This window comes from Streptomyces sp. DT2A-34, from assembly GCF_030499515.1.
In the GTDB taxonomy this organism is placed as follows: domain Bacteria; phylum Actinomycetota; class Actinomycetes; order Streptomycetales; family Streptomycetaceae; genus Streptomyces.
Genome location: NZ_JASTWJ010000001.1, coordinates 1709237 through 1824579, shown reverse-complemented (window position 1 = coordinate 1824579; position 115343 = coordinate 1709237). Strand labels below are relative to the sequence as shown.

Annotated in this window: 95 protein-coding genes and 5 pseudogenes (2 of these 100 running past the window's edge); 38 read left to right on the top strand and 62 right to left on the bottom strand. The window is 70.8% G+C overall.

The window, feature by feature from the left end; genetic code table 11:
* On the top strand, nucleotides 1–552 hold the final stretch of the coding sequence (locus QQM39_RS07905) for a M14 family zinc carboxypeptidase (RefSeq protein ID WP_301995929.1). The gene continues 819 nt to the left of window position 1, outside the view; the window shows 552 of its 1371 coding nt (coding positions 820–1371); its start codon lies beyond the left edge, outside the window; it ends in the stop codon at nucleotides 550–552.
* Entirely contained in the window at nucleotides 549–962 is a 414-nt protein-coding gene (locus QQM39_RS07900) for an SSI family serine proteinase inhibitor (protein WP_301995927.1), read from the top strand. The genes QQM39_RS07905 and QQM39_RS07900 overlap by 4 nt, the downstream gene beginning before the upstream one ends.
* A gap of 45 nt (nucleotides 963–1007) precedes the next feature.
* Here the strand turns inward: QQM39_RS07900 and QQM39_RS07895 are convergent, their stop codons facing one another.
* The 3 genes from QQM39_RS07895 to glgX all read right to left on the bottom strand — a co-directional run bounded on the left by QQM39_RS07895 (nucleotide 1008) and on the right by glgX (nucleotide 7361).
* Complete coding sequence (locus QQM39_RS07895) at nucleotides 1008–2258, bottom strand: M14 family zinc carboxypeptidase (protein ID WP_302003511.1); 1251 nt, start codon at nucleotides 2256–2258, stop codon at nucleotides 1008–1010.
* 425 nt (nucleotides 2259–2683) lie between these two features.
* Entirely contained in the window at nucleotides 2684–5047 is a 2364-nt protein-coding gene (treY, locus tag QQM39_RS07890; protein WP_301995925.1) for a malto-oligosyltrehalose synthase, read from the bottom strand.
* Nucleotides 5048–5201: 154 nt separating this feature from the next.
* Nucleotides 5202–7361, bottom strand: a complete 2160-nt coding sequence (glgX, locus tag QQM39_RS07885) for a glycogen debranching protein GlgX (RefSeq protein WP_301995923.1) — start codon at nucleotides 7359–7361, stop codon at nucleotides 5202–5204.
* A 181-nt stretch (nucleotides 7362–7542) separates the two neighbouring features.
* On the opposite strand from glgX, the gene QQM39_RS07880 reads away from it, so the two are divergent.
* The 4 genes from QQM39_RS07880 (at nucleotide 7543) to QQM39_RS07865 (ending at nucleotide 11936) form a co-directional block, all read left to right on the top strand.
* On the top strand, nucleotides 7543–8358 hold the full coding sequence (locus tag QQM39_RS07880) for a Tat pathway signal sequence domain protein (RefSeq protein ID WP_301995922.1): 816 nt from the start codon (nucleotides 7543–7545) through the stop codon (nucleotides 8356–8358).
* 69 nt (nucleotides 8359–8427) lie between these two features.
* Nucleotides 8428–9729: a copper amine oxidase gene (locus QQM39_RS07875; RefSeq protein ID WP_301995921.1), complete on the top strand. Its 1302-nt coding sequence runs from the start codon at nucleotides 8428–8430 to the stop codon at nucleotides 9727–9729.
* 72 nt (nucleotides 9730–9801) lie between these two features.
* Nucleotides 9802–11073, top strand: coding sequence for an SAV2148 family HEPN domain-containing protein (locus QQM39_RS07870; RefSeq protein WP_302003510.1), 1272 nt, complete (start codon nucleotides 9802–9804; stop codon nucleotides 11071–11073).
* 140 nt (nucleotides 11074–11213) lie between these two features.
* Nucleotides 11214–11936, top strand: coding sequence for a 3'-5' exonuclease (locus QQM39_RS07865; RefSeq protein ID WP_301995919.1), 723 nt, complete (start codon nucleotides 11214–11216; stop codon nucleotides 11934–11936).
* A 47-nt stretch (nucleotides 11937–11983) separates the two neighbouring features.
* Here the strand turns inward: QQM39_RS07865 and QQM39_RS07860 are convergent, their stop codons facing one another.
* Together QQM39_RS07860 and QQM39_RS07855 are read right to left on the bottom strand one after the other, a co-directional pair.
* Nucleotides 11984–12556 (bottom strand): YbaK/EbsC family protein, encoded by a 573-nt coding sequence (locus QQM39_RS07860; protein WP_301995917.1) that lies wholly within the window; start codon nucleotides 12554–12556, stop codon nucleotides 11984–11986.
* Nucleotides 12472–13518, bottom strand: a complete 1047-nt coding sequence (locus QQM39_RS07855; RefSeq protein WP_301995915.1) for a DMT family transporter — start codon at nucleotides 13516–13518, stop codon at nucleotides 12472–12474. The genes QQM39_RS07860 and QQM39_RS07855 overlap by 85 nt, the downstream gene beginning before the upstream one ends.
* Nucleotides 13519–13610: 92 nt before the next feature.
* On the opposite strand from QQM39_RS07855, the gene QQM39_RS07850 reads away from it, so the two are divergent.
* Nucleotides 13611–14534, top strand: coding sequence for a LysR family transcriptional regulator (locus tag QQM39_RS07850; RefSeq protein WP_301995913.1), 924 nt, complete (start codon nucleotides 13611–13613; stop codon nucleotides 14532–14534).
* 202 nt (nucleotides 14535–14736) lie between these two features.
* Nucleotides 14737–15780, top strand: a complete 1044-nt coding sequence (locus QQM39_RS07845) for a vWA domain-containing protein (RefSeq protein ID WP_301995911.1) — start codon at nucleotides 14737–14739, stop codon at nucleotides 15778–15780.
* 91 nt (nucleotides 15781–15871) lie between these two features.
* Here the strand turns inward: QQM39_RS07845 and QQM39_RS07840 are convergent, their stop codons facing one another.
* Nucleotides 15872–16735 carry a phosphotransferase enzyme family protein gene (locus QQM39_RS07840; RefSeq protein WP_301995910.1) on the bottom strand — a complete coding sequence of 288 codons (864 nt, stop codon included), beginning with the start codon at nucleotides 16733–16735 and terminating at the stop codon, nucleotides 15872–15874.
* A 171-nt stretch (nucleotides 16736–16906) separates the two neighbouring features.
* Here QQM39_RS07840 and QQM39_RS07835 point away from each other — a divergent pair, with 171 nt between their 5' ends.
* From QQM39_RS07835 to QQM39_RS07825, 3 genes are read left to right on the top strand one after another with little or no spacing between them, the layout of a single operon-like run.
* Nucleotides 16907–17842, top strand: a complete 936-nt coding sequence (locus QQM39_RS07835) for a carbohydrate ABC transporter permease (RefSeq protein ID WP_301995909.1) — start codon at nucleotides 16907–16909, stop codon at nucleotides 17840–17842.
* The gene (locus tag QQM39_RS07830) at nucleotides 17839–18672 is read left to right on the top strand and encodes a carbohydrate ABC transporter permease (RefSeq protein ID WP_301995908.1); all 834 of its coding nucleotides are present in this window, start codon (nucleotides 17839–17841) and stop codon (nucleotides 18670–18672) included. The genes QQM39_RS07835 and QQM39_RS07830 overlap by 4 nt, the downstream gene beginning before the upstream one ends.
* Nucleotides 18672–19955, top strand: coding sequence for an ABC transporter substrate-binding protein (locus tag QQM39_RS07825; RefSeq protein WP_301995907.1), 1284 nt, complete (start codon nucleotides 18672–18674; stop codon nucleotides 19953–19955). The genes QQM39_RS07830 and QQM39_RS07825 overlap by 1 nt, the downstream gene beginning before the upstream one ends.
* Nucleotides 19956–20034: 79 nt before the next feature.
* Here QQM39_RS07825 and QQM39_RS07820 read toward each other — a convergent pair.
* Nucleotides 20035–20289, bottom strand: a pseudogene (locus QQM39_RS07820) (DUF3152 domain-containing protein); the annotation flags it as partial.
* 47 nt (nucleotides 20290–20336) lie between these two features.
* Here QQM39_RS07820 and QQM39_RS07815 point away from each other — a divergent pair.
* A pseudogene (locus QQM39_RS07815) lies at nucleotides 20337–21597 on the top strand (glycosyltransferase).
* 103 nt (nucleotides 21598–21700) lie between these two features.
* Here QQM39_RS07815 and QQM39_RS07810 read toward each other — a convergent pair.
* The gene (locus tag QQM39_RS07810) at nucleotides 21701–23968 is read right to left on the bottom strand and encodes an MMPL family transporter (RefSeq protein WP_301995905.1); all 2268 of its coding nucleotides are present in this window, start codon (nucleotides 23966–23968) and stop codon (nucleotides 21701–21703) included.
* 226 nt (nucleotides 23969–24194) lie between these two features.
* On the opposite strand from QQM39_RS07810, the gene QQM39_RS07805 reads away from it, so the two are divergent.
* Nucleotides 24195–24743 (top strand): DUF1697 domain-containing protein, encoded by a 549-nt coding sequence (locus QQM39_RS07805; RefSeq protein ID WP_301995904.1) that lies wholly within the window; start codon nucleotides 24195–24197, stop codon nucleotides 24741–24743.
* Nucleotides 24736–25107 (top strand): nuclear transport factor 2 family protein, encoded by a 372-nt coding sequence (locus QQM39_RS07800; RefSeq protein WP_301995903.1) that lies wholly within the window; start codon nucleotides 24736–24738, stop codon nucleotides 25105–25107. Before QQM39_RS07805 ends, QQM39_RS07800 begins: the two co-directional genes overlap by 8 nt.
* Here the strand turns inward: QQM39_RS07800 and QQM39_RS07795 are convergent.
* Complete coding sequence (locus QQM39_RS07795; RefSeq protein ID WP_301995901.1) at nucleotides 25094–25303, bottom strand: hypothetical protein; 210 nt, start codon at nucleotides 25301–25303, stop codon at nucleotides 25094–25096. The genes QQM39_RS07800 and QQM39_RS07795 overlap by 14 nt on opposite strands.
* Before the next feature lie 55 nt (nucleotides 25304–25358).
* On the opposite strand from QQM39_RS07795, the gene QQM39_RS07790 reads away from it, so the two are divergent.
* Nucleotides 25359–25475 (top strand): DUF6281 family protein, encoded by a 117-nt coding sequence (locus tag QQM39_RS07790; RefSeq protein WP_301995899.1) that lies wholly within the window; start codon nucleotides 25359–25361, stop codon nucleotides 25473–25475.
* 271 nt (nucleotides 25476–25746) lie between these two features.
* Here QQM39_RS07790 and QQM39_RS07785 read toward each other — a convergent pair whose 3' ends face one another.
* The 15 genes from QQM39_RS07785 to QQM39_RS07720 all read right to left on the bottom strand — a co-directional run bounded on the left by QQM39_RS07785 (nucleotide 25747) and on the right by QQM39_RS07720 (nucleotide 40792).
* Nucleotides 25747–26499, bottom strand: a complete 753-nt coding sequence (locus tag QQM39_RS07785) for a sirohydrochlorin chelatase (protein WP_301995897.1) — start codon at nucleotides 26497–26499, stop codon at nucleotides 25747–25749.
* Between the two features lie 6 nt (nucleotides 26500–26505).
* A complete protein-coding gene (locus QQM39_RS07780; protein WP_301995896.1) occupies nucleotides 26506–27468 on the bottom strand; it encodes an ABC transporter permease in 963 nt (320 codons plus the stop codon).
* Nucleotides 27455–28243: an ABC transporter ATP-binding protein gene (locus QQM39_RS07775; RefSeq protein ID WP_301995895.1), complete on the bottom strand. Its 789-nt coding sequence runs from the start codon at nucleotides 28241–28243 to the stop codon at nucleotides 27455–27457. Before QQM39_RS07775 ends, QQM39_RS07780 begins: the two co-directional genes overlap by 14 nt.
* A 64-nt stretch (nucleotides 28244–28307) precedes the next feature.
* The gene (locus QQM39_RS07770; protein WP_301995894.1) at nucleotides 28308–29411 is read right to left on the bottom strand and encodes an aliphatic sulfonate ABC transporter substrate-binding protein; all 1104 of its coding nucleotides are present in this window, start codon (nucleotides 29409–29411) and stop codon (nucleotides 28308–28310) included.
* 208 nt (nucleotides 29412–29619) lie between these two features.
* Entirely contained in the window at nucleotides 29620–30954 is a 1335-nt protein-coding gene (locus QQM39_RS07765; RefSeq protein WP_301995893.1) for a sulfate adenylyltransferase subunit 1, read from the bottom strand.
* Between the two features lie 2 nt (nucleotides 30955–30956).
* Nucleotides 30957–31895: a sulfate adenylyltransferase subunit CysD gene (cysD, locus tag QQM39_RS07760; RefSeq protein ID WP_301995891.1), complete on the bottom strand. Its 939-nt coding sequence runs from the start codon at nucleotides 31893–31895 to the stop codon at nucleotides 30957–30959.
* Nucleotides 31892–32428, bottom strand: coding sequence for an adenylyl-sulfate kinase (gene cysC / locus QQM39_RS07755; RefSeq protein WP_301995890.1), 537 nt, complete (start codon nucleotides 32426–32428; stop codon nucleotides 31892–31894). Before cysC ends, cysD begins: the two co-directional genes overlap by 4 nt.
* Nucleotides 32429–32472: 44 nt before the next feature.
* Nucleotides 32473–33183, bottom strand: coding sequence for a phosphoadenylyl-sulfate reductase (locus tag QQM39_RS07750; protein WP_301995889.1), 711 nt, complete (start codon nucleotides 33181–33183; stop codon nucleotides 32473–32475).
* Entirely contained in the window at nucleotides 33180–33368 is a 189-nt protein-coding gene (locus QQM39_RS07745) for a hypothetical protein (RefSeq protein WP_301995888.1), read from the bottom strand. Before QQM39_RS07745 ends, QQM39_RS07750 begins: the two co-directional genes overlap by 4 nt.
* Nucleotides 33365–35062 carry a nitrite/sulfite reductase gene (locus tag QQM39_RS07740; protein ID WP_301995887.1) on the bottom strand — a complete coding sequence of 566 codons (1698 nt, stop codon included), beginning with the start codon at nucleotides 35060–35062 and terminating at the stop codon, nucleotides 33365–33367. Before QQM39_RS07740 ends, QQM39_RS07745 begins: the two co-directional genes overlap by 4 nt.
* 129 nt (nucleotides 35063–35191) lie before the next feature.
* The gene (locus QQM39_RS46110) at nucleotides 35192–35275 is read right to left on the bottom strand and encodes a putative leader peptide (RefSeq protein ID WP_310591794.1); all 84 of its coding nucleotides are present in this window, start codon (nucleotides 35273–35275) and stop codon (nucleotides 35192–35194) included.
* A 126-nt stretch (nucleotides 35276–35401) separates the two neighbouring features.
* Entirely contained in the window at nucleotides 35402–35974 is a 573-nt protein-coding gene (locus QQM39_RS07735; RefSeq protein WP_301995886.1) for a GNAT family N-acetyltransferase, read from the bottom strand.
* Between the two features lie 91 nt (nucleotides 35975–36065).
* A complete protein-coding gene (locus tag QQM39_RS07730; RefSeq protein WP_301995885.1) occupies nucleotides 36066–37355 on the bottom strand; it encodes a hypothetical protein in 1290 nt (429 codons plus the stop codon).
* A gap of 157 nt (nucleotides 37356–37512) precedes the next feature.
* Nucleotides 37513–38802 carry a GAF domain-containing protein gene (locus tag QQM39_RS07725; protein ID WP_301995884.1) on the bottom strand — a complete coding sequence of 430 codons (1290 nt, stop codon included), beginning with the start codon at nucleotides 38800–38802 and terminating at the stop codon, nucleotides 37513–37515.
* Nucleotides 38803–39157: 355 nt separating this feature from the next.
* On the bottom strand, nucleotides 39158–40792 hold the full coding sequence (locus tag QQM39_RS07720; RefSeq protein WP_301995882.1) for an acyl-CoA dehydrogenase family protein: 1635 nt from the start codon (nucleotides 40790–40792) through the stop codon (nucleotides 39158–39160).
* Between the two features lie 137 nt (nucleotides 40793–40929).
* Here QQM39_RS07720 and QQM39_RS07715 point away from each other — a divergent pair, with 137 nt between their 5' ends.
* Together QQM39_RS07715 and QQM39_RS07710 are read left to right on the top strand one after the other, a co-directional pair.
* Nucleotides 40930–42090 (top strand): YihY/virulence factor BrkB family protein, encoded by a 1161-nt coding sequence (locus QQM39_RS07715; RefSeq protein WP_301995881.1) that lies wholly within the window; start codon nucleotides 40930–40932, stop codon nucleotides 42088–42090.
* An 89-nt stretch (nucleotides 42091–42179) separates the two neighbouring features.
* Nucleotides 42180–42884: a helix-turn-helix domain-containing protein gene (locus tag QQM39_RS07710; protein WP_301995880.1), complete on the top strand. Its 705-nt coding sequence runs from the start codon at nucleotides 42180–42182 to the stop codon at nucleotides 42882–42884.
* 31 nt (nucleotides 42885–42915) lie between these two features.
* On the opposite strand, the gene QQM39_RS07705 is transcribed toward QQM39_RS07710, so the two are convergent.
* From QQM39_RS07705 to QQM39_RS07695, 3 genes are all read right to left on the bottom strand, one after another.
* Nucleotides 42916–43314 carry a VOC family protein gene (locus tag QQM39_RS07705; protein ID WP_301995878.1) on the bottom strand — a complete coding sequence of 133 codons (399 nt, stop codon included), beginning with the start codon at nucleotides 43312–43314 and terminating at the stop codon, nucleotides 42916–42918.
* A 95-nt stretch (nucleotides 43315–43409) separates the two neighbouring features.
* Nucleotides 43410–44042 (bottom strand): VOC family protein, encoded by a 633-nt coding sequence (locus tag QQM39_RS07700; RefSeq protein WP_301995877.1) that lies wholly within the window; start codon nucleotides 44040–44042, stop codon nucleotides 43410–43412.
* A 67-nt stretch (nucleotides 44043–44109) separates the two neighbouring features.
* Nucleotides 44110–45135: a DUF5954 family protein gene (locus tag QQM39_RS07695; protein WP_301995876.1), complete on the bottom strand. Its 1026-nt coding sequence runs from the start codon at nucleotides 45133–45135 to the stop codon at nucleotides 44110–44112.
* Between the two features lie 143 nt (nucleotides 45136–45278).
* On the opposite strand from QQM39_RS07695, the gene QQM39_RS07690 reads away from it, so the two are divergent.
* Nucleotides 45279–45926, top strand: a complete 648-nt coding sequence (locus QQM39_RS07690) for a ThuA domain-containing protein (RefSeq protein WP_301995875.1) — start codon at nucleotides 45279–45281, stop codon at nucleotides 45924–45926.
* 83 nt (nucleotides 45927–46009) lie between these two features.
* Here QQM39_RS07690 and QQM39_RS07685 read toward each other — a convergent pair whose 3' ends face one another.
* The gene (locus tag QQM39_RS07685) at nucleotides 46010–46387 is read right to left on the bottom strand and encodes a hypothetical protein (protein WP_301995874.1); all 378 of its coding nucleotides are present in this window, start codon (nucleotides 46385–46387) and stop codon (nucleotides 46010–46012) included.
* A 173-nt stretch (nucleotides 46388–46560) separates the two neighbouring features.
* On the opposite strand from QQM39_RS07685, the gene QQM39_RS07680 reads away from it, so the two are divergent.
* Complete coding sequence (locus tag QQM39_RS07680) at nucleotides 46561–49398, top strand: BTAD domain-containing putative transcriptional regulator (protein ID WP_301995873.1); 2838 nt, start codon at nucleotides 46561–46563, stop codon at nucleotides 49396–49398.
* 69 nt (nucleotides 49399–49467) lie between these two features.
* Here the strand turns inward: QQM39_RS07680 and QQM39_RS07675 are convergent, their stop codons facing one another.
* The 10 genes from QQM39_RS07675 to QQM39_RS07630 all read right to left on the bottom strand — a co-directional run bounded on the left by QQM39_RS07675 (nucleotide 49468) and on the right by QQM39_RS07630 (nucleotide 62593).
* Nucleotides 49468–50619, bottom strand: coding sequence for a ferritin-like protein (locus QQM39_RS07675; protein ID WP_301995872.1), 1152 nt, complete (start codon nucleotides 50617–50619; stop codon nucleotides 49468–49470).
* Between the two features lie 476 nt (nucleotides 50620–51095).
* Nucleotides 51096–51227, bottom strand: coding sequence for a hypothetical protein (locus tag QQM39_RS07670; protein WP_301995871.1), 132 nt, complete (start codon nucleotides 51225–51227; stop codon nucleotides 51096–51098).
* 27 nt (nucleotides 51228–51254) lie between these two features.
* Entirely contained in the window at nucleotides 51255–52310 is a 1056-nt protein-coding gene (locus QQM39_RS07665) for a LacI family DNA-binding transcriptional regulator (RefSeq protein WP_301995870.1), read from the bottom strand.
* A 173-nt stretch (nucleotides 52311–52483) separates the two neighbouring features.
* A complete protein-coding gene (locus QQM39_RS07660) occupies nucleotides 52484–54073 on the bottom strand; it encodes a family 43 glycosylhydrolase (protein ID WP_301995869.1) in 1590 nt (529 codons plus the stop codon).
* A 95-nt stretch (nucleotides 54074–54168) separates the two neighbouring features.
* Nucleotides 54169–55107 (bottom strand): carbohydrate ABC transporter permease, encoded by a 939-nt coding sequence (locus QQM39_RS07655; RefSeq protein WP_301995867.1) that lies wholly within the window; start codon nucleotides 55105–55107, stop codon nucleotides 54169–54171.
* Nucleotides 55107–55991: a carbohydrate ABC transporter permease gene (locus QQM39_RS07650; protein WP_301995866.1), complete on the bottom strand. Its 885-nt coding sequence runs from the start codon at nucleotides 55989–55991 to the stop codon at nucleotides 55107–55109. The genes QQM39_RS07655 and QQM39_RS07650 overlap by 1 nt, the downstream gene beginning before the upstream one ends.
* A gap of 10 nt (nucleotides 55992–56001) precedes the next feature.
* Nucleotides 56002–57345: an ABC transporter substrate-binding protein gene (locus tag QQM39_RS07645; RefSeq protein WP_301995865.1), complete on the bottom strand. Its 1344-nt coding sequence runs from the start codon at nucleotides 57343–57345 to the stop codon at nucleotides 56002–56004.
* Between the two features lie 372 nt (nucleotides 57346–57717).
* Nucleotides 57718–58815 (bottom strand): LacI family DNA-binding transcriptional regulator, encoded by a 1098-nt coding sequence (locus QQM39_RS07640; RefSeq protein ID WP_301995864.1) that lies wholly within the window; start codon nucleotides 58813–58815, stop codon nucleotides 57718–57720.
* A gap of 174 nt (nucleotides 58816–58989) precedes the next feature.
* Nucleotides 58990–60003 (bottom strand): hydroxyacid dehydrogenase, encoded by a 1014-nt coding sequence (locus tag QQM39_RS07635; protein ID WP_301995863.1) that lies wholly within the window; start codon nucleotides 60001–60003, stop codon nucleotides 58990–58992.
* A gap of 310 nt (nucleotides 60004–60313) precedes the next feature.
* The gene (locus QQM39_RS07630; protein ID WP_301995862.1) at nucleotides 60314–62593 is read right to left on the bottom strand and encodes an alpha-L-arabinofuranosidase C-terminal domain-containing protein; all 2280 of its coding nucleotides are present in this window, start codon (nucleotides 62591–62593) and stop codon (nucleotides 60314–60316) included.
* A 475-nt stretch (nucleotides 62594–63068) separates the two neighbouring features.
* Between QQM39_RS07630 and QQM39_RS07625 the strand changes: the two genes are divergently transcribed.
* From QQM39_RS07625 to QQM39_RS07600, 6 genes and pseudogenes are all read left to right on the top strand, one after another.
* On the top strand, nucleotides 63069–64421 hold the full coding sequence (locus tag QQM39_RS07625) for a sugar ABC transporter substrate-binding protein (protein ID WP_301995861.1): 1353 nt from the start codon (nucleotides 63069–63071) through the stop codon (nucleotides 64419–64421).
* Nucleotides 64418–65416 (top strand): carbohydrate ABC transporter permease, encoded by a 999-nt coding sequence (locus tag QQM39_RS07620; RefSeq protein WP_301995860.1) that lies wholly within the window; start codon nucleotides 64418–64420, stop codon nucleotides 65414–65416. The genes QQM39_RS07625 and QQM39_RS07620 overlap by 4 nt, the downstream gene beginning before the upstream one ends.
* Nucleotides 65413–66276 (top strand): carbohydrate ABC transporter permease, encoded by an 864-nt coding sequence (locus QQM39_RS07615; protein ID WP_301995859.1) that lies wholly within the window; start codon nucleotides 65413–65415, stop codon nucleotides 66274–66276. The genes QQM39_RS07620 and QQM39_RS07615 overlap by 4 nt, the downstream gene beginning before the upstream one ends.
* 110 nt (nucleotides 66277–66386) lie before the next feature.
* Nucleotides 66387–69725: an alginate lyase family protein gene (locus QQM39_RS07610; RefSeq protein WP_301995858.1), complete on the top strand. Its 3339-nt coding sequence runs from the start codon at nucleotides 66387–66389 to the stop codon at nucleotides 69723–69725.
* Between the two features lie 27 nt (nucleotides 69726–69752).
* Nucleotides 69753–71000 carry an alginate lyase family protein gene (locus QQM39_RS07605; RefSeq protein WP_301995857.1) on the top strand — a complete coding sequence of 416 codons (1248 nt, stop codon included), beginning with the start codon at nucleotides 69753–69755 and terminating at the stop codon, nucleotides 70998–71000.
* Between the two features lie 125 nt (nucleotides 71001–71125).
* A pseudogene (locus QQM39_RS07600) lies at nucleotides 71126–72424 on the top strand (carboxylesterase/lipase family protein); the annotation flags it as partial.
* A gap of 163 nt (nucleotides 72425–72587) precedes the next feature.
* Here QQM39_RS07600 and QQM39_RS46105 read toward each other — a convergent pair.
* The 5 genes and pseudogenes from QQM39_RS46105 to QQM39_RS07580 all read right to left on the bottom strand — a co-directional run bounded on the left by QQM39_RS46105 (nucleotide 72588) and on the right by QQM39_RS07580 (nucleotide 78750).
* Entirely contained in the window at nucleotides 72588–72716 is a 129-nt protein-coding gene (locus tag QQM39_RS46105; protein WP_367668912.1) for a hypothetical protein, read from the bottom strand.
* Nucleotides 72717–72788: 72 nt separating this feature from the next.
* Nucleotides 72789–73992 (bottom strand): annotated as a pseudogene (locus tag QQM39_RS07595) (IS110 family transposase).
* Nucleotides 73993–74235: 243 nt separating this feature from the next.
* Nucleotides 74236–75294 carry a LacI family DNA-binding transcriptional regulator gene (locus QQM39_RS07590; RefSeq protein WP_301995855.1) on the bottom strand — a complete coding sequence of 353 codons (1059 nt, stop codon included), beginning with the start codon at nucleotides 75292–75294 and terminating at the stop codon, nucleotides 74236–74238.
* Between the two features lie 224 nt (nucleotides 75295–75518).
* Entirely contained in the window at nucleotides 75519–76442 is a 924-nt protein-coding gene (gene mmuM / locus QQM39_RS07585) for a homocysteine S-methyltransferase (RefSeq protein ID WP_301995854.1), read from the bottom strand.
* A 181-nt stretch (nucleotides 76443–76623) separates the two neighbouring features.
* Nucleotides 76624–78750: an autotransporter-associated beta strand repeat-containing protein gene (locus QQM39_RS07580; RefSeq protein WP_301995853.1), complete on the bottom strand. Its 2127-nt coding sequence runs from the start codon at nucleotides 78748–78750 to the stop codon at nucleotides 76624–76626.
* 191 nt (nucleotides 78751–78941) lie between these two features.
* Here QQM39_RS07580 and QQM39_RS07575 point away from each other — a divergent pair, with 191 nt between their 5' ends.
* A complete protein-coding gene (locus QQM39_RS07575; RefSeq protein ID WP_301995852.1) occupies nucleotides 78942–80096 on the top strand; it encodes a glycoside hydrolase family 43 protein in 1155 nt (384 codons plus the stop codon).
* A gap of 1 nt (nucleotide 80097) precedes the next feature.
* Entirely contained in the window at nucleotides 80098–81510 is a 1413-nt protein-coding gene (locus tag QQM39_RS07570; protein WP_301995851.1) for an RICIN domain-containing protein, read from the top strand.
* A gap of 7 nt (nucleotides 81511–81517) precedes the next feature.
* Here QQM39_RS07570 and QQM39_RS07565 read toward each other — a convergent pair whose 3' ends face one another.
* The gene (locus QQM39_RS07565; RefSeq protein ID WP_301995850.1) at nucleotides 81518–83182 is read right to left on the bottom strand and encodes a rhamnogalacturonan lyase B N-terminal domain-containing protein; all 1665 of its coding nucleotides are present in this window, start codon (nucleotides 83180–83182) and stop codon (nucleotides 81518–81520) included.
* A 202-nt stretch (nucleotides 83183–83384) separates the two neighbouring features.
* Between QQM39_RS07565 and QQM39_RS07560 the strand changes: the two genes are divergently transcribed.
* The 3 genes from QQM39_RS07560 (at nucleotide 83385) to QQM39_RS07550 (ending at nucleotide 86952) form a co-directional block, all read left to right on the top strand.
* Nucleotides 83385–84437 carry a rhamnogalacturonan acetylesterase gene (locus QQM39_RS07560; protein WP_301995849.1) on the top strand — a complete coding sequence of 351 codons (1053 nt, stop codon included), beginning with the start codon at nucleotides 83385–83387 and terminating at the stop codon, nucleotides 84435–84437.
* 68 nt (nucleotides 84438–84505) lie between these two features.
* Complete coding sequence (locus QQM39_RS07555) at nucleotides 84506–86254, top strand: DUF2264 domain-containing protein (RefSeq protein ID WP_301995848.1); 1749 nt, start codon at nucleotides 84506–84508, stop codon at nucleotides 86252–86254.
* A 44-nt stretch (nucleotides 86255–86298) separates the two neighbouring features.
* Nucleotides 86299–86952: a hypothetical protein gene (locus QQM39_RS07550; protein WP_301995847.1), complete on the top strand. Its 654-nt coding sequence runs from the start codon at nucleotides 86299–86301 to the stop codon at nucleotides 86950–86952.
* Nucleotides 86953–86963: 11 nt separating this feature from the next.
* On the opposite strand, the gene QQM39_RS07545 is transcribed toward QQM39_RS07550, so the two are convergent.
* Nucleotides 86964–88382 (bottom strand): hypothetical protein, encoded by a 1419-nt coding sequence (locus QQM39_RS07545; protein WP_301995846.1) that lies wholly within the window; start codon nucleotides 88380–88382, stop codon nucleotides 86964–86966.
* Between the two features lie 104 nt (nucleotides 88383–88486).
* Between QQM39_RS07545 and QQM39_RS07540 the strand changes: the two genes are divergently transcribed.
* The 4 genes from QQM39_RS07540 to QQM39_RS07525 all read left to right on the top strand — a co-directional run bounded on the left by QQM39_RS07540 (nucleotide 88487) and on the right by QQM39_RS07525 (nucleotide 91319).
* Nucleotides 88487–88945, top strand: coding sequence for a hypothetical protein (locus tag QQM39_RS07540; protein ID WP_301995845.1), 459 nt, complete (start codon nucleotides 88487–88489; stop codon nucleotides 88943–88945).
* Nucleotides 88942–89736, top strand: a complete 795-nt coding sequence (locus tag QQM39_RS07535; RefSeq protein WP_301995844.1) for an isocitrate lyase/phosphoenolpyruvate mutase family protein — start codon at nucleotides 88942–88944, stop codon at nucleotides 89734–89736. Before QQM39_RS07540 ends, QQM39_RS07535 begins: the two co-directional genes overlap by 4 nt.
* Before the next feature lie 79 nt (nucleotides 89737–89815).
* The gene (locus QQM39_RS07530) at nucleotides 89816–90235 is read left to right on the top strand and encodes an NUDIX hydrolase (RefSeq protein ID WP_302003509.1); all 420 of its coding nucleotides are present in this window, start codon (nucleotides 89816–89818) and stop codon (nucleotides 90233–90235) included.
* Nucleotides 90236–90446: 211 nt separating this feature from the next.
* Complete coding sequence (locus QQM39_RS07525) at nucleotides 90447–91319, top strand: trypsin-like serine protease (RefSeq protein ID WP_301995843.1); 873 nt, start codon at nucleotides 90447–90449, stop codon at nucleotides 91317–91319.
* Between the two features lie 79 nt (nucleotides 91320–91398).
* Here QQM39_RS07525 and QQM39_RS07520 read toward each other — a convergent pair whose 3' ends face one another.
* From QQM39_RS07520 to QQM39_RS07505, 4 genes are all read right to left on the bottom strand, one after another.
* Nucleotides 91399–92151 carry a hypothetical protein gene (locus QQM39_RS07520; protein WP_301995842.1) on the bottom strand — a complete coding sequence of 251 codons (753 nt, stop codon included), beginning with the start codon at nucleotides 92149–92151 and terminating at the stop codon, nucleotides 91399–91401.
* 38 nt (nucleotides 92152–92189) lie between these two features.
* Nucleotides 92190–92825, bottom strand: a complete 636-nt coding sequence (locus QQM39_RS07515) for a hypothetical protein (protein ID WP_301995841.1) — start codon at nucleotides 92823–92825, stop codon at nucleotides 92190–92192.
* On the bottom strand, nucleotides 92822–93601 hold the full coding sequence (locus QQM39_RS07510) for a hypothetical protein (RefSeq protein WP_301995840.1): 780 nt from the start codon (nucleotides 93599–93601) through the stop codon (nucleotides 92822–92824). Before QQM39_RS07510 ends, QQM39_RS07515 begins: the two co-directional genes overlap by 4 nt.
* A gap of 61 nt (nucleotides 93602–93662) precedes the next feature.
* Complete coding sequence (locus QQM39_RS07505) at nucleotides 93663–94265, bottom strand: TetR-like C-terminal domain-containing protein (protein WP_301995839.1); 603 nt, start codon at nucleotides 94263–94265, stop codon at nucleotides 93663–93665.
* A 120-nt stretch (nucleotides 94266–94385) separates the two neighbouring features.
* On the opposite strand from QQM39_RS07505, the pseudogene QQM39_RS07500 reads away from it, so the two are divergent.
* Nucleotides 94386–94586: pseudogene (locus QQM39_RS07500) on the top strand (aminoglycoside phosphotransferase); the annotation flags it as partial.
* Nucleotides 94587–94654: 68 nt separating this feature from the next.
* On the opposite strand, the gene QQM39_RS07495 reads toward QQM39_RS07500, so the two are convergent.
* From QQM39_RS07495 to QQM39_RS07440, 12 genes are all read right to left on the bottom strand, one after another.
* Nucleotides 94655–94834 carry a hypothetical protein gene (locus tag QQM39_RS07495; RefSeq protein WP_301995838.1) on the bottom strand — a complete coding sequence of 60 codons (180 nt, stop codon included), beginning with the start codon at nucleotides 94832–94834 and terminating at the stop codon, nucleotides 94655–94657.
* Nucleotides 94835–94919: 85 nt separating this feature from the next.
* Nucleotides 94920–96239: a jacalin-like lectin gene (locus QQM39_RS07490; RefSeq protein WP_301995837.1), complete on the bottom strand. Its 1320-nt coding sequence runs from the start codon at nucleotides 96237–96239 to the stop codon at nucleotides 94920–94922.
* A 176-nt stretch (nucleotides 96240–96415) separates the two neighbouring features.
* Complete coding sequence (locus QQM39_RS07485) at nucleotides 96416–97489, bottom strand: endo-1,4-beta-xylanase (RefSeq protein ID WP_301995836.1); 1074 nt, start codon at nucleotides 97487–97489, stop codon at nucleotides 96416–96418.
* Between the two features lie 124 nt (nucleotides 97490–97613).
* The gene (locus QQM39_RS07480; RefSeq protein ID WP_302003508.1) at nucleotides 97614–98414 is read right to left on the bottom strand and encodes an ABC transporter permease; all 801 of its coding nucleotides are present in this window, start codon (nucleotides 98412–98414) and stop codon (nucleotides 97614–97616) included.
* Nucleotides 98415–98430: 16 nt separating this feature from the next.
* Nucleotides 98431–99237, bottom strand: a complete 807-nt coding sequence (locus QQM39_RS07475; RefSeq protein ID WP_301995835.1) for an ABC-2 family transporter protein — start codon at nucleotides 99235–99237, stop codon at nucleotides 98431–98433.
* Between the two features lies 1 nt (nucleotide 99238).
* On the bottom strand, nucleotides 99239–100246 hold the full coding sequence (locus QQM39_RS07470) for an ATP-binding cassette domain-containing protein (RefSeq protein WP_301995834.1): 1008 nt from the start codon (nucleotides 100244–100246) through the stop codon (nucleotides 99239–99241).
* A 138-nt stretch (nucleotides 100247–100384) separates the two neighbouring features.
* Nucleotides 100385–103258 carry a glycoside hydrolase family 2 TIM barrel-domain containing protein gene (locus QQM39_RS07465; RefSeq protein WP_301995833.1) on the bottom strand — a complete coding sequence of 958 codons (2874 nt, stop codon included), beginning with the start codon at nucleotides 103256–103258 and terminating at the stop codon, nucleotides 100385–100387.
* Between the two features lie 27 nt (nucleotides 103259–103285).
* Complete coding sequence (locus QQM39_RS07460) at nucleotides 103286–104182, bottom strand: carbohydrate ABC transporter permease (RefSeq protein ID WP_301995832.1); 897 nt, start codon at nucleotides 104180–104182, stop codon at nucleotides 103286–103288.
* Nucleotides 104179–105141 carry a carbohydrate ABC transporter permease gene (locus QQM39_RS07455; RefSeq protein ID WP_301995831.1) on the bottom strand — a complete coding sequence of 321 codons (963 nt, stop codon included), beginning with the start codon at nucleotides 105139–105141 and terminating at the stop codon, nucleotides 104179–104181. The genes QQM39_RS07460 and QQM39_RS07455 overlap by 4 nt, the downstream gene beginning before the upstream one ends.
* A 20-nt stretch (nucleotides 105142–105161) precedes the next feature.
* Entirely contained in the window at nucleotides 105162–106418 is a 1257-nt protein-coding gene (locus QQM39_RS07450; RefSeq protein ID WP_301995830.1) for an ABC transporter substrate-binding protein, read from the bottom strand.
* Nucleotides 106419–106689: 271 nt separating this feature from the next.
* Nucleotides 106690–107946, bottom strand: coding sequence for an ROK family transcriptional regulator (locus QQM39_RS07445; RefSeq protein ID WP_301995829.1), 1257 nt, complete (start codon nucleotides 107944–107946; stop codon nucleotides 106690–106692).
* A 126-nt stretch (nucleotides 107947–108072) separates the two neighbouring features.
* Nucleotides 108073–109326, bottom strand: a complete 1254-nt coding sequence (locus QQM39_RS07440; RefSeq protein ID WP_301995828.1) for an FAD-binding protein — start codon at nucleotides 109324–109326, stop codon at nucleotides 108073–108075.
* A 109-nt stretch (nucleotides 109327–109435) separates the two neighbouring features.
* On the opposite strand from QQM39_RS07440, the gene QQM39_RS07435 reads away from it, so the two are divergent.
* From QQM39_RS07435 to QQM39_RS07425, 3 genes are all read left to right on the top strand, one after another.
* Nucleotides 109436–110452, top strand: coding sequence for a hydroxyacid dehydrogenase (locus QQM39_RS07435; protein ID WP_301995827.1), 1017 nt, complete (start codon nucleotides 109436–109438; stop codon nucleotides 110450–110452).
* A gap of 125 nt (nucleotides 110453–110577) precedes the next feature.
* Nucleotides 110578–111915 carry a radical SAM protein gene (locus tag QQM39_RS07430; RefSeq protein ID WP_301995826.1) on the top strand — a complete coding sequence of 446 codons (1338 nt, stop codon included), beginning with the start codon at nucleotides 110578–110580 and terminating at the stop codon, nucleotides 111913–111915.
* Between the two features lie 189 nt (nucleotides 111916–112104).
* Nucleotides 112105–113598: a cellulose-binding domain-containing protein gene (locus QQM39_RS07425; protein WP_301995825.1), complete on the top strand. Its 1494-nt coding sequence runs from the start codon at nucleotides 112105–112107 to the stop codon at nucleotides 113596–113598.
* Nucleotides 113599–113614: 16 nt separating this feature from the next.
* Here QQM39_RS07425 and QQM39_RS07420 read toward each other — a convergent pair whose 3' ends face one another.
* Nucleotides 113615–115343 carry the 3' end of a CHAT domain-containing protein gene (locus QQM39_RS07420; protein WP_301995824.1) on the bottom strand. Its footprint extends 1850 nt past the window's final position, so only the last 1729 of its 3579 coding nucleotides appear in the window; the start codon falls outside the window, past its right edge; its stop codon occupies nucleotides 113615–113617.

The following is a 115343-nucleotide window of genomic DNA, read 5'->3' as shown; positions in this document are numbered from 1 at the left end:
CCCGCAGATGAGGAAACGGTCCTGCGCAGGGTGAGTCACACACTGCGCCACGACGCTCGCCTCCTGCAGCGGCTGCTGGAGCGCCTGCGGCCCCACCTTCCCGCCGGCCCGGAGACGGCCCGGCTGCTCGCTCCGGTCGACGACTATTTACTGGTCTGCCCCGGGCTCGCCGACACCTGGGACCCCGACGTCGAGGACCCAGGCGGCGCACGACCCCTTCCGCCGCTCAGCACCGCCCACCTGGCCGCCCTGCGCATCGCCGGACGGCGCCTCGCCCTGCGGACGGCCGGACTGCTGCACCAGCTCGTGACCGGCGCCGGGCGCGACCCGGCCCGGGTGCTGCCGGAACTGGACCGGCTTCTCGACGAGTGGTGCGACGACTACCGCGACGGCTGCGGAGCGCGCTGGATACCGGTCGCGCGCCAGGTGGAGTACCAGTCGCGGGTGGTGCTCGCCGCGTTCGAACTCGCCACGCGGCACGCGTCCGCGTGCTCTCGTTCGGGTGAGTCGGGGTGGAATGCCGGGGCCGCCGTGCCGATGCATCGGGAATGACGCGATGCATCACAGCCGTACGAGGCACTCTGCTCACGGCAGCCGCCGCCCTCGCCCTGGGCGCCGCCGCGCCCGAGGCGACGGCCCAGGCCTCCGACCCCGTCAACTGGCTCTTCGTCACGGTCACCCGTGGCGACGCCCCCCACGGTGAGGCGCCCGGCAGGCTGCTGCTGTGCGATCCGCCGCAGGGCCACGGCAAGGCGGCCGAGGCCTGCGAGCAGCTCGACAGGGTGGGCGGCGACATCGGCCGACTCCAGCGCAAGGACGCCTTCTGCCCGATGATCTACGCGCCGGTGACCGCCCACGCGCGCGGAGAGTGGAACGGACGCCCGGTCGAGTACCGGGAGACGTTCTCGAACGGATGCGGGATGTCCGCCCGGACGGGCGCGGTGTTCGCCCTGGACCACTGACGCCCTACGGCACGGCGCTGCACGCGCGTGTGCCGTCGGCGTGGCTCACGCCGCCCGGTCACGTGCGTGCAGCGCGGCCGCGACGACCGTCCGGGACTGGTGCTCGACCTGGTGCTCCAGCGGCACCCAGCGGGCGCGGAAGCGTTCGGCGAAGGCGTCGCTCCAGGTCGCCACGAGGCGTTCGAGCGGCTGCGCCGCGCGGTCGCCGGTCGCCTCCAGGACACGCAGCAGCATGGCCGCCGCCCGCAGTGGCAGCCGCCGCCCGAAGGCGTCCACGCTCCCGACGTAGGCCATGGTGTCGTCGGCGGGCGGCGTGTGCATCCAGTCGGCGGCCAGCCCCGGCACCAGCTCCAGCGACCACTTCGCGGCCCGCAACAGGGGACCGTCGACGCCGTCCAGGCGGGGGAGCGTTTCGGCGAGCACCCGCTCCACCTCCAGCGCGTCCCGCCGCAGCCGAACCGCCAGCCGCCGCATCGCCCTGGCCGGGTCCGGATGCGGCGCCGGGTCGTCCACCAGGTCGCTCGCCCACATCGGCACCTCGACGACCGCGGTCAGGCCGCCGTACCGGTGCACGTGATACCAGGTGCTGCTGCGCGCGTCGTCCGGCATGCTCGGGTAGGCCGCGCCCGCGCCCGGCGCCGGCATCACGTGCACCCCGGGCCCGGCCGCGGGCCAGCCCGCCGCGTCCGAGGCGCCGGTCTCCACCGGGATGTGCAGCTGAGCCGCGGACTTCGCGAACGGCTCGGCGAGACCGGGGACGTCCTTCGTCAACTGCACCCAGCTGCCGCCCAGGTCGGTGCCGTGCAGGGTCACCTGAAGGTAGGGGCGCAGCTCGTCGATGACCCGGGTCAGCGCGCGCGTCTCGGGCGGCAGCCGGTCGGGCGGCAGCGCGGCCGGCGCCCACTCCGGCTGCTCCGGGGCCGCGGGCCGGAAGAAGCCGCGGTGGTAGTCGAACAGGCTGCGGGGCGCCGGCGTCACGTGCAGGCTCGCCCCGTCGGGATCCGCGCACAGCAGGAAGTGCCAGGAGATGTCGGCCCGCAACTCCCGCTCGTGCAGGACCCGTTCGGCTACGGCCAGCAGGGTGGAGCTCCCCGTCGGTTCGTTGGAGTGCGCGCCCGCCACCACCAGCACGGCGTGTCGCGCGTGACCTATGGACAGCAGATGGAGGGGCCTGCCCGCCCGGGAGGCCCCCACCTGTCTGAGTACGCACAGGTCGGGCCGGTGGGCGGCCAACGCTCGGGCGGACAGGACCAGTTCGGTCAGAGTTGGGTAGCGCAGCTCCGGCAGGAGACTCACCCCCGTCACGTCCGCCCTGCTTCGCAATCCGCAGTACCCCATGGTCTGGTTTACGTGTCAAGGAGTTCACGGGGGAGGCTCCTGGGGGCGCCCAGGTGCATTTGCCGCCGGCAGGACAGAGCGGTCGGCGTCAGCGGGAGTACGAGGTCCGTCCTCGGGAGTGCGAGGCCTGTCCTGCCGGGGATTGCGGGCCCTGTTTCAACCCGTTCGCACCACTTACGAGCGTCAGGGTGGCCGTCGAGAACGCGGGCGCGAAGAGGGCGTCGTCGCTCGTCACCACGCGCCGGCCGCCGTGCCCGAGCCCCGGGAGCGTGCGCGGGCCCGAGCCGGTCGCCGGCAGGACATCACGGCGCGCGGGACAGCCGTACGCGCCCGAGAGTGTGCTCCATGGGCGCGCCGTACGGCAGTACGTCCGCTCGGCCCGCTCACACCGACTCCTCCACGCCGACCCGCTCCAGCAACGCAACGGGCAGCCGCTCGAACAGCTCCGCCACGCGCGCGTGCCCGCTGAACTCCCGCTCCGGAGCCAGCGCGTCGGCCCACCGCCCCGGCGGCAGCGCCAGCACCGTGTCACGCCAGCCACCCGACCGCGCCAGCCGCAGCGACAGCCGCGTCACGGCGGTGACCACCTCGCCGGAGCGCACGAAGGCCACACAGTGCCCGGCCGACGGCCCCTCGGCGGCCAAGGGCACGTACGACGCCGAGTCACCGAACACCTCGGGGCGCCGCCTGCGCAGCCGTAGCACCGACGCCGTCAACGCACCCTTCTCGCCCGGATCCTCGTGCGGGAACCGTACGGCCCGCCGGTTGTCGGGGTCGACCAGTGCCCGGTACTCGCCCTCGGTGCCCTGGTACACATCGGGGACGCCCGGCATCGTCAGCTGGGCCAGGGCCATGCCCAGCATGTTCGCCCGGATGTGCGGCTCCAGGCTGCCCCGGAAGGCGGCCACGCGCGCGTACGGCGCCCCGCACGGCCCCGCCGCGACGAACTCCGCCACCGCCTCCTCGTACGGTGGCTCCTGCTCCGTCCAGCTCGTGAACAGCCCTGCCTCGCGCACATGCTTCAACAGGGCCCCCTGCACGCGGTCGACAGCCGCATCGCCGAGCCCGAACACCGTCTGCCAGGCCGCCCACGCCAGTTGCGCGTCCGGTACGCCCTCGCCGTCGCGCGTCACCTCGGCCAGGACGTCCGCCCAGCGCTCCGGGCACTCGGTGAGCACGGCCAGCGCGGCCCGTACGTCGGCACTGCGCTTGGTGTCGTGCGTCGACGCGACCGTCCCGGTGAGGGGCCAGTCGCGCTGCACGCGCGCGCAGTACGCGTGGAACTCGTCGGGCGAGACGGCAGGGCTCCCCGGATTTCCGCCCACCTCGGTCGCCGACAGCAGCGGCACATAGCGGTAGAACGCCGTGTCCTCCACGGACTTGGCGCGCAGCGCCGACGCCGTCTGCGCGAACCGCGTCCGGAACTCCAGGTGCTCCGGCCCGTCACCGGCCCGCCCGAGCACCAGCTCGCGCACGACGTCGACCGCGCCGGCCTCCTCGGGCACGACGAAGGCGAGCCGGGCCTCGGCAGCGGCCTCCTCGGTGACGACACGGGCCGCGTCACCGGAGACGTACGGCCGGTAGACCTCCAGCCGGACGAGGAGCTCCTGCAGCGCGGTGCGCAGCGCCCAGGGCGCGCGGTCGCGCAGGGCGGGCTCCGGGGAGGTGGCACACACGCGGTGCGCCACCCGCGTCAGCCGGTCGACCTCGGTGGCCAGTTCGTGCGTGAGCACCTTGTACGCCGCCCGCCGCACCGTCGCCTCCCAGTCGCCGCCCCGGTCCGTCTGCGGGGCCGCGAACCGCCGGTACTGGCCGAGAAGTTCCCCGAAGCCCGCCGGGTCGGTGAACAGGCCGTCGATGTGCCGCAGGGCGTCGTAGCCGGTGGTGCCCGCGACGGGCCAGGAGGCCGGCAGATGCTCCCCGTCCGACAGGATCTTCTCCACCACGGTCCAGCGTCCGCCGGTCGCCTCGTGGAGGCGCTGGAGATAGCCGTCGGGGTCGGCGAGGCCGTCGGGGTGGTCGATGCGCAGCCCGTCGATCACGCCCTCGTGCAGGAGCTGCAGGATCTTGGCGTGGGTGGCCTCGAACACCTCCGGGTCCTCGACCCGCACCCCGATCAGCTCCGAGATGCTGAAGAACCGCCGGTAGTTGAGCTCCGTACGGGCCAGCCGCCACCACACCGGCCGGTACCACTGGGCGTCCAGGAGCTGCGGCAGTGGCAGGTCCTCAGTGCCCTCGCGCAGCGGGAGCACCTGGTCGTAGTAGCGCAGGACGTCGCCGTCCACCTCCACGCGGCCGAGCTCCTCGCCCAGCGGGTGCCCCAGCACCGGCAGCAGCACCTGGCCGCCCTGCGCCTCCCAGTCGATGTCGAACCACCGCGCGTACGGCGACTTGGGGCCCTCGCGCAGCACCTCCCACAGCGCGCGGTTGTGCCGCGGGGCCATGGCCATGTGGTTCGGCACGATGTCCACCACCAGACCCAGGCCGTGCTCGCGCGCGCTACGCGCCAGCGCGCGCAGCCCCTCCTCGCCACCCAGTTCCTCGCGCACGCGCGCGTGGTCCACGACGTCGTAGCCGTGCCCCGACCCCGGGACCGCCTCCAGGACGGGGGACAGATGCAGGTGCGAAACGCCGAGCGAGGCCACATACGGCACGGCCGCCGCCGCGGCCTCGAACGGGAACGCGGGCTGCAGCTGCAGCCGGTAGGTGGAAGTCGGCACCATCGGGTCGGGTCGCTCAGGTGTCATGGAAAGCTACGTACCCGCCCGGACGCCGTTCGTGTCATCGGCGCCTCCACGTGGGCCACTGTCGGAACGACGAACCGGTACCGTCCCGACGTGAATCCGCCCCCGCGCGGACGGCGCGCCCGGCGTCGTACACCGGACGCACCGACACACCGTCCTAGACCGGCCGCTGCAACACCGTCATGCTCCGGTCCACCAGCGTCAACCGGTCCCCGGCCTGCACCTTCGCTCCCGTCCCGGGCGGCACCCCGTCCGTGCGGGCCGTGTCGACGACCACCTGCCACTGGCGGCCGTGGTCGACCGGCACGACGAAGTCGAGGGTCTTGGGGGAGGCGTTGAACATCAGCAGGAACGAGTCGTCGGTGATGCGCTCCCCGCGCGCCCCCGGCTCCGAGATCGCGTTGCCGTTGAGGAACACCGTCAGCGCCGACGCCTGCGCCCGGTCCCAGTCCCGCTGGGTCATCTCCTTGCCCTGCGGTGTGAACCAGGCGATGTCCGACAGGTCGTCGTGGGTGCCCTCCACGGACCGTCCGTGGAAGAAGCGTCGCCTGCGGAAGACCGGATGGTCCCGCCGCAGCCACACCATCGCGCGCGTGAAGGCGAGCAGCTCGCGGGGCAGCCCGTGCGCGCCGCCGCCGACCGAGCCGTCCTCCCCGTCCTCACCGCCTTCCTGCGGCCACTCGATCCACGCCAGCTCACTGTCCTGGCAGTAGGCGTTGTTGTTCCCGCGCTGGGTGCGCGCGAACTCGTCGCCGTGGCTGAGCATCGGCACGCCCTGGGACAGCATCAGTGTGGCGATGAAGTTGCGCATCTGGCGGGCGCGCAGCTCCAGGACGGCCGGGTCGTCGGTCTCGCCCTCCGCCCCGCAGTTCCAGGACCGGTTGTGGCTCTCGCCGTCCCGGTTGTCCTCGCCGTTGGCGTGGTTGTGTTTGTCGTTGTACGAGACGAGGTCGTGCAGTGTGAACCCGTCGTGGCAGGTCACGAAGTTGATGGAGGCCAGCGGGCGCCGCCCGTCGTCCTGGTACAGGTCGGACGAGCCCGTCAGCCGGGACGCGAACTCCGCCAGCGTCCGCGGCTCGCCGCGCCACAGGTCCCGTACGGTGTCGCGGTACTTGCCGTTCCACTCGGTCCACAGGGGCGGGAAGTTGCCCACCTGGTAGCCGCCCTCGCCCACGTCCCACGGCTCGGCGATCAGCTTCACCTGGGAGACCACCGGGTCCTGCTGTACCAGGTCGAAGAACGACGACAGCCGGTCCACCTCGTGGAACTGCCGTGCCAGGGTGGCCGCGAGGTCGAAGCGGAAACCGTCGACGTGCATCTCGGTGACCCAGTAGCGCAGCGAGTCCATGATCAGCTGCAGGACGTGCGGGGACCGCATGAGCAGGGAGTTTCCGGTGCCCGTGGTGTCCATGTAGTAACGCGGGTCGTCCGTCAGGCGGTAGTACTGCGGGTTGTCCAGGCCCCGGAAGGACAGCGTGGGGCCCAGGTGGTTGCCCTCGGCGGTGTGGTTGTAGACCACGTCGAGGATGACCTCGATGCCGGCCTCGTGCAGCGCCCGCACCGCCGACTTGAACTCCAGCACCTGCTGGCCGCGGTCGCCCCAGGAGGCGTACGTGTTGTGCGGGGCGAAGAAACCGATCGTGTTGTAGCCCCAGTAGTTGTTCAGGCCCATGTCGACCAGGCGGTGGTCGTTCACGAACTGGTGGACCGGCATCAGCTCCAGTGCCGTCACGCCCAGCTCGGTGAGGTGCTCGATGATCGCCGGGTGCGCGAGGGCGGCGTAGGTGCCGCGCAGTTCCTCGGGCAGCCCCGGGTGGCGCATCGTGAGGCCCTTCACATGGGCCTCGTAGATCACCGTGTGGTGGTACTCGGTGCGCGGCGGCCGGTCGTCGCCCCAGTCGAAGTACGGGTTGACCACGACCGACGACATCGTGTGCGGCGCCGAGTCCAGGTCGTTGCGTTTGTCGGGTTTGTCGAAGTGATAGCCGTACACCTCCTCGCCCCAGCGGATCGAGCCGCTGATCGCCTTGGCGTACGGGTCGAGCAGCAGCTTCGCGGAGTTGCAGCGCAGGCCGCGCTCGGGGGCGTACGGGCCGTGCACCCGGAACCCGTACCGCTGACCCGGCATGACGCCCGGCACGTACGCGTGCCGCACGAACGCGTCGCTCTCCCGCAGTTCCACCGCCGTCTCCGAGCCGTCGTCGTGCAGCAGACACAGCTCTACTCGGTCCGCGGCCTCCGTGAAGACCGCGAAGTTGGTGCCGGCGCCGTCGTAAGTGGCACCGAGTGGATATGCCTCTCCAGGCCAGACCTGCATGGACACGACTCTTTCAGCTGGAGCGCGCCGTCGGGGGCGCCTTGCTGTCGAGTCTCCCCGAAAGTGATGGAACCACCTATGACTTACGTCCCTCTTACCGGTCGACCAGTGCATACGCGGTATGCCGAACCAGTGGGGCAATCACGTACTCCCGAGGGCATAGGGGGAGTAGGGGGAAGATGTGCGCAAGATAGTGCACCGCCATCTGGGCAAGGTGGTGGCCGGTGCGGCCATCGCGGTGGCGGGAACCGCCGTGATGGTCGGAATCACCCTGCCGGGCACGGCGGGGGCCGACACGGCGGGAGGGACCGACAGCAGCGGCCAGTCGGCCCAGCAGGCGGCCCAGGGACAGGGGCCCGGCGCGGTGGCGCCGGGCGTCGTCGAGGAGGCGCCGAGCGAGGGGGAGAAGGGCAAGGGCAGCGATCCGCTGACCGACGACGAGATCGACCGCGTCGCGAGCATCGCGGCCGACCGGCAGTTGCGCAACGCCGGAGAGGACGTCGAAGGTGACCGAGGCGCCCAGCGGCTCAGCGTCGGCCTTGCCGACCCGGAGGCCGACGAACTGGACTCCTCGAACGTGCCGCGCCGGGCCGAGGTGACGTTCTACGACTACAAGAACGACTCCCTCGTGACGAAGACCGTCAATCTCGACACGGGGAAGGTCGAGAAGTCCTACACCGCGCAGGGCGTCCAGCCGCCCCCGAGTCGCGCCGAGGGCATCGAGGCGGCCAGGCTCCTGATCGCCGACCCGCTGGGCGCGGACCTGAAGGCCGACTACAAGGACGCCATCGGCAAGGAGCTCACCTCCCCGGACCAGCTCCAGCTCAGCGCCGGCATTTACCGGGCCGATCCGGGCGCCCAGTCCGCCGCTCTCGACAAGTGCGGTGAGCACCGCTGCGTCCGGCTGTTCGTGAAGGTCAAGAACGGCCCGTGGATCGACACCCGGGCTCTGGTGATCGACCTGAGCGCTCGCAAGGTCGCCAAGCTCGACGGCTGAACGGCTCTCCGTTCACTTTTCCGACTCGCATCCCAGTACTTGCACCTCCTGTAAGGGAGTCACTTCTTCATGCGCGTGAACAGAATGAGCCGTGCCCGCAGGCGGGCGGCGGCCGTGGGCCTGACCGTGGCCACTCTGGCCGCCGGCGTGACGACCGCCGCCGGACCGGCCGCCGCCCAGCCGAAAGCCGCCCCCGCGGCGGCCGCCGACTGCAGCGCCGCCTACCGCATCGAGCAGAAGCTCTCCGGCGGCACCACCTGGCGGATGTGCTGGCGCTACGACGGCAAGGCCGGACTCGTCCTGGACCACATCTCCTACCAGCCCAAGGGGGAGACCAAGCCGATCAAGGTCCTCAACAGCGCCAGGCTCGGACAGATCCACGTCCCTTACGACGACGGGAAGAACGAGTTCGACGACCTGACGGGCCAGCCCTTCGCCCAGGGCCTGATGGCACTGTCGCCGGGCGAGTGCCCGGGCGGCACCATCAAGACGGTCAAGGTCCCCGATGCCTGGACCGAGGACCCCAACGTCAAGGGCCTGTGCACCACCACCCGCTCCCGGGGCCACGCCTACCGTATGAACGACGGGAACAAGACCTACCACGCCCAGGGCAAGGACCTGCTCGTCTACACGGTCAACCAGGTCGGCTGGTACGAGTACATCACCGAGTGGCGCTTCCAGGACGACGGCGCCATCAACATGAACGTCGGCGCGACCGGCAGCCTCTCCTACGACGACTACGACGCCGGCGACGGCCGCGGCTGGCCGATCGGCAAGGGTGCCCGGGCGAAGGCCACCAGCCACAGCCACAACGTCTTCTGGCGGCTGGACTTCGCGCTCGACGGCTCCACCAAGAACCGCGTCGAGCAGTACGACTCGGCCGTCACCACCGGACAGGGGCGCCCGAAGACCAAGACCACCGCCACCAAGGTCACCAAGGAGCTGACGGGCGACGCCAAGAACTACCGCTGGTGGCGTGTGGTCAGCGCGACCGGCAAGAACAAGGACGGACACGCCCGGTCCTACGAGATCGTCCCCGGCATCAGCACGAAGTTCCCGGGGCGTAGCTTCACCAAGCACGACTTCTACTTCACGCAGTACAACAGCTGCGAGAAGTTCGCCAGCCACAACCCGGGGTGCGCGGGCAGCCACCCCAAGTCCGTCGACAAGTGGGTCAACGGCCAGAACCTCACGCGCCCGGTCGTCTGGGCCAACGTGGGCTTCCACCACATCGTGCGGGACGAGGACCAGCAGCCCATGCCGGTCCACTGGCAGGGATTCTCCGTCGTCCCGAGGGACGTCACGGCTATGAATCCGCTCACTCCCGCCGACGTCGCCTGGCAGAACGGCAATTGGGGATTCCCTCGTTGAGAATGACCCTGCCCATCCGGCTGCACCGCCGACCGCTCCCGGAGTACCCTTCCTTGATCGTTGGGACGGGGAGTGCTCGGGGGAGCGGAAGGCGGTGCGCGGGTGGGCTCGGGAGGGCTGGAGTTGCCCCCTGGTGACGAGGGTCACGAGGGGAACTCCACAGACGCCCCGCCCGGCACGGTGTCCCTGGCCAGGCCGATGGAGACCAACTCCATCGGCCCGGAGCTGGACTGGGACACCGACGCCTGGCGCGAGGTGCGCACACGCGCCCAGCGCGCCGGCCGGGCCTACATCTGGCTGAACCTCGTCGAACAGCGGCTGCGCGCGGTCGTGGCCGCTGTTCTGCGCCCCATCTACGAACCCGTGCACGGCCAGGACGACTGGGTGGTCGCGGCGGCCGGGCCCGCCGGCCAGGAGTGGGTCCAGCGCGCGGTCGCCGTACGCGAAGTCAGCCGCCGCAAGGGCTACTTGCTCGACCCGGCCGACGACAACGTCCTCAGCTTCCTCACGCTGCCGCAGCTGCGCGAGCTGATGGTGCAGCACTGGCCGTGCTTCGAGCCGTACGTCGACGACCGCCGGGACGTCGAACTCGCCCTGGACGAACTGGAAGTCACCCGGAACGTGGTCTCACGCAACCGGGCCCTGTCCGAGGCGGTTCTGAACCAGGCCGAGCGGGCCTCGGCGCGTCTGCTGGAGATCCTCGGCGCGGGCGGCGACGTACCCTCCGCGCGCCGGCTGCCCGTCGACGCGGTCGAGGACCTGGTCGGTGACCGGTACGCCGACGTGGTCGCCGTGCACCCCGACCGGGTTCGGCTGCTGCGCCAGTTCCCGGCCGAGGACATCTTCGGCGGCGCGCGCCGGCTCGACGCCATCGGTATCGGCCTCAACCTGCTCGTCCAGAACTTCTCCGGGCGCCGCCTGGTACGCCTCGCCGAGTCCGGCTGCCGGGTGCGGCTGCTGTTCCTGAACCCGGCCTCCAGCGCGGTGAAGCGGCGCGAGCGCGAACTCGGCATCAAGCGGGGCGAGTTGAGCCGCGCCGTCGAGATGAACATCCTGCACATGCGCCGGGTGCGGTCCCGGCTGCGGGACCCGGGTGCCTTCGAGATCCAGGTCTTCGACGAGACGCCCCGCTTCACGGCGTACCTCGTGGACGGTGACGGCACCGACGGCATCGCGGTGGTGCAGTCCTATCTGCGGCGCACACGGGGGCTGGAGGCGCCGGCCCTGGTACTGCGCAACGGCAGCAGGGTGGTCAAGTCGGACGAGATCGACCCGGGCGGGCTCTTCCCGACCTATCGCGAGGAGTTCGAGCTCATGTGGGCGGATTCGCGCCCGGTGTCCTGAACTGTCCCACCGTGGAAGCGTCGTCCCGCCGGGGAATCGCCGTCTCACCGCGGAAGCGGAATGCGGTCCTCTGATTGTCAGTGGCGCATGGGAGGGTGGAGACCACTGGGGGAAAGCACCACCAAGAAGGGGGACCGCCCATGGGCTGGCACCGGGAGCTGATGATCGGCTTCGACCTGGAGACGACCGGGACCGATCCGCGTGAGGCGCGCATCGTCACGGCGGCCGTGATCGAGGTCAGGGACGGGCAGGCCCCAGGGCACAGGGAGTGGCTGGCCGATCCGGGCGTGGAGATCCCGGCGGACGCGGTCGCGGTCCACGGCATCAGCAATGAGCGCGCGGCCGCCGAGGGCCGCCCGGCCGACCAGGTGGCGGCCGCCATCGCCGACGTCCTGGTGACCTACTGGAAGACAGGCGTACCGGTCGTCGCCTACAACGCGGCCTTCGATCTGAGCCTGCTCTCCGCCGAACTGCGGCGGTACGGACTGCCGTCCCTGCGCGACCGGCTGGGCGGCGTCGATCCCGCCCCGGTCATCGACCCGTACACCATCGACCGCTGGGTCGACCGCTACCGCCGCGGCAAGCGCAACCTCGAAGCGGTCTGCCGGGAGTACGGCATCTCCCTCGACGCCGCGCACGACGCCTCCGCCGACGCCCTCGCCGCGGCCCGGCTGGCCTGCGCGATAGCCACCCGCCACCCCAAGATCGCGGCCCTCGGCCCGGCGGAGCTGCACCGCCGCCAGATCGAGTGGTACGCCGAGTGGGCGGCGGACTTCCAGGACTTCCTGCGCCGCAAGGGCGACGCGACGGCGGTGGTCGACGGGACGTGGCCGCTGAGGGAGCCGGCGGGGGAGACGGTCTGAGAACAGAGCGCCGCGTGCTGCCCTGAGGCCTGTCGCGGCGCCCTCCGTCACAGCTGTGGCGAGGCGACCGCCTGTGTCGCCGGCGCTGCGATGCGCTCGATGCGGGGCTTGGCCAGCCGTTCGTAGTCCGCTCCCGAGATGAGCAGGGAGCGATCGAGCCGGGCCGCGTTGAAGTACAGCCTCGGCTGGGCCACCACGTCCGGGTCGGCGACCAGTTCCAGGTCCGGATCGAAGCTGAACGGCAAGACGGTGCCGGGGACGGCGCGGGCCAGCCGCTCGGCCGTCTCCGGCTCGCTGAACCCGACGTAGCGCGCGGCGAACAGCGCCTTGACGGCGTCCAGGTCGACCCGTCGGTCTCCGGGGACGACCGCGAGGACGTGACGCGTGGTGCGCCGGTCCACCTTGACCCGCAGCACGAGGCACTTCGCGGCCTCGGAGGCGGGGTGGCCGCGCAGCGCGCAGACGGCCTCGGTGGCGCCCTCGGGCTGGTGGTCGAGGAGTCGGTAGTCGACGGAGGAGGAGTCGAGCAGGGAGATCAGGTGGTCGTAAGTGTCGTGCGGGGTGCGGTCGTCGTGGGTGACGTCGTCGTGGCTGCGGTTGTCGTAGGTGGGGCCGGGCATGCGGAGTCCTTGTCTGCGGGGTCGGGGTCCCTGTCGAGGTGGTCGGTCGAGGCGTGGCGTGCGGGGCGTCGGGGTTCCGGTGCGCTGCGGTGCGCCCGTTCCACCGCTTGCCCCCAGTACGTGCCGGTGAGCATCAGGGCCGCCCCGAGACCGGTGAGCGCGGTGAGGTGCTCGCCGCCGAGCGCGATGCCCACCGCGACGGCCCAGACCGGCTCCGTGCCCAGCAGCAGGCTGGCCCGGCTGGCGGAGGTGCGCTGCACGGCCCAGGTCTGCGCGAGGAAGGCGAACACACTGCAGAGCAGGGCGAGATAGACCAGCTGGGCCCAGGTGGCCGGGGCCGCGTGAGCAAGCGTCGGCAGGTCGTGGGCGGCGACCGGCAGGAACAGGGCCGTGCCGACGAGGGTCTGCACGGTCGTCAGGTGCAGTGGGCGGATCGCCCGACCGGTGGTGAAGCGGCCGACCAGTGCGACATGCCCGGCCCGGATCAGTGCGGCGCCGAGCATCAGCAGGTCGCCGAGACGGGGCGCGTGGAAGCCGTTTCCGGACATCAGCAGCCCGACGGCCAGGACGCACACGCCGGTCGCGGCGAAGAAGGAGACGGGCAACGCGCCGCGGCGGCCGCCCCGGTCGAGGAGCGGGGTGAGGACGATGGTCAGGCTGATGATGAGCCCGGCGTTGGCGGCGCTGGTGTGGGCGACGCCGTACGTCTCCACGAGCAGCACCGCGGCCTGGGTCACCCCCAGAGGCACACCGGCCCGCAGTTCGGCACGCGTCCACCGGCGCGCCCCGCGCCCACGGGAGGCGACGACGCCGAGGCAGGTGAGCGCGGACAGGGCGTAGCGGGCGAAGAGCACCAGCAGGACGGGCAGCGCGGCAGTGGCCGTCTGGGCCGACAGATAGCTGGAACCCCAGACGAGCGCGACAAGGAGGAGTACCGCATCGGTACGGCGGACGTTGGACACGCGCCTACGGTGCACCGGAGGCATCCCTGAAGCCCAGTACCACTTTCTAAAACGATCATTTAGCAGAACTACATCGTCCCTACACTGAGGCCATGGACGAACGGCAGCTGAGGATCCTGCGGGAGCTCGGCGAACTGGGCAGTGTCACGGCGGTCGCCGAGGCGTTGCTGGTGACGCCGTCGGCGATCTCCCAGCAGCTACGGCTGCTGCAGCGCGCGATCCCGGTGCCGCTCACCGAGCGGCAGGGACGCCGGCTGGTGCTCACCGACGCCGGGCAGGCGCTGGCGGGAGCGGCCGTCGAGGTGGAGACGGCGCTCGCGCGGGCGCGGCACACGGTCGAGGAGTTCGTCGAGCGGCCGGACGGGGAGGTGTCGGTGGCGGCGTTCCACAGCGCGGCCACGGCGTTCTTCCCGCTGCTGATCCGCGCGCTGGCCGGGCCGGGCAAGCCGGTGCCGAGGCTGGCCGACGAGGACGTACCGCAGGAGGACTTCCCCCGGCTCACCCGGGAGTACGACATCGTCCTGGCCCACCGCCTGGACCACGCCCCGCCGTGGCCGGACACGGTGACCGCGACGACGTTGCTGCGCGAGCCGCTGGACGTGGCGATGCCCGTCGATCACCGCCTTGCCGCCAAGCGCCGCGTCACCCCACGCGACGTGGCCGAGGAGCAGTGGATCACCGTGCACGACGGCTTCCCGGTCCTGGCGGTCATCGAGGCCGTCGCCGCCGCGGCCGGACGCCGACTCCGTCTGGCCCACCGCATCAACGAGTTCGCGGTGGCGGCCGAGGCCGTCGCGGCCGGCGGGGGCCTGGCCCTGATGCCCCGCTGGACGATGCGCCCACATCCGGCGCTGGTCCTGCGGCCGCTCAGCGGAGTGCAGGCGCGACGCCATATCGACGCCCTCTACCGCCCCGAGCGCACGGCCAGATCGGCGGTCCGCACCGTATTGGCCGAACTGGGCCGCGCGGCGCGCAGGATCCAGAGCCGGGAAAGTGACGGCGAGGTGACGCCCTGAGTGCTGCCCCGGCACGGCGCCCCGGCGCCCGGGCGCCCCGGCCCGTCTCGCGGTCGGACGCGAGCTGACGGTTGATCGCGGATCTGTCCGACCACGCCGCCCGCCACCGCCTGGCACGACAAGATCGATTGTCAGTGGTGGGTGAGAGCATCGGAGCATCGAGTCGAAGAAGCATCGAGTCGAAAAAAGAGGGGGAGCTGTCATGTCCGTAAGCCAGAACTACATCAATCACGTCGCTCTCGTGCTGGATGCCAGTTCGTCCATGTCGCACCTGAGCCGCAAGGTCGTCGAAGTCGCCGACCAGCAGATCGCCTATCTGGCCCGCCGATCGCAGGAGCTGGACCAGGAAACCCGCGTCACGGTGTACGTCTTCGCAGACACGGTGGAGTGCGTCATCTACGACAAGGACGTGCTGCGGATGCCGTCCCTGAAGCAGCTGTACCGGGTCGGTGGAATGACGGCGTTGCTGTCGGCCACGCTCAAATCGCAGCGGGAGCTGGCGCAGACGGCTCAACTGTACGGAGACCACAGCTTCCTGACGTTCGTGCTCACCGACGGGCAGGAGAACGCAAGTCATCGCTGCCCGGACGCCCGTAGCAGGGATCCGCGTGAACTGGTCAACGGGGTGGCCAAGTTGATCGCGACACAGGAGGACAACTGGACGCTGGCCGTCCTTGTGCCGGACCAGATGGGCAAGCGCGAGGCCATGCAGTGCGGCTTCCCGAGGGACAACATCGCCATCTGGGACGCCACGAGCACCCAGGGCCTGGAGGAGGCCGGGCAGGTCATCCAGCAGGCCACCGAGAAGTTCATGATGGGCCGCGCCCAGGGCATCCGGGGCTCACGGGCGGTGTTCTCCACAGGTGCGGACGTGGTCAACAGGGACACCATCAAGGCTGCCGGACTCACCCCGGTGGATCCGTCGGCGTACCAGCTGATCCCCGTGGCTCGTGACGCCGCGATCCGGGACTGGGTCATCGAATGCGGGCACACCTACCGTACCGGTGGGGCGTTCTACCAGCTGAGCAAGTCGGAGAAGATCCAGGCGCAGAAGCAGATCGCGGTGCTGGAGAAGAAGACGGACCGGGTGTACACGGGGCCCGAGGCCCGGGCCCTGCTCGGCCTGCCGGACGTGGAAGTCCGCGTCAAGCCCGACCACAACGACGACTTCACGATATTCGTGCAGAGCACCAGCGTGAACCGCAAGCTCGTACCGAACACGCGGCTGCTGCTGATGCTCGCGTAAGCATCCGGGCGATCACCGGAACCGGGGCGAGGGTGCCGGCGGTGCGGGTGGCCGTAGCCTGACGGGCTGTTTCGAGGTCGGAAACAGGCGCTCAGAACGAATGCCACCGCACCGTCTCATCCCCTTCTCTCAGCGAAGCCACCCGGCGACGGAACTCCGCCAACGCCTTCGGATTGCTCGGCGCATGCTGCGCCACCCACGCACAACTGGCCGTCTCGCGAGCCCCCCGCAGCACCGAGCAGCCCTCCCACTCCCGCACATCCCAGCCGTACACCTCGACGAACGAGTCGTAAGCCGCCGCAGGCAACCCGTACCGATCCCGTGAGAGCGCCATGACCACCAGGTCGTGCTCCCGCAGATCCACCGAGAAGGTCTCCAGGTCGACGAGAACCGGCCCGTCCGGGCCGACGTGGACGTTACGAGGGAGGGCGTCACCATGAATCGGCCCCGGCTGCAGATGCGGCGTCAACGCACCCGCGGCCGCGGCGAACCCGTCCCGCCGCTCCCGCAGATACGCCGCGTCGGCCGGATCGATCGCGGCGCCCGCCAGCCGCAGCCACCGTTCCACCCCGCCCAGCAACTCACGCGGCGGCAGTTCGAAGGAGGGAGCCGGCAACGTGTGCACGACCCGTAGCAGTTCGGCCAAATCCCGTGGCTCGGCGGGCCGTACCGGATCGGGCAGCCGGTGCCACACGGTCACCGGGTGCCCCTCCACCAGCAGCGCCTTGGGCTCGGCCGCCCGCACCGCCGGCACGCCCGCGTCGGCCAGCCACTCCGCGATGTCCAGTTCGCGCCGCGCCCGGCCCAGGAGTTCGGCGTCGCGGCCCACCTTGACGACCAGGTCACCGGCGGCGAACACCGCGTTCTCGCCCAGGGCGAGCAGTCGCGCGTCCCGGGCCGGGACGGGTACCACCCCCGCCGCGGCCAGTACGTCCCGCGCCCGTGCCTCGTCCATCGCCCGCCTCCGTGTGGTCGTACGCCTCCAGGAACGGCGTCGGATTCCCGCCATCCCTCGTTCAGTCTCGCATTCGCACAGGTCGGAGCGCGTGCGCGCTGCCTTGACGGGGCAGAGCGCCTTCACGACCATGACGGGGCCCATCCCGAGCGGCGCAAAGGGGCTGATTCCGTGACGACGGTGACGGAGGCGGAGAGGCCGGTGAGTCGCCCGCCGGGTGGCACGAGGCGGCGGCGCGTCACGGATCACGGCGCCTGGTTCCTCGTACTCCCCGCGCTGATCCCCATTCTCGTCCTGAGCGTCGGACCGCTGCTCTACGGCATCCTGCTGTCCTTCACCGACGCCCAGTCCGGGCGGACCCAGCCCACCCAGTGGATCGGTGGTCTCAACTTCCGGGATCTGCTGCATGACACGCTGTTCTGGGAGTCGTTCCGGATCGGCCTGGTGTGGGCCGTCGGCGTCACCGTGCCGCAGTTCCTGCTGGCGCTCGGCCTCGCCCTCCTTCTCAACCAGGACCTGCGTCTGCGCTGGCTGGCCCGCGCCCTCGCGATCGTCCCGTGGGCGATGCCGGAGGTCGTCGTCGGTGTCATGTGGCGGCTGGTCTACAACCCCGACGCGGGCATCCTCAACGAGACGCTCCGCGACCTGGGCCTCGGCGACGGCCGCGACTGGCTCAGCGGGCTCGGCACCGCACTCCCCGCCGTCATCGTCGTGGGTGTCTGGGCGGGCATGCCGACCACGACGGTCGCTCTGCTCGCCGGCCTGCAGAACACCCCGCGCGAACTGCACGAGGCGGCGGCCGTGGACGGAGCCGGCGCCTGGCGCCGCTTCCGTACCGTCACCTGGCCCGCCCTCAGACCCGTCGCCCTGTCCATCACGGCACTCAACCTGATCTGGAACTTCAACTCCTTCGCCCTGGTCTACGTGCTCACCAGCGGCGGGCCCGGCGGCCGCACCCGGCTGCCCATGCTCTTCGCCTACGAAGAGGCCTTCCGCTACGGGCAGTTCGGCTATGCGGCGGCGATGGGATGCGTGATGGTCGCGGTGATCTCGATACTCCTCGCCGTCTTCCTGGCGGGCCGCCTCAGGGGAGGTGACGAGTCATGAGGACCAGCACCACGGGCCGCGTCGGCCAGTACGCCGCCCTGCTCGCCTACCTCGTCTTCCTCGCCTTCCCCTTCCTCTGGCTGATCTCCACCGCCTTCAAGCCCTCGCGCGAGCTGGGCAGCCTGCATCCCACCTGGATCCCGAAGGACCCCACCCTCGCCAACTTCCGGCAGGCCTTCGACGAACAGCCCCTGCTGCACGCCGCCCTCAACTCCCTGGTCGCTGCGCTCGGCGCCGCCCTGATCGCCGTACTGCTCGCGACCCCGATGGCCTACGTCATGGCCCGCCGCCGCACCCCGCTCGCGCGAGCGGCGACCGGCTGGGTGGTCGTCAGCCAGGCGTTCCCGCTGGTGCTGTTGATCATTCCGCTGTTCCTGGTGCTGAAGAACCTGCGGCTGATCAACTCGGTGCCGGGGCTGGTCATGGTCTACGTGGTGTGGGCGCTGCCGTTCGCGCTGTGGATGCTTGTCGGGTACGTCCGCGCGGTGCCGCCCGAGTTGGAGGAGGCGGCGGCGGTCGACGGGGCCGGCCGGGTGCGGACGCTGGTGTCGGTGACCGCGCCCCTGCTCGCACCGGGGATCGTGGCGACGGGGCTGTTCGCGTTCGTCACGGCGTGGAACGAGTTCTTCTTCGCGCTGGTGCTGCTGAAGACGCCCGAGAAGCAGACCCTCCCGGTCGTCCTCACCCACTTCATCGGCGCGGAGGGCGTCGCGGACCTCGGTCCGCTGGCGGCGGCCGCCTTCCTGGCGACCCTTCCCTCACTGGTCGTCTTCGCGATCATCCAACGCCGCATCACGGGCGGCATGCTCGCCGGGGCGGTGAAGAACTGATGCGTACAAGAGTGCTGTTGCCCCTGGTCGTCCTGGCTCTGCTGCTCGCCGGATGCAGTGGCGACGACGGTGGCGGTTCTGACGGACGTGTCACCCTGCGCTTCCAGTCCCTGGCCTGGCAGGAGGAGTCCGTCGAGGTCAACAAGGAGCTGGTGAAGGAGTGGAACGCCGGCCATCCCGACGTCAAGGTCGAGTACGTGCAGGGGAGTTGGGAAAGCGTCCACGACCAGCTGCTGACCTCCTTCGAGGGCGGTGAGGCGCCCGACATCATCCACGACGCCTCGGACGACCTCGCGGACTTCGCGTACGGCGGCTACCTCGCCGATCTCACCGACCTGCTGCCCCGGCGGCTCAAGTCCGACATCCCGCAGCACAGTTGGGACACGACGACCTTCGGCGACGGGATCTACGGCGTCCCCTTCCTCCAGGAGCCGCGCGTCCTCATCGCCAACGCGAAGTGGCTGAAGGAGTCCGGCGTACGGATCCCGACCACCCGACGTCCCTGGAGCTGGCCGGAGTTCCGGAGGATCACCGAACAGCTCAGCGGCGACGGCAAGTACGGCGTCGCCTGGCCGCTGAAGGAACCCGTCTCCGCCACGCTCAACCTGTCGCTGTCGGCGGGCGGACAGCTCTTCCACCGGGGCGCGGACGGCAAGGTCACCATCCGGTTCGACAAGGGGGACGAGGTCGTTCCGCGCACGATCCACGACCAGGCCGACACCGACCACAGCGCCTCGCCCACCACCCTCGGCAGCGGCGGCTCGGACACCCTGCCCGGATTCTTCGGCGGCAAGTACGCGATGGTGCCGCTCGGGTTCTCGTACCGTCAGCAGATCGTCCAGCAGGCGCCGAAGGGCTTCCAGTGGCAGGTGCTGCCCGCCCCGGCCGGGGCCCACGGGCTCACCCAGGGCGTCAGCCCGCAGACCCTGTCCGTCGCCGAGGACAGCCCGCACAAGAAGGAGGCCGCCGAGTTCATCGACTTCCTGCTCCGGCCCCGGAACATGGTCCGGCTCGCCCTCGGCGACTGGATGCTGCCCACCGGCACCCAAGCACTGAAGGACCCCGCCCTGCACACCACGGAGAACGGCTGGGCGACCGGCACCGCCCTCGCCGCCCACCTGCGCTCGGCACCCGCGCAGTCCGTGCGGGGCTACCCGGAGTGGAAGGACAAGGTCGCCACCCCCGCGTTCCAGGAGTACTACAGCGGCGCCATCGACCTCGGTGAACTGCGCGAACGCCTGGAGAGCGACGGCAACTTGGTGCTCGCCCGGTACCAGCGCTGAGCAGCACGCCCTCAGGTCCGCAAGCCCGCAGGCCCGCCCGCACGCCCGCAGGCCCGCCCGCCGGTAGGCCCGCACGCCCTCACGGCGCGGCGGGCCCGGTGATGGACCGTCCGTCCTCGTCGTACGGCCAGACATTGGGCACGCAGCCGTGCATGCCCTTGATCTGCTGCATCATCGCGGGGGCGGGTTTGCCCGGGCCGGGGCAGCCGACGTGGTCGTGGCCGAGGAAGTGGCCGACCTCGTGGTTGATGATCAGCGCCCGGTAGGCCGTCACGTCCTTGGCGTGGACGGGTGTCGCCAGTTCCCAGCGCCTGAGGTTGACCATGAGGTTCAGGCCCTGCCGGCGCTTCCCGGGAACCAAGTCGCACCAGCCGCGGAATCATGTTGCACGAGACGTTTCGTCTCGCCTACGGTGGGGCGCATGACCAGTCGCCCCGCCCACATCGCCATGTTCTCCATCGCCGCCCACGGCCACGTGAACCCCAGCCTCGAAGTGATCCGCGAGCTCGTGGCGCGCGGGCACCGGGTCACCTACGCGATTCCGCCCCTGTTCGCCGAGAAGGTCGCCGAGACCGGTGCCGAGCCGAGGCTCTGGAACTCGACGCTGCCCGGACCCGACGACGACCCGGCGGCGTGGGGCACCACCCTCCTGGACAACGTCGAGCCCTTCCTGGCGGACGCGATCCAGGCCCTGCCCCAGCTCGTCGAGGCCTACGACGGCGACGAACCCGACCTCGTGCTGCACGACATCACCGCCTACCCGGCCCGTGTCCTGGCCCACCGCTGGGGCGTCCCCGCGATCTCCCTGTCGCCGAACCTCGTCGCCTGGACGGGCTACGAGGAGGAGGTCGCCGAGCCGATGTGGGCCGAGCCGAAGAAGACCGAGCGCGGCCGGGCCTACTACGCCCGCTTCCAGGCCTGGCTGGAGGAGAACGGCATCACCCTGCACCCGGATCCGTTCGCGGGCCGCCCCGACCGCTCCCTCGTGCTGATCCCCAAGGCGTTGCAGCCGAACGCCGACCGGGTCGACGAGAGCGTGTACACCTTCGTCGGAGCCTGTCAGAGCGACCGTTCCGCACAGGGGGACTGGCAGCGGCCGGCCGGTGCCGAGAAGGTCGTCCTCGTGTCGCTGGGGTCCTCCTTCACCAGGCAGCCGGCGTTCTACCGGGAGTGCGTCAAGGCCTTCGGCGACCTGCCGGGCTGGCACCTGGTGCTGCAGATCGGCAAGCACGTCGACCCGGCCGAGCTGGGCGACGTACCCGACAACGTCGAAGTGCGCTCCTGGGTACCGCAGTTGGCGATCCTCAAGCAGGCCGACCTGTTCGTCACCCACGCCGGCGCCGGCGGCAGCCAGGAGGGATTGGCCACGGCCACCCCGATGATCGCCGTACCGCAGGCCGTGGACCAGTTCGGCAACGCGGACATGCTCCAGGGGCTCGGCGTCGCCCGCCACCTCCCCACGGAGGAGGCCACCGCCGAGGCCCTGCGCACGGCGGCCCTCGCCCTCGTCGACGACCCCGAGGTCGCCCGGCGTCTGAAGGACATCCAGACGGAGATGGCGCAGGAGGGAGGCACCATGCGGGCCGCCGACCTCATCGAGGCCGAGCTGGCCGCCGTACACGACGCACGAGAAAACGCGTAAGGACCCAAAAAGGGAATCGGGACCTACCGGAGAACTCGCCAAAGAAACAGGGCCCGTTGACTCCCCCGGAGTCAACGGGCCCTGTTCGTCGGGCGGGTGGGGGTCAGACCGGCACCCGCTCGCCCTCGTCGTCGCGAGCCGCGCTCCGCGTCACGGCCTCGGGCGCCTCGTCGTGCGTCAGGTCCGGCAGCCGGTTCAGCCACTTCGGCAGGTACCAGTTGCGCTCGCCCAGCAGGGCCATGACCGCCGGGAGCAGAACGCCCCGGATGATGGTCGCGTCGATGAGGACCGCGGCCGCCAGGCCCACGCCCATCTGCTTCATGGACTGCATGGACAGCGTGCCGAAGATCGCGAACACGGCGACCATGATGACCGCGGCGCTGGTGACGACCCCGGCCGTGGTGACCACGCCGTGCTGGATCGCGTCCTTCGTCGTACGGCCGCGCAGGCGCGCCTCGCGGATCCGCGAGACCACGAACACGTGGTAGTCCATCGACAGGCCGAACAGGATCACGAACAGGAACAGCGGCAGCCAGGTGATGATGGCGCCAACGCCCTTCCCGCCCACCAGGGACGCGCCCCAGCCGTGCTGGAAGACGGCGACGAGGATGCCGTACGCGGCGCCCACCGACAGCAGGTTCAGCACGATCGACGTGATGGCGATCGTCAGCGAGCGGAACGACAGCAGCATCAGGCCGAAGGCGAAGACCACGACGAAGGCGAAGACCGGGACGACCGCTCCGGCCAGCTGGTCGTTGAAGTCCTTCGAACCGGCGACCTGTCCGGTGACCGGTGCCTCGACGCCGTCCACCTTGCCGAGCGTGGCCGGGCGTACCTCGTCGCGCAGCTTGTCCAGGCTCGCGCCCGCCTTGTCGAGGTCGGAGCCGCCGACCAGCGGGACGTACACGAAGGCGATGTTCTCGTCGTCGTGCAGCTTGATCTCCACCGGGCCGCGCGAGGCACCCGAACTGACCGCCCGCTCACGGAAGTCGGCGAGGGCGGACGTCACCTCGGGAGCGTTGATGTCGTTCGCTTTGACGACGACCTTGGCCGGGTCGGAACCGCCAGGGAAGGCCTCATTGAGCCGGTTGTACGTCTGCACGATGGGCAGCGAGTCGCCGAACTCCTGGTCCAGCGTGAGGTTCTGGGTCTTCATGCCGAGCGCGGGAGCCGCGATGGCGAGCAGCGCACCGGCCGCGACGACGACCGAGATGACCGGCCGCGCGAGCACTCCTTTGAGCACGGCCGTCCAGAACCGGCTCTCGCGGTTGCCGCGCCCCCGGTGGCGACGCAGGCGGCTCTGCGGGTGCAGGAAGGGGATCTTGCCCTTCTCGACCCGCTCGCCCAGCAGCGACAGCAGCGCCGGCAGCACCGTCACCGATCCGACCATGGCGACCGCCACGACCATCAGCGAGGCCAGGCCCATCGCCTCGAACTCGGCGAGCCCGGTGAACAGCATGCCCGCCATCGCCACGCACACCGTGACACCGGAGACGATGATCGCGCGGCCACTGGTGGCGGCGGCGACCCTCAGGGCGGTCTGCGCGTCCCGGCCGGCCTCGCGCTCCTCGCGCTCACGGCGCAGGTAGAACAGGCAGTAGTCGATGCCGACGGCCAGACCGACCAGCAGCATCACGGAGTTGGCGGTGTCGCTCATCGGCATCACATGGCTGACGACGCCCATCAGGCCCATCGTCGCCATGATCGCGGTGACCGCCAGCAGCACCGGCAGCAGGGCCGCCACCAGCGCGCCGAAGGCGATGAGCAGAATGCCGAGGGCCACCGGCACCGCGGAATACTCGGCCTTCTGGAAGTCGTCCCCGAACGCGTCGTCGAACGTCTTCATCATGCTCGCGCCGCCGATCTCCTCGATCCGCAGCGACTCATGGTCCTTCTGGACGTCCTCCACGGCCTTCAGCACGGGCTCCACGCGCTCGCCCGCGGTGTCCGACTCCCCGCGCATGTCGAACTGCACCAGCGCGCTGTGGCCGTCCTTCGAGATCGTCTGTGTGTCGTACGGCGACGTCACGTCCGTGACCTTGCCGGTGCCCTCGACCGCCTTCACGACCGCGGTGACCGCCGACCTGAACTCGGCGTCCGTGGCCTTGAGGCCGCCGTCCTTCGCCTGGATCAGGACGGTCTCACTGGCCGGCTCCTCGATCCCCGCGTCCTCGATGATCTTGGCCGCGGTGTGCGTCTCGCCCTTCAGCTGGTCGCTGTCCTTGACGTCGACCCGGCCCGCCGCCGAACCGAGCCCCATCGCCAGGACGACGAACAGCACCCAGATGCCGACGGCAGCCCATCGATGGCGGGCGCTCCAGCCGCCGGCGCGGGCGGCCAGTCCCCGCACGCGTGTGTCTCCGTTCCCCATGACGGGCTTGCCCCCTTGATTGCGGTGGCGGCCCCCTGCCGCCCCCTTTCGTTTCGAAGGTATGGGTCGGATAAAGCCATCTCGTCGTGCTGCCCGGTGAGGTACGGCGGCCGGAACTCATCCCCTCGGCCACCGGCCCTCCCCACTGGGGAGGATGGGAGCCCCTTACATCTATCCGTGGTCTGTCAGGGGCGGTGATCAGGGCAGGGCGCCATAAGGTGGCCGAATGACGACGACGTATGCGGCGCTGCTGCGCGGAATCAACGTGGGCGGCAGCAGAAGAGTCCCGATGGCCGACCTGCGCACCCTGATGACCGGCCTCGGTTACGACGGCGTACGCACCTACCTGCAGAGCGGGCAGGCGGTCTTCGCCGGCGACCACGGCGACGAGGAGTCCCTGGCCGCGGAGCTCGCGTCGGCGATCGAGAAGCACTTCGGCTTCACCGTGGACGTGATCGTGCGCGACCATGCCTATCTCAAGGCGGTCGCCGACAACTGCCCCTTCCCCGCAGCGGAGTTGGAGCCCAAACAGCTCCATGTCACCTACTGCTCCGCCCCGGTCGATGCCGAGCGCTTCGCGGAGATCGACCCGGCCGCCTACCTCCCGGAGGAGTTCCGGCTCGGCGACCGGGCGCTGTACCTGTACGCCCCGAACGGCCTCGGGCGGTCCAAGCTCGCCGAAATTCTGTCGCGGCCCCGGCTCAACAAGGGTTTGATCGCCACCAGCCGCAACTGGAACACCGTCGTGAAACTCGTGGAGATGACCGGTGACTGACGTCCGTACGCCTGCCGTGGAGGCCGCCATCGAGGGCGAACTGCGCCTTCTTCAGCCGGAGGTCCGGTCCTCGCCGGAGCTGCTCGGGAAGCTGCTGCACCCGGAGTTCCGGGAGTTCGGCGCGTCGGGGCGGTACTGGGACCGGACGTCGATCATCGAGTCGCTGCTCGCGGGCAACGAACCGGGGCCCCGGCCCGTCGTCGTCTCGCGGATGGAGGGCGTCCAGCTCGCGCCCGATGTCGTCCACCTCACCTTCGACACGGAGCACAACGGCCGTCGGGCGCACCGCAGTTCGCTGTGGCGGCGGACGGGGGACGGGTGGCGCATGTACTTCCACCAGGGGACGCTGTTCAGCGGAGAGTGACCCTTCGTACGCCGCCGTAGGTCGTGTACGAGGTGATCTCGTCCGGCACCGTGAACCGCGGGTCCTCGTACAGCCGCCGCGACTCGCCCTCGGAGCCGGCCGCGACGACCGCGTCGACCAGCGTGAGGTCCTCCTTCGTGAGCGACGCGTCGTCGGCGATCTCCGGACCCCAGCTGTCCCAGGACAGAACCTCCACGCCGTTGAGAGCGGCCAGGTCCTGTCACTCGACGGTCGCCCACGCGATCGAGGGAGTGGACCCCAGCATCGCCCTCGCGGTGGACGACGCACCCGACGACGTCCTCTTCGTCGCCGTCGACTCCGATAACGATCTTCCCCCCGAGATCGAGAAGCTGATCAAGGGCTCTTGACGCCGAGTGAGGGGCGCGGGCGCCACCCAACTGCGGCGCTTGCGCCCCTCACGAGTTCCGATCCCGGCTTCGCGAACTGTGCGCCACCGCGCTGTCGATGTCTCAGATCTGCCCAGGTCAAGCTCTCATCGACAAGGACGCTCGGCCAGGACCGGGGCTGGGCGGATGCTTCCGCCGGTCATACGACTACCTCAACGGCGAGCTCGTCCTCCTCGGCTGGCCGACGAAGCGGGCGGCCCCGCGGACACCGCGTAGAACCGGACCGTCGCTCTCAGGCGCCCACGGCCGCCGGCACCGGCACCCCGGCCGCGTCGTACCGCTCCAGCAGCACCCACGCCACCTCGGGCGCCGCCCCGAGCACGTTTGCCAGTACGTCCGCCTCGGCCGCGCCCCGCGCGATGCGGTCCGGGAGGAAGCCCGGGGCCAGGACGTACGGGGCCACGGCCACGCGCGCGCAGCCGAGGGCCCGCAGTTCGCGGACGGCGTCCTCGGTGCGGGAGAACCCCGCGGGAGAACCAGCGGAGGCGAACGCAGGCCGCACGGCGCACCAACCGGTGTGCCGCCACTCCCGCGCGATTTCTGCGATCACTGCGATCGCCTCCGGGTCGGTGGACCCCGCCGAGGCCAGCACGACCCCGGTCGAGGACTTGTCGGCGGGCGTCAGCCCCGCCTCGTACAGCCGCCGCTCCAGGGCCGCCAGGAGCAGCGGCGACGGCCCCAGCACCTCGGCCTGCCGGATCCGCAGCTGCGGCGGCGCGTCCCGCAGGACCGCCGGGATGTCGGCCTTCGCGTGGAACGCCCTGGTCAGGAGCAGGGGCAGCGCTACGACGTCGCGGACGCCCTCCGCCGCCAAGGACTCCAGCACCCCCTGCACCGACGGGATGTTGAAGTCCAGGAAGCCGGTCTCCACCCGTACGTCCGGGCGCAGCGAGCGCACCCGGCGTACCAGGGCATGCACCGTCGCGGCATGCCGCGGGTCACGGCTGCCGTGGGCGATGACGAGAAGAACCGGCTTGTTGAACACAGGACTTCAGCTCCTTGCCAGCAAACCGCGGCTGCGCAGTACCCACCGCTCCAGCGGGCTGAAGATCAGCAGGTCGATGGCGATGCCGACGACGAGGATGAGCAGGATCGCGAAGAACACCATGGACATGGAACTGTTGTTGCGGCCGTTCTCCAGCAACTGGCCCAGGCCGACGCCCAGGTCGGGGTGGGAGGCGATGATCTCGGCGGCCATCAGTGAGCGCCAGGAGAAGGCCCAGCCCTGCTTCAGGCCTGCCAGATAGCCGGGCAGCGCGGCCGGCATCACGATGTGCCAGGTGCCCTTCAGACCCGTCGCGCCCAGGGTGCGGCCCGCTCGCAGGAACAGCGGGGGCACCTGGTCGACGCCGGACACCAGACCGTTGGCGATGGAGGGGACCGCGCCGAGCAGGATCACGGCGTACATCATGGAGTTGTTCAGGCCCAGCCAGAGCACGGCGGGTGCCACCCAGGCCACCGACGGCAGGGACTGCAGGCCGGACAGGATGGGCCCGATGGCGGCCCGGACGAACTTCACCCGGGCGACGAGCAGTCCGAGCGGGGTTCCGATGGCGAGTGCCATGAGGAAGCCGAGCAGGCCGCGTGAGACGGACGTCCAGATGTAGTCGAAGAGGGTGCCCTGGAGCCAGGACTCGCGTACCTCGCCCCATACGTCGGACGGCGAGGGCAGCTTGTACGCGGGGGCGACCTCGGCCCACACCAGCAGCTGCCACACCACCAGGACCAGCGCGATCGCGGTGACGGGCGGCAGCACCTTGCGGGTCAGGGTCTCGCGCAGCGGCGTACGGCTCGTCTGGACCGTCTCCAGGGCGTCGAGTCCGGCCTCAAGTCCCGCCAGATCGTTGGGGTCCTGCGGCTCACCGGCAGGCTCACCGGCCGCCGGGGAGCCGTCCTTCTTGGCGTCGACCTTGGCGTCGACCTCGATGTCCACGCCGTTGTCAGTGCTGGCCATGGCGGCGGATCTCCCCACGCAGTTCTTCGGTGATCTCGACGGACAGCTCGGCGACCGCGGTGTCCTCGATGCGGCGCGGCTGCGGGATGCCGACCGTCCACTCCCGGGCGATACGGCCAGGGCGGGAGGACAGCAGGACGACGCGCTGGGCGAGGCGGACCGCCTCGCGCACGTTGTGTGTCACGAACAGCACCGACAGCTGCGTCTCGCGCCAGATACGGGTCAGTTCGTCGTGCAGCACGTCACGGGTGATGGCGTCCAGTGCGGCGAACGGCTCGTCCATCAGCAGCAGCTTGCTGTCCTGGGCGAGCGCCCGCGCCAGTGCGACGCGCTGGCGCATACCGCCGGACAGTTCGTGCACCCGCTTGCCGTACGCGCCCTTCAGCCGGACCAGTTCGAGGAGCTCCTCGGCCCGCTCGCGCCGCTCGGCCTTGGCGACGCCCCGGAGCTTGAGGGCGAGTTCGATGTTCTTGCCCGCGGTCAGCCACGGGAACAGGGCGTGCTCCTGGAACATCAGCGCTGGCCGGCCGTCGGTCGTGATGCTGCCCGCGCTGGGCTTGTCCAGCCCGGCAACCAGGTTCAGCAGCGTCGACTTGCCGCAGCCGGACGCCCCGAGGAGGGTGACGAACTCGCCGGGCGCGACATCGAGCGTGATGTCGTCGAGGACGAGCTGCTGCCCGGCCGGGCCGGCGAACGACTTCGAGACGTGGTCGATACGCGCGGCGTGCTCCACGGACACATCCGTGTCGGCGGCCTTGGCGAGGGCGGTTGCCATGGTCGTCACCTCCTGGGAACTCATCGGGATCAGTGCCTTGCTCACGACTTCACGACTGCGGGACTCACGACTTCACGCCGAGTCCGGCGTCGTCGACCTCGGGTTCGCCCTCGGCCTTGAGGACCTTGTTCAGCGGTGTCAGGTCGTAGATGCCGGTCAGGTCCGGCTTCTGCAGCAGCCCCGCCTTGACCGCGTGCTCGGCCTCGGTCGCGAGCGTGGCCGCCAGCGGGTCGTCGGTGACGTGGATGGACTGCCACGCCGGGTCGAGTACATCGGCCGGCAGCGCCTTGCCGGTGTCGGCCTTCAGCTGGGCGTTCGCCGCGGCCTTCGCCTTCTCCGGGTTGGCGTCGATCCACTTGTTGATCTTCACGGAGGCGCGCAGTACGGCCTCCACGGCCTTCGGGTGCTCCTTCAGGAAGCTCTGCGACACGATGACGTTCGTGATCACGAATTTCTTGTCCGGCCACAGGTCCGCCTCGTCGAGGAGCACCTTCCCGCCCTCGGCGACCAGCTTGGACGCGGTCGGCTCGGGCACCCAGGCACCGTCGACGGAGCCGGACCGGTAGGCGTCCGGGACGACCTTGTTGTCGGTGCGGACGACGGAGACGTCGCCCTCGCCGCTCTGCGCGTCGACCTTCCAGCCCTGCTCGGAGGCCCAGTTGAGGAACGCCACGTCCTGGGTGTTGCCGAGCTGCGGCGTGGCAATCCTCTTGCCCTTGACGTCCTTCAGGGACTTGATCTTCTCCGGGTTGACGACGAACTTCACGCCGCCCGACGCCGAACCGGAGACGATGCGCAGGTTCTTGCCGTTCGCCTTGACGTAGCCGTTGACGGCGGGGGAGGGGCCGATCCAGCCGATGTCGATGGACTCGGAGTTCAGCGCCTCGATCTCCGAGGGACCCGCGTTGAACGGGACGTACTCCGCCGTCGTGCCGCCCAGCTCCTTCTGGAACAGCCCCTCCTGCCGGCCGACCAGCGCGGTGGCATGGGTGAGGTTCCCGAAGTACCCGATCCGCACCGAGTCCAGGCCGTCGACCTTGGGCGCCCCGGCTATGGCCTGCTCGGTGTTCTCCTTGGCCTGCGAGCCGTAGCCGCAGGCCGCGAGGGCGAGCAGCGGCAGCGCGGCCAGGACCGCGAGGGTCCGGCGCGGGGCGGGGGTGGCAGGCACGGGAGGGTTTCCTCTCGGTGGCCCGGCGCTCACGCCCTTACCAGGTCGCGGCCGGGAGGTCGGCGGGTTCGTCCGGAGCGGCACGCATGTGGTGCGCGCGGGTCAGCGCACACATCGCGACACTCCGCCCTGCCCGCTTCCGAGGGCGCCGCTGCCGACGCGGCCGCCCTCCTTCGCGAACGTGGAGTAGTAGTCGAGGGCCTTCATGTCAGAAGTCCCAACCGTCGTCGTCGGCCTCGTCCTTGACCGGCTCGGGCGAGGCGAACGACTCGCCGACCATGCCCGCGGTGAGCGTCGTGCCGTCGTTCGGGTCGATCAGGATGAACGAGCCGGTGCGGCGCGAGTCGGCGTAGGAGTCGACCGGCAGCGGCTCGGCGGTGCGGATCTTCACCCGGCCGATGTCGTTGGCGACGAGCTGTCCCGGGTGCGGATGCAGGGACAGGTCGTCGAGGGTCAGCCGGGACGGGATGTCCTTGACGATCGCCTTGACCGTGCGGGTGCCGTGCTTGAGCAGCACACGGTGGCCGACGGTCAGCGGGGCGTCGGCGACGTGGCAGACGGTGGCCTCGATGTCCTGCGTGGTCGGGGGCGCGTCCTTGGCCGGCACGATCAGGTCGCCGCGCGAGATGTCGATGTCGTCCTCCAGCAGGACGGTCACCGACTGGGTGGTCCACGCGATGTCGACCGGCTCGCCCAGCAGGTCGATGCCGGAGATCTTCGACGTACGGCCCGACGGCAGCACGGTCACCGACTCGCCCACGCGGAAGGAACCGGCGGCGATCTGACCGGCGTAACCCCGGTAGTCGGGATGCTCGGCGGTCTGCGGGCGGATCACGTACTGCACGGGGAGGCGCGCGTGGCAGTGGCTCAGGTCGTGGGTGACCGGGACCGTCTCCAGGTGCTCCAGGAAGGTCGGCCCGCCGTACCAGTCCATGTTCGCGGACGGGTCCACGACGTTGTCGCCGGCCAGCGCGGAGATCGGGATCGCGGTGATCTCCGGGACGCCCAGTTCGAGCGCGTACGCCGTGAACTCCTCGGCGATCGCGGCGAAGACGGACTCCTGGTAGTCGACCAGGTCCATCTTGTTCACGGCCAGCACCACGTGCGGCACGCGCAGCAGAGCCGCGATCGCCGCGTGCCGGCGGGTCTGCTCGACGACGCCGTTGCGGGCGTCGACCAGGATCACCGTCAGCTCGGCCGTCGACGCGCCGGTGACCATGTTGCGCGTGTACTGCACATGGCCGGGCGTGTCGGCGAGGATGAACCGGCGCCGGGGCGTGGCGAAGTAGCGGTACGCCACGTCGATCGTGATGCCCTGCTCGCGCTCGGCCCGCAGACCGTCCGTCAGCAGCGCGAGGTCCGGGGCCTCCTGGCCGCGGCTCGCGGAGGCGCGCTCGACGGCCTCCAGCTGGTCGGTGAGGATCGACTTGGAGTCGTGCAGCAGCCGCCCGACGAGGGTGGACTTGCCGTCGTCGACGGAGCCCGCGGTGGCGAACCGCAGCAGGGTCGTGGCCGAGAGCTCCTCGGTTGTCGTCGTGCTCATGCTTAGAAGTACCCCTCGCGCTTACGGTCTTCCATCGCGGCCTCGGACATCTTGTCGTCGGCGCGGGTCGCGCCGCGCTCGGTGAGCCGGGAGGCGGCGATCTCGGTGATGACCTGCTCCAGGCTCACCGCGTCCGAGTCGACGGCACCGGTGCAGGACATGTCGCCCACGGTCCGGTAGCGGACGAGCCGCTTCTCGACCGTCTCGCCGTCCTTCGGCCCGCCCCACTCACCGGCGGTCAGCCACATGCCGGCCCGCTTGAAGACCTCGCGCTCGTGCGCGAAGTAGATCTCCGGCAGCTCGATGCCCTCGCGGGCGATGTACTGCCAGACGTCCAGCTCGGTCCAGTTGGACAGCGGGAACACCCGGACGTGCTCGCCGGGAGCGTGGCGGCCGTTGTAGAGGTTCCACAGCTCGGGTCGCTGCCGGCGCGGGTCCCACTGCGAGAACTCGTCCCGCAGCGAGAACACGCGCTCCTTGGCCCGAGCCTTCTCCTCGTCACGCCGCCCGCCGCCGAACACCGCGTCGAACTTCTCGCTCTGGATCTTCTCCGTCAGCGGCAGTGTCTGCAGCGGGTTACGGGTGCCGTCCGGACGCTCCTTGAGCACCCCGCGGTCGATGTAGTCCTGCACCGACGCGACATGCAGCCGCAGACCGTGCTTGGCGACCGTGCGGTCCCGGTACTCGAGGACCTCGGGGAAGTTGTGCCCGGTGTCCACGTGCAGCAGCGAGAAGGGGATCGCGGCGGGGGCGAACGCCTTCAGCGCCAGGTGCAGCATGACGATGGAGTCCTTGCCGCCGGAGAACAGGATCACCGGCCGCTCGAACTCGCCCGCCACCTCGCGGAAGATGTGCACCGCCTCGGACTCCAGCGCGTCCAGGTGCGAGAGGGCGTACGGGGCATCCGTGCCCTCCTCGACCGTGGCGACGGTCGTCGTCATGCCAGTCCCCTTTCGCTGAGCAGGGCGTACACCGACGCCGCGGACTCCTGCACGGTCTGGTTCTGGGACTCGATGCGCAGGTCGGGCGACTCGGGCTCCTCGTACGGGTCGTCGACGCCGGTCAGGCCCGTCAGCTCGCCCGCGGCCTGCTTGGCGTACAGACCCTTCACATCGCGTACGGAGCACACGTCGACCGGAGTGGCCACATGGACCTCCAGGTACGCCGCCCCGCTCTCCTGGTGGCGCTTGCGCACCGCGTCACGGCTGTCGGCGTAGGGCGCGATCACGGGGACGAGCGCCTTGACGCCGTTACGGGCGAGCAGTTCGGCGAGGAAGCCGATGCGCTGCACGTTGGTGTGCCGGTCCTCGCGGCTGAAGCCGAGGCCCGCCGAGATGAACTCGCGGATCTCGTCGCCGTCGAGCACCTCGACGCGGTGGCCCTCCTCGCGGAGCCGGCCGGCCAGCTCGTAGGCGATGGTGGTCTTGCCGGCGCTCGGCAGACCCGTGAGCCAGACGGTGGCTCCGCTCGTCACGTGGTTCTCCCAGTTCGCAGAATTCGTAGAAGACTCAGTCATGGTCAGCCGTGCAGCCCGCACTCGGTCTTGGCGCTGCCCGCCCAACGGCCGGCGCGCGCGTCCTCGCCCTCCAGGACCCGGCGGGTGCAGGGCGCACAGCCGACGGAGGCGTAACCGTCCATCAGCAGCGGGTTGGTGAGGACGCCGTGCTCGGTGACGTAGGCGTCCACGTCGTCCTGGGTCCAGCGGGCGATCGGGGAGATCTTGACCTTCTGCCGCTTCTCGTCCCAGCCGACGACCGGGGTGTTCGCCCGGGTCGGGGACTCGTCGCGGCGCAGCCCGGTCGCCCAGGCCACATAGCCCTTGAGGCCCCGCTCCAGCGGCTCCACCTTGCGCAGCTTGCAGCACAGGTCGGGGTCGCGGTCGTGCAGCTTGGGGCCGTACTCGGCGTCCTGCTCGGCGACGGTCTGGCGCGGGGTGAGGGTGATGACGTTGACGTCCATCACGGCCTCGACCGCGTCGCGGGTGCCGATGGTCTCCTCGAAGTGGTAGCCGGTGTCGAGGAACACGACGTCGACGCCGGGCATCGCGCGGGAGGCGAGGTGGGCGACCACCGCGTCCTCCATCGACGAGGTCACACAGAAGCGCTTGCCGAACGTGTCGGTCGCCCACTGGAGGATCTCCAGCGCGGAGGCGTCCTCCAGGTCACGGCCCGCCTGCTCGGCGAGCGCCTTGAGATCGTCTGTCGTGCGCTCTTCCTGAATCGCCGTCATATCTCGTCTCCCCCTGCGTCGTGGTGCTGAAGGCCCCGGGCGAGCAGCCCGAGGAACTTCAGCTGGAATGCGCGGTTGCACGCCGCGCATTCCCACGCGCCGTGGCCGCCTTCCAGGGCTTCGCTCGGCCGGAGGTCCTCGTCGCCGCAGTAGGGGCAGTAGAAGGGGGCGGCCCGCTCGCTCATGACAGGGCCTCCTCGGAGGCGCGCGCCGCCCAGGTGGCGAACCGCTCGCCGTCCTCGCGCTCGTCCTGGAAGCGCTTGAGGACCCGCTCGACGTAGTCGGGCAGCTCGTCGGAGGTGACCTTCAGGCCACGCACCTTGCGCCCGAACCCGGCCTCCAGGCCGAGCGCGCCGCCCAGGTGCACCTGGTAGCCCTCGACCTGCTCGCCGTTGTCGTCGAGGACGAGCTGGCCCTTGAGACCGATGTCCGCGACCTGGATACGGGCGCAGGCGTTCGGGCAGCCGTTGATGTTGATGGTGATCGGCTCGTCGAAGTCCGGGATCCGGCGCTCCAGTTCGTCGATCAGCTGGGAGCCGCGCGCCTTGGTCTCGACGATGGCGAGCTTGCAGTACTCGATGCCGGTGCAGGCCATGGTGCCGCGCCGGAAGGGGGAGGGCTTGGTGGTGAGGTCCAGGGCCTCCAGGGCCTCGGCCAGCGACTCGACCTGCGCCTCCTCGACATCGAGGATGATCATCTTCTGCTCGACGGTGGTACGCACCCGGCCCGAGCCGTGTGCCTCGGCCAGCTCGGCGATCTTCGTGAGCGTGGCGCCGTCGACGCGGCCGACGCGCGGGGCGAAACCGACGTAGAAACGACCGTCCTTCTGCCGGTGCACACCGACGTGGTCGCGCCAGCGCTCCACGGGCTGGGCGGGGGCGGGACCGTCGACCAGCTTCCGCTTCAGGTACTCGTCCTCCAGCACCTGACGGAACTTCTCGGCGCCCCAGTCGGCGACCAGGAACTTCAGGCGGGCGCGGGTGCGCAGCCGCCGGTAGCCGTAGTCGCGGAAGATCGAGATGACGCCCTCGTAGACCTCCGGCACCTCGTCCAGCGGCACCCAGGCGCCCAGCCGGACGCCGATCTTCGGGTTGGTGGACAGGCCGCCGCCGACCCACAGGTCGAAGCCGGGGCCGTGCTCGGGGTGGTTCACGCCGACGAAGGCGACGTCGTTGATCTCGTGCGCCACGTCCAGCAGCGGCGAGCCGGAGATCGCGGACTTGAACTTGCGGGGCAGGTTCGAGAACGCCTTGTTGCCGATGATCCGGCGCTGGATCTCGTCGATGGCCGGGCTGCCGTCGATGATCTCGTCCGCGGCGATCCCGGCGACCGGCGAGCCGATGACGACACGGGGCGTGTCACCGCAGGCCTCGGTGGTGGACAGGCCGACGGCCTCCAGGCGGTTCCAGATCTCGGGCACGTCCTCGATCCGGATCCAGTGGTACTGGACGTTCTGCCGGTCGGTGATGTCCGCGGTGCCGCGCGCGAACTCCTGCGAGATCTCGCCGATGACGCGCAGCTGCTGCGTGGTCAGCCGACCGCCGTCGATCCGCACCCGCAGCATGAAGTAGGAGTCGTCGAGCTCCTCCGGCTCCAGGATGGCGGTCTTGCCGCCGTCGATCCCGGGCTTGCGCTGGGTGTACAGCCCCCACCAGCGCATACGGCCACGCAGATCGTTCGGGTCGATGGAGTCGAAGCCGCGCTTGGAGTAGATCGTCTCAATGCGTGTCCGCACATTGAGACCGTCGTCGTCCTTCTTGAACTGTTCGTTGCCGTTGAGCGGGGTGAAGTGCCCCGCGGCCCACTGACCCTCACCGCGGTGACGGCTCACCTTGCGGCGGGGAGTCGCGGCGGCAGGTTTCTGCGGGGTGGCGGCCATGGTTGTTACGTCCTTCGGGACAGGCGGGAAAGCGGCTCTGACCTGCGCGTGCGGGCGCGTGGGCATGCGTGCGCGGCATTGCGCAGGGAGGAAAGCGAAAAGAGGGAGGTGTCGGGCGCTGCGGGGCTGTCAGCGCGCCGGACAGATGGCGCTGGACATGCGGCCGAGGTCGACGTGGCGTCGACTCACCAAGGCAATTCCAGTTCCAGACATGACGGAAGCGTGGCACGGCAATCTGGACACAGTCCAGCTTCGTCCATTATGCGGACACCCTTGTCTCGGAGAGCGAGACAAGGGTGGTCTCGGTCACATGGCCCATTTGGGCCGTTTCTGGCCAGGTCAGCCGGGGTAGGCCCCCGGCCACGGACCGGTCGGCGCGGCCTCGGCCTCCTCCTCGACCTTGGTGTCGAAGAGCTTGAAGCCACGGCGCAGGTAGTTGGCCATGGCGTGCTCCCCGTCCTTGCAGCACGTATGCAGCCACACCCGCTTCGTCGGCGCCAGCCCCGGCCAGCGCTCCGCGAGGTCCCAGGCGCGGGCGGCGCCGTACGCCAGCAGGTGGCCGCCGATCCGGCGTCCGCGGAAGGCCGGAATCAGGCCGAAGTGGATGATCTCCACGACCCCGTCGTCCTGCGGTTCCAGCTCCAGATAGCCCGCCGGCGTTCCCCGGTCGTAGGCGACCCACGTCTCGACACCCGGACGCGCCAGATGCTCCTGCCACTGCGCGTACGTCCAACCGAGCTGGTCCAGCCAGAGGACGTCCCCGCCCACCGACACGTACAGAAACCGGCTGAACTCGGGCGAGGGCACCTCGGCCCGCACGATCCGCACGTCGCCCTGCGGGGCTTGGGCCGGGAGGAGGTCGGTGGGTGCGGTCTGTTCCAGGGACCAGGTGGTCACGGGGATGTTGGTCATGACGGCCAGGGAATCATCCGGCCGGCCGATCTGTCGATCGGCGTCCGTGACCGCAGGGCCCCGCGACGCAGGGATGATCCAACGGCAGGGGCTAGCCCAGCGCCCTGTCGATCGACTCCAGCGGCACGGCGAACAGCATCTGACCCGACTGGGACCAGACCTCGCCGGTCGCCTCCCAGTACGACAGGGGCCCGGCCTGGACGCCCCAGCAGCGCGGGGCGTCCGCCGAGCCGCAGCGGGTCGCCTCGGCGCCCTCGGTGTCCTGGCGCCAGAGGCTGCCCTGCCGGTCCGTGGCGCCCGGGGCGCGGCCCAGGTACCAGTCGGAGCGGTCCGCCCCGGCCGCCCGGTGCGACAGCAGGCCCCTGATGCCGGACGCCTCCGTCTCGTACGCCTCGACGGCGTGCGCGGATCCGGTGGCGTCGGTGGCCAGCAGACCGGGGCGCGCCGGGTCCGTGCCGAAGTCGTAGCGCCACAGCCGGGCGGGCCGGTCGCTGTCGGCGGCGGTCCGTTCGCTCGCCACCAGGCTGTCGGGTGCCGTGCTGCGGTCGAGGGAGATGGCGCCGATGCGGGGAGCGGCGCTCCCGCCGGTCAGGCGGTACGAGCCGACGGCGGGCAGGACGAAGCGGTTGCCGTGCGCCGACCAGCCCCCCTCGACGCGGCCCACCGCGGCGCTGTCGACGGTGGTGCGCTGGACGCGGTTCATGTCGTAGACGTACAGGCCGTCGGCGGTGGTGACCAGCAGCTTGTCCTGGTACCAGACCATGCCGGACAGGCGGGAGGTCAGGGCGCGGTAGTCGCGTCCGCCGTCCACCGGGACGACGAGGAGGGCCGAGGCGTACCTGAGGCGGGCCAGGTCGTTCGCGTCGACGAAGGCGACCCGGGCGAGGCCCCGGTCGGCGCTGCCCTGGCTCCAGCCGGCCAGGAGCACCCGGTTGTCGTTCCACCAGCCGTCGTCGTCGGCGTCGCCCGAGGTGGTGACCGCCCCTGCCCGCCAGGCCCGGGTGTCGGCGGCGTCCCAGCAGTACGCGCGCGTGGCGGCCGGCGCGACCGGCAGCGCGGTGCGCTCGTCGGCCGTACAGCCGGACGCGGTGCGCAGGCTGCGGTCGGCGCTCTCCAGGACGGCACGGACACCCACCGGCTTGCCCATCCGGGAGGCGAGTTCGTCGAGCGTGGCCTGCGGGGCCAACTGCTCGTGGAGGCTGAGCGCGCCGGTCTCGGCGGCCCTGGTGAGCGGCTCCAGCGCCCCGGGGTTGTCGCCGACCGTGGCCTGTGAGGCGCTGATCACCGTGGCGGCCGCGGTGAGCGCGAGGGCGGTTCCGGCCAGGAACGCGCGCACGGCACGGCCCTGCTTGCGTCGACGGTGTCTGCCGCGGTGCTTCATCAAACCTCCCGAGGCGAGCCAACTGCCGCCATTGGTCTGTGTGTTGACCAAAAGAGCAGGTGGGGTGGCTCGTAGGGGGATGCTACGGCAGTGGAGCATGCTTGCGGACTAAGACCCCGCAAATATGCGGAAGATGCCACTCGGGCACACGGCACACTCAGGGCATATCGGTCGAGACCCGCCCCCGCGTCACGGCGGGCGCCGTCGAGTGCGGCAGCAGATCGCACGGGTCGTCCGGCAGCAGCACCTCGACCTCCGCGTCCTCGCGGAAGCGGTAGGGCCGATGCTCCAGGAACGCCCCGAGATAGCGCCGTACCCGCGACATCTCGGCGCGCACCGTCACCGTACGGCCCGCGTCGCCGAACATGTCCTCGGCCAGCCCCGCCGCGCTGCGGCCGGTGCGGTGCAGGGCCAGCAGATACAGCAACTCGGCGTGCCGGGGGCTCAGTTCATGGCTCCAGGAGCCCGCGCCGCCGGACACCGTCACCGACCAGCGGCGCGCCTGCGTCAGGTCCAGGGTGATCCGCGTCGCCCCGGGCGGCACCGGCTCGTCGGCGGCCCGCAGCAGCCAGCCGCCGGCCAGCGGCTCCACCGAGCACACGCCCAGCGCCGGCAGCCACCGTCGGCCCGGCGACAGGGACTTGGGCAGCGCGATCCGGTGCGCGTACGGCATCCCGGTCACCGCGGCCGTCCAGCCGTCCCGGTCCACCACCAGGGCCCGCCCGGGCAGCCGGGCCAGCACCGGCGCCGCCACCGCGCGCAGCCGTTCCAGCGAGGTCAGATGCACCTCGCGCAGCCGGGCCTCGGCGAGCTTGGCCACCGAGTCGACCCAGGCGAGCGTGGCCGGGTGCATGGTCTCCAGCGGCCCGCTGACGTCCACCACACCGATCAGCCGGCCGTCCCGCGGATCCGTGATGGGGGCGCCGGTGCAGGTCCAGGAGGTCTGCGAGCGCTGGAAGTGCTCGGAGGCGAAGACCTGCACCGGCCGGCGCACCACGGCCGGGGTGCCCACACCGTTCGTGCCGACGACGCTTTCCCGCCAGTCGGCGCCGAGTTCGAAGCCGAGGCCGTCGGCCTTGCGCAGCACGGAGGAGTTGCCCTCCCGCCACAGCACCCGGCCCTCGTCGTCGGCGACGACCATGATGTGGTGGGCGATGTCCGCGACCGACAGCAGCCCCTCGCGCAGCACCGGCAGCACATGCTTGAGCGCGCTGGACTCCCGGCGCCGCTGCACCTCCTCGCGGGACAGCAGCCCGGACCGGACGTCGTGGTCGGGATCGACACCGCTGCGTAGCATGCGTTCCCAGGACCGCTCGATCACCGGGCGCGGCGCGACGGGCGCGCGCTGTCCGGAGAGCGTGGCGGAGCGGACCTCGCTGAGTACTCGCGCCGCCCGCGCCGAATCCACGGCGGCGAGTTGCGTCAGGTCCGTCGGCGAGAGCGCCACGGGTCCCTCCCGGTTCGACTCATACTGAGTGTGCGTCTCATAGTGCCGTCCGATGCTCGCGGAGGGACACACTCCGCACTCGGACGCCAACAAGTTGCAACCCCTTGCAACCCTGGTGGACCGTCCTGGCCTGATTGAAACTTGAGCAACGCCGTCCCGAGCGGCGTTCGCGGCCTCGAACGGGCCATGGCGGGGGTGGTGCCGTGTCGGCGCAGCACCACCCCTTGCCTCCGGCGGTTCAGCCGCTTCGTGACGGGGGGTGCCGCTGCCTGTTGCGTTGGCGGCTGCGGGTCCGTCGTGGCTTGTCGCGCCCACGCGGCGGAGCCGCATATCAATACAGCCCCGCGCCCCTGGGTCAGGCCTGCGGCCTGGACCTGTCCACCAGTGACCGCAGGTTCAGAGTTGACGGCAGTGTGCCGAAGGCCATTCCCCCATCACCTCCCAACCGTGAGGCGCAGAACGCGTCGGCGACCTCCGGCGGGGCGAACCGGACGAGCAGCGCCCCCTGGAGGACCAGTGCCAGTCGCTCCGTCAGGCGGCGGGCGCGGGCCTCGATGCCCTCCAAGTCGGCCAGTTCCGTCAGTAGGCCCTTGATCGCCGTGTCCAGGCGGTGGTCGGCGCCGCGGGCCTTGCCCACCTCCTGCAGGTAGGCGTTGAGCGCCGCCGGCTCCCGTTGCAGCACCCGCAGCACGTCCAGTGCCTGGACGTTGCCCGCGCCCTCCCAGATCGAGTTCAGCGGCGACTCGCGCACCAGCCGGGGCATCCCGGACGCCTCGACGTACCCGTTGCCGCCCAGGCACTCGGACGCCTCGACCGTCAGCGGCGTACACCGCTTGGTCACCCAGTACTTGGCGGCCGGTACCGCTATCCGCAGCAGCGCCCGCTCCTGCTCGCCGCCGTCGTCGTAGGCGGCCGCGAGCCGTAGCGCCAGGGTGGTCGCCGCCTCGGACTCGACGGCGAGGTCGGCCAGGACGTTGCGCATGAGCGGCTTGTCGACGAGCTTCCCGCCGAACGCCTCGCGGTGGTCGCAGTGGTGGATCGCCTGCGCGACGGCCTGCCGCATCAGCCCCGCCGAGCCCAGTACGCAGTCGAGCCGGGTCGCGGCCACCATCTCGATGATGGTGCGCACCCCGCGCCCCTCCTCACCGACCCGGCGCGCCCACGTCCCGTCGAACTCGACCTCACCGGAGGCGTTCGAGCGGTTGCCCAGTTTGTCCTTGAGCCGCTGGATGAGGAACACGTTGTGGCTGCCGTCCTCCAGCACGCGCGGCACGAGGAAGCAGGTGAGCCCGCCCGGAGCCTGCGCCAGCACCAGGAACCCGTCCGACATGGGTGCCGAGCAGAACCACTTGTGCCCGGTCAGCTCGTACGACTCGCCGTCGGGAAGCGGGCGCGCGGCCGTCGTGTTGGCGCGTACGTCGCTGCCGCCCTGCTTCTCCGTCATGCCCATCCCGAACAGCGACCCGGCCTTGAGCCGGGCGGGCCGCAGCTCACGGTCGTAGATCATGGACGTCAGCCGCGGCTCCCACTCGGCGGCGAGGCCGGGGTCCGTACGCAGCACGGGGACCGCCGCATGGGTCATGGACAGCGGGCAGCCGTTGCCGGCGTCGACCTGCGTCCACATCAGGAAGGCGGCCGCCCGTCGCACATGCCCGCCCGGCCGGACCCAGGCCGCGGTCAGCCCCGCCGCGACGCCCTTGCCGAGCAGCCGGTGCCAGGACGGATGGAACTCGACCTCGTCGATACGGTGGCCGTAGCGGTCGTGCGTGTGCAGCCGCGGCGGATTGTCGTTCGCCAGTACCCCCCACTCCTGTACCTGTGGAGATCCGCAGGTCCGCCCGAGCGACGCCAGCTCGCTGCGGACCTCGTCCAGCAGCTCCGGGGCGAGGTGGCGTTCGACGGCCGCGGTCAGGGCCCGGTCGGCGGTGTAGACGTCGTATCCGACCAGGGGCGGGGGCTGGTTGGTCACGGTGTGCGTGCTGCCTGCCATACCTGTGAAACCTATCCCTGAGGGGGGCGGTGGTCTCCAGCCTGACACGACACCGGCGCGGGGGATCGGGCAGGTGGCGAGGGTGCGCACCCGGCGCCGCGATGAGTGCGCTCCCGTACGGCGGATACCTTTAGGTCGTGCAGCCAGCAAGTGAATCCCCCCAGCGGACCTCCGGTCGTCTCCACCGGGCGCGTGTCCTCTACCGGAACGTCTCGAAGCGCAGGACCGCCTGGCTGTTGATCAAGGACACCGTCAACTCCTGCATCGAGTACCGCATCCTTGGCCTCGCCGCCGAGGCCGCGTTCTTCACGCTGCTGTCCGTGCCGCCGCTGCTGCTCAGCATGATCGGCCTCCTCGGCTACGTCGACGACTGGACCGGCACCGACACCATCAGCAGCCTGGAGACCAACCTGATCGAGGCCTCGCGCACCGTCCTGTCCGACAAGGGCGTGCGCCAGATCGCCCAGCCGATCCTGGACGACGTGATGCACGGCGGCCGCCCCGACGTCATCTCCGTCGGCTTCCTGTTCGCCCTGTGGTCGGGGTCGCGCGCGGTGAACGTCTTCATAGACACCATCACCGTGATGTACGGCCTCGACGGCGTCCGCGGCATCGTGAAGACCCGTCTGGTGGCGTTCCTGCTGTTCATCGCGGCCCTGCTGATCGGCTCGGTGGCGCTGCCGCTGATGGTGGCGGGGCCGGACGCGGTGGTGCGGATCGTGCCGTGGTCGGAGACCGTGGTGCAGGTCCTGTACTGGCCCGTCGTGATCGTCCTGTCGATCGCGTTCCTGACGACGCTGTACCACGTGTCCGTGCCGGTCCGCTCCCCCTGGATCGAGGACGTGCCCGGCGCGCTGGTCGCCCTCGGCATGTGGGTCCTGGGCAGCTTCCTGCTGCGCATCTACCTGACGAACACGATCGAGGGCGCGTCGATCTACGGGTCCCTCGCCGCCGCCGTCGCCGTGATGCTGTGGATCGGTGTGTCCGCGTTCGCCGTGCTCGTCGGGGCCGCGGTCAACGCCGCGATCGACCGGGTCTGGCCGGCCGCCGCGACGGCGGCGGCCCGCGCGGCCAACGAGCGGATGCGCGAGGCCCAGGTCGCCGAGTACGTGGCCCGCCACGCCGCCGGCCGCGAGCCCGGGCTCGACGACCCCGACGACCCCGACATGCCGTCGGAGTTCCCCGAGCGCTGGTCCCGCTTCCTGCCGCCGGAGGACGTGTCGTCCCGGCTGCGGACCCATGTGAAGAGCACCCACACGCACCCGCCGCACAAGCCGGAGGACCAGGGCGGGGCCTGAGGGGGCTGGTCGCGCCCCACGCGGCGGAGCCGCATACCGCCACAGCCGGCGCCGCGCCCCGCGAGGCGTCGCGGCGTAGCCTGGCCCCCATGTACGCGGAGCGGGCGTCCCGGCTGCCTGGCGGCGTGGTGTGGACGAACACCCCTGGTGGGCCCGGTGAGGGGCGTGTGCTGCCCGACGGGTGCATGGATCTGCTCTGGAACGAGGGGCGGCTGCTCGTCGCGGGGCCCGACACGCGTGCGTACGTCACCGAAGGCCCGCCCACTACCTGGGTCGGCGTCCGTTTCCACCCGGGCACCGCGCCCGGCCTGCTCGGCGTTCCGGCGCATGAGCTGCGCGACCGGCGGGTCGAGCTCGCGGATCTGTGGCCGGCCTCGGAGGTACGACGGCTGTGCGGACGTGTCGGTGCCGCGGCCGACCCCGTGACCGCGCTCGAAGACGTGGTGCTGGAGCGGGCCGCCGCCGCCGAGCCGCCCGACCCGCTGCTGCTCCGGGTCGTCACCGCCCTCGACACGGGTCGCCCCGTCGCCGCCACCGCCGACGAACTCGGCCTCGGTGCCCGGCAGTTGCACCGACGCTGCCGGACCGCCTTCGGCTACGGCCCCAAGACGCTGGCCCGGATCCTGCGGCTGCGACGGGCCCTCGCCCTGGCACGGGACGGCGTGGCCTTCGCGGACACGGCCGCCCGGGCCGGGTTCGCCGATCAGGCTCATCTGGCCCGGGACGTCAAGGAACTGGCGGGCCTGCCGCTCGGTGAGCTACTCGCCCGGCGCGGCGGCCAGGGGCCCTTGTGATGGATCTCCGCGGCGACGCCGCGGAGATCCATCACAAGGGCCCCAGCGGTGCGAACAGGTCGACGCCGTTTCCGTCCGGGTCCTGGACGGAGGCGTACCGCTGGCCCCAGAAGGCGTCCCACGGCTTGAGCTCGCCGTGGTAGCCGGCGCCGACCAGTTCCTCGTACACCGCGTCCACCTCACCCGGATCCGCGCACCGCAACGCCAGCGAGTGCCGGCCGCCACCCGTGGGCGGCTGCCACTCGGGGTGGAAGGAGCGCACGGTCGTCTCCGTATCGAGCAACAACCGCAGCCCGCCCGGCAGTTCCGCCTCGGCGTGCGGCTCGTTCTCGGCGCCGTCGAGGAAGGCGAAGCCGAGGCGGCGGTAGAAGGCGACGGAGGCGGCCATGTCGGAGACGACGAGGCCGATGGCATCGAATCGTGGAGTCATGCGGCCACCGTAGGCAGCCCGGTGGCGGCCGGTCTTGAAGAAATCGGACACCCCGCAGGCGCCCTGCCGGACGGTGCCTCGGACCCCTCGGGCGCCTAGTGGAACGTCACCGGCCCCAGCGGCGTGTCCACCGTGAACTGCATGCCCACCGGGCCCGTCGTGAGGTCGAGGTCCGTGCCGAGTGCCGTCAGCAGGGGCCGGATCTCGTCCGGCTCGGGGGCGCTCGCGGACAGGGACAGCAGCGGTGTGGTGGGCAGGTCCGAGGCGGTGGGGTGGACCGTGGCGCTCCAGTCGATGAGGAAGGGGACCAGGCCGGAGGGGTGGGCGTCGTCGCCGTCGGTGAGCCGCCATTCCAGCAGGGTGCCGTCGGGTCTGCGGCGGCTCATCGCCTGCGCCGGGCCGGGGTCGTACCCCTGGGCCCGGGCGGCCGCGATGGCCGCGTCCAGGTCGGGCGGGCAGAGCGCCCAGGTGACCGTGCGCGCGGTGGTGAGGCCGTCGACCTCGAAGGGCCGGGGCCGGCCGGGCGCGGACTGCTCGGGATCCGGGCCGATGATCTCCAGGTAGCTGGTGCCGCCCAGGGACACCAGGTGGTTACGGGTGCCGAGCCCGACGTGCACGCCGCCGGGGGCCGGGGTCACGCCGGTGCGGCGGGCGAAGTCGGCGACCGTGGCGGCCAGGTCCGGGGTCGCGAGGACGAGATGGTCCAGGAGCGCGGGGATGGCGTTCATCGCAGCCGAGGCTATGCAGAGCGGCCTGCGTTATGGAACACCTGTGCGCCAGGACGGGCCGGTGGTCTCACTCGTCGAAGACGACGGTGCCGTCCAGCAGCAGCGTCGGATGGATCTTCATCGGGCCGTAGTCGTCGATGTCCGACGGGCGCGGGGTCTCCGGACCGTCGGGGCCCATGCGCAGCAGGCGCTCGGTACGGCAGATCCGGAACACCCGGCCCGCCACCCGGGCCTCGTCGGCGCGCTCGAGCGCCCGGAACTCCGCGGCCGCCTTCTCGTACACGGCCTTCTTCTCGTCGTCGAACTTGTACAGCATGGGCCACATCTCGATCATCGCGTCGTGCAGCACGCGCCGGGCGTCGTGCGGGGTGGACTGGAGGGCGAGGGCCGGTTCCCAGCCGGTCCGTTCCCGCTCGACCACGCCGAAGCAGGTGGGCAACAGCACGATCTGCGGGTGCGAGTGCACCGCCCGCTCCGAGTCCCTGCGCAGGGTCATGGGGAACCGCGCGCCCCGGTAGGCGAAGTCCCGCAGCGCCGCCAGCAGGGCGCCCGTCATCGGGCCGCCGTCCACGTGATCCGGGTCGAGGACGAAGTCCAGGTCGGGGGAGGGGGTGTGGTCGGCGCGCAGGTCCCAGGTCCGCTCAGCGGGCTCCGGGTCGGTGGGCCGAGGCGGCTCCAGCCGGTTGTTGTCGTCGCAGCGCGAGAACTCGTCCCCGCGCACGATCCGGTACCGCACCCCGCACGCCTCCACCTCGTTGACCGGCTCCCGCTCCAACACGGCCACGGCGGCGAGCAGTTCACGCCGTACGGCCGGATCGTCGGTGTCGTCCTTCGCGCGGAACCACAGATAGGTGTTCAGCGAGTCCCGGCACATCTGCGGCATCCCGTTCACGACCGGCTTGAGCACCCGCCACTCGGGCCCCACCGCCGGATCCTGCACGGCGACCCCGAACACCGGTCCACGCAGGGCGAACCCGGGGTAGCGCAAAGAGGCGTCCACCGCGTCGGCCTCCCGCACCCAGGCGGCGGGGTCGTCACGGCGGACCAGCTCGTCGTGGAGGGCGTGGATCTGTCGCTGCCAGTCATGGGTCATACACAAATTGTTTCCGGCGCGGGGGTGCACGCGGGGGTGAACCGACCCAACAGCCCGGGTTGTTGGAGCGACCCGGCGATCCGAAATTTTCGGGTCACCGGCAGCCGTGGGACCGAGCCGCCGGCTCCCCTAGGCTCGGTCGTATGGCCGCACGACTCCTCGTCCACACCCGCACCACCGCCTACCGGCACGACTCCATCCCGGCCGGCGTCGAGGCCGTCCGCACCCTCGGCGACTTCGAGGTGGACCACACCGAGGATCCCGCGGCCTTCGAGCAACCCCTCGACGGTTACGCGGCCGTCGTCTTCCTCTCCACCAGCGGCGAGGTGCTCACCCCCGCCGGGCGGGAACGGCTCGCCGCGTACGTCGAGTCGGGCGGCGGCTTCGTCGGCGTGCACGCGGCGGCCTGCACCGAGTACGACTGGCCGTACTACGGCGAGCTGTTGGGCGCGCGGTTCGACCGGCACCCCGAGTACCAGCCCGGCAAGGTGATCGTGGAGGACCGCCACCATCCGGCCACCCGGCACCTGCCGGCCGTATGGGGTTTCGTCGACGAGTGGTACGACTTCCGCAGCAACCCCCGAGGCGCGGTACGGGTGCTGGCCTGCGCCGACGAGTCGTCGTACGGCGGTGGCGGCATGGGCGCGGACCATCCGCTGGTGTGGTGCCGTGAGCAGGGATCGGGGCGCGTCTTCTACACGGCGCTCGGGCATGCCGCCGAGGCGTACGCGGACCCGGACTTCCGCGCCCACCTGCTCGGCGGGATCGACTGGGCGGCGAAACGGGCCTAGACGCACGACGGAGGGCCACTCCTCGAAGTGGCCCTCCGTCATTCCCCCGTCCCCAGGTTGGTCAGCGAGCACCGCGAGAGGGCTCAGTACGTCCAAGTCGTGTAGCGGAAGTCCTCCTGCCATCCGCCGGCGCCGTCCTGGCGCCACACGGCCAGGTAGATGACGTCGCCGCGGGAGGGCTTCTCCGTGAAGTAGTCGAAGGCGCACGCTCCGTCGGCACCGCCCGTGTCCTCCGCCCCGCCGAGGTATTCACCCGTGGTCTGGTTCACGGCCTGGGCGACGGCCCGCCTGCCGTCCTTGAGGGTGTCGCAGGCCCGGACGTACATGCTGTAGAAGCTGACCATCCCCTGTGCACCTGTGGTCGACAAGGGGTTCTCGGCCGCCTGCGCGGGCGCGGCCGCCACGCCGACGAAGAGCGCCGCAGTGGCGAGGGTGGTTCCGATCAGATGACGAGTACGCATCCCGGCTCCTTTGTCATGGTCGGTGTCTCCTCCGGCCGACCGTCACCGGACCTGCCTGACGAGATGGCCACCACCCTGGCCGGGCGACCCTGGCCAAACCTTGAAAAGAGCTGGAATTAGCTGGTCAGAGCCGCTTGCTTCGGTCCTAGGATCCTGCCTGGGGGGTGGTGCATGTGGCCGTGGAGTTCCGTGTGCTGGGCGGGGTCGAGGTCCTGGTCGACGGCCACCGGCTGGATCAGGGGCCGGCGCGGCAGCAGTGCGTGCTCGCGGTACTGGTGTGCGAGGCCAACCACGTGGTGACGGTGGACCGACTCGTCGACCGGGTGTGGGGGGAGAGGCCGCCGCAGCGCGCCCGGGAGACGCTGTACAGCTACCTCTCCAGGCTGCGCCGGGCGTTGCGGCCCGTGGCCGAGGAGGCGCGGATCGCGCGGCGGTCGGGAGGGTACGAGCTGGTCGTCGCGCCTTCGGCCGCCGACCTGCACCGCTTCCGGGCCCTCGCCGCCCAGGCGCGCACCGCCGCGCACGCGGGGGACGACGACGAGGCGGCGCGCCTGTTCGAGGAGGCCCTCGCGCTGTGGCGGGGTGAGATGTGTCCCGGCATGGACAGCCCCTGGTTCGCGGCCCAGCGCGAGACCGCCCAGGTGGAACGGCTCGCCGCCGTCCTGGACCGGGCCGACGTCCAGTTGCGTCGCGGCCGCCACGCCGACCTGCTGGCCACCCTGCCGGCCCTCGCCGACAGCCACCCGCTGGACGAGCGGCTCGCCGCCCAGCTGATGCTCGCCCTCTACCGCGGCGGGCGCCCCGCCGACGCCCTCGGGCACTATCAGGTCGTACGGCGTCGTCTCGCCGACGAGCTGGGCATCGACCCGGGGCCCCCGCTGCGGGAGTTGTACCAGCGGATCCTGACCTCGGATCCGCGGCTCGCGCCACCGGCAAGAAGCGACAAGCCGAACTCCGCCCGCGCCACCACCACGGCTCACCCGCGACAACTACCCGCCCCGCCACCCCTGTTCACCGGACGCGGCAGCGAACTCGCCCGCCTGGACAAGCTGTTGGCCCCACAGGGCAAGCCGGACGGCGGCAGCGTCCTGACCGTGGCGATCTGCGGCACCGGCGGCGTCGGCAAGACCTGGCTGGCGCTGCGCTGGGCCCACGACCAGCAGGACCTCTTCCCCGACGGCCAGTTGTACGCCGATCTGCGCGGCTTCACCCCCTCCGGCGAGCCGGCGGACCCGTACGTGGTCATGCGGGGTTTCCTGGAGGCCCTCGGCACCGACCCCGCCGGCCTGCCCACCGCCCCGCAGTCCCAGGCCGCGCTGTACCGCAGCCTCACCGCGGACCGGCGATTACTGGTCGTGCTCGACAACGCCCGCGACAGCGACCAGGTGCTGCCCCTGCTGCCGGGCAGCCCCGCCTGCACGGTCCTCATCACCAGCCGACACCAGCTCCCCGGACTCGCCGCCTCCCACGGCGTCGGCCGACTCACCCTGGACACGCTCGACGGCACCGAGGCGCGCGAGCTGCTCGTCCGCCGCATCGGCGCCGACCGGATCGCCGCCGAACCCGAGGCGGCGGCGGAGCTCCTCCACCACTGCGCCGGGCTGCCGCTGGCCGTCAGCGTCCTCGCCGCCCGCGTCACCACCAACCCGGTCCTCACCCTCACCGCCCTGGCCGCCGAACTGCGCGACACGGCAACCCGGCTCGACGCCCTGGAGACCGGCGAGACGAGCGGTGACGTACGCACCGTCCTCGCCTCCTCCTACCTGGCCCTGGACCCCGACACCGCCCGGGTCTTCCGCCGGCTCGCCCAGGCACCCGGCACCGACATCGGCCTGCCGGCCGCCGCGAGCCTCACCGCACTGCCGCCCGCCCTGCTCCGCACCCGGCTGCGCCGCCTCCAGGCCCACCACCTCGTGCAGGAACACGTCCCCGGCCGCTTCACCTGCCACGACCTGCTGCGGGCGTACGCCCTCGAACTGGCGAAGGCGGAGGCGCCCCCCACCGAAGCGGACGCCGCCCTCACCCGCGTACTCGACCACTACGCGCACACGGCATACGCCGCCGACCGCCTCCTGCTGCCCCACCGCGACCCGCTTGCGCCGGCCCCGGCGGCGGACGGCGCCCGACCCGAGGAACTCACCACGCACGACCAGGCCATGGCCTGGTTCACCCGCGAGCACACCGTCCTCACGGCGGCCGTCGACCACGCCGTACGCACCGGACACGACGCCCAGGCATGGCGGCTGGCCTGGGCCCTCACCACCTTCCTCGCCCGCCGGGGACGCTGGGCCGACGTCACCGCCGTCCACACCACCGCCCTCGCCGCCGCCGTCCGGCTCGGGGACCCGGCCGCCCGGGCCGAGTCGCACCGGGCCCTGGCCTGGGCGTGCACGGAGACCGCCCGCCTCACCGAGGCCCACCAGCAACTGGCCCACGCGCTCGCCCTGTCGGAGGCCGACGGCGACCTCCGCTCGGCCGCCCACACCCACCTCGCCCTGGGCTGGCTGTACGAACGGCAGGACGACAAGCCCGCCGCCCTCAGGCACGACCAGCGCGCCGTGGACCTGTTCACCTCACTCGGAAACCTCCCGGGACGGGCCCGCGCCCTGAACGCGGTGGCCTGGGACCACACCCGGCTCGGCGACCACGCCGCAGCGGTACGCCACTGCCGGCAGGCCCTGGCCATCCAGCGCGAGCTGGGCGACGAACGAGGCCAGGCCGCCACCTGGGACACCCTCGGCTACGCCTACCACCAGCTCGGCGACCACCCGAACGCCGTCGACTGCTACGAGCACAGCCTGGCCCTCAACCGCGCCCTCGGCCACCGCTACAACGAGGCCGAGACCCTGGTCCACCTGAGCCAGACCCACAGCGCGACAGGCGCCGTGCAACCGGCTCGCCAGACCCTGCACGAGGCCCTCGCCATCTACCTCGACATCAACGCACCCGAAGCGGACGTGACCCAACTCCGCACACTCCTGCGGGAACTGGACGGCTCGACGGCGGGTTAGGGCGGAGGCGCAGCGCCGATCGTGGTCCCGGGTCCCGGGTCCCGGGACCCGGGACCCGGCGTAACGGCGTCACGAGTCGCGGCGCAGCTTGCGCAGTGCGCGGAACTGGGGGCCGTAGGTGCCCGGGGCGTAGCGGAGTGGGGTCTCCATCAGTTCCACGGCCGGGTCCTCCAGGCCGCGCATGGCGTGGATGGCGGCGCCCAGGGTGCGGTGGCCGCCGCCGGCCCAGGCCGCGTCAAGGGTGTCGAGCACGGTGCTGTAGGTGGCGTCGAAGCGGAACAGGAGCCGTCCGACGTGGACCGGTGGGTGGGGCCAGCCGCCGACCGGGATCCGGGCCATGGGGCGCACCTCGGGGAAGGGGACGGGCCCGCCCACGTACCTCCAGCCGTCGTCGGTCTCGCGCAGCTCCCGGCCGTAGTAGATCTCGCCGAAGGCGTAGTAGTGCGCCGGGTGGTCGTCCTCGAAGGAATCGGACGGGGAACTGGAGGTGCCCTCGCCCTGCTCCCTGATGATCCCGATGGCGCTCTCGACGTCGTCGAGGGTCTCGACCGGATACAGGTCGTCGGCGAAGACGTACTGGGACAGCTGCCCCCGCACCGACAGTTCCGGCTGCACCACCTGGAACGCCTTCAGCACGTCGGCGTAGAACTCGCCGACGGTGGGCGAGGGGCGCGCGTTGCGGACGAGCGACTCTTCGGGGGCCTCGATCGCCATCATCACGTCGCGTACGAACGGCTTGGTCAGGCCCGACAGGTAGACCGTCACGCCGGCCCGCACACCGCCGGGAAGCGGGCCGGGGAAGACGGGTGCGGCGGCCTTGATCTGCGGCCGGCCGCCCACGGCCACGAGCAGGTTGCAGGCGATGCCCAGGTGGTACATCTCGTCGCCGACGATGCGCTGGATGAGCCGCGCGACCTCGCTGCCGCGGTCCTTGACGGACCACAGGCCGCACAAGTAGGGCGGAATGGTCGCGAGTTCGAGTCCCACGGCGACCTGAAGGGCCGACCTGAGCCAGGCGACCCCGCGGCCCTCCTGGGGCACGGCCAGCAGACGCGCCACGGACCCGAGGCCGGGCGCGGCAAGCGGCCCGCTCTCCGGCAGCCCGGCAGCCTGCGCGGAACCGGCGACCGCCGCCGGCGCGCCTGCCGCCAGAGCGGCCGACGCCAGGAAACTCCTGCGCCTGAACGGAGAAACCGCCGGCTCGTCCGGCTCTTCGCCCATACCCGTCACCCTCGCCTCGCCTCTCATGGCCATGGTCCCGCTCTGCTCGACGCACGCGGGACCCCTCCGACAGCTCGCGAAGCTAGCAGCCATCACCGCCGCCACCAGGGCAGACGAGCCGTGCGGCGCATCGACCACCCTGTCGGTCCAACGCGCGCGGTCCCCATGCGGACGCCCGCCGCGAGGGGGCGTTCGCCGCGCCGAGAGTCCGTCGATTCCGCGGCGAACGGCAGTTGCCGTGGGTGAGGATCGCGGGCATGGGACTGTCGACGGCGTTCACGGAGCGGTCCGGTGTGGAGCATCCGATTGCCCTCGCCTCGATGGGCGGGTCGGCCGGCCGGTGCCCGGACCGCGGCGGTCTCGCGCGGTGGCGGCCTCGGGCTGCTGGGCAGCGGAAACGGCGACGAGGACCGGCCGGCCCGCGAACTGCCGGTCCTGGCCGACGAAGGCGCCGGTAAGCCCTGGGGCATCGGCTTTCAGACCTGGGCGATCGACGAGGGCACGGTCGCGCGGTCGCTGGAGCACGGGCCGGCGGCGGTGATGCTGTCCTTCGGCGACCGCACCCGGTTCGTGGAGCGGATCCGCGGTGCGGGTACGGCGCTGAACATGATCAGGGCACAGGGCAACGGACGGACTCAGCAAGGAGATCGATCGCGCGGTCCGGCCGTGCTCGACCGCTGCACCAACCGTGTCGACAACTCCGTCCGCGTACTCTCCGGCCGGTCCCCGTCCATCATCCGCACCAGCAGCCGCAGCGCCGTCGCCGCCATCTCCGACAGCGGCTGGCGGACCGTGGTGAGGGCCGGGGCGATCCAGCGGGCCTCCGGCAGGTCGTCGAAGCCTACGACGCTTATGTCGTCCGGCACGCTCAACCCCCGTTCCGCCAGCGCCTCGTAGACCCCGAGGGCCATCCGGTCCGAGCAGACGAAGACGGCCGTCGGCGGTTCGGGCAGGTCGAGGAGGTCCAGCATGCGGCGGCGGGCGACGCCCTCGTCGAAGCCCGCGTGCCGGACGTACTCGGGGCGGTGCCGCACCCCGGCCGAGGCGAGCGCCGAGCGGTAGCCGGCCACCCGGGCGGTGCTGCACATCTTGCGCTGGTGACCGGCGATGACGGCGATGCGTTCGTGGCCGAGCGCCAGGAGGTGCTCGGTCGCGATGACGCCGCCGTGCCAGTTCGCCGCGCCCACCGACACCACGCCCGGCGGCGGTTCCAGCACCGGGTCGATCATCACGAACGGGATGCGGTGCTGCTCCAGCCACGCGTACTGCGACGCCGTCAGCTCGGCCAGGTTGAACAGCACCCCCGACGAGCCGCGCGCGATGAGCTTGTCCAGCCAGCCGCGCTCCGGGCGCCCGCCCCGCGTCCGGGTCAGCCCGGCCGAGACCACCACCTCCAGGCCCGCGTCATGGGCCGCCGCCTCCACACCGTGCAACACCGCGCCCGACCACGAGGTGTCCAAGGAGTGCACGACAAGGTCGACCAGGCCCGGCGTCTTCGCCGCGTCGAAGCGGGGTCTGCGGACATAGCCGAGCCGGTCCAGCGCCTCGGTGACCCGGCGGCGGGTCTCGGGGGCCACGTCCTCCCGGCCGTTGACCACCTTGGACGCGGTCGGCACGGACACCCCGGCCTCGCGGGCCACGACGGCCAGGGTCGGCCCGGCCGCCATGCTCGCACTGCCCGTACGGACCATCGGGAACCACCTCTCCGGCCCGCCCGAGGGCCTTGAAAAGTTTCGACCAGCCGGAAACAGTAAGCGCTTCCTACCCTAGGTTCGCCGCGAGGACTCCGGAAGAGGCCGGAGTTCGCAGGAATGCACGGGTCGCGACTTTCGAAACCTCGAACAGGCTCAAGAGCGGCCTGGGGCTACCAGCAGGTGAGGCGGAATCCCGTGAAGTCGGCCGTGAAGGCCGAGTCGACCAGGTCCACCGCGTGGACGCCGGCCATCGCACCGGTGAAGCGCAACTTGGAGCCGTAGTCGTCGGAGAGCTTGGTGAAGTCCAGCGGCGGGCCGACCGGCGTGCGGACGCCCCCGCGGACGTACCAGAACCGTGCCCGGCCGTCGTCCACCGTCACGCCCAAGGTCAGCGGTGCGCTCGCGTCCACCTCCACGACGGCAGCCTGCCGGGTGCCGAACTCCTCACGCTCCACCAGGCTGAGCACCGTACGGCCCTCGCCTCGCCACTGCTGCCCGTGCTGCCCCTCGCCCTCGGGCTCCGACCAGGTGAGGTCGAGGCTGAGATACGCCTCCGCGCTGTACCGCAGGACCAGCCCGGCGGCCTGCGTGAACGTGCGCGGCCGCGCCTCGACGGTGACCTCGGCCTCCGCACGGTGCTCGGTGATGCGCTGGGCCAGCAGACTGTGTGCCCACCGCGACTCGGGACCGTGCCGGCCGCGCAGCCGGATCCAGCCGGGGCGGGTGGTCGCGTCGGCCCAGCTCGGGTCGGCGTAGCCGCGCAGGGTGCTCCAGGGCCAGCCCAACGGGTCGCCGGTGTCGGTGGGTCGGGGCTCCGGCTCGGCGGGAGATGTCGGTACGTCGACCTCGACCGCCGGGTGCCAGCCCCCGTGCCGCAGCCGGGGCCAGCCCGCGTCGTCCCAGGTCAGCGCCTGGATCGCGGTCTCCCGGCCGAGGGGGCAGCGCGGGCCGTCCGGCGTCTGCAACGGCCGTGCGGTGAGGTGGCTCATCACCCACTCGCCGTCCGGCGTCTCGACCAGCTCCGCGTGGCCGGCCTTCTGCAACGGCACCGAGGGATCGTCGCGTGTCGTCAACAGGGGTTGGCTGTCGAGCTCGTACGGGCCGGTGATCGCCCGACTGCGCGCCACCAGCACGCCGTGCTCGACCCCCGTGCCGCCCTCGGCGAGCACGAGGTGGAACCAGCCGTCCCGCTTCAGCAACTTCGGCCCCTCGATGAGGCGTTCGTGCTGGAGCAGCAGGTGTGTGTCACCGACCGGGGCCAGGGTCTCGCGGTCCAGCTCCGTCAGGACGATCCCGGCGAAACGCTGCCCGCTCGGGCGGTGGTCGCTCTGCATGTTGAGCAGCCACAGCCGGCCCTCGTGAGGGAAGAGCGCGGGGTCGAAGCCATGGCTCGCGATGCGACGCGGGGCGCTCCACTTGCCGTCGACGTCCGTGGCCGTGGAGACGTACGTGTCCAGGTCGAAGTACGGCGTCCCCACCGAGCGCACGACCGAGTACACCACCCAGAACCGCTCCCCGTCCCAGCTCAGCGACGGCGCCCAGATGCCACCCGAGTCGGGGACACCGGCCAGGGAGTCACCGGGGGCCGCGCCCCGGACGTGGCCCGCGTACTCCCAGTGGGCCAGGTCCCGGGAGCGGTGGATCGGGATCGTCGGGAACCACTCGAAGGAGCTCGTGGCCACGTAGTACCAGTCGCCGACCCGGACCAGGGAGGGGTCGGGGGCGAAGCCGCGGATGACGGGGTTGTGCAGGACGGTCACGGGAGGACTCCAGGGGCGTCGGTCACCTGGGGGCGCGGGGAGTCAGGGTCACCCGCGGCCCCCAGGGAGTCATGTGCGGATACCGGGCAGCGGGCTCACTTCAGGGCGCCGAGCGTCACGCCGGTCCGCCAGTAGCGCCGCATCGCGACCATCATGATCGCCATGGGGATGATCGACAGCAGCGCGCCGGTCAGGACGAGACTGGTCACGTCGATGCCCGACTCCAGGCGTTTGCCGGTCCAGTTGTACAGACCCAGGTTGAGCGTCCAGTTCTCCTCGCCGCGCAGCACGGTGAGGGGGAGGAAGAAGGCGTTCCAGGTGTTGACGAAGGCGAGCAGGAAGACGGTCGCACCGCCCGTCGTCATCATCCGCAGCACGATGCTGAAGAAGATCCGCAGCTCACCGGCGCCGTCGATCCGGGCCGCCTCGAGGAGCTCGAACGGGATCGTGGCCTCGGTGTACACCTTGGCCAGATACACGCTGAACGGGTTGATCAGGCAGGGGATCAGCATCGCCCAGGGGGTGTCGACCAGCCCGATCGCCGAGAACAGCAGGTACAGCGGCAGCGTGAGCAGCGCGATCGGGATCAGGAACGAGCCCACCACGCACGCGAACACCGCGCCCCGCCCGGGGAAGTCGAAGCGGGCGAGGCCGTAGCCCGTGGCCAACGCGATGAGGGTGCCGCCGAGCGAGCCGACGCCCGCGTACAGGAACGAGTTGGCGGTCCAGCGCAGGAAGATGCCGTCCTCGTAGGTGAAGACCTGCTGGAGGTTGTCCCACAGGTGCCAGCCGGAGAACCACAGTCCGTTGCTCTGGTACAGCCCCACGCGGTCCTTCGTCGCGGCGATCATCAGCCAGTACACGGGGAAGAGGCTGTAGACGCTGGCCAGGATCAGACCGAGCAGCATGAAGCGCTGGCCGCCCTTGGAACGCGAGGCCGCGTCCGGGCTGGTGAGTCGTCGCACGGTGCGCCCGCGGGGTGGCACGGCGGCTGTTTCCGTGCCGTTTTCCTTACGGTTTTCCGTCAGCGCCATCAGTCCGCCTCCCTCGAGGTCAGCCGGTAGAAGAGGAAGGACGCCACACCGAGGATCAGGGCGAGCAGCACCGACAGGGCCGCGGCGTAGTGGTAGTTGGCGGCGTTGAACGCCTGGTTGTAGATGATCATGATCGGCGTGAAGCTGTCGCTGACCGTCTCCGGAGTCACGTTCCTAAACAGTGCGGGCTCGTTGAAGATCTGCAGCATCTGGATGATCGACAGCAGCGCGGTCAGCACGAGCGCCCCGCGCACGAACGGGATCTTGATGCTCAGCGCGATCCGCAGCTCCGAGGCGCCGTCCAGCCGTGCCGCCTCGAACAGCTCACGGGGCACGCCCTGGAGCGCGGCGTAGATGATCACCATGTTGTAGCCGATGCCGTGCCAGGTCAGCAGGTTGCCGATGGCCGGCCACACCATGGAGGGCGCGAAGAAGTTCCAGTCGAACCCGAACAGCTCGCCGAGCGGCGTGAGCGGGCCCACCTCGGGGCTGTACAGGTTGACCCACACGACGGCCGCGACCACGCCGGGAATCATGTACGGCACCAGCAGCAGGATCCGGAACCGGCCGGCCGCCTTCGCCGTGACCGCGTCCAGGAAGAGCGCCAGCAGCAGGCTGATGAGCAGCATGAACGGGATCTGGACGCAGGCGAACAGCACCACCCGGAGGATGGAGGTCATGAACGCCGAGTCGGTCAGGCCCTTGCTGTAGTTGTCCAGGCCGACGAACTCCGTGGTCGCGCCGCCGAGCCCGAGCCCGGACTGCTTCTCCAGGAACAGGGACTGGTAGACGGCGTAGCCGATCGGAAGCAGATAGAGGAAGACGAAGCCGAGCTGGAAGGGCACCGTGAAGGCGGCACCCTTCCAGCGCTGGGAGCGAATCATCGAGTCTGCCTCAGCCCTTGACGCTGATGCCGCGCTGCTTCAGGTCGTTGACCGTCCACTCCTGCATGTGCGCCAGGAGATCGGTGACCTTCTGTTCCTTGCTGACGACCTTGGCCCACTCGGCCTGCATCTCGGTGAACATCGCGGTCCAGTTCGGGCCGAAGGTCCAGCCGGTCCGGACGGTGCCCAGGCTGTCCGTGACGATCTTCTTGGCCGGCTCGTAGTTCTTGCCGAGCAGCTTCTCGGAGATCGCCTCGGAGACGTACGACTCGCTGTCGGCCAGCGCCGGCATCACACCGCTGCCGGTCTCCGGGCTCGCCATGGTCTTGACCGCACCGGTGTCGGTGGACATCCACAGCGCCGCCTCGGCGGCCTGCTCCTGGTTCTTGCACTGCTCGCTGACCAGCGTCAGGTTGCCGCTCTGGTTGGTGGCGGCCGGCGTCCGGGCCGCCTCTCCCTTGAAGGTCGGCCACGGGGCGAGCGCCCAGTCGCCGAAGGACTTGGTGAAGTTCTGCACCATGCCGGACATCTGCCAGGTGGAGATCTGCCGGGTCGCGGTGGCGCCGGTGTCGAAGCTGCGCTGCACGGCCGCGTAGTCGGCGAAGGACAGCTTGGCGTTCAGGTCGTTGTCGATGATCTCCTGGATCACCTTGGCGGCCTTCAGGGTGCCCGCGTCCTGGAAGTCGACCTTCCAGGAGTTGCCGTCGATGCTGTACCAGTTCGCCCCGGCCTGCATGGCGAGCACCTCCAGGGTGCTCGGGTCCTCACCGGCGTAGTTGGTGATCTTGATGTCGTGCTTCTTCAGCACCTTGCCCGCGGCGATGAAGTCGTCCCAGGTCGTCGGGGCCTTCAGGCCGTACTTCTCGAAGATGTCGGTGCGGTAGATGGTGAACGCGGGGGCCGAGGCGGTCGGGACGCCGTAGACCTTGCCCTGGACCTGGCCGACCGCCCATGAGCCGGGGTTGAACTTGTCCTTGTCGGCCTCGACGTACTTCGTGATGTCGGCGAGCGCGCCCTGCGAGACCCAGCTGGTCACATACTCACCGGTGTTCTGCAGCAGACAGGGCGCGTTGCCCGCCTTGACGGCGTTGGTCAGCTGCTTCTGCATGGTCAGCTGGTCGGTGACCTTCGTGTACTTGAGCTGGACGTCCTTGTGGCTGGCGTTGAACGCCTTGACGACGGCCTCCTGGCCGTTGGCCCAGCCCCAGAAGTCGAGGGTGACGGGGCCGGAGGCGTTGGAACCGGAGTCCGAGTCTCCGGAGCCGGATCCGCCACAGGCGGCGAGCAGACCTGTCAGGGCGATTCCCGCGACGGCGGCGGAGGCGAACCTTCTCCGGGGGCTGGTGAAGTTCATCTGACCGTGATCCTTCGGAATGAGAGCGTTCTATCGGAACGTCGGCGGCTCGGTGGTGCCGGCCAGAACGGCGGCCGGAAATCGTCGGCTCGCGGTTGCGGGGGGTCGGCCAAGCAGAAGCTGTAGTAAGCGGTTGCAGGGACGGTAGGCCGACGTCTCCGCTCATAGCAAGAGGTGCGCGGAAATTTGTTACGCCGGGTTGTCCGTCCGGTTATCTGCGGGCGCGCGTCCGCCCTGTCCGTGCCGGAGGGCGTAAGCGCAGGTGGGAGGCTGTTCGATGAGGGCTGTTGCGCGGATGGGGGAGCGCTCCCGAGTGACCTGGCGAGGACCGGTAAGGCCTCGGGAAAACGCTTACGAAACGTTTGCTGGACGTTACTTCCGTCCGCCCCGCGGGGCAGGCGGCTGCACGGAGTTGCGTACGACGACATGGGTGCCCAGCACCAGATGGTCGCCGTCGCCGCCCTTGCGGCGGCCGGTACCGCCCTCGCGCCGGTCCGCCACCGCGCGCAGCGCGACGCGGCCCATCTCCTCGTACGGCACGTGGACGGTGGTGAGTTGGGGTGTGAGCTGGGAGGCGAGCGGAATGTCGTCGTAGCCGACGATCGACACGTCCTCCGGCACCCGCAGCCCGGCCGCACGCAGCGCCTGCATGGCACCGGCGGCGACCACGTCGGTCCCGGCCAGCACGGCGGAGAAGTCCAGCCCTTGCTCAAGGGCCTCCTCCACCGCCTCGTACCCGTGCTCGTAGTCGTACGGCCCGTGCCGCACCATGCCCGGATCGAACGGCACGCCGTACGCGTCGAAGGCCCGCCGGGCGCCTTTCAGCCGGCCTTGGGCGGTCGTGAGTTCGGCATGCCCCGGCAGCACGAGGACCTCGCGATGCCCGGCGGACAACAGATGGCTGGCCATGGCATACGCGCCGCCCTCGTTGTCGTAGTCGACCGTCGTGGCCGGCACGTCGCCCTCCAGCGGCGGCCTGCCCACGAGCACGAGATGGGAGCCGGCGGCGTCGAGGGAACGGGCGAACCGGGCCATGCGCAGCTGGTACTCGTCGTAGTCGTAGGCCCCGCCGAGCAGCACGACGGCGGCGACCCCCTGCTGCCGCATGAGGTTGACCAGCGCGAGCTCCCGCTCGGGGTCGTCCCCCGTGGTCCCCACCAGCGAGAGCCAGCCGCGCAACGTGGCGGCGCCCTCCACTCCCTTCGCCACATGGGCGAACGCGGCGCCGGTGATGTTGTTGATGAGGATCGCCACGGTGGGCGTTCCGCCGCCGGCCAGGGAGCGGGCGTGGGCGTTGGTGACGTAGTCCAGATCCCGGACGACCTTCATCACCCGCCGACGCAGATCGTCCGACACCGGGTAGTTGCCGGACAGGACGCGCGACACGCTGGCGACGGAGACACCCGCGCGTTCCGCCACGTCCCGGATGGTGGCCCGACCGGCGTCGTTCGACACCTTGCGCTGACTCACCCTTGCGGCTCCTTCACCGTCGCGCCTGCCTTGCCGGACGCCCGGGCGCCGTGCCCCGCGCCGGATGGCCAGAGACCTCGTCCCTCGCCGTACGACAGGGAAACCGGCCCCCCGCCGATGCGGAAACCGTATCCCATGGTTTCCGAGCGGGCGCCCCGTGCGCCGGCCGCCGCCTCATGCGACCCGGGCCAGGTCCGCGTGGCGCACCTCGTGGGCCGGCGGCAGGCCCGCGACCAGGCGTTCCAGCTCCTCCACGGCGGTGCGGCCGAGGCGCTCCAGCTCGTTGCCGAGCGATCCGGCGATATGCGGGGTGAGGAAGACGTTGGGCAGGTGGTAGAGCGGGGAGCCGGCGGGCAGCGGTTCGGGCTCGGTGACGTCGAGGATCGCGTACAGCCGCCCGGAGGCCAGCTCGTCGGTGAGCGCGTCGGGGTCGATCAGGGCACCGCGCGAGGTGTTGATCAGTACGCCGCCGTCCCGGATGAGGGCGAGGCGGTCGCCGTCGAGCATGCGGTAGGTCTCGGGGATGTCGGGGGCGTGCAGGCTGACGATGTCGCTGTGCCGGAGCAGGTCCTCCAACGACATCGACTCGGCACCGAGTTCGGTGGCCTCGGCAGGGCTGACGTACGGGTCGTGCAGCAGCACCGTGAAGTCGAAGGGCCGCAACAGCTCCAGCAGCCGTCTGCCCACGCGCGAGGCGCCGATGACGCCGACGCGGCGGCCGACGTTGCCCGTGGGGGCGGTCTCGGCGGGGGTCGGATACGCGCGGCTGGTGCGGAAGCGCTCGCGGTGGGTGAAGGTGTCCTTCCCGGCGAGCAGGATCATGGCCAGCGTGTACTCCGCGACCGGCAGCGCGTTGGCGGTCACCGCACTGGAGACGGTGACGCCGTGCTTCCAGAGGGCCTCGCCGACCAGCGAGCGGACCGAGCCGGCGGCGTGCAGGACGGCGCGCAGCTTGGGCGCGGCGGCGAGGACGTCGGCGTCCAGGTGGGGGCAGCCCCAGCCGGTGATGAGCACCTCCGCCTCGGCCAGGGCGGCCGCGGACGCCGGGTCGGCGAAGTCCCGCACCACGAGCGCGGGGTCGATGTCGGAGGCCTTCCTCAGCCTGGCCATGAGCGGCGAGGGGAAGAGCAGCGGGAGGTGCACCGGATCCATGGCGAACACGGCCCTCGGTGGCTGGGGGCTGGGCATGAGTCTCCTGACGGACTGGGATGGAAACATTTTCAGAAAGCGCCTTCTACCGTAGATCTGCCGGGAACGGCTGGTCAATCAGTAGGGCTGAGAGTGAGCACACGGGTTTCCTCGAACTCATTTGCGCCGCTTACAAGCTTGCTTGGGGGGAGCGGGGTGCCAGGAGCGGCGCATGAGGCCACGGCGAGGCTGTCCCCGCAGGGTTGAGGCGCTGGTCGGCCCGGGACGTTCGGCCCGCGCTGTATCGAAATCGGTTACTTCGTTTTCTCCGGTGCGGTGCCGGTGTCGGCACCGGTGGCGGCCTGAGGCGTCATGCGGACCCTTGGGTGGCGGGGATGCGGACGGCCGTGAACGAGTGCGCCGGCAGAGGGCAGTCGAAGGCGTCGGACGTGGGGAGCGGCGAGCTGTGCGGGGCGGCCTGCTCGGCGGAGAGCTCGCCGGCCAGGACGGTCCGCGTGGCCCAGGCGGCGGGTTGCCGCGCCCCGACGAGGCGGATGTCCGCCGTGATCTCGTCCGGCGTCAGGTTCACGACCTTGACGATGACGTCGCCCGTCGCCGAGTCCCGGACGGTGGAGACCGAGAACGTCCGCAGCGGCCGCCGGTCGTCCTCGACGTCGTGGATCACGGCGCCGTCCAGCAGACAGCGGATCCGGGAGCCGGCGACCTCGACCCGGATGTCGTACCACCGCCCGGTCTCGACGGTGCCGGGCACCCACTCCACGTCCTCGGCCCTTCCGTCGCAGACACGCTGCAGCGGCATTCCCTTGTTCTGCCATCCGCCGATCGTCCAGAGGTAGTGGTCACCGGTGGCCACCGCTCCGAAGGCGATCCGGAAGCCCTCCTCGCCGCCGGTCTTGCGCGCCCGCACATCGATCGTGTAGTCGGCCTCACCGCAGCTCACGCGCAGGTCCGCGTACTCCGCCAGGGTGTTCACGGTGTCGAGCCGCACCCCTCCGCCCCGCAGGCCGTCCGGCGGTTCGGCCGCGTCCGGGGCGCCGGTCAGCGTGTGCGGCAGGTACACGTCCCCGTGGTGCACGGAGTGCATGCGGTGCGCGTGGTAGTTCACCGTGAGCCGGACGGAGGTGTTGTCGAAGTGGATCAGGTCCGGCGTCCACTGCGTATGGCCGGACTTGGCGAGCAGCGGGGCGTAGGAGGACAGGGCGACGATGTCACCGTTGCGCTCCAGGGCGTTCAGGTACGCCGCCTCGGCGAGGGCGTTGTACAGGGTGCTGCCCATCGACGCCCACTCGCCGAGGTACACCTTCGGGCCGGTGCGGTCGTAGCCGTCGTAGCGGTCGGTGTTCTGCAGGAACCAGCGCGGGGAGAGATACCCGTGCTCGTCGACCATCGCGAGGCCGGTCTTGCGGGCGAACTCCCAGCCCGCCTCGAAGTCCCGTCCCCTGGGGGCGGGCCCCGAGGTGCCGATGACCGTGATCTCGGGGTGTCGCTCGGCCAGCGCCGCGTGGATGAGGGCGAACCGCTCCCGGAACGCCGGGGTGATCTCGTCCTCGTTGCCCACGCCGAGGTACTCCAGGCCGAACGGCTCCGGGTGCCCGGCCTCGGCCCGCCGGGCACCCCAGGGCGAGTCGGCGGGGCCGTTGGCGTACTCGACGAGGTCCAGGATCTCCTGGACGTACGCGGGCATCTCGTCGAGGGGGACGGCGTGCTGGCCGCCCGGGGTGTTCTGGCAGCAGACACCGGCGGCCACCACGGGCAGCGGTTTGGCGCCGATGTCCGCGCAGAACTGGAAGTACTCGAAGTAGCCGAGGCCGGCGGACTGGTGGTAGCCCCACAGGTTGCGCTGCGGGCGGCGGGCTTCGAGCGGTCCGATGGTGTCCTTCCAGCGGTACATGTTGCCGAGCCCGAGGCCGTGGGCGACACAACCGCCGGGGAAGCGCAGGAACTTCGGCTTCAGATCGGCGATCGCCTGGGCCAGGTCCGCGCGCAGGCCGCCCGGCCGGCCGCGGAAGGTGGCTGTGGGGAAGAGGGACACCAGGTCCAGGTGGACGGTGCCGGGGGTGGTGGCGAGGACGAGCAGCCGGGCGTCGGGGTCGGTCGCGGCGGAGACCAGCACCGTTTCGTGCCGTGTCCAGGAGCCCGTCACCCCGTCGAGCACGGCCTCGGCGTACGTGCCTCGCGATCCGGTCAACCGGACGGTCAGCGGGGCCTGTTCGCCCTCCGGGCGGCGGGCGTACAGACTCAGCCGGTACGACGCCCCCGCCTCGACCGGAATGCCGTCGAACCCGTGGTTCACCAGGCCCACGCCCTCGCCCGGAGCCGTCACCTCCAGTACCGCGTGGCGCGGGTTGGCCGGGTGCAGCGGGGCGGCGGTGTCCGTGCGCAGGCTGCCGCGTCCGCCGCCCAGCTCGACGAGCTCCCAGGCGGTGAGCGCGTGCCACTCGGGCCGGTCGTCGCGGCTGTAGGCGAAGGACCGGTTCTGGACGAGTTCGGCGTACAACCCGCCGTCGGCCGCGTGGTTGATGTCCTCGAAGAAGGCGCCGAAGACGTCCGGGCTGATCGGGTGCCCCGCGTCGGCGCTCATGTCGACGCGGATCGTCGTACGGCGGGTGGGGCGGGGAGGACGGGGCATGCTGGGCTCCGTTCATGGGCATGTGGTCGAGGGTTCGTGACGACCGGGGGCCACGGACATCCTTGATGGCAACCGGTTTCCGGCCAGGCCGTCAAGATGGCCTGCTGCCGACTCCTGGGCAGTGGTGATCAAGCCGGTCTCGGTGCGCCCTCCCGTCGACGTCGCAGGCGCGGCGCGGGCCGCTCCCGTTCGTCGTGCCAACTCGGCGGGAATTGCGGGGGCGCATCAGAAGCATGGCTCTGACCTGCTATTTCTTGAGCCTTCGCGGGTTCCGCGGCGACCCTGAAGCCGACTGGCTCATGTCGTTGAGGTTACACATTCTTTTCGAAAATCCGTCAAGGCTCTTGACGTGGTTTCCGGACAGGAAGAAGCTCTGCCCCACTGCATAGCAACCGGTTGTCCCACGACCGGGCGCGGTCGTGCACTCGATCCACGGCCGAGATATCGAACGAACAAGCAAGGGGGTGGTGGGTTCATGCGCCCACATGCCGGTGCCTCGCTGAGCCGCCGCCGATTCCTCAGCCTCTCCGCGGGCGGCGCCGCGGCCGGTGCGGCGGCGCTGAGCGGATGCGCGCTCCAGGTGTCCAACGGGGTCAGCAGCGGTGTGGGGGAGACCGTCACGATGATGGTCAAGGCCGACGACATCACGCCGGAGCTGGTGCAGCAGGCCCTGAAGGACACCGGCATCACGATCAAGCGGGTGGACTGGGACATCACCAAGCTGATCGCGATGCTCACCAGTGGCAACCCACCGGACCTGGTGCGCGGCGTGGGCGCCACGGACGCGGCGTACTTCGCGGCCCGGGACGTCATGCAGGAGCTGGACCCGTACTTCGCCAAGAGCAGCGTCCTCAGGCTCGACGACCTGGACCCCGTCAACGACCTGTGGCGCTACGACGGCAAGAGGCAGGGCGAGGGCCCGCGCTACGGCATGGCGAAGGACTTCTCCCAGGACTCCATGTTCTGGTACAACACCTCGGCCTTCGACAAGAAGGGGGTCGAGTACCCGCCGGAGACCGAGCCGGTCACCTTCGACGAGTGGCTTGACAGTGCCAAGCGCCTCGTCCAGCGGTCGAAGGGCCAGACAACCGTCTTCGGCGGCAGCTATGGCGGCCTGACCAGGGCCACGCTGCTGGCGTCCTTGACGGCCTCCGCCGGGGGCAGCCTGTTCAACGCGGACTTCTCCAAGGTCGACTTCACCACCCCCGAGGCCCGCAAGGCACTGGGCTGGTACATCGACTTCTGCAAGCTCAAGGTCGGACCGAGCCTCATCCAGCCCGACCCCAACGGCTGGGACGGGCCGACCTTCCAGGCCGGGCGCTTGGCCATGTCGAACTCCGGCTACTGGATGGGCGGCATGATCAACACTGACGAGAAGCTGGCGCAGGTCGCCCGTCTCGCCCCCGCGCCGGTCTTCGCGGGCGGCACGCGCATCAGCCCCTGCCAGGGTGGCACCGGCATGTGGATGCCGCGGAAGGCGAAGAACAAGGACGCCGCGTGGCGGATCTTCGAGTGGTACTTCGGCGAGGCGCCGGCCAAGGCCCGGGCGTCCGGCGGCTGGGGTATTCCGACCCTGAAGTCCCTGCGCTCGCTGATGCCCGCCCAGGAGGACCACCAGAAGCGGGTGCTGAAGGTGCAGGAGAACGAGCTCAAGCACTTCTCGGTGGTCTCCTTCACGCCCTACACCACGGCGGACGCGATCGACTCGCTGTTCAGCCAGGCCGCTCCGGCCGCGATGAAGGGTCAGATGTCCGTCGACACGCTCGCGGGCAACCTGAACTCGGTCATCAACGAGCAGCTCAAGCGCGGTAAGGAGCAAGTGGGATGACGGTCGACCAGATCTCCTCCATCGCGGACCGGTCCCGCTCGACCGCGAGTGGCGGCCGGGCCCCGTCCGCCGACCGGCCGCGGACCTCGGTGACCGCGCGCAGACACCGGGCGTTCTACATGTTCGCCTCGCCGTGGATCATCGGGTTCCTCCTGTTGACGATCGCGCCCATGGTGTACGCGCTGTGGCTGAGCTTCACGACGTTCGACGGCATCTCGCCCAACTGGCACTACGTCGGTTTGGGCAACTACCGCGAGCTGATGGGCGATTCGGTCACCTGGGACTCCCTGGGGCGGGCGGGCCTGTTCGCGGTGATCTCGGTACCGCTGTCGATCACCGGCGGGCTCGGCCTCGCCGTCCTGGTCAACCGGCCCATGAAGGCCCGCGGCCTGTTCCGCACCCTGCTCTATCTGCCGGCCGTGGTGCCGCCGGTCGGCGCGGGCATCGCCTTCAAGAACCTCTTCGACCAGAACTCCGGCGCCACCAACGGCGTTCTGACCTTGTTCGGCTTCGACGCCATCGGCTGGCTGGCCGACCCCTACGCCCGCTACGTGCTCATCATGACGGTGCTCTGGGCCGCCGGAAACGTCATGATCATCTCGCTCGCCGGTCTTCAGGACGTCCCCCGCGAACTCCACGAGGCGGCCTACCTCGACGGCGCGAGCGCCTGGCGGACCTTCCGCAGCATCACCGTGCCGCTGCTGTCGCCCGTGCTGCTGTTCCAGACCGTGACCGGGATGATCGCCTCGGTACAGACCATCATGCCCATGCTGCTGGCCCCGATCGGCACCACGGGCGGCCTCACCACGATCCCGCAGTCCAACTACACGTACATGATCCACGTGTTCTCGCAGTACTTCGCTCTCGGGCGCTACGGCTACGCCTCCGCACTGCTGTGGGTGCTCTTCGTCCTGATCCTCATCGTGACCGGACTCATCTTCAAGTTCACGTCCGGTGTGGTGTTCTACAACGTCGACCCGGAGGCGAAGAAGTGACCGCCACCAGCCTGCCCCCCAAGTCGCCGGTCCGCGTGCGGATCCGTGTCAACCGCCTGGTCCTCTACACGGTCCTCGTCGTCCTCACCGGGCTCTTCCTCGGCCCCTTCGGCTGGCTGGTCCTCACCGGTCTGAAGTCACCGGACGAACTCGCCACCGCCCCCGTGCAGTGGCTGCCCGCGACCTTCCAGTGGCACAACTTCACGGACGCCTACAAGCTCATCGACTTCCTGGGCTACGCCCGCAACTCCCTGATCATCGCCCTGATCTACGGCGTCCTCGTCACCCTCAGCTCCGCCTGGGTCGGCTTCGGCTTCGCCCGGCTGACCGCACCCGGCAAGAAGACGCTGTTCGGCATCCTCATCGGCTCGATGATGCTGCCGCAGATGATCACCCTGCTGCCGACCTACCTGATCTTCGCCAAGCTCGGCATGGTCGACACGTACTGGCCGTGGGTGCTGTGGGGCTTGTCGTCCGCGCCGTATCTGGTCTTCCTCTTCCGGCAGTTCTTCGCCGGTCTGCCCCGCGAGCTGGAGGAGGCCGCGATCGTGGACGGCTGCGGCTACTCGGCGATCTTCTGGCGCATCTTCCTGCCGCAGTCCTGGCCGGTACTGTCCGCGAGCTTCGTGATCGCCTTCACCTGGACCTGGGGCGACTACATCGCCCCGCAGCTGCTGCTCTCCACCGACAAGTCCACGCTCGCCGTCGCGGTGATGACCACCTACATCTCCTCGGCCGGAACGCCCATCACCAACCTCCAGGCCGCCGCCTCCGTGATGTACGTCGTCCCGATCCTGCTGATCTTCCTTGTCGCCCAGCGCGGCTTCGTCGCCGGGATGTCGACCTCCGGGCTCAAGTAGCCCCTCCTGCCGACCTGTCATTAGGAGCACCGCATGAACACGCACGCAGACGAGCACGTGCTGAATCTCAAGTTCCGCACCACCGCCGAGGCAGAGGCGGCCGCCACGTCATGATCACCACCGCCACGAGCCGCCGGGGCTTCCTCGGCGGCGCCGCGGCCCTGCTGCTGGCGTCGGGCACGAGCGGACTGCTCCTGCCCGGCACGGCCAGGGCGGCGGCGCAGAACCAGAGCGGCGCCGGATCCTTCACCCACCCCGGGCTGCTGCACACCGCCGACGACCTCGCCCGTATGAAGGCCGCGGTCGCCGCGAAGGAATCCCCGATCCACGACGGCTACCTCGCGTTCGCCGCCCACGCCCGCTCGAAGTCGACGTACACCGTCCAGAACACCGGCCAGATCACCTCCTGGGGCCGCGGTCCCGCCAACTTCCAGAACCAGGCCCCCGCCGACGCGGCCGCCGCCTACCAGAACGCGCTGATGTGGTGCGTCACGGGCAACCGCGCCCACGCCGACAAGGCCCGCGACATCCTCAACGCCTGGTCGGCGTCGCTGACGATGGTCACGGGTGCCGACGGGCCGCTCGGCGCGGGGCTCCAGGCGTTCAAGTTCGTCAACGCCGCCGAACTGCTGCGGCACACCGGCTACGACGGCTGGGACGCGGACGACATCGCCCGCTGTGAGCGGTCCTTCCTGGACGTCTGGTATCCGGCGATCTCCGGCTACATGCTCTACGCCAACGGCAACTGGGACCTGACGGCGATTCAGTCCATCCTGGCCATCGGCGTGTTCTGCGAGGAGCGCACCCTCTTCGAGGACGCCCTGCGCTTCGCCGCGGCCGGCGCCGGCAACGGCAGTGTCCGGGGCCGGGTCGTCACCGACGCCGGCCAGGGTCAGGAGAGCGGCCGCGACCAGGGGCACGAGCAGCTCGCCGTCGGTCTGATGGGCGACGCGGCGCAGGTCGCCTGGAACCAGGGCGTCGACCTGTGGGGCTACGACGCCCACCGCATCCTCGCCAATGCCGAATACGCCGCCCGCTACAACCTCGGCGGCGACGTCCCCTTCACCCCCGACCTCGACCGCACCGGCAAGTACATCAAGACGACCGTCTCCGAGAAGGTCCGCGGCGCACTGCCGCCGGTCTACGAGATGTACTACGCCCACTACGCCGGCGTCCGAGGCCTCGACACCCCGTACACCAAGGCCGCCGTCTTCCGCGGCACCGGCGGGACCCGCCTCGTCGAGGGCAGCAACGACGACCTGCCCAGCTTCGGCACCTTCACCTTCGCCGGGACGAAGGCACCGACGCCGACCGCGCCGACCGCCCCGGCGGGCCTGACCGCCCTCGGCGACTCCGACGCCGTGACCGTGGCCTGGCTGCCGTCCGCGTGGGCGACGACGTACACCGTCCGCCGGGCGAGCAGCCCCGAGGGGCCGTACGAGGAGATCGCCTCCGGCATCGACAAGCCGACGTACACGGACGGCGACATACGCGCCGGACGGACGTACCACTACACCGTCACCGCCACCAACTCGCAGGGCAGCAGCGGAAGTTCGAGCCCGGCCACCGCCACCGCCGGTCTCCCCGAGCCCTGGGCCGGCCAGGACATCGGCCAGGTACGGATACCCGGCTCCGCCGCATTCGACGGCGAGCGGTTCGTGCTGGAGGCGTCCGGCACCGCCGACACCTACCGCTGCGTCCACCTCCCGCTCACCGGCGACGGCACGATCACCGCACGGATCGTGTTCCCGCTCAGCTCCCAGTACGCCAAGATCGGCGTCACCCTGCGCGACTCCCTCGACGCGGACGCCGCGCACGCCTCGATGCTGATCCAGGGGCTGCCGCTGCACACCTGGAGCGGCGTGTGGACCGTACGCCCCGAGGCGGGGGCGGCCGTCTCCGCCACCGGCAGCACGCCCGTGCCGCCCACCCAGCAGCGGGCCATCACCACCTCCGCCGCCTTCCCGATCTCCGACCTCGGTGAGCTGCCCGAGTCGGCGACCCCGCTTCAGGCCCCGTACGTCGAGGGCGCGGGCGACGGCTACCGGCTGCGGGCGCCCTACTGGGTACGGGTCACCCGCCGGGGCCGCCACTGCACCGGGGCGATCTCCCCGGACGGCATCCGCTGGACCCAGGTCGGCTCCAGCGAGGTCGAGTTGGGCCGCACGGTGTACGCCGGTCTGGTCCTCACCTCCTGCCTCGGTGTCGACGCGGAGTACGCCGAGACCGGCACCGGCGCCTTCGACAACGTCACCGTCACCTCGGCCACGCTCGGCGAGGTCTGGTCCGTGCCCCGCCCCGCCCACACCGCCACCGGCCTGAAGGCGTCCACCGGCGCCGACGCCGTGGAACTGGCCTGGACCGACCCGGACCTCTCCGCCCGCTACAAGGTGCTGCGCTCCACCGGCGCCGACGGCCGCTACGAGACCATCGCGACCGGCATCGGCCCCGTCGGCTTCGGCACCCGCATCCGGTACGCGGACGCCACCGGCACGCCCGGGACGACGTACCACTACGTCGTCGCGAAGACGAACCACGGCGGCCGAGGCCCGCTCTCCGAGCCCGTCTCCGCACCGATGCCGACCCCGAGCGTGCCCCAACTCATCTCCGCCGACCGGGCGTTCGGCAACCAGGGCGTCCCCTTCCGGCACCTCCTGCGCGGCTCGCACGAGCCCGTACGCTTCACCGCGGCCGGACTGCCGGACGGCCTGCGTCTGGACAAGCGCACCGGCCTTGTCTCCGGAACGCCCACCGAGAGCGGCGAGTTCACCGTCACCACCACCGCGGGCAACGCGGCGGGCGACGGCACCGGCACGCTGACCCTCACCGTCGGCACACCCCCGCCCGCTCCCTGGACGTACGGCGACCTGGGTGACCCGGTGCTCGACCAGCGCGCCTTCGGGACGCTGGGTGTGGTCGCGATCCGCACGCCGGGCAGCACGTCGTACGCCGACGGCACCTTCACCGTGCGCGGTGCGGGCGTCGACCTGAGCACCAACAACCAGGGGATGACCGGGCAGTTCGTCCGGCGACCCGTCACCGGCGACTGCGAGATCACCGCCCGGCTCGGCTCCCGCACGGGCGCGAGCGCCGACCAGGTGGGCCTGCTGATGGCCAAGTCGCTGTCACCGTTCGACCAGGCCGCCGGGGCCGTCGTCACCGGCGGGACCACGGCGCAGCTCATGCTGCGCACGACCGTGGCCGGAAAGTCGGCCTTCACCGGAAACGCACCCACCACCCTCCCCAGCCTGCTGCGGCTGAAGCGCGTCGGGACCGCCTTCACCGCAGCCCTGTCCACCGATGACGGCGCCACCTGGACCACCCTCGCCACCGGCGAGATCCCCGGGTTCGGTGACGCCCCCTACTACGTGGGCCTCGTGGTCTGCTCGCGCAACCAACTGGCCCGCTGCACCACCGAGTTCCACGAGGTGAGTATCACCACCGACTGATCCCCCCACGGATTGGAGTGCACCACAATGAGCCGCACTTCCCCCCACCAGCACCACTCCACCGGTGCGTTGAGCCGTCGCGGTCTGCTCAAGACCGCGGGCGGTCTCACCGCGGCCGTCGCTCTGGGCAGCGCGTCCGTCGCCACCACGGCGGACGCGGCCCCCGCGACCTTCACCCACCCCGGCATGCTGCACAACGCCGGTGACATCAACCGGGCCAAGGTCAGGGTCGCCGCGGGCACCGACCCCTGGCTGTCCGGCTGGAACCGGCTGACCGCCAACTCCCACTCACAGTCCACCTGGACGCCCCGCCCCACAGCCACGATCATCCGCGGCGGCGACGGCCAGAACTACCCCCAGCTCTACAACGACATCCACGCCGCCTACCAGAACGCGCTGCGCTGGCACGTGGGCGGCACCGCCGCGAACGGCGACTGCGCCGTGCGCATCCTCAACGCCTGGTCGTCCACGCTCACCGAGATCACCGGCAATGCCGACCGGTACCTCGCCGCCGGCCTCTACGGCTGGCAGTTCGCGAACGCCGCCGAGCTGATGCGCGGGTACGCCGGGTTCGACCTCAACCGGTTCAAGACGATGATGCTCAACGTCTTCTACCCGCTCAACGACCGGTTCCTCCGCGAGCACAACGACGCCTGCATCACCAACTACTGGGCCAACTGGGACCTGTGCAACATGGCCTCGATCATGGCCATCGGGATCCTGTGCGACGACGGCGCCAAGTACGACCAGGCCGTCAACTACTTCAAGAACGGCGGCGGCAACGGCCAGATCCGGCGCGCGGTGCCGTTCCTGTACCCGGGCGTCGAGGGCTACGACCTCGGCCAGTGGCAGGAGTCCGGCCGCGACCAGGGCCACACCGTCATGGGCATGGGCCAGATGGGCGCCCTGTGCGAGATGGCCTGGAACCAGGGCGAGGACCTGTACTCGTACGACGGCCGCCGCTTCATGAAGGCGGCCCAGTACGTCGCCAAGTACAACCTGAACATGAACGTGCCCTACACCACCTACACGTGGGGCAGCGGCCAGAACTGCGCCCAGCAGTCACAGACGGTGATCGGCTCCGGCAGCCGAGGCCAGGTCCGTCCCGTGTGGGCGATGCTCCACTACCACTACGGCCGACGCCTGCTCCTCGACGACAAGTACATCGCCCAGATGTGCTTCTCGCTCGCCCCCGAGGGCGGAGGAGGTGACTACGGCACCACCAGCGGAGGCTTCGACCAGCTCGGCTTCGGCACCCTGATGTACGCCAAGTAGCGACGTACGCCAAGTAGCCGGGTACGCCGAATAGCCCTCTCACCCGCTCGTGCACCGGAATATCGGGCCACAATGAGTTGCTCTGATCTTCACGGTGCACGAGCGCGGTGAGGAGGCTGGTGCGTATGACAGCAGTCCGTTCGGACCCCGTGGTGAGCACGCCCTACGGTGCGGTACGGGGCCGGTACGAACACGGCGTCGCGGTGTTCCGGGGCATCCCCTACGCGGCGCCCCCGTTCGGCCCGCGCCGGTTCCGGCCGCCCGAGCCACCCGAACCCTGGGACGGTGTGCGCGACGCCGGCGCCTTCGGGCCGACCGCGCCGAAACCGCCGTACTCCGAGGCCTTCGCGCAGTACCTGTCCGACCCCGTCGTGCCCGGCGACGACTGCCTCAACCTCAACGTCTGGACCCCCGAGCCCGGCCCGGGCGCCCGGCTCCCGGTCATGGTGTGGGTGCACGGCGGCGCCCTGACCCGCGGCTCCTCGGGTGTGCCCGTGTACGACGGCCGGCCCTTCGCACGCGACGGTGTCGTCCTCGTCTCCGTCAACTACCGGCTGGGCGTCGAGGGCTACGGCTACTTCCCGGACGCCCCCGCCAACGCCGGCCTGCGCGACCAGCTCGCCGCCCTGAAGTGGGTGCACGATTCCATCGAGGCCTTCGGCGGCGACCCCGACCGCATCACCCTGGCCGGCCAGTCCGCCGGCGCCATCAGCATCGGCGCGCTGCTCGCCGCCCCGCAGGCGCGGGGCCTGGTCCGGCGGGCCGTCCTGCAGAGCGGGCCGCCCGAGGCCGCCGAGCGGGACAAGGTACGGCGGATGGTGCGCCGCATGGCCAACCGGCTGAAGATCCCCGCGACCGCCGCCGCCTTCGCCGAGGTCGATCGCGAACTGCTCCTGCGCACCCAGGCCGAGGTGGGCAGACTGAGCAGCCCCGTGCTCGGCGGGCCCGCCTTCGGGATCGTCGTCGACGGCGACATCGTCCCCCGTGACCCGCTGGAGGCGCTCACGGAGGGTGACGCCGCCGTCGGCGTCGACCTGATGACCGGCTGGACCCGCGACGAGTACCGGCTGTGGCTGGTGCCCGGCGGCCTCCTGGAGCGCTTCGACCGGCTCGGCGCGGTCGCCCTGGCCGGCGCCATGGCCCGCTGCCACGTGGGCGCCGAGGTGCCCCGCGGCTACCGTGCCCTGCACCCGGAGGCCGGCACCGCCGAGCTCGTCGGCCAGATGGTCACCGACCACCTGCTGCGCGTCCCCCTGCACCGCCTGGCCGACGCCCGCCCCGCCTCGACGTACGTGTACGAGTTCGCCTGGCCCTCCAGCCTCCCCGACCTCGGCGCCTGCCACGCCCTGGAGCTCGGCTTCGTCTTCGACACCGGAGACGTCCCCGAGTCCCGCAAGCTGGCCGGCGAGGGCGCCCCGCAGGAGCTGGCGGACGAGATGCACGGGGCGTGGCTGCGGTTCGTGGTGGACGGCGATCCGGGCTGGCAGGCGTGGGACGACTCGCACCCGGTGCGCGTCTTCGGCGACGGCGACACCCATACCGCCCACGGCCCGCGCGACGCCGAGCTCGCCCTGTGGGCCGCCGCCGTCACACCCCCGGAACCCACACCCGCATCGGCCCTTGCCGACGGTTCGCCCACGCGCAGTACGGAACTGCGGTCAGTGGTACGGCGGCTGCGCCTCCCCGGTGCCGTCCGCCGGCACTGACGACGGACACCCCGCCCAGCAGGTCCGGCTCGTGCCGGGCGGTCAGCCCGGCGCCGTCGGGGGGGTGCCCCTATGGGTTTCGTCAAGCTGATGGGGCGGGTTGGGGGTCGTAGAAGGTGCCGTCGCGGAGCATCGCGAAGAGCACGTCGGCTCGTCGTCTCGCGAGGCAGAGGAGGGCTTGGGTGTGGTGTTTTCCCTGGCTGATCTTCTTGTCGTAGTAGGTCCGGGAGGCCGGGTCGGCCAGAGCCGCGAACGCGGACAGGAAGAAGGCCCGTTTGAGCTGCTTGTTTCCGCGGCGGGATGGTTGTTCGCCGCGGATCGAGGAGCCAGAACTGCGGGTTGTGGGGGCGAGGCCGGCGTAGGCGGCGAGGTGGGCGGCGGTCGGGAACGAACGGCCGTCGCCGACGTCGATGAGGATGCGGGCTCCGGTCCTGACGCCGATCCCCGGCATGGACGTCAGGACCTTGGAAAGAGGGTGGTTCTCCAGCAGTTCCTTCGATCCGGGTGGCCAAGAGTTTCCGCTGGTCAAGCACCGCTCGGAGCGAGTTGGCGAGGCTGGGGACGATCAGAGCGGCCGCGTCGGTGCCCGGGACGACGACGGTCTGTTCGTCCAGTGCGGTGAAGATGTCCTCGACGAGCCGCTCGGCCATCCGCGGTGCCTTCGGGCGTATCAACGCAATGAGCCGTCGGCGTCCGGCTTTGCGGATCTGGGCCGGGGAGCCGAACTGGTCGAGGAGCTTGAGCACGGCCGGGTGTTGGACGCGTGGGCCCAGGATCCGTTCCAGCGACGGGTGGATCTGGGTGAGCAGGCCCCGCAGGCGGTTGCTGATGCGGGTTGCTTCGCCGGCCAGGTCGTCGTCGAAGCCGACGATCATCTCCAGCTCGGCGATGGTCTCGTCCTCGAGGTCGACCGAGCGGAGCGTGTGAGGCATGACGCGGGCCGCGTCTGCGATGACGAACGCGTCGCGGGCATCTGTCTTGGCCTCGCCGGGATAGAGGTCGGCGATCCGCCGCATCGTCAGGCCGGGCAGATAGGCGACCGGGCAGCCCATGTCCCGGGCCACCGCCAGCGGCAGAGCCCCGATCGAGGCCGGCTGGTCGACCACCACGAGCACGGTCCCGTGCTTGGCCTGCAGTTTGCCGAACACTTCGCGGAGCTTCGGCTCGCTGTTGGGCAGCCGCTTGTCGAAGGCCTTCTTCCCGGCCGGGGTGACGGCGGTGGCGTGGTGTTCGCCCTTGCCGACGTCCAGGCCGAGGAAAGCGCCGATGTCACTGACGTCGATCACGTGCGTCCTTCGGTCGTCCTCGCCCGGCCGTCCCACGGCACCGATCGCCACATCCACATTACGAAGAGCCTCCCGACCTGCGAAGAAGCCGGTGGTCATGCCCCTAATCAGCGGTCTGTCGATGCCTCCGGAGCCGGTGACACCACCCCCCAAGACATGCGATCGACAGGGGGAGAAAGTCATGCCAACTCCGAAGGCCGGGCGCCCCATTGCGGGGCTACCAAAAAGGTAATGGGGGGGACCCTAGGCCTGGCCGACCCGGCCCACCGAGTCCCGCACCACCACATGCGTCCCCAGCAGCAGATGCTCGTCCGGGTTCTCCGGGGTCCGGCCGAGCGCGGTGCGCACGGCGAGGCGGCCCAGCTCCTCGTAGGGGACGTGGACCGTCGTCAGGGCCGGGTGCAGGTCACGGGCGAAGGGGATGTCGTCGTAGCCGGCCAGGGAGACGTCGCCGGGTACGTCCAGGCCGGCCTCGTGCAGGGCGGTGAGCGCGCCGGCGGCGACCATGTCGGTGGCGGCGACCACGGCCGTGAACTCCAGCCCCTGCTTGAGGGCGTCCCGCATCAGACGGTGCCCGGCGTCGCGGGTGAAGTCGCCGTGCAGGAGCAGCGCCGGGTCGGGGTCCAGGCCGCGGGCGCGGTGGGCGGCGAGATAGCCGCGCTCACGGCCCTGGGCGGTGGTGTGGTCGGACGCGCCGCCGAGGAACAGCACCCGCTGGTGGCCCTGGGAGAGGATGTGGGCGACCAGGGCATAGGCGCCGCCCTCGTTGTCGTACTCGATGACGGTCACGGGCGCGCCCGGGCCGAGCGGCGGTCGCCCGCACAGCACCAGCCGGGAGCCCGCCGACGCCAGCGAGTCGGCCATGCGGCGGGTGCGCTCGCGGTACTCGGGGGTGTCGGCGGAGCCGCCGACCAGGATCACGGCGGCGGCGCGCTGGGCGCGCATCATCTCGACGAACTCCACCTCGTGCTGGACGTCACCCTCCGTCGTGCACACCAGGCAGAGGTGGCCAAGCCGCCTTGCCTCCCGCTCCACCCCGTACGCCATGTGCGCGAACGACGGCCCCGTGATGTCCTCCAGCACGAACGCCAGCGTGGGCGTGCCGACCCCCGCCACCGCCTTGGCGCGTGCGTCGGCGACGTAGTCCAGCTCGCGGACCGCCCGCATCACGCGGGTGCGCGTCGCCGAGCTCACCGGATACACCCCGCCGAGCACGCGCGAGACGGTCGACGCGGACACCCCCGCACGCGCCGCCACGTCCCGGATGGTGCTGCGCCCCGCGTCCTCGCTCTTCCTGGTCATCTCTGCCTCGCCCCTTTCCCGGGCACCTTCGCCCACCCCCTGGGAACCTGCGGCAACACGATGGCAACCGGTTCCCATGCGGAGGCTAGCAGCGGGTCGCGGGCGGGGACGAGTCCTGTGTGGGAGTGGCGGGGTGGCGGCGCGTCGCAGTGCCGGATGCCGGGATGCCTGCCGGGATGCCGGGCGGGCCTTTGGCCGTGCCCGCGGGTACGGCGCCGCGATCGCTACCGCGCCGCGGCCAGCGTGCGCGTGAGGGAGTCGATCGCCTCCGGGCCCACCCGGCAGCACCCGCCGATCAACCGTGCCCCCGACTCCCGCCACCCCCGCACCTGCTCCGGCGCGAAGGTGGAGCGGCCGACCCAGGTGCGGGACTCGGCGTTCCAGGCCTCACCGCTGTTGGGGTAGACGACCACGGGCTTGCCCGTCACGCGGGCGGCGGTCTCGACGGCGCCCTCGACGTCCTCCGGCACGCAGCAGTTCACGCCGACCGCGATCACCTCGTCGGCGTCGGCGGCCAGGGCGAAGGCCTCCTCCAGCGGCTGCCCGGCGCGGGTGCGGTCACCGGCGACGGAGTACGACAGCCAGGCCGGGACACTCAGCCCGCGCACCGCCCGCAGCAGTGCCTCGGCCTCGTCGGCGTCGGGGACGGTCTCCAGGGCCAGCACGTCGGGCCGGGCCCCGGCCAGCACCTCGAGGCGGGGCCGGTGGAAGCGCTCCAGCTCGTCCACGCTCAGCCCGTACCGCCCCCGGTACTCGGAGCCGTCCGCCAGCATCGCCCCGTAGGGCCCGACGGACGCGGCCACCCACAGCGGCCGTGTGACACCCCCGGCCGCCGCCTGCCGGGCCGCCTCGCGCGCCAACTCCACACTCAGCGCGAGGAGTTCGGCCGCCCGCTCGTGACCGATCCCGCGCTTCGCGAAGCCCTCGAACGTGGCCTGGTAGCTGGACGTGATCGCCACGTCCGCCCCGGCCTCGAAATAGGCGAGATGCGCCTCGGTGATCGCCTCGGGCCGCTCCGCGAGCAGCCGCGCCGACCACAGCTCGTCGCTCAGATCGTGCCCGGCGGACTCGAGCTGGTTGGACATGCCGCCGTCGAGCACGACGGTTCCGGCGGCGAGGGCTTCGGCGAGGGTGATGGTGCTGGTCATGGTGACGACGGTAGTCGAGTCGGGGCGGTGTCCGGCATGTGGGACATCCGTGGGACCTCCGTGGGACATCCATGGGGATCTAGCCTTGGCGCATGCCTGGGACCGCTCAACGGGAGGCGGAGGCGCGTGCTCTCGCCCCCACGCCTCGGCTCCGGCATGATCCGGGAGGCACCCCTAGCCCCTAACCCCTAGCCCTGCGCCGCGTGCCGACGCCCCGGCGTCGTCCGCCGCCCCGCCCGAACCGCGTCGCCGGTATCGCGAGCCCGACGAGCAGACCCGCCGCCAGGACGTACGGCCACCAGCCGAGGCCGCTGCTCGCGGCGCTCGCGGTGCGGGTGCCGGGGGAGGCGACCGTGTCGGCTGCCGTGCGGGGGGTGTCGGCGCTGGGGGAGGGGGGCGTGGTGACGGCGGTGAGGACCACGTCGTTGCCGTCGCCACCCCGGTAGCTGATCCGGTAGGTGGTGTCGCCGAGCTGGAGCTTCTTGCCCTCCTTGAGGCCGGTGAAGGTGCCGGTCGTCTTCGCGCTGCCTCGGTGGTCGAGGACGGTGATCTTCCCGGCGGGCTTCGCCGAGGTGGCGGCGGCCGCGAGGTCCAGGTCGCCGGCCAGGCGGACCGCGCCGGATACCTTCAACGGGCCGTCGCGCAGGACCAGTTCGCCCTTCGCCGACTGGGTGTAGTCGCCGGAGACGGTGAGGCCGCTCGCGACCACGCCGTCGTTCGTCACCGCCCCCTTCACGGTGCCCTTGCCGGTCAGTGTCCTCGCCTCGCCCACGCGCAGCCCCGAAGTGGCCGCGTCCACGCGGGACTTCGCCGAGGTGAGCCGGATCGCCGTGCTGCGGGCGAGCGTCGCGCCGCCGCGCAGGGCGAGGGTGCCCTTCTTGACGGTCGTCGTGCCGGTGTACGTCACCGCGCTCCCCGTCAGGGTCGTCGTCGCGGCCCCCGACTGGGTGAGCGACCCGCTGCCGCTGATCCGGGACAGCGACAAGGCCTTGCTCGTGTTGTTCAGCACGAGCGAGCCGTTGTTGACGACCTTGTAGAGGTCACCCTTCGTGTAGAGCCCACCGTCGCCGCCCGACCTGCCGCTGCCCAGCCGCAGCACGGCGCCCTTCTCGACGGTCGTGGAGCCGTTGTAGTACTGGACGGCGGCGAAGGTGACGTCGTTGCCCTTCGTCCCCTTGATGACGATGTCCCCGGCGCCGGGCGCGGACAGCGTGTCGTGGAACACGCCGCCGCCGATGGGGGCGCCCAGAGTCACCGGGCCGTTGTAATTGAAGGTGAGCAGCGAACGCGACCGTGCCGCCAGCAGGTTGATGTAGACGGTCTCGGCGGTCCCGGGCATGAAGATCTTGTTCGTCGTCCCGTCGCCCCACTGGACGTTGGCGCCCTTGATGTTGGTGCCGCGCTTGTTGACGTTCTTGCGCGCGGGCGTCCAGTTCAGGGACGGGTCGCTGAGCGAGGGATTGGTGTCGCCGCCCTGGCCCGACCAGCTGTACTGGCCGGTCAGGACGACCTTGCTGCCCGGCCGGGACTGGACGTTGATGTCGCTGCCGTACTCCCGCTGGTAGAAGTCCATGCCCATGGTCACGGTCTGGCCCAGCGGGGTGTCCACGGTGTACGTGCCCTGGTTGAGGATCTTGCGCACGTTCGGCAGCGACGTCGCGAACTCCGGGCGTCCGGCGTTCACCTGCGTGCCGTTGTCGATCACCCCGGAGAAGGAGTGGGTGCCCGACAGGTCCCAGGTGCCCCACAGGAAGCGCGGCTGGGTGATGAGCCCGGAGCCGCTGATCGTGCCCAGGTTGTAGGCGCTCTTCAGCGACAGCCGCAGGGTGCCGTCGACCCGGATGTTGTCCTGGTTGAGCCGGAACGCCGGGGTGTTGTACGGGAAGTGGCCGACCAGCCCGGTCGTACCGCCGTTGCCGTACTGCAGGGTCGCCCCGCGCTCCACCGTGATCGCCGGCGGGTCCGCGTCGGTCGTGGTGACGTACGGGTGGTTGCCGCCGAGGACGCTCACCTTCTGCCGCTGCCGGGACCTCGGCAGCGTGAAGTCGCTGTCCTTGGTCAGGATCAGCGTCCCACTGCCGCGCACGGTGAGCGTGCCCTCGCCGCGGAAGACGCCGTCGTACGTCGTCGTCCCGGCCGGCATGGCGACGACCGTGTCGCCGCTGAGCGTGACGTCCCGGCCCCCGAGAACGTCCGCGGTGACGTCCCGGGGGCCGGCGGCCACCGCGGGGGGAGCGGTGACGGTGAGGGCGGCGACCACGGCGAGGGCGCCGAGGGCCGCTGCTGTCTTGGGGGTATGGCTGCGCACGTCATGGGAGACGGACGGGAGGAGGGCCGATAACAAAAAATGGCGCGCCCAGGTGGAAAGCGCTCTCTCCGTCACGTCGAACCCGTTGACCTCCTGGTTGCACACCTCTACCTTTTCGGCGTTCGGTATGGCAGATGATGTTCGTCATTTCGAACCAGTTCCCCCCTGAGAGCCCCCGAGAGGCAGTCCGCATGAGCCGCGCAGACGACCTGCCCCAAGCACCCCGACCCTCCCAATCCCCCAGCCGCAGACTGCTGCTGAAGGGCGCCGCAGCCGCCGGCGCCCTGACCGCCGCCTCTGCCGTCCCCGGTGTCGCCCACGCCGCTGCCCCCGCAGCCCCTGCCGCATCCCCGAAGGCGGCCCCCTACGTGAACCCCCTCGTCCAGCAGCGCGCCGACCCGCACATCCACCGGCACACCGACGGCTTCTACTACTTCACGGCCACCGCCCCCGAGTACGACCGCATCATCCTGCGCCGCTCCCGCACCCTGAACGGCCTGACCACGGCCGCCGAGTCGGTCATCTGGCGGGCCCACGCCACCGGCGACATGGGTGCCCACATCTGGGCGCCGGAGCTGCACCGCATCGGCGGCAAGTGGTACATCTACTTCGCCTCCGCGCCCGCCGAGGACGTGTGGAAGATCCGCATCTGGGTCCTGGAGAACTCCCACCCCAACCCCTTCAAGGGCACCTGGGTGGAGCGGGGCCAGGTCAAGACCGCCTGGGAGACCTTCTCCCTCGACGCCACCACCTTCACCCACCGCGGCACCCGCTATCTCTGCTGGGCGCAGCACGAACCGGGGATGGACAACAACACCGGTCTCTTCCTGTCCGAGATGGCCAACCCATGGACCCTGACCGGGCCCCAAGTGCGGCTGTCCACCCCGGAGTACGACTGGGAGTGCATCGGCTTCAAGGTCAACGAGGGCGCGTACGTCCTCAAGCGCAACGGCCGGATCTTCCTCACCTACTCGGCCTCCGCCACCGACTTCAACTACTGCGTCGGCATGCTGACCGCCGACGCCGACAGCGACCTCATGGACCCGGCGAACTGGTCCAAGTCCCCGACCCCGGTCTTCACCAGCAACGACACCACCCAGCAGTACGGCCCCGGCCACAACTGCTTCACCGTCGCCGAGGACGGCCGCACCGACGTCCTCGTCTACCACGCCCGCCAGTACAAGGAGATCGTCGGCGACCCGCTGAACGACCCCAACCGCCACACCCGCATCCAGAAGCTCGGCTGGAACCCCGACGGCACCCCGAACTTCGGCATACCCGTGGCGGACACGGCGACGGGCACGACCGCCGAGCCGGGTGCCGAGACCGCGAAGGAGAGTGCGTGAGATGAGACGTGCGTACGCGGTTCTGCTCGCCCTCTGTCTGGCCCTGGCCGCCGCCCTGGCCACCGCGGGACCGGCCCAGGCGGCACCCCAGACCATCACCAACGGCACCCAGTTCACCGACCCCTCGGGCAACCCCGTGCACGCGCACGGCGGCGGGGTCATCAAGGTCGGCACCTACTACTACTGGTTCGGCGAGCACCGCAACGCCGACAACACCTTCCGGTACGTGGACGCCTACCGCTCCACCGACCTGAAGAACTGGGAGTTCAGGAACCACGTCCTGACCCAGTCGAGCGCCGCGGAGCTGGCCACCGCCAACATCGAGCGCCCGAAGGTCATGTACAACGCCTCCACCGGCAAGTTCGTCATGTGGATGCACAAGGAGAACGGCACCGACTACAGCGAGGCCCGAGCCGCCGTCGCCGTCTCCGACACCGTGGACGGCAACTACACCTGGCAGGGCAGCTTCCGCCCGCTCGGCCAGCACATGTCCCGCGACATCACGGTCTTCGTCGACACCGACGGCACCGGCTACATGGCCTCCGCCGCCCGCGAGAACTACGACCTGCACATCTACCGCCTGACCAGCGACTACACGGGCATCGCCGCCCTGGTCGCCGACCCCTGGCACGGCGGCCACCGCGAGGCCCCGGCTCTCTTCAAGCGGGGCGGCGTCTACTTCATGCTGACGTCCGGCGCCACCGGCTGGAACCCCAATCAGCAGCAGTACGCCACGGCCACCAACATCGCGGGCCCCTGGACGGCCATGACGAACATCGGCGACTCCACGACCTACGGCTCGCAGACCGCGTACGTCCTTCCCGTCCAGGGCACATCGACCACCTCGTACCTCTACATGGGCGACCGCTGGGGCAACTCCTTCGGCGGCACCGTCAACGACTCCCGCTACGTCTGGCTGCCGCTGACCTTCCCCTCCTCGACCTCGATGTCCATGTCCTGGTCCCCGGAGGTCACCATCGACACGGCCACCGGCTCGATCAGCGGCACAAGCGCCACGTACAACACGCTGATCGCCCGGCACTCGTCCAAGTGCGCCGACGTCACCAGCCAGTCGCTGTGGCAGGGCGCCCAGCTCAAGCAGTACGACTGCAACGGCGGCAACAACCAGAAGTACTGGTTCAAGTCGGTGGGCAGCGGCTACTACCAGCTGATGGTCAGGAACAGCTCCCTGTGCGTCCAGGAGAACGCGAACACGGTCACCCAGGAGAACTGCAACGCCTCCTCGACCAGTCAGCAGTGGTCGCTCACCACCACCGGCTCCTACGTGAACATCAAGTCCCGGGCGAGCGGCGAGTGCCTGGACGTGAACGGCGCGTCCACCGCCAACTCCGCCGCCGTCATCACGTACACGTGCAACGGCGGCACGAACCAGCAGTGGACGCGCGGGACATGATGTGCCGTCAGGCGAGCAGGTCGATCGCGTCGATCGCCGTGCCCGCGCTGAGATAGCCCGTCGTCCCCGAACCGCTCACCACGTCGATCTTCAGCACGTTGTACTGGCTGGTGTCCGTCTGCCAGGCGGACGCCGGCACGCTGTACGTGAACGTGTTGTTGTTGCCCCGGTACGAACCATTGGTCAGCGACCGGGTGTTCGGCTGGGTGGGCGGGGAGGGGATGGCGGACGTCCAGGCGCCGTTGACCGACACCTGGGGCCGGCCGTTGGCGTACGCCGTCGTCACCCCGATCCGCAGCGTGTGCGCGGCCGCCGCCTGGGCCGCCGTCAGTCGGAAGTACACGAGTATCCCGCTGTTGACGTCCTTCCAGAGGTAGCAGGGGAAGGACGCCGTCTCGTTGTTGCCGATGACGACGTTGCCGGTCCAGGAGGCGGCCCGGACGTCGGACGGGTGCGCGTACGTCATCAGGTCGGCGTTCTTGAAGCCGCTCGGCGTGCCGTTCCAGTCGCCGATCCGCCAGATCGCGGTGGCGTTGCTCGGGTCGTTCGAGGACGGGATCGCGATCGTGTTGAGGGTGGTCGTGCCGCCGGCCGTGACCGACACCGAGGTCGTGTAGACGGCGAGTTCACCCTTGAAGACCGTGAGGGTGTACGTCCCCGGCAGCACACCCCCGATCGAGAAGTAGCCGTCCGACGAACGCGCCGAACCCCAGTACTGCGCCGCCGAGTTGGCGAGCCCGACCGTGTACGCGTGCGCCGTGTTCCGCCCGGATATCCCGACCCCGGCCACCCGGCCGCGCCCGCTCGTGCCGACGTACCCGGACATGCCGAGCGAGTCCGCCCACGACGTGGTGAGCGTGCCCGGGAACAGCGACGAGGAGGGCGCCCCGCCGTCCGTGAGGGCGATGACGTACGGGCCCTGGAGGCCGAAGCGCTGGGCCTCGGTCTGGTTCTGGCCGTAGTACAGGATCTCGTACAGGCCGCCGCCGTCCGCGCTCTGGTGACGGAGGAGAGAGCGGTAGAAGGGGCCGCCGGACGCCTTCTCGTGGTTGCTGCGCACGATCCACAGGCCGACGCCGCCGCTGGACCAGCCGACGTAGTTGTAGTCCATGACGCGCAGCTTCGAGTAGTGCTTCGAGCGGGTCTGGCCGTCGGACTTCCGGAACACGTCGGAGGCCTCGATGGTCGTGGGCGCGTAGGTGTAGGAGTCGGGCTCGTCGTTGCGGAACAGGCCCGGCCGGGTGCGCAGGATGAAGCGGGTCGCGGAGACCGACGTGTCGGCCTTGTTGGTCCACACGTAGACGTTGTTCTCGCCGCTGCGGGCCGCGTAGTAGTGCCGCAGCGTGCCGTACGCGACCGAGATCAGGATCGTCGAACCCGACTGCCTGATCGACACGGTGGAGCTGCCGAGGCCGGACTCGATGTGCGAGTTCATGCCGCCGTAGCCCTGGTACTCCGTGCCGCGGTAGACCAGCGAGGTCAGGTCGCCGTTGGTCTTGCTGACCTTGAAGACGAGGTTGGCGCCGGTGTCGACGACGTAGTTCGAGCCGTCGTCGCTCCAGCCGAAGGCCGCGGCGGAAGCGGTGCCGCTCAGTGCGGCCGTGCCTGCCGCGGCCGCGGTGCCGAGCACGAAGGTACGGCGTCGGACCGGTCTGTTCGAGGATCCGGACATGGGCGTGCCTCCTTCGAGAGGTCGAGAGGTGTGGGGGTGGTGCGGGTGAGAGCGAGGGTGACAGTTGAATCGATTTCGCGAAAGGGCTTTCGGTGTTGGGAGATTGGCAATCTTGTGAAATGAGTCCAGGGTCTAGAAAGCGCTTGCCCCGAGGGGGTACGGTCCAGCGCCAGGCCTTGTCGTCCTGTGGAGGAGCCGACGAATGAGACGTTTCAACCGTGCCGTCCTGGCGGCGGTGACGCTGAGCACCGGCCTGTCCGTCCTGTCGGCCGTACCGGCCCAGGCGTACGGCGGTCCGCGCCCCCTCGGCATCGAGAACTGCACCGCCGGCGCCTGCCACTTCGACGTCCCGCCCGGCACGTACGACGTGCAGGTCCTCCTCGGCGGCGAGGCCGCGTCGAGCACGAGCGTCACCGGCGAGACCCGCCGCTCCCTGCTCCCCGAGACGGCCGCGGAGGCCGGCGAGCGCGTGGCCCGCAGCTTCACCGTGAACGTCCGCACGCCCGAGGGCGAGCCGACGGGCCCCGAAGGCACTCCCGGCCTCGACCTGGTCCTCGGCGGTTCGGCCCCCGCCCTCGCCGACATCAAGGTCACCCCGGCCCGGCACGCCCGCCAGATCTTCCTCGTCGGCGACTCCACGGTCTGCGACCAGCCCGGCGACCCGTACTCCGGCTGGGGCCAGCAACTCCCGCAGTACCTCCGCAAGGGCCTGTCCGTCGCCAACTACGCCGACTCCGGCGAAAGCACGGTCACCTACCTCGCCGACTCGCGCCTCTGGGCCACCGTCCAGCCGCAGATCCGCCCCGGCGACCTGGTCCTGATCCAGCTCGCCCACAACGACAAGACGACCGACGGGGCGACCTACCGGGCGAATCTGGAGGCCCTGGTGGCGGGCGTGCGCGAGAAGGGCGGCGAGCCGGTCCTCGTCACCCCGATCGTGCGCCGCTGGTTCAACGCCGACGGCACGCTCAACAACGGCACGGCCCTGCTCGTGAACGGCCTCGGCGTGGACCACCCCGCGGTCGTCCGCTCGGTCGCCGCCGCCGAGGACGTCCCGCTGATCGACCTGACCGCGAAGACGAAGGCCCTGGTGGAGTCCCTGGGCGTGGAGGCCTCCAAGGCGCTCTACCTCTACAACGAGAAGCGGGACAACACCCACACCTCGGTGCACGGCGCCACGGTGTACGCGAACCTGGTCCGCGAGGAACTCGCCGCTCAGCATCTGGTGCCGGAGGGCAAGGTGCGGGTGGGATGAGCCCTGGGGCGTCCTGACCGGAACCGGGGCGCCCCAGGTCTGAACCGAGCCGGCGAGAAAGAGAACCGATGCACCTGCCCCCCGACGACCGCACCCGCAGCCCGCACACCGGCTACACCCGCGCCCACTGGGAGGCGGCCGCCGACGCCCTGCTCGCGGCGGTCGAGCCGTACGCCACCGAGGACCGAGCCCTCTACCACTTCCCCGGCGACCGCGCGAGCTGGTCGGGCCGCCTCTCCGACGGCCTGGAGGGCTACGCCCGTACGCTGCTGCTGGCAGCCTTCCGCCGCGACGAGACGGCGTTGCAGCGGTACGCCGACGGACTCGCGGCCGGTGTCTCGGGGGTCTGGCCCCGCATCGGGGACCGCAGCCAGCCCCTCGTCGAGGCGGCGTCGATCGCGCTCGCGCTGCGGCTGACGCGCCCGCTGCTGTGGGACCGGCTCGACGACTCGGTGCGGCAGCGGGCGGCGGCCTGGCTCGGGGACGCGCTGACCGCCGAAGCCTGGCCCTGCAACTGGGAGCTGTTCCCGGTGACGGTGGGCGGCTTCCTCCAGGAGATCGGATACGAGGCCGAGGAGTCGCGCAAGGCGATCGACCGCGGACTGGAGCGCATCGAGGAGTGGTACGTCGGCGGCGGCTGGTACACGGACGGCGACGGCCGGAAGTTCGACTACTACAACGGCTGGGCGATGCACCTGTACCCGGTGCTGCACGCCTGGCTGGCGCAGGACGAGCGGCTGTCGGAGCTGTACGGCGGCCGGCTCTCCCGTCACCTGGAGGACTACGCCCGCCTGTTCGGCGCCGACGGCGCCCCCATGCACCAGGGCCGCTCCCTGACCTACCGTTTCGCGACCACGGCCCCGCTGTGGCTCGGCGCCCTGACGGGCCGTACGCCTCTCACGCCGGGGGAGACCAGGCGGCTGGCCTCCGGCGCGCTGAAGTACTTCCTGGAGCGGGGCGCGGTCAACGCGGCCGGCCTGCTGACCCTCGGCTGGCACGGCCCCGACGAGGCTGTCCTGCAAGGCTATTCGGGCCCGGCGTCCCCGTACTGGGCGAGCAAGGCCTTCCTCGGCCTGCTCCTGCCGCCGGACCACGAGGTCTGGACGGCGACGGAGGAACCCGCCCCGTCCGAGGGCGCGAACGCGCTCACGCCGATCGCCGCCCCCAACTGGCTGCTGCAGTCCACGAGTTCGGACGGCCTGGTCCGCCTTCACAACCACGGCAGCGAGGACGTCCGCTACGACCCGTACTACACGCGCCTCGCCTACTCGACGGTGACGACGCCCTCGCCGTCGCACGACAACAGCGTGATCGTCGGCGACGACCCGAGCCGTACCGACATCGTGCCGCTGGGGGTGGGGGAGGGCTGGGCGGCCTCCCGGCACTCGGTCGGCGACGGGATCCGGGTGAGCAGTGTGGTGCTGGCCGAGGGCGCGGTGGAGGTGCGCGTCCACCGGGTCGCGGGCGCGGCTCCCGGGACGGCGGTGCGGGTGACGGGGTGGGCGGCGGGGGAGGGCTTCGAGGCGGAACTCGTGCCTGTGTCCGGCCTGTTGAGCGACTCCGAGCCGACGGCTCCGACGGCTCCGACGGCTCCGACGGCTCCTATGGTTCTGCCGGGTCTGACCGGAGTGACGGGGGACGGGCCCACCGTGTTCGTCGCCCTCGCCCGCCTCACCGCCGAGCCGGACCCCCTGCCGCTTCAGGAGCTGGTATCCGTGGACGTGGCAGAGGCCGGCGCGATTCACGTCCGCTGGAGCGCGGGCCGCGAGGTGCGGGTCCGGCTGGATGAGAACGGGGCGGGCGTCACGCCCTCCTGAGGCTGCCGGGGCGATTGTCAGTGGTGGCTGGCAGCATGGTGATCATGAGCCGGATCATCTCGTACAGCACCGCTGACAAAGCCGACGTCCTGGGGTTCCTCGGAGCCGCCGGGAACCTCACCGCCGACCAGGAGCGCATCCTCGGCATGATGCGCGAGAGGGCGAGGAAGAGCCAACTCGAACTCGACCACCAGGGCATCGACTGGGGCCTGTCCATCCCTGACGCGCTCGAGCACCTGGTGGCCGGTCACGCGAGCTCGGACGCGGAGTACGCGGCCGGCGCCTACTACCGCGCCCTCCAGCACATCATCGACTGCAATGCGTCCGACCCGTCCGACCTGGGCGTGTACTCCAAGCCCTCGACCTTCTTCGGCCTGCTCGACGACGAACTGCGCCGCCTGGACGTGAGCGGGGATCTGCTGCTGCACGACCACCTGTTCGCCGGACCGCCGCAGGAGATCCCCTTTCACATCCCGTATCCCGTGGACGGCCCGCACATAGGCATGTTCCCCTTGGCCAAGGCCAAGCCGGCCGCCGACGCCTACCGCGCCGTGCTGGACCGGATGGACGCGGACTTCCGGTACGACGTCCAGGAGATCATCGACAAGCTCGACTTCGAGCACACCGAGTGGGAGTACGCGACGAAGAACATCGACTGGTACACCCAGGACACGATCTTCTTCTCCATCACGGGCTGACCGGGCACCGCTCAGGGCTTCAGGCGCGCGATCCGCAGTGTCGTGGAGGTGGGGGAGGCACCGGTGAGCGGCGACGCGTACGACGGCGTGACCGGGACGTACGCCCACGCCAGCGTGCCGTCCTTCTGGACCGCGATGTCGCCGGTGATCCGGGTGCCGACGACCTTCGTGGTGCTCTGGAACTTGCCGTTCCAGTCGATGAGCCGGAAGGACGTGCCCGCGAAGGTGCCGGTGCAGGTGCCGTTCGCGCACTTGGCGTTCTTGAGGGACTCCCAGGACAGCAGGAGGCGGTCCTTGCCGTAGGGGGCGATGCGGACGTTGACGTGCTCGACGCCCTTGGTGCTGGACAGCTGGATCGCCTTGCCCGCGGGGGTGTCGCGGTTCTTGAGGAAGGCGACGGCCACCTGGTGGGTGCTGGTCCTGGGCGTGACCGTCCAGCCGCGTCCGCTGGAGTCCTCGGGGTTCTTCTTGGCCGACGCGGCGCCGCGGGAGGCGAAGGCGGTGGCGTAGCGGCCGGTGGCCGACTTCACGAGGTCACCGGTACGGCTCGGATACGTGCCGCCGCAGTAGCCCGCCCAGCACTGCTCGCGTTGCACGACCGGGGCGTTGTCGGGCGCGCCGATGCCCGTCGACACGAACAGCCCCGAGCGCCAGTCGTCGAAGCAGAGGGAGGTGAAGGCGCCGGTCTTCTCGGCGTGCAGCGCGATGCCCTCGTTGTGGCTGCACCCCCAGCTCCAACCGCCGCTGAGTTTCGCGCCCTTGGCGCTGACGTACGACAGCTTGTCGCCGAAGTGCCCGTCGGCGAAGCCGCCCGCGCCGTGCACGACGAAGTAGGCGCCGTACTTGGTGCCGTTCCAGGTGAGCTGGCCGTCGAGGGTCGGGGAAGTGTCGTGGGAGGAGGTGGCGGTGAGCTTGGTGCGGAAGGTCTGCTTGCCGTTCGTGTAGCGGATCAGCGCGGCCGCCGTCTCCTTCCACTTGTTGCTGTCGGCGACCCGGGTCAGCAGCGCGAAGCCGTCGTTGTGCGCGACCAGGCCGCCGACCTCCTTGGCGCCCTTGACGATCGTGTCCGCGCCCGCGCGCTTGCCGGCGGCGGTCAGCGGCGTGACGTGGATGCCGTCCGAGGCGGGCCAGGCGACCCGCAGGGTGCCGTTCGGGGCCACCGCCGTCGCCGTGCGCGTCCACTCGCGGGTGTTGTTGTAACCGGCCGACAGGTAGGGGAACTTGGCCGGCAGATTCACCGTGGTGGTCGTGGGGGTGAGAGCGGCGGCCGTGGTCGTGGCGGCGCCGGCGGTGGCGTACCAGGCCCCGACCAATGCGGCCGTGGCGGCGAGGCCGGCGATGAGCGGCTTGCGGGCGGCGTGCGCGCGGCGATGGCCGGGCGCGCCGGACGCGGAAGTGGACACGGACGCCGTACGTCTTGCGGAAGTCATGCACCCCGGTCGCCGCCCGAGCCGGCAAAGTTGCTGAAGTTCACAGAGTGTGGGACGGATCACTTCGGCCAGTACCGAAACGACCGGCGCCTAGCGTTCGGGGCATGACCGAAACCGCCCGTCGGGCCCCCTCCGCGGCCGTCACCGCCATGGTCGACCACGTCCTCACCCTGGCCGCGACCTGGCCGAACTGGGACGGCAGGCCCAAGCACGTCGACGACCGCGTCCACACCCCGCACAAGGCGATCCGCCGCGTCGCCGACCACCTGATCGACCACCTCGCCGAACTGGAAGCCCGGCTCGCGGGCGAGGAGCCCCTGCCCGACCAGTGGCACGCCTCCGCCCTCACCACCGAGGCGGACCTCGCACCCTTCACCGCCGAGCCCCTGGAGGAGGCCCGCAGCCGGCTGACCCGCCTCGCCCGCATCTGGGTGAACCGACTCGACGCCCTGAGCGACGACCAGCTCGACCACTCGCCCGGCGAGGGCTGGAGCTTCCGCGAACTCGCCCGGCACCTCGGGGAATCGACGTACTACGCCGACGCCATGGGAGACCTGTCGTGAGCGTGTTCGCCGACCTCCACCGAGGAGACGAGCCCCTCCTCCTCCCCAACGCCTGGGACCACGCCTCCGCGACGGCCCTCGCCGCTCAGGGCTTCCGGGCGATCGGGACGACGAGCCTCGGCGTGGCCGCGGCCGCCGGGCTGGCCGACGGGGCGTCGGCGACCCGTGACGAGACCCTCCGGCTCGCCCTGGCTCTCGGCTCGCAGCCGTACCTGCTCTCCGTCGACGCGGAGGACGGATACAGCGAGGACCCCGACGAGGTGGCGGAGTTCGCCCGGGAGCTGGCGTGCGTCGGAGCCGTTGGCATCAACCTGGAGGACCGCCTCGGCTCCGTCGCACTGCACGCCGCGAAGATCGCGGCCGTCAAGTCGGCGGCACCGGACCTCTTCGTCAACGCCCGCACGGACACCTGCTGGCTGGGCGACGGCGACGGCGACGGCGACGGCGAAGAGACGACGGCCCGCGCCGACGCCTACCAACGGGCGGGCGCGGACGGGGTGTTCGTCCCCGGACTCACCGACCCCGCGGACATCGCCGCCCTGGTCGAGCGCCTCCACGCCCCCCTCAACATCCTCTACACCCCGACCGGCCCCACCGTCCCCCACCTCGCAGACCTCGGCGTCCGGCGCGTCAGCCTCGGCTCGCTGCTCTACCGGCGGGCGCTGGGCGCGGCACTGGAGGCGGCCGCGGAAATCCGGGCGGGCCGGGCGCCGCACGGGGCCACTCCGTCCTACGACGAGGTGGACGCGCTCAGCCGCCGGGGCGACCTGACTCACAGCGACGGACCGTAGGTTCCTGTTAGCGTTGACTCTTTCCCGGGTATCAGACCCTTTGGACTCATCACCGGCGAGGGACCGAGGAACCATGACCATGGACATCCCCGGCGACAGGCGACTGGCGGCCGCCGTCGTGATGGACGACAAGCAGCGGGTGCTTCTGGTGCGCCGCAGCGAGAAGGAGCGGTTCCTGCCGCGGGTGTGGGGGGTTCCCTGCGGGAAGCTGGAGCCCGGTGAGAGTCCCGAGGACGGCGCCCTGCGGGAGCTGAAGGAAGAGACCGGACTCCTCGGCGAAATCGTCCGCAAGGTCGGCGAGTCGTCCTTCCTCAGCGACTACCGGGGGCACGAGATCAAGAACTGGCAGGACAACTTCCTGGTCAGGCCGTTGTCCGCGAGCGTCACCCTCCCCGAGCCGGATCAGGACGCGCGGTGGCTCGGCCGGTCCGAGCTGACCAGCGTGGAGATCGACGCGTACAACCTCGACATCGTGAGCCAGGCCTTCACCGAGTCCTGAGCCCACCGGGGCCACTTCGGCCACTTCGGCCACTTCGGCCACTTCGGCCACTTCGGCTACTTCCGCAACGGCGAGCTGATCACACAGGGAACGCATAGGGAAAACCCTGCGGGAGCGAGCACACTCTTGTCGCAGCCGCCCCCAGGCGTTTCACTTGGCGCACCCCCCCACAGGAGAACACCCAAGCTCACCTGCAGAAGGGTCAGTTCTTTTGTCAGCCATACGCGCCACCGCCGTCACCGCGGCGGCCTGTGCGGCCGTGCTCGCCACGGCGCTGCCGTCCTCGGCCATCAACTCGTACAACGCGACGCCCGCCCCCGAACGCACCGAGGTCGGCGCGCTCGTGGCCACCTGGGACAACGACGGCGATCCCGCGACCCCGGACCGGGTCGACTGGGTCTGCTCCGGCACCATGATCGACGCGGACACCTTCCTGACCGCCGCGCACTGCACCACCGACTGGCCCGACAACGTGCAGTTCTACGTGTCGCTGGACCAGGACGTGCAGGCCGGCCTCGACGCCGCCGCCAAGAAGTACCCCGGCGACCCGGCCGCCCAGGCGAGGGCCGTCGCCGTCCAGGGCACCGCCCACAGCCACCCCGACTACCCGGGGCCCGCGTCCGACACCCATGACATCTCGGTGATCGAACTGCCCGCCACGAAGGTCAAGGCCCGCTGGACGTTCACCCCGGCCACCCTGCCCACCGCGAACCAACTCGGCGCGCTCGGACCGCGGGGCCTGAACGCCACCGACTGGTTCGTCGCCGGATACGGCACCCAGGAGGCCGTCAACGGACCCGGCGGACAGACCCACCCCGGCGGCGGCGTCCGGATGAAGGCGCCCGTCACCTTCGACGCCCTCAACAACTCCTGGGCACGCCTGGCGATGACCGCACCGCAGGGCAACGGCGGTGCCTGCTACGGCGACTCGGGCGGCCCCAACTTCGCGGTGATCGGCGGAAAGAACGTCCTGGCCGCCACCACGATCACCGGTGACACCCCGTGCTACGCGACGAACGTGACGTACCGCCTGGACACCCCGGGCGCCCGCGCCTTCCTGTCGCCGTTCGTGAAACTCCCGTAACCCGTGCCGACCCCGGCCGCCCGGCGCACGAAGCCGACGGGCGGCCGGGGTCACCGCGCGCCCCGGGAGCCGTGAGCCGTCACAAGGCCCTGAGCCGTTCCGCCAGATCGCTCAACGCCCCCCGATAGTCCCGCACATCCATCGGCACCTTCTCCACCGCCTCCGGATGCGGGCCCGCCGCCGTGAACACATCGGTGTGGCGCCGCCGCCCCGCGCCGGTCTCCAGGAACAACGTCACCGTCGGCGCGTCCGTGTCGCACCAGGCCCGGTGCAGGGTGTGCGCGGGCAGGGCGTACGAGCTGCCCGCCGCGTACTGCCCCACATGCGTCAGCCGCAGCCGCGCCGCACCGGCCGGCCGCAGCACCCAGTCCGCCGACCCCTCCGCCAGCGACTCCTCGTACCGGGCCGCCGCGACACCACCGACACCGTCATCGTCGTCATCGCCGCTCTCGCCGCAGACCTCGTACAGCTCCATGGCCAGCCGGCCCCGTACGACATAAGAGGCCAGTGGCGAACGGTGGTTGTGGATGTCCTCCTCGCCGATGCCGCCCGCGCCCGGATGCCACACGTGCGCGCGCAGCATGTGCCGCGGACCGCCGTCGATCAGCAGCAGCTTGTCGAAGCCGAGGACATGGCGGTACGACAGTCGCGCGCAGTCCGCCGGATCGCCCTCCCCGGAGGCGAGTTCCGCGATCAGCTCCAGCAGCCGGTCGGTGGAGCCGAGTTCGGCGACGACGGAGCGGGCGGCGGACGCCAGCGCGTGCTCGGGCAGTTCACCGTCCAGTGTCTCGGCCAGCAGCCTTCGCGTCGCCAGGACCTGCCGACCGCCCATGCACCCATCCTCCAACGACCCGCGCGTGACATCCGAGTTCAGTCACCCGGCTGATACATCCATACGGCATGCGCGCGCAGCGTCGAAAGACCTTGATAGGTCATCCACATGGGCCGCCGCAGCTCGGTGCTGTCGCCCCGTCCCCAGAACCAGACGCCGTCCGTCTGCCCCGCCCACACCGCGGCGACGGCCCCGTCCAGCCGTACCCGCCACTGCTCCTCCAGCCCGTCGGCGCGGGCGATCTCCACGGCTCCCGGCGACAGCAGGGCGCGCGCCACCCAGGAGGCGGTGAAGTGCCGCACGCTCAGCACCTCGTGACGCGAGGGGTCGTCCGTGCGCGGCCGGCGTACCTCCTCGTGCAGGTTCCTCAGGTCGGCGCAGGTGTCGTGCGACGCCTCCGGGCAGGTCAGCAGCCAGCGGACGCCGTCCTCGCGGGCGGCGCGCGCACCGGCGTTCTCGCCGAGGACCCGGGCGGCCCGGTCGAGGGCGACGACCGCCTGTGCGGTGTGCAGTGGTGACGGCCAGCCGTGCGGGGGGTCGAGGCGGTAGCCCCAGCAGCGCAGATGATCGCGGCGCGGGTCGCTGATCGCGCCGTCCGAGAGGGCCTCGCGCAGCACGGGCAGGACCTCGGAGCGGGGCGCGGCACGCAGCAGCCCGCGCAGCACGGTCGTCACGACATGGGTCGACTCCCGCCCGCTGCGGTCGAGTTGACGGGTGAATGCGCTGGTGCACCGGTCCACCTCGGCGGCCAGCCGCTCGGCGGAGGCGCCGGGGCCCGGGCCAGCGCGCCCAGCACCAGCGCGGTGACCTCCGGACGCGCCTCGGACCCCTGCGAGCGCGCCGACCAGCCGCCGTCCGGCAGCCGTAGCCGCCACAGCGTGTCCACCAGGTCGCCGGTGCTCAGCCGTCCGTCGGGTACGCCGAGGTCGAGCATGATGTGCAGGCCGTACGCGGTGCCGACGGGGGTGGGGCGTGAGGGCGAGGTCTCGCCGAGGGAGTGCGGCCAGCCGGTGAGCCGGCCGCACTCCGGGTCGTCCACGACGGACACCTGGTCGACGAGGGTCTCGTAGGCGGAGGCGAAGGCCCGGGGGAGCGGGCCGGGTGCCCCCGGTGCCATGGCGGCGGGTCCTACGGCGGCGCCCGGTGCTCGCTCGCCGGCCGCCGCCCGGGCCCGCAGCAGCGCCGCCGCCAGCCAGGCGGCGATCGAGGTGCCGAGTCCGCTGATGCCGGCGATCAGATAGCGGGCGGCCGAACCTTCGAGGGAGCCGGGCAGCACACTGAACAGGAACTGGAACACGCCGTACCCGGCGGCCACACACCCGAGGCCACCGAGCCAGCCGACGAAACGCGCCGGGGGCGAGCTGTCCGGGGTTTCTTCGTCGGGAGCGGGAGGCGTGGGACGGGTCTGCCGGGACCTCAGGGGGCCGCGTCCGAGCTGCTGTTGGGACAAGACGCACTCCCTCCCCCGTGGTGGTGGCGCGTGACCTCCGCGAAGCTTCCAGTCTAAGTGGTCAGGGTGACAACTGGGGCGGGCGCCGGTCGCGCTCGTGCCGCGGCCAGTTCACCAGCGCCACGTGCAGGGCGTCGACGGCGCGCTCCCAGGACTCCTGTACGGCCCGGGGGGCGCCGAACGCGCCGGTGGACTCCAGGGCGCAGTAGCCGTGGAAGGTGCTGCGCAGCAGGCGGACGGCGTCGGTGAGGTCCGGCTCTTCGAGGCCGTAGGCGCGGAGCATGCCGTAGGTGATCTCGGCGGTGCGGCGCATGGCGGGGGAGTCGGCGACGAGAGCCTGGTCGACCTGCGTCTGGGTGGCGGCGTATCGGCCCGGGTGCTGGAGCGCGTACTGCCGGTAGGCGTCCGCGAAGGCGGCGAGCGCGTCCTTGCCGGCGCGTCCGGCGACGGCGGCGGCGATCCGGTCGATCATCTCGCCGCCGGCCAGCAACGCGACCCGTGTGCGCAGGTCCTGGAGATTCTTGACGTGCGAGTACAGGCTCGCGTCCTTCACCCCGAACTGCCGGGCCAGCGCGGACAGGCTGACCTTCTCGAACCCGATCTCGTCGGCGAGTTCGGCCGCGGCCGCGGCGAGGCGGTCGGCGGTGAGTCCTGCGCGGGCCATGGGCTGGCTGACCTCCGGATGTGTGACCTGGCCTAAGGCCCCGAGGGCCCCTGGAGCCCCTAGGAGACATCCTAGTGAGGTTAGCCAGTCGACCGCCGATCGCCCTGCGCGGCGGACCTCCTGCACGACCAGCACCCCGACCTCGCCGACCGCCCCCTGCAGCTCGGCGCGCGCGGCTGGGACAACCAGCTGTGGCGGCTCGGCGACGACCTCGCCGTCCGGTTGCCCTGGGCGACGCAGTCCGCGGACGAGCTGCTGCGCAAGGAATACGCCTTCCTCCCCGCCCTCGCCCCGCACCTGCCGCTGCCGGTCCCGCAGCGCGGGTGTCCGGGGCCGGCCCGGAGGCAAGCCCACCTGGGGCCCACCCGCCCAGGCCGCACTGCGGCGCCTCACCGCGGCGGCGCACGGTACGTGCGCACGGGCAGCTCCGCCTGCGGCGGCTTCCACTTGACCGACCACTTCGCCGGCTTGGCCTCGACACGCGCCCGGTAGAAGGCCACATCACCTTCGTGGCGAAGCTCGGGCAGCGTCATGAACCAGCGGGGCCACCACATGAGCGTCGCGGACAAGGGCCGGACGGGCGGCGGCCGTTCACATTGTGCCGTGCCGCCCACCCGCGTACGGCTGCGGGGCGGGCGGCCGTCGCACTGGCCGTCAGCCGATCGGCGCGTACAGCACCCCCAGCTTGTCGATCTCGTCGCCCGACCGACCCGTGAACCCGACGATCTGCCAACCGGAGGGTGCCGTGAAGGTCTTGCTGTCCGATGTCGCCGTCCCGGCGGACAGCGTGCGGCCCTTGTCCGTCGTGAACGACGCCGAGAAGATCCGCGTACGACCGTCCTTCTGGCCCTGTGTCAGCTTTACGGCGGTGAGGTGCTCGCCGGAAGCCAGGGTCAGGGACGTCGCCGTGCCTCCCGTGCCGCCGTGGCTGAGGGCTGTGCCGCCGTCGTGCGTCAGGGACACCGCGTCCAGGCGGGCGCTGCCGCGCAGGGTCAGGGTGCGCGGGGACACCGACGTCGGCAGGTCGTCCGCGTCGTTGAAGGCGGTGCCGTGGGGGCCGCCGAAGAAGTCGCTCGCCTTCAGGGAGGAGTTGAGGGTGTAGGTGAAGTCGACCGTGTGCGGGAAGTGGTCGGAGAGGTGCTCGCCGTCCTCGCGGAGGAATTTCGCCCAGTCGTTGTTGTAGCGGGTGGCGTCGAGGGTGAGCAGCTTGCTGCCGCGGTACAGGACCTTGTCGACGACCTCGCAGTCGTTGGTCGGGGCCGTCGCGTCGCAGAGCAGCGCGTCGCTCCCGGCCGCCGGAGGTGTGCCGCCCTTGACCAGCCGCACCCACGCGTCGGTCAGGCCGTTCTCGGCGGCCAGCGTGCGGATGTTGTCGCCGGTGCGGGTGTAGCGGGTGTTGGTGTCGCCCATGACGATCACCGCGTTGCCGGAGGAGTTGGCCTGGATGAAGTCCGACAGCTGCTCGACGTTGGCGCGGCGGGCGGCGAGCGCGGCGTCGTCGGCGTCGGCGTTGGTGTGGACGTTGTAGAGGTCGACGAACACGCCCTCGGCGAGGCGCACCCGGGCCAGCGTGAAGCCCTTCGGGGTCAGGCAGTTGGTGCCGGTGCAGTTGTTCCACTTCACCCGCTCGAAGTCCTCGAAGGCGAGGTCCGAGAGGGTGTTGAGCCCGTCGCCGACACCGGCGCCGCCACTGGTCGCCGTGCGGTAGGGATGGGTGTCGTTGGCGTACAGCGAGGCGTGGTAGTTGAAGTCCTCCTGGACGTTGACGATGTCGTACGGGGCCAGCCGCTGACCGATCAGCGGCGTGTTCGTCTCGGGGTCGCTGTCGCCGAGGCCGAGCGGGAGGCCCGCGATGTTGTACGTCAGGACGTTGAAGGAGCCCGAGGTGGCGGCCGTCGCGGGCGTGGCCGCGGTGGCGGTGAGTCCGGTGACGACCAGCGCGGCCGCCGCGAGCGTACCGATCAGTCTTCTCATCGTGGGGGTGTCTCCGATGGGTGGGCAGAGGAGGAAGGTGAGTCCTGCTCAGGTTCTGCGTCAACCAGGGTGACGTACAAGTGCCGTTGGGGAAACAGTCAGAGACGTGATGTTCCGTCGGTGCTGTCCCTGCTGTTGCCGCTGCCCGCCCGCTGCCCCGACCCTGACCCCGCCGCTCAGGCCGCCGGATTGAGTCCGTTCGACAGGCCCGTGTAGGCCGGCTTCGCCCCGTAGCCCTCGTTGTACGGGAGTGCCGCCCCGTACCCGCTGAAAGTCCCCGGCACCCAGGAGTACTTGTCGGTCAGGCCCCAGACGGTGACGTTCGCGCAGCGCGGGACGCCCAGGCAGTTCTCGCTCGCCGTCTTGTAGTCGGTGGACTGCTGGGCGAGTTCGGCGGAAGAGGCGGGCAGGGGGATGCGGATGTCGAGTTCCGTGACCGAGACCTCCAGGCCCAGGTCCGAGAAGCGCTTGAGGTTGGCCTTCATCGAGCTCGGCACCTGGCCGACGACGAAGTGGGACTGGAATCCGATGCCGTGCAACGGGACGCCTTGGGCGAGGAGTTGCTTCGCCAGGTTGTACAGGGCGTCGCTCTTCGCGTTGTCCGCCTCGATGTTGTAGTCGTTGATGTACAGCTTGGCGCTCGGGTCGGCGGCGTTCGCCCAGCGCAGGGCGTTGGCGATGTGGCCGGTGCCGAGCTTGTCCTGCCACAGCGAACTCCGCATCGAGCCGTCCTCGTTGAACGCCTCGTTGACGACGTCCCAGGCGTAGATCTTGCCCTTGTAGCGGCCGACGGTCGTGTCGATGTGCTTCTTCAGCAGGGTGTTCAGTTCGGAGGCGGAGAAGTTGCCGTTCTTCAGCCAGGACGGCAGCTGCGCGTACCAGACGAGCGTGTGGCCGCGTACGCCCTGGTTGTGCGCGGCGGCGTGGTTGACCAGGCGGTCGGCGGCCGCCCAGTTGTAGCTGTTCCGGCTCGGCTCCAGCGCGTCCCACTTCATCGCGTTCTCCGCCGTCACCGAGTTGAACTCCCGGTCCAGGACGGTGGTGTACGCCGACTCGTTCTGCAACGGCCCGTCGGCGTACCCGCGCAGGGTCGTCGCGGCCGAGGCCTCCGGGCTGAGCTGGGGGAGCGCGACGGCCGCGGAGGCGATGAGGGCGCCCACGGCGGCGAGGGGGAGGGGACGGAGAAGGCGCCGGCGGCGGTGGGCGCGGGCGCTGGGGGGAGTGTCGGGAGTGGCGGGAGTGGGGGACACGGCTCCTCCTGCGGGGTTGGGGGCGGGTGACGCGGGGCGGGCGTTCATTCTTGGGTTGCCGCCAACGCCCGCAAGGTTGCCGGGGGCGTGCGCTGATGTGCTTCGGCGCGGCTAGGCCCAGTCGTCATCCGTTCACCCCCGTGTAGTGCCTCAGGCTCCAGCGCCACACCAGCCGTGCCGCCAGGTACCCGGCGATGCCGAGCAGCGGAGACGCCGCCGCCAGCCAGTACGGCACCCCGATGTCGTCGTCGTGGCCGGTCAGGACGGCCGTCGGGAGGTAGGCGACGAACGCGAGCGGAAGGGCGTACGTCAGGAAGCCGCCCACCGCTCGGGGGAGGATGTTGAGCGGGTAGCTGCCGAACGTGCCGAGCAACTCCTCCAGCCAGCGGCTCCAGTAGTCGGCGGCCGGGAAGCGCAGGCAGGCACTCGACACCACCGTGAACAGGGCCGCCTCCAGCAGCATCCCGCCGACGATCGCGGCGATCAGGTACGACACCCGGCCCGCCGTCCAGTCCAGGTCGCTGCGGCTGAGCGCGCCCACCATCAGGCCCGCCGCGACCGTGAGGTCGCCGATCGCGTTGGTCGGGAAGTAGGCGAGCTGGACCTGCCGGTGCACCGGCATCGGGCGCAGCAGGTAGACGTCGATCCTTCCCTCCTGGATCTGCCGGCCGACGAAGTGCATCCGCCCCAGCAGAAGCACGAACAGCCCGTGCGCGAGCATCCGGATCGCCGGGATCAGCAGCACGTCCGAGCTGTCCCAGCCGCCCATCCCGGTGAACCGCGCCAGCAGCACCGTCGCGAACACGATCACCGACACCTGCCAGATCGCGCCGATCGCGATGTTCAGCAGGAACTCGGTGCGGTACTCCATCGCGGCACGGATGTTGAGCAGCGTGATGCGCCACACGATGCGCACGGACTTCACAGCCTTCACCGACACGTCAGCCTCCCTGAGAGATCACGCGCCGCGCGGCCCGCCGCCACACCCACCGGGTGAACAACGCCAGCACGACCACCCAGGCGGCCTGAATGGCCAACTGGGCGCCCGCGTCGGCCAGTCCGATCCGGCCGACGTAGATCGACAGCGGCACGCTCAGCGTCGCCTGGAACGGCAGGAAGCCGCTCAGCGTGATGAACCAGTCCGGGAAGAACCACAGCGGGGCGTACACCCCGGACAGCAGGTTCTGCGCGAAGATCAGGATCAGCATCGCGGAGTTGTTGCGGATGGTGAAGAAGCACAGCTGGTCGAGGACGAGCATCACGTAGTACAGCACCCACTGGCCGAGCAGCATGCTCACCACGAACACCCCTGCCACGGCTGCCGACTTGGGGGGCTCGACGACTCCGGCGGCCAGGCAGACCAGGTATCCGGCGAGTGCCCATGCCAGCCCGTAGAGCTGCTCGCCGAGGGCGCGCAGGGCGTAGTAGCGCTGGGGCGGCAGCGGGCGCAGGTACCAGTAGACGATCGTGCCGAAGTGCATGTGCTGCAGCACCATGTCCCGGCCTGCGGACTGGTCCAACTCCCGCAGCCGGGAGGCGAGTACGGCCAGGACGGCGTAGGTGACCGCCTGCTCGCGGCTCAGGCCGGCGGTGGTGCCGGTCTGCGCGTACAGGCCGCGCCACAGTGAGGCCACCAGGACCACCTGGACGGTCAGCCGGAGCAGGACGGCGGTCATCCGGGGCGGCGTGTGCAGCTCGCCGAGCGGGGTGACGCGGGCGGCGCGCCAGCCGTGCAGTACGGCGGCCATCTCAGGCTCCTTCTGCGACGGACTCGGCATGCACGTACGCGGCCCGCATCACGTCCTCGAGGTCCGCCTCGTCGAGGGCCAGGTCCGTCACCTCGTACCGCTCGATGACCTGCTTCAGCGCCTGGTGCACGGTCGGTGCGTCGGGGCCGTCCGGGCCGAAGACCGCCTGCGGGCCGTCGTGCCGCAGCAGCGCGATGCCCGGCAGGGAACCGACCTCGGTGTGCGGGTCGGCGAGCGTCACCCGCACCTGCCAGGTCGAGCCGAACTTGCGGCGGATCTCGTCGAGGGTGCCGTCCAGGACGAGCCGCCCGTGGTTGATCAGCACGACCCGCTCGGCGAGCCGCTCGACCTCCGTCATGTCGTGGGTGGTGAGCAGGACCGTACGGCCGCGCTCCTCCACCTGGTGCCGCAGGAACTCCCGCACCTGCTCCTTCACCACCACGTCCATGCCGATGGTCGGCTCGTCGAGGAAGACCACCGGCGGGTCGTGCAGCAGGGCGGCGGCCAGGTCGGAGCGGACGCGCTGGCCGAGGGAGAGGTGGCGGACCCGGGTGTCCCAGAAGGAGGAGAGGTCCAGAAGCTCGTCGAACTCCTCGAGCCGGGCCGCGTGTTCGCCCTTCGGCACCTCGTAGATGTCCCGCAGGATCGCGAAGGACTCGCGCACCGGCAGGTCCCACCACAGCTGGGTGCGCTGCCCGAACACCGTGCCGATGTTACGGGCGTTGCGCTCACGCTCCTCGTACGGCACCACGCCCGCGACCCGGGCCTCGCCCGCCGTGGGCGTGAGGATGCCGGTGAGCATCTTGATGGTGGTGGACTTGCCGGCGCCGTTCGGGCCCAGCAGGGCGAGGAGTTCCCCGGCGGCGACGGAGAAGGTCACATCGGAGACGGCGTGCTTGGCGACCTTCTGCGGATTGACCAGGGAACGCAGTGCGCCCGCGAAACCGGGGCGGCGGATGCTCGTGTGGAAGGTCCGGGAAAGGCCGCGAACCTCGATGGCGCCACTCAATGGACATCAACTCCCTTGTCTCGGAAGCAAGTCGCGGCCGGTCGGCTTGAGTGCCGACCGGCCGCGGGTGGACCTTCCGACAGTGTCGGAAAGTCGATCAATCGGTCAATCGATTTACAGTTTCCTCACTCCGGTTTCTCACTCGGCGGTCGAGAACACGAACGAGAACTCCGTCGGCTCCGCCCGCAGGAAGTACTGCGGCAGCGGGCCCGGCCCGCAGGACTGGGAGCCGATGCCGTGCTGGCCGTGGTCGAGATTGACCCACACGGTGTCCCCCGGCGCCAGATCGGTGAGGTGCCGCGCGGCGTCCAGCTGCTCGCTGGTCCAGCGGCGGGCGCTGAACCAGAACTCCGGGTCGCCCTCGATCCGCAGCCCGCCGAGCTCCACCCAGCGCACGTCGGCACGGGCGCCGTTCTCCTGCGGGCGGACGTACGGAGTCTGCAGCTCGTCGACGGTGGAGTGCCAACGGCCGACCATCGACGCCGTCCTGCTGTCCGGGTACGCCTCACCGGGACCGCCGCCGAACCACCGCACGGCGTCCGCCTGCGCGAGCCCGAACCGGACGCCCAGCCGGGGCAGCGGCACCTTCCACTCGCCCTCGGGCGTCACGGAGACGGTCAGCTTCAGCCGGGTGCCGTCGGAGGTCCACCGGTACACGGTGGCGAGGCCCATCTCCCAGGCGGCGGACGCCACCCGGGTCCGTACCGTCAGCGCGTCGTCGCCCTGCTCCACGGCGTCCAGCCGGTGCCGCATGCGGTGCAGGCCGTACTTGCGCCACAGCATCCCGTAGCGGGTGTCGGTCTGCCACTCGGCGCCGTCGTCGTTGTCGGTGGGCGCCCGCCACAGGTCCAGACGCGGAGCCGTCACCTCGACGCCGCCGATGGTCTTCAGCGCACCGGTGCGGGCGTCGAAGGAGGCCGGGCCGAGGGTGATCAGCTTCTCGCTCGCGGCGGGCCGGTCGCTCGCGGAGACCGACGGCGACTGCCGTGCCGCCACCGGGAACTGGCCCCACGCGACCACGTGGTCCTTCGGCGCCCACGCCGTGTCGGCCGCCAGCAGCGCCCGTACGGTCCACTGGGTCTCGCCGCTCGGCTCGTGCGCCGCGGGCGGCTCCGGCAGCTTGACGTCGGCCGACTCGCCGGGGGCGAGGTTCGGCACCGACAGGCTGCCCGCCTCGACCGTCTCGCCGTCCACCTGGTACGACCACTCGAAGGCGAGACCCGACAGGTCCGCGAAGTCGTACTTGTTCGTCACCCGTACGGTGCCGTCGGCGCCGTCGCCCTCGATGCGGACCGGCTCGATGACCTTCTTGTACTCGACGAGCCCGGGGGAGGGCCTGCGGTCGGGGAAGATCAGGCCGTCGCAGACGAAGTTGCCGTCGTGCAGTTCCTCGCCGAAGTCGCCGCCGTAGGCGTAGCCCAGCTCGGGGTGCTCGATGCCGTGGTCGATCCATTCCCAGATGAAGCCGCCCTGGAGCCGGTCGTACGACTCGAACAGCTTCTGGTAGTCGGCGAGTCCGCCGGGGCCGTTGCCCATGGCGTGCCCGTACTCGCACTGGATGAAAGGCAGTTCGCGACGCTTGTGCGTACCGCCGTCCAGACGCTGCCCGATCTTCTCGACCTCGTCGTGGAAGGCGTACATCCGCGAGTACACGTCCGTGTCCCGGCAGTCCCAGTCGCCCTCGTAGTGCACGAGCCGCGAGGAGTCCCGGCCGTGGATCCACTCGGCCATGGCGGTCAGCCCGCGTCCGGTGCCCGCCTCGTTGCCGAGGGACCAGAAGACGATCGACGGGTGGTTCTTGTCCCGCTCGACCATGCGGGCCGCGCGGTCCAGCAAAGCCGGGGTCCAGCGGTCGTCGTCGACGGGGTTGTCCCGCCAGGCCTGCTCGGTGAAGCCGTGGGTCTCCAGGTCGCACTCGTCGATGACCCACAGGCCCAGCTCGTCGCACAGGTCGAGGAAGGCCGGGTGCGGCGGGTAGTGCGAGGTGCGCACCGCGTTGAGGTTGTGCCGCTTCATCAGCAGCACGTCCTCGCGCATGGTCTCCAGGTCGAGGGCGCGGCCCTTCTCCGGGTGCCACTCGTGCCGGTTGACGCCCTTGAAGAGGATCGCCTTGCCGTTGACCTTGATCAGGCCGTCTTCGAGGACGACGGTACGGAAGCCGATGCGCAGCGGCACGCGCTCGCCCGCCGTGACCAGCTCACCGTCGTACAGCTTCGGCGTCTCCGCCGACCACGGCTCGACCGCCACCGTCACCGGCTCGCCGGTCGCGACATCGATGTCCAGGGCGGGCACGGACACCCGCCCGTCGACGTCGGAGTCGACGCGCAGGGTGCCCTCGCCCGTGGTGTGGTCGTAGGAGGCGTGCACGAAGAAGTCGCCCACGCTGCCCGCCGGGCGGTGCAGCAGGGTGACGTCACGGAAGATGCCGGGCAGCCACCACTGGTCCTGGTCCTCCAGGTACGAGCCCGCCGACCACTGGTGCACACGGACGGCGAGCACGTTGCCGGCCGGCTTCAGCAGCTGCCCGACCGCGAACTCGTGCGGCAGGCGGGAGCCCTTGAACTCGCCGATGTCCGTGCCGTTCAGCCACACCCGGGCACAGGACTCGACGCCGTCGAAGCGCAGCACGGCGCCGCCGTCGGCCGGCCAGTCCGCCGGCAGGTCGAAGACCCGCAGGTGGTCGCCGGTCGGGTTCTCCGTCGGGACGTGCGGCGGGTCCACCGGGAAGGGGTACAGGTGGTTGGTGTAGATGGGCGACCCGAAGGCCCCGTCGCCCTGCAGGACCCAGTGCCCGGGGACCGTGACCTCGGCCCAGTCCCCGGCGTCGTACCCCTCCTCGGCGAACGAGTCGTCCTCGGCGTCGGCGGTCGGCGACACGCGCAGGCGCCAACTGCCGTTCAGAGACAGGGACTTGGCGTCCGAGGACGCGTACCAGGCGCGGGGCGGGAGGGTCCCGGTGCCGGGAGAGACGTCCTCTACGTAGTCGACGGACGTGGTGGTGCGGAAAGACATCGGTCTCCAGGTCTTGAGAAGAGAACGTCAGCCCTTGATGCCGGTCTGTGCGATCCCCTGCACCAGCCAGCGCTGGAGGAAGAGGAACACGAACACCAGGGGCAGGATGGAAACGGCCGTGGCCATGAAGATCAGGTGGAAGACGACGGTCTGGTTGGTCATGTAGCTGGAGAGCGCGACCTGGACGGTCCACGAACTCGGGTCCTGGCCGATGACCAGCGGCCACAAGAAGGCGTTCCAGCCGTTGATGAAGGTGATGGTCGCCATCGCCGCGAAGAAGTTCAGCGAGTTGGGCACCACGACGCGCCAGTACGCGCCCCAGTAGCCCAGTCCGTCCATGCGCGCCGCCTCCTCCAGCTCCTTGGGGAACCCCAGGAAGTACTGCCGGAAAAGGAAGCAGGTGAAACCACTGAACAGGCCCGGGATGATGAGCCCCCGGTAGGTGTCCACCCAGCCGAGCGACGAGACCAGCACGAAGCTGGGCACGAAGGTGACCGCGGTGGGGACCATCAGGGTGCCCAGGACGGCGTAGAAGACCTTGTTGGCGTGCTTGTACGGGATGCGGGCCAGACCGTATCCCGCGAGGGAGCACACGAGCAGGACGCCGACGGTGTGCAGGGTGGCCACGACCGCCGAGTTCCACAGGGACTGGGCGAAGGGGACCGTCTCGTCCGTGAAGAGTTCGCTGATGTTGCCCCACTGGATGTCCGTGGGGAAGATCTTCCAGTTCTCGCCGGTGATCTCGGCATCCGTGGACAGCGCGTTGCGCAGGAGAACGTAGAACGGGATCAGGAAGAGGACGGCGGCGACGCCGGTGGCGATGTAGAGGCCGGTAGAGCTCATCACGCCGCCGCCGCGCCGGACACGGTGGGGCTTGCCTGACGTCGGCGCGGACTTCCGCACCTGAGGCGTGGTGGTGGTCACTTGGACTCGTCCCCCCTTCCAAAGCCCATGATCTTGCCCTGGAGCAGGGTCACGGCACAGATCAGCACGGTCAGGATGAGTGCTCCCGCGCTGCCGGCGCCGTAGTCCTGGCTCTCGCCCAGAGCCTTGTAGTACAGCTCGACGAGGGGCGGGCGGCCCCAGGTGGTCTTCGACAGTAGGTTGAAGAACTCGTCGAAGGCCTGGTAGGCGGCGATGAGCAGCAGCAGGATCACCGCGGTGGAGGTGGCCCGCAGCTGGGGCAGGGTGATGTACCGGAAGGTCTGCCAGCCCGGCTTGGCGCCGTCGAGGGCGGCGGCCTCGTACAGCTCGTCCGGGATGTTCTGCAGCGCCGCGATGAACAGGATCATGTAGAAGCCGGACTGCAGCCACAGCCGGGCGGTCACGATGACCAGCCAGTACCAGGGCGGGTTGGGGTCGATCAGCCAGGCGATGTTCTCGACCCCGAACCAGCCGAGGACCGTGTTCATCAGGCCGAAGCGGACGCCGCTGAAGATGGACATCTTCCAGATCAGCGCGGCCGCCACATAGCTGCACGCGGTCGGCAGGAAGAAGACCGAACGGAAGAACGCCCGCATGAAACGCATCCGGTTCACCAGCAGGGCGAGGCCCAGCGAGAGCGCCCAGGTGGTGGGCACGATGAACGCGGCGAAGACGGTGAAGGTGCCGAGCGAGCCGACGAAGTCGTCGTTCGTCAGCATGTACTTGTAGTTGTCGAAGCCGACGAACTTGTCGGGTGTGACGGTGAAGCGGGCCTCGAAGAAGCTGAGCCAGAGGCTCCAGAGGATCGGCGCGTAGACGAAGATCGCCAGACCGATCAGGAACGGCCCGGTGAAGATCCAGAAGTTGAGCGTGGGGCTGCCCCGCAGACCCCGCCGCGGCTTGGCCGGTGAGGCCTTCGCCGGGGCGGGGCGCGCGAGGTCGCGCGTCGTCGTCGACATGTCGTGATCCGTCCTGCGGCCTATCCGAACAGCTTCTTGAGCTCGCGGTTGACGGCCGTGTCGCACTTGTCGAGGGCGGCCTCCGGGTCCATGTTCTTGCGGACGCAGTTGGCGAAGACGTCCTCGAAGGCGGTGCGCATGGCCTGGGTCCAGCCGATGTTGTCGAAGTGACCGAACTCGTTGAAGAGCTTGACGCCCTCAGCGGCGTTGCCCGACTTGAGCTTGGTGGCGGACTCGGCGATCGAGGAGCGCGGCGGGATGTGGAAGCCGTAGGACGTGGCCCAGTCCTCCTGGTACTTCTTCTGGTCGATCCACAGCCACTTCACGTACTCCTTGGCCGCGTCGACGTTCTTGCCCTTGGCGTTGACGAACATCGACCAGCCGCCGTTGTAGACCGACGGCTTGCCGGCGTCCGTGACCTTCGGGAAGGGGAAGATTCCCCAGTCGTCGCCGAGCGCGTCCTGGATCGCCGGCATCGCCCACATACCGCAGAACTGGATGGCACACAGGCCCTGGTTGAACGAGGAGGGGTCCCAGGACTCGGTCGGAGCGCCGAGGAGGAGGTCGCCGCTGGTGAACAGCTTGCGCATCTTCTTCAGGCCCTCGACGACGCCGTCCGTGTGATAGGCGATCTCGTTCTTCTCGGTGAGGTGCTCGGCGCCGGCCGACCAGATCAACGTGTCGTTGACGCTGTGCAGGTCGTTGCCCATGTACAGGCCCTTGACCTTGCCGGTGGTGAGCTTGGCGGCGGCCTCCATCAGCTCGTCCAGCGTGGTCGGCACCTCGACCTTGGCCTTCTCCAGCATCGACTTGCGGTAGAAGAAGAACTGCGGGTCGTCGATCATGCGGACGCCGTATATCTTCCCGTCGACCGTGTGCGACTTGATGTCCGCCGGGTTGAAGTCGTCCTTCACCGGGTCGATGAGGTCGGTCAGGTCCGCCACCTGGCCGCTCTTGACCATCTGGATCTGCGGGTGGAACTCGAAGACGTCCGGCGCGTTCTCGGTGAGAAGGGACGAGAAGAGTTTGCTCTCGTAGTCCGAGCTGGTGATCCACTGCGTGGTCACGTTGGCGTCCTTGTAGGCCTTCGCGTACCGCTTGATGGCCTGCTCGGTGCCCGCCTCGCCGTACGCGTGGAACATCTGCACGAGGCTGTCGCCGGAGCTGCTCCGGCCGGTGTTGCTCCCGCACGCGGCCAGTCCTCCGGCGGCGGCCAGGCCCATCGCGGCCCGCAGTACGTTTCGGCGGTCCCAGCTGGTGTTGCTCAATGCCGACATGCTGACGTCCTTGTCTCGAGTGCGGCTGCGGCCCTGTGCCCGTGCCTGTGGCTGGAGCGGCTCAGCGCCAGTTGGCTCAAATGGGGTTGCGGTGCGGGACGTTAACCTTCGACTAAGGCTTCGGCAAGGGGTTGGACGAAGTCTGCACGAAGCGTTGTGCAACGTTCGGAATACCGGACGTGAGGGGGTTGCGGGGCGCCGCACCAGCGACCGGCAACTCCCTTTCGGGAAGAGGGAATCACGCCGTTTCAGGAGGGGGGAATCACGCCCCTCATGAAGGCGGTGCGGTACGGCTCCTCACAGGTGTGCCGCGTTGCGCGGCAGGCTGCGTCCTCTTCTGCGGGGCCGACTGCAACGCACCCTCGAGTGCGAACGTCGCCGCGCCCAGACACACCGGGTCGGTGGGGATGGCGGAGAGGACGATCCGGGTGGCGGCCAGCGGACGCCTGAGCGCGTGCCTGGCCACGGCCTCGCGCACCTCGTGCAGCAGCGGTTCGCCCAGGGTGGCGGCGACCCAGCTGCTGAGCACGACGACTTCGGGGTTGAACAGGTTCACCAGGTCGGCGATCCCGGCGCCCAGGTAACGGGCGGTGTCCCGGACCACCTTGAGCGCCACCGGATCGTGCGCGCCGACCCCACGGGCGAGCGCGTCGATCGTGGCCGTCTGGTCCTCGGGGTGCAGCAGCGCGCTGTCGGCGGCCAGCTCCCGCAGGTTCACCATGATCCCGGGCGCGCCGACATAGGTCTCGACGCAGCCGTGGTTGCCGCAGTGGCACAGCCGTCCGTCCAGCACGAGCGTCGTATGGCCCCACTCGCCGGCGCTGTTGCTCACGCCCCGGTGCAGCCCGCCGCCGAGCACGAGCCCGGCGCCCACGCCGGTCCCGAGGTTGACCACCACGGCGTCCCCGCTGCCGCGCGCGGCACCGAACCACAGCTCGGCCACCGCGCAGGCGCGCAACGGGTTGTCCATGTACAGCGGGTAGGCGATCTGCTCGGAGAGCAGGTCGAGCAGGGGCACGTCGTGCCAGTCCCAGTTCGGGGCGTACTCGGCGACGCCGGTGGCCCGGTCCACCTGCCCCGGCACGCTCACCCCGACGCCGAGCACCCGCGCGCCCTCCACGCCGGCCTGCGTGACCACCGAGCCGACGGCCGCGGCGACATGCCCGACGACCTGCTCGGGGCGGCTCTCGCCGGGGCGCATGTCCTCGTCGGCGCGGGCCAGGACGTTCAGCCCGAGATCGAAGAGCTCGACCCGGACGTACGTCTCCGCGATATCGACGCCGATCAGCGCGCCGCCGGACGCGTGGACGGCCACCAGCCCGCGGGGGCGGCCGCCGGCCGAGTCCTCGAACCCGACCTCTGTGATCATGCGGAGGTCGAGCAGCTCGCCCACGAGGGTGGCGACCGTGGCGAGACTGAGACCGGTGGCGGCCGCCAGCTCCTGCCGGGAGGTGGGCGACGCGGCGATGATCTGGCGCAGCACCTCATAGCGGTTCGCGGTGCGGATGTCGCGTGATGTGCGCTTCACAGGGCCATGCCCCCGTCCCTTCACTTCATGCCGGGTCGTCGTCGGCACCGGCGCGGCGCAAGGCTATGGCGTGCGGGGACTTTCGACAAGGGGTTAGGAAAGGGGGTTTACGAAGTCCCCCCGGAGTCAGTCACCCAGTATGTCCTGCACGAAGGCGTTGGCGAACTTCCGTCCCGGGTCCAGCTCCCGCGCCAGCGCCCGGAAGTCCTCCAGCCGCGGGTACCGCCCGCGCAGCACCCGGGCCGGCACCGTGAACACCTTCCCCCAGTGCGGCCGGGGGGCGAAGGCGTCCAGCGCCTCCTCCAGCCGCCGCACCACGGGCAGTACGGCGGCCGTGTCCTCGATCCAGGTGAAGTGCAGCGCGACGGTGTCCCGTGCGTAGGCGGGGCTGAGCCACTGGTCGTCGGCGGCGACCGTCCGCACCTCGCAGGTCTGCAGTACGGGGCCGACCGTCTCCCGTATCCCGTCGAGCGCGTGCAGCGCGTCGAGCGCGTACTCGCGCGGCAACAGGTACTCCGACTGCAACTCCGCCCCGCTGCTCGGCGTGAACTCCGCCCGGAAGTGCGGCAGCCGCTCGTGCCACGGCCCCGGCACCCCGAACTGCTCCGTGCAGTTGACCGCGGGCATCCCCGGCACCGGGTGCAGCTTCTCGGTGGCGGGCGCCGCCCAGGGGAAGTCGGACAGTGGCTGGTCGGTGCGCCGCTTGAGCCACACCTGCCGGAAGCCCGGCTCCCGCCAGTCGGTGAACAGGCTCACGCTGTACGCAGTCGACAGCACCGTGTCGAAGGTAGGCAAGTCCATCCCGTCCAGCGGCAGTTCGGTGAAGACATGCTGCTCGACGTCGAAGGACGGCTCCAGATCGAGGGTCAGGGAGGTGACGACACCGAGGGCGCCCAGCGAGGTGACGGCACCGCCGAACCGCCTCTCGCCCCGCCCGACGGTCACCACCGACCCGTCCGCCGTGACCAGCTCCACCTCCCGCACGGACGCCGCCAGCGAGCCGTTGCCGACCCCCGACCCGTGCGTGCCGGTGGCGACCGAGCCGGCCACCGAGATGTGCGGCAGGGACGCCATGTTGGGCAGCGCGAGCCCGTGCGCGTGCACCGCGCGGGCGAGCTCGGCGTACCGTACGCCGCCCGACACGCGCACCGTACGGGCCGCGCTGTCCACGTCGATCACCGGCGGCAGACCGGCGATCGACAGCAGGACACCCTCGGGGCCCGGCTCGGCGATCTCGTTGAAGGAGTGCCCGCTGCCCAGCACCCGCACCCTCTCGCTCCCCGCCACCAGGGCGCTGACCGCGTCGATCGAGTACGGCCGGTGCAACTCCTCGGCGGTGTAGGTGATGTTGCCCGCCCAGTTGGTGATCGTCTTCGTCATCCCTGCCGTCCTTCGAGGTGGGTGCCTGTGCGTTGACCCTCTCATTCGCGCCTGCCTACGGTAGAGAGCGGTTTCCCCACGCCATTTCTCCGAGCCGGAGGCCACGTCCTTGACCCAGCGGCCGTACGCCCTGTTCGCCATGTCCGCCGAGAACGTGCCGCAGGTCTTCCCGCCGGAGGTGCTTCAGCGGCTGCGGGAGTCCGTGGACATCGATCCCGCCCTGGTGGCCGAGGACCACGGGGACTTCACGGGCCCGCGCCTCAAGGACGCGCTCGCCCGCACCGAGATCCTCGTCACCGGCTGGGGCTGCCCCCGCCTCGACGCGGCCGTACTCGACGCCGCGCCGAAGCTGCGCGCGGTGCTGCACTCGGCCGGCTCGGTCAAGAGCCTCGCCACGCCCGAGCTGTGGCGGCGGGGCATCGCGGTGAGCTCGGCGGCCGCCGCCAACGCCGTGCCGGTCGCCGAGTACACGCTCGCCATGATCCTGCTCGCCGGCAAGGACCTGTTCGCCGCCCGCGACCGCCTGCGCACCGAGCGCGCCTTCCCCGGCTGGGGGCTCGTCCCCGGCATCGGCAACCACGGTCGCCGCGTCGGCGTCATCGGGGCGTCGCGCATCGGCCGCAAGGTGATCGAGTTGCTGCGCCCCTTCGACCTGCGGGTGAGCCTCACCGATCCGTACGTCGACGAGGCCGGGGCAGCGGCGCTGGGCGTGCCCCTGCTTGCCCTGGACGACCTGCTGCGCACGTCGGACGTCGTGACCGTGCACGCCCCCGAGACGCCGGAGACCCACCACCTCGTCGGCCGCCGCGAGCTGGCCCTGATGCCCGACGGAGCGGTACTGCTCAACACCGCGCGGGGTGGTCTGGTCGACCACGACGCCCTGCTGGCCGAACTCCGTACCGGTCGCCTCAGCGCCATCCTCGACGTGACCGACCCCGAGCCCCTGCCCGCCGACTCACCCCTGTACGACCTCCCGAACGCCTTCATCACCCCGCACCTGGCGGGTTCGCAGGGCAACGAGGTGGCGCGGCTCGGCATCGCGGTGGCGGCGGAGGCGGAACGGTGGAGGACGGGAGGGGAGTTGGCGCATCCGGTGGATCCGGTGGCGTTGGAGAGGGAGGCATGAGCCTTCGGGAGGTGCCGGGCCCCGGCGTGCAGGGCGGAGCCCCTTCCAGGGGACCCGATGCTGCTCGCACCCAGGCAGGGGCATACCGTGAGGAGTCGTACGCCTGAGCCGGGAGGAGATTACGGATGGGCAGCCGCACCGCACTGGTCGAGGATCTGATGGAGCGATTCCCGCACGTTCCGCGGGAAGCCGTCTTCAAGGAGGATCTGCTCCGGGGCGGAGTGGCCTTCGACCCGTCCGCCCTCAGCGACAACGAGGACGGCGAGGTCAAGCCGAAGTCGTACTTCATCTTCTCCTTCGACCACGGCACCCTGCCCGAGCTCGGCGAGGCCGCGCTGCGCCGCCCGCCGGAGGAGATCATCCTCACCGGCGGCCCGTACGACCTGCGGCGCACCGTCGTCTCCGTGCGTGTGAACCCGTCCTCGCCGTACCGGGTCGCCGCCGACGAGGAGGGCATGCTCGGGCTCTACCTCGACGGCAAGCGGATCGCCGACGTCGGTGTGCCGCCGATGCCGGAGTACTACCGGCACACCCTCGCCAACGGGAAGTCGGTGATGGAGGTCGCCCCGACCATCCAGTGGGGCTACCTGATCTACCTCACCGTCTTCCGGGTCTGCCAGTACTTCGGCGCCAAGGAGGAGTGCCAGTACTGCGACATCAACCACAACTGGCGCCAGCACAAGGCGGCCGGGCGCCCGTACACGGGCGTGAAGGACGTCGAGGAGGTGCTGGAGGCCCTCGAGATCATCGACCGGTACGACACCGCCAAGGCCTCCACCGCCTACACGCTGACCGGCGGCGCGATCACCAAGACGGTCGCCGGCCGTGACGAGGCCGACTTCTACGGCCACTACGCCAAGGCCATCGAGGAGCGCTTCCCGGGCCGGTGGATCGGCAAGGTCGTCGCCCAGGCGCTGCCGCGCGACGACGTGCAGCGCTTCAAGGACTACGGCGTGCAGATCTACCACCCCAACTACGAGGTGTGGGACGAGTACCTCTTCAAGATGTACTGCCCGGGCAAGGAGCGTTACGTCGGCCGCGACGAGTGGCACAAGCGCATCCTCGACTCGGCGGAGATCTTCGGCGCCCGCAACGTCATCCCCAACTTCGTGGCGGGCGTGGAGATGGCGGAGCCGTTCGGCTTCGGATCCGTCGACGAGGCCATCGCGTCGACGACGGAGGGCCTGCGCTTCTTCATGTCGCACGGCATCACGCCCCGCTTCACCACCTGGTGCCCCGAGCCCACGACCCCGCTCGGCAAGGCCAACCCGCAGGGCGCGCCGCTGGAGTACCACATCCGGCTGCTGCAGGCCTATCGCCAGACGATGGACGACTTCGGCCTGTCCTCGCCCCCCGGCTACGGCCCGCCCGGCCCCGGCCGCGCGGTGTTCTCGGTGAGCTCCTTCATGGACAGCCTGCCGGCGCAGGATTCCACGACGGCGGAGGATTCGACGCCGGTGTAGGTGAGACAGACGGGGCTCGCGTCCGTACAAGTGGCTGGAGTTGTAGGGGCGCGCGGCCTGTCATGACATTTGAACACGGCGCTTGTCAGTTGTGTCGGAAGCGTGAAAGGCTCACGTCCTGCCGCGAGGTTCCCCCCAACTCCACTGCCAATATGGCGAGTTGACCTCGCATGTGGATGCAGGAGACCCATGCCCGACCTGCCGACCCCCCAGGACGCCACCGAGGCCGCGCTGTTCTCCGAGTGCTGGGACGCCGTGCTGTCGTACGCCGACCTGTGCACGGCCGGTTCCGCCGCCGCCAAACAGCTGGCGACCGAGGCGTTTTCGACCGGCATACGCGAGGCTCGCGAGGCCGAGGCCGGGACCTTCAGGAGTGCGGGCCGCCGCCCGGCCCGCCTGCCCCGAATCCCCCTGCTGCTGACCACCGTACGCGCCACGGCGGCCGCCTGGGAGGAGAGCGGGCAGGGCCACAAGCTCGACCCCGATCTGCGCCTGTGGCTCAACTCCGACAAGGCCGCCCGCTTCACCGGCCCCCCGTTGCAGCGCCCGATCGCGCTGCGCGGACTGCGTGACATGCAGGAACCGGACGCGGCCCTGCTGTGGCTGGCCGAGGTGGAGGCGCTGCCGCTGCACGTGGTGGCCCGCCGGCTCGGCCTGGACCCGGCCGCCGTCTCCGAGGAACTCGCTCAGGTCCGGGGCCTGTTCAGGGACCGCTGCCACCGCAACCACCTCGACACGCCGATGGACGCGCAGTGCCGCAGCTACGCCCGCCTCCTCGACGCCGTCACCCGCTCGACCGCGGCCGACACCCCGGCCGACCTCTCCCGCCACCTCGCCACCTGTGTGCAGTGCGCCGAGGCCGCCGCCTGTCTGCGGCTGCACGGCGGCGGACTGCCCGGGGCCCTCGCCGGAGGTGTGATCGGCTGGGGCGGCCTCGCCTATCTGGAGCGCCGCCGCCGGGCCGCCGAGGTACGCCTCGGCGCCGGACGCCCCGACCCGGCGGACGCGGACGCCGGCCCGCCGGACTCCGGTGCGCACAAGGCGCGCGTCGTACGCAACGGCCTCCTCGTCGCCGCCGTACTTGTCTCCGTGCTCGCCCTCGCGGTGTCGATGATGCCCGCCGGCTCCACCGGCGACGGCGGCACCGCGGGCGGCGACCCGTCCGACCGCCAGCCGGTCGCCGACCCCGGCTTCTCCGTGCCGGTCACGTCCGCCACGAAGCCCTCCTCGAACTCCCCGGAGCCGTCGGAGAGCGGCACGAAGGGCGACGACGCGCCCGGACCGAAGAACCCCGAGCCGGGACCGCAGGGCACCACGTCGTCCACGGCCGGCGAGGACGATCCGGACCCGTCCGCGAGCGAACCGGCGACCTGCAGCGTCGAGTACGACCTCGTCAACGAATGGCCCGACGGCTTCCAGGCCACCGTCACCGTCACCACCGAACGGGCCCTCGACGACTGGCGCGTCGCCTGGTCCTTCCGGGACGGCCAGAAGGTCGGCCAGATGTGGGACGCGAGCTTCGCCCAGAACGGCTCCCGGGTGACGGCCGAGGCCGCCGACTACAACAAGACGGTTCCCGCCGACGGCGAGCTGGCCTTCGGGTTCCTCGCGTCGTGGGAGGGCGAGAACTCGCCGGGCTACGACTTCGCGTTGAACGGGCACGACTGCACGAGGGCGGACTGACCGGGTCGGCCGCCGGTCACGGTCCGACGTGCAGATAGGCCGCCCACCGCAGCGGATCCGTCGGGTCCTGCACACGCTGCGCGGCGACCGCGGTATGCAGCGCGCGGGCGGCCCCGGCGGCGTCCGGCACACCGGTGCCGGTCAGCGTGGCGTAGACCCGCGCGGCCACGTCCGCGGCCGAGCCGTCCTGCACCTCCCACATCGTCGCGATGGCATGCCGGTAGCCCGCCGCCTGCAGGGCCGAGGCGAGATGCATCGCCTCATCGGGCAGGTTCACCGCGCCGAAGGCCGTTTCGCAGGCCGACAGATAGGCCAACTCGGCCTGCGGAAGCTCCAGTTCCAGCAGCTCGGCCGCGGTGAGCCGCCCGTCGTGCAGGGCGAGCGCACTGGCCGCCGGATCCATGTCGTCCTGCTCCGCGTGACAGGCGAAGTGCACCCAGGCGTGCTCGTGCAGAGCCTGCCGCACGGCCGCACGGGTCGCGTCCCGCCCGAGCAGTCCGCCGGCCCGCGCACCCGCCGGGAGGTCGGCCAGCAGCTGCGCGCACTCCCGCTCCACGCCCGGCAACGCGGGCAGGCCCGGCGCCTGCGGCACCCCCACCACCACCAGCCCGCCGAAGGAGCCGTCGCTCCCGCCGCCCAGCCGGGCGCGGCGCAGTGCCGTGAGCGTCGAGGCATACGAGGAGACCACACGGTCCGGCACGGAGCGGGCGCCGCTGGTGTCCGCGGTGCCGCGATGGCGCGGATACCGGCCGGCGGCGTGCAGGGGCAGCAACGCCAGCCGCCCCGTCGGACACCACCACAGCCGGGGCGGCTCCCGGTCCGTTCCGCCGGGGATGCCGAGGCGGTCCAGCACGGGCCCGGCGATGCTGTCCCACAACCACTCCAGCAGGTCGTGCACGGCGTGCCGGTCCTCCTCCCGGCGCAGGAACGGCCGCCGTGGCCGACGACGGTTCGCCAGGACGTTGAGGAACGTGAGGACCCGCCGGGTGACCGCCTCGTCCGTCAGGTCGGGCAGCTCGACCACCTCGACGGGTGCCGGGGCGCCGCGCACCACGAGGGCGTGGCAGGCGATCGGGCTGACGTTGACCACGACGACCGGCCCGCCGTCCGCCGCCATGCGCAGTTCCTCGTACGGGACGGGCGCGAGGAACCGCTCGAAGCCGTCCAACCCGCGTGCCTCGGCGAGCAGTTCGTCCCACTCGCGGCACAGCTCGGCCCGCTCCCGCGCCAGCCGCTCCCGCGCGAGGGGAGACACCAGGACGGCCTCGGACATCTCCGCCGGATCGGCGTCCACGCCCAGCCGGCCGGTGTCGAGGCGCTCACGCACCCGGCGCATACGGTCCGCCAGCGCCGGGTCCCGTTCGGCGAGCCGTGACAGGTCGCTTCGCGTGCGCAGGAGCTGGCTGTGGACGACCGTCCGGCCCTGTTCGAGCAGTTCCAGCGCCCGCTCGGGTGCCCCGGCCAGGATGTGGCAGGCGGCGGCTGTGGAGGCGATCCCGGACCAGTCGGTCAGATGCCGCTCACGCGCCGTTCTGGGCAGCCCGTGCCAGGCCAGTTCGGGCAGCAGGAGCAGCGCACGGTCGTATCCGTCGGTGGCCAGGGCGAAGTCGCCGAGTTCGACGCCGGCCCGTCCCCAGTTGGAGCGGCACTCCATACGGAGTTGCTGTGTGGCGTAGGGCATCGCGTCGGCCCGACGCCAGCACTCGACGGCCTCGTGCAGGTCGGCCCGGTCGCCGGTGTGCTGG

What these genes read in the sequence shown, in the direction of transcription:
- QQM39_RS07900 (WP_301995927.1), top strand. Translation starts at nt 549, where the DNA reads ATGACGCGATGCATCACAGCCGTACGAGGCACTCTGCTCACGGCAGCC.
- treY (WP_301995925.1), bottom strand. Translation starts at nt 5,047, where the DNA reads ATGACACCTGAGCGACCCGACCCGATGGTGCCGACTTCCACCTACCGG.
- glgX (WP_301995923.1), bottom strand. Translation starts at nt 7,361, where the DNA reads ATGCAGGTCTGGCCTGGAGAGGCATATCCACTCGGTGCCACTTACGAC.
- QQM39_RS07875 (WP_301995921.1), top strand. Translation starts at nt 8,428, where the DNA reads ATGCGCGTGAACAGAATGAGCCGTGCCCGCAGGCGGGCGGCGGCCGTG.
- QQM39_RS07865 (WP_301995919.1), top strand. Translation starts at nt 11,214, where the DNA reads ATGGGCTGGCACCGGGAGCTGATGATCGGCTTCGACCTGGAGACGACC.
- QQM39_RS07860 (WP_301995917.1), bottom strand. Translation starts at nt 12,556, where the DNA reads ATGCCCGGCCCCACCTACGACAACCGCAGCCACGACGACGTCACCCAC.
- QQM39_RS07850 (WP_301995913.1), top strand. Translation starts at nt 13,611, where the DNA reads ATGGACGAACGGCAGCTGAGGATCCTGCGGGAGCTCGGCGAACTGGGC.
- QQM39_RS07845 (WP_301995911.1), top strand. Translation starts at nt 14,737, where the DNA reads ATGTCCGTAAGCCAGAACTACATCAATCACGTCGCTCTCGTGCTGGAT.
- QQM39_RS07840 (WP_301995910.1), bottom strand. Translation starts at nt 16,735, where the DNA reads ATGGACGAGGCACGGGCGCGGGACGTACTGGCCGCGGCGGGGGTGGTA.
- QQM39_RS07830 (WP_301995908.1), top strand. Translation starts at nt 17,839, where the DNA reads ATGAGGACCAGCACCACGGGCCGCGTCGGCCAGTACGCCGCCCTGCTC.
- QQM39_RS07825 (WP_301995907.1), top strand. Translation starts at nt 18,672, where the DNA reads ATGCGTACAAGAGTGCTGTTGCCCCTGGTCGTCCTGGCTCTGCTGCTC.
- QQM39_RS07810 (WP_301995905.1), bottom strand. Translation starts at nt 23,968, where the DNA reads ATGGGGAACGGAGACACACGCGTGCGGGGACTGGCCGCCCGCGCCGGC.
- QQM39_RS07805 (WP_301995904.1), top strand. Translation starts at nt 24,195, where the DNA reads ATGACGACGACGTATGCGGCGCTGCTGCGCGGAATCAACGTGGGCGGC.
- QQM39_RS07780 (WP_301995896.1), bottom strand. Translation starts at nt 27,468, where the DNA reads ATGGCCAGCACTGACAACGGCGTGGACATCGAGGTCGACGCCAAGGTC.
- QQM39_RS07775 (WP_301995895.1), bottom strand. Translation starts at nt 28,243, where the DNA reads ATGGCAACCGCCCTCGCCAAGGCCGCCGACACGGATGTGTCCGTGGAG.
- QQM39_RS07765 (WP_301995893.1), bottom strand. Translation starts at nt 30,954, where the DNA reads ATGAGCACGACGACAACCGAGGAGCTCTCGGCCACGACCCTGCTGCGG.
- cysD (WP_301995891.1), bottom strand. Translation starts at nt 31,895, where the DNA reads ATGACGACGACCGTCGCCACGGTCGAGGAGGGCACGGATGCCCCGTAC.
- QQM39_RS07750 (WP_301995889.1), bottom strand. Translation starts at nt 33,183, where the DNA reads ATGACGGCGATTCAGGAAGAGCGCACGACAGACGATCTCAAGGCGCTC.
- QQM39_RS07745 (WP_301995888.1), bottom strand. Translation starts at nt 33,368, where the DNA reads ATGAGCGAGCGGGCCGCCCCCTTCTACTGCCCCTACTGCGGCGACGAG.
- QQM39_RS07740 (WP_301995887.1), bottom strand. Translation starts at nt 35,062, where the DNA reads ATGGCCGCCACCCCGCAGAAACCTGCCGCCGCGACTCCCCGCCGCAAG.
- QQM39_RS46110 (WP_310591794.1), bottom strand. Translation starts at nt 35,275, where the DNA reads ATGTCTGGAACTGGAATTGCCTTGGTGAGTCGACGCCACGTCGACCTC.
- QQM39_RS07735 (WP_301995886.1), bottom strand. Translation starts at nt 35,974, where the DNA reads ATGACCAACATCCCCGTGACCACCTGGTCCCTGGAACAGACCGCACCC.
- QQM39_RS07730 (WP_301995885.1), bottom strand. Translation starts at nt 37,355, where the DNA reads ATGAAGCACCGCGGCAGACACCGTCGACGCAAGCAGGGCCGTGCCGTG.
- QQM39_RS07720 (WP_301995882.1), bottom strand. Translation starts at nt 40,792, where the DNA reads ATGGCAGGCAGCACGCACACCGTGACCAACCAGCCCCCGCCCCTGGTC.
- QQM39_RS07710 (WP_301995880.1), top strand. Translation starts at nt 42,180, where the DNA reads ATGTACGCGGAGCGGGCGTCCCGGCTGCCTGGCGGCGTGGTGTGGACG.
- QQM39_RS07705 (WP_301995878.1), bottom strand. Translation starts at nt 43,314, where the DNA reads ATGACTCCACGATTCGATGCCATCGGCCTCGTCGTCTCCGACATGGCC.
- QQM39_RS07700 (WP_301995877.1), bottom strand. Translation starts at nt 44,042, where the DNA reads ATGAACGCCATCCCCGCGCTCCTGGACCATCTCGTCCTCGCGACCCCG.
- QQM39_RS07695 (WP_301995876.1), bottom strand. Translation starts at nt 45,135, where the DNA reads ATGACCCATGACTGGCAGCGACAGATCCACGCCCTCCACGACGAGCTG.
- QQM39_RS07690 (WP_301995875.1), top strand. Translation starts at nt 45,279, where the DNA reads ATGGCCGCACGACTCCTCGTCCACACCCGCACCACCGCCTACCGGCAC.
- QQM39_RS07685 (WP_301995874.1), bottom strand. Translation starts at nt 46,387, where the DNA reads ATGCGTACTCGTCATCTGATCGGAACCACCCTCGCCACTGCGGCGCTC.
- QQM39_RS07675 (WP_301995872.1), bottom strand. Translation starts at nt 50,619, where the DNA reads ATGGGCGAAGAGCCGGACGAGCCGGCGGTTTCTCCGTTCAGGCGCAGG.
- QQM39_RS07670 (WP_301995871.1), bottom strand. Translation starts at nt 51,227, where the DNA reads ATGTTCAGCGCCGTACCCGCACCGCGGATCCGCTCCACGAACCGGGTG.
- QQM39_RS07665 (WP_301995870.1), bottom strand. Translation starts at nt 52,310, where the DNA reads ATGGTCCGTACGGGCAGTGCGAGCATGGCGGCCGGGCCGACCCTGGCC.
- QQM39_RS07655 (WP_301995867.1), bottom strand. Translation starts at nt 55,107, where the DNA reads ATGGCGCTGACGGAAAACCGTAAGGAAAACGGCACGGAAACAGCCGCC.
- QQM39_RS07650 (WP_301995866.1), bottom strand. Translation starts at nt 55,991, where the DNA reads ATGATTCGCTCCCAGCGCTGGAAGGGTGCCGCCTTCACGGTGCCCTTC.
- QQM39_RS07645 (WP_301995865.1), bottom strand. Translation starts at nt 57,345, where the DNA reads ATGAACTTCACCAGCCCCCGGAGAAGGTTCGCCTCCGCCGCCGTCGCG.
- QQM39_RS07635 (WP_301995863.1), bottom strand. Translation starts at nt 60,003, where the DNA reads ATGCCCAGCCCCCAGCCACCGAGGGCCGTGTTCGCCATGGATCCGGTG.
- QQM39_RS07630 (WP_301995862.1), bottom strand. Translation starts at nt 62,593, where the DNA reads ATGCCCCGTCCTCCCCGCCCCACCCGCCGTACGACGATCCGCGTCGAC.
- QQM39_RS07625 (WP_301995861.1), top strand. Translation starts at nt 63,069, where the DNA reads ATGCGCCCACATGCCGGTGCCTCGCTGAGCCGCCGCCGATTCCTCAGC.
- QQM39_RS07620 (WP_301995860.1), top strand. Translation starts at nt 64,418, where the DNA reads ATGACGGTCGACCAGATCTCCTCCATCGCGGACCGGTCCCGCTCGACC.
- QQM39_RS07610 (WP_301995858.1), top strand. Translation starts at nt 66,387, where the DNA reads ATGATCACCACCGCCACGAGCCGCCGGGGCTTCCTCGGCGGCGCCGCG.
- QQM39_RS07605 (WP_301995857.1), top strand. Translation starts at nt 69,753, where the DNA reads ATGAGCCGCACTTCCCCCCACCAGCACCACTCCACCGGTGCGTTGAGC.
- QQM39_RS07590 (WP_301995855.1), bottom strand. Translation starts at nt 75,294, where the DNA reads ATGACCAGGAAGAGCGAGGACGCGGGGCGCAGCACCATCCGGGACGTG.
- mmuM (WP_301995854.1), bottom strand. Translation starts at nt 76,442, where the DNA reads ATGACCAGCACCATCACCCTCGCCGAAGCCCTCGCCGCCGGAACCGTC.
- QQM39_RS07575 (WP_301995852.1), top strand. Translation starts at nt 78,942, where the DNA reads ATGAGCCGCGCAGACGACCTGCCCCAAGCACCCCGACCCTCCCAATCC.
- QQM39_RS07570 (WP_301995851.1), top strand. Translation starts at nt 80,098, where the DNA reads ATGAGACGTGCGTACGCGGTTCTGCTCGCCCTCTGTCTGGCCCTGGCC.
- QQM39_RS07565 (WP_301995850.1), bottom strand. Translation starts at nt 83,182, where the DNA reads ATGTCCGGATCCTCGAACAGACCGGTCCGACGCCGTACCTTCGTGCTC.
- QQM39_RS07560 (WP_301995849.1), top strand. Translation starts at nt 83,385, where the DNA reads ATGAGACGTTTCAACCGTGCCGTCCTGGCGGCGGTGACGCTGAGCACC.
- QQM39_RS07555 (WP_301995848.1), top strand. Translation starts at nt 84,506, where the DNA reads ATGCACCTGCCCCCCGACGACCGCACCCGCAGCCCGCACACCGGCTAC.
- QQM39_RS07550 (WP_301995847.1), top strand. Translation starts at nt 86,299, where the DNA reads ATGAGCCGGATCATCTCGTACAGCACCGCTGACAAAGCCGACGTCCTG.
- QQM39_RS07545 (WP_301995846.1), bottom strand. Translation starts at nt 88,382, where the DNA reads ATGACTTCCGCAAGACGTACGGCGTCCGTGTCCACTTCCGCGTCCGGC.
- QQM39_RS07540 (WP_301995845.1), top strand. Translation starts at nt 88,487, where the DNA reads ATGACCGAAACCGCCCGTCGGGCCCCCTCCGCGGCCGTCACCGCCATG.
- QQM39_RS07530 (WP_302003509.1), top strand. Translation starts at nt 89,816, where the DNA reads ATGGACATCCCCGGCGACAGGCGACTGGCGGCCGCCGTCGTGATGGAC.
- QQM39_RS07520 (WP_301995842.1), bottom strand. Translation starts at nt 92,151, where the DNA reads ATGGGCGGTCGGCAGGTCCTGGCGACGCGAAGGCTGCTGGCCGAGACA.
- QQM39_RS07505 (WP_301995839.1), bottom strand. Translation starts at nt 94,265, where the DNA reads ATGGCCCGCGCAGGACTCACCGCCGACCGCCTCGCCGCGGCCGCGGCC.
- QQM39_RS07490 (WP_301995837.1), bottom strand. Translation starts at nt 96,239, where the DNA reads ATGAGAAGACTGATCGGTACGCTCGCGGCGGCCGCGCTGGTCGTCACC.
- QQM39_RS07475 (WP_301995835.1), bottom strand. Translation starts at nt 99,237, where the DNA reads ATGGCCGCCGTACTGCACGGCTGGCGCGCCGCCCGCGTCACCCCGCTC.
- QQM39_RS07465 (WP_301995833.1), bottom strand. Translation starts at nt 103,258, where the DNA reads ATGTCTTTCCGCACCACCACGTCCGTCGACTACGTAGAGGACGTCTCT.
- QQM39_RS07455 (WP_301995831.1), bottom strand. Translation starts at nt 105,141, where the DNA reads ATGTCGACGACGACGCGCGACCTCGCGCGCCCCGCCCCGGCGAAGGCC.
- QQM39_RS07450 (WP_301995830.1), bottom strand. Translation starts at nt 106,418, where the DNA reads ATGTCGGCATTGAGCAACACCAGCTGGGACCGCCGAAACGTACTGCGG.
- QQM39_RS07440 (WP_301995828.1), bottom strand. Translation starts at nt 109,326, where the DNA reads ATGACGAAGACGATCACCAACTGGGCGGGCAACATCACCTACACCGCC.
- QQM39_RS07430 (WP_301995826.1), top strand. Translation starts at nt 110,578, where the DNA reads ATGGGCAGCCGCACCGCACTGGTCGAGGATCTGATGGAGCGATTCCCG.
- QQM39_RS07425 (WP_301995825.1), top strand. Translation starts at nt 112,105, where the DNA reads ATGCCCGACCTGCCGACCCCCCAGGACGCCACCGAGGCCGCGCTGTTC.